Raw genomic sequence first — 115343 nt, 5'->3', positions numbered from 1 at the left:
GCTAAGAAATCAGACATGGTTTGGTTGGCAAGTGATGAGGATAGAGAAGGAGAGGCTATTGCGTGGCATTTAACTGAGCAGTTGAATTTAAAAAGTGATCAAACTAAAAGAATTGTTTTTCATGAAATTACTAAGAAAGCAATTTTAAATGCTGTAGAGAATCCAAGAGAAATTAATTACAATTTAGTGAACGCTCAGCAAGCTCGTAGAGTTTTAGACCGTTTGGTTGGTTATGAATTGTCTCCAGTTTTGTGGAGAAAGGTTAAAGGAGGTTTGTCTGCTGGTAGAGTCCAATCTGTTGCAGTCCGTTTAATTGTAGAACGCGAGCGTGAAATTGAAAGTTTTGTCCCTGAGGCATCTTATAGAGTTGATGCAGAGTTTGTAAATTCAGAAGGGAAATCATTTAAAGCCAAACTACCAAAAAATTTTACAAAGAAAAAAGACGCAGAAACTTTTTTAGCATCCTGTTTAGGGGCTGATTTTTATGTAGATGATCTACAGAAAAAGCCTGCCAAAAAGAGCCCAGCAGCACCATTTACAACATCAACCCTACAACAAGAAGCTTCTAGAAAATTAGGGTTTCCTGTTGCAAAAACGATGATGATGGCACAGCGTTTATACGAAGCAGGTTTGATAACTTATATGAGAACAGATAGTGTAAACTTATCTGAAGATGCAAAAGCAGCTGCTCAAGAAGAAATTACAAAATCATATGGAGCAGCTTTTAGCAAGCCTAGAAGTTTTGCAACCAAATCAAAGGGAGCTCAAGAGGCTCACGAGGCTATTAGACCCACAGAAATGAGTAGAAGTGAAGTTTCTGTTGATTATGATCAAGATCGTTTGTATAGTTTAATCTGGAAACGAACTCTAGCTTCGCAAATGAGTGATGCTATTTTAGAAAGAACAGCCGTAAAAATTAAAAACACCAAAAACGCTAAAGTGTTTACAGCTAGTGGAGAGGTAATTACTTTTGAAGGGTTTTTAAAAGTATACTTAGAAGGTACGGACAATGAAGATGATGAGCAAGATGGTATGCTGCCAATGATGCAAGTAGAAGAGCAGTTAAACAATCAGCTAATCACTGCAACAGAAAGATATACAAAAGCGCCTTATCGTTATTCAGAGGCTGCTTTGGTAAAAAGAATGGAAGAGTTAGGTATTGGACGACCGTCAACCTATGCACCAACCATTTCAACCATACAACGTAGAGATTATGTTCAGAAAGGAGTCATAGAAGGCGTAGAGAGAAACTACGAGCAAATGAGTTTGAAAAATGAAGAAATTTCAACAAAAACTTTGACAGAAAAAGTAGGTTCAGACAAAGGAAAGTTAGTGCCTACAGATATTGGAAACGTAGTGAATGACTTTTTGGTTGAGAATTTTTCTAATATTTTAGATTTTGGTTTTACAGCAAAAGTAGAATCAGATTTTGATGAAATCGCAGAAGGAAACGAAGATTGGATTGCGATGATTAAAGATTTTTACAATACTTTTCACCCTACGGTAGAAGATGTTGCAGAAAATGCAGAAAGAGCTAAGGGAGAGCGTTTGTTAGGAATTGACCCTGAAAGTGGAAAAAATGTTTACGCTCGTTTAGGACGTTTTGGTGCCATGGTTCAAATCGGAGAAGCAACGGATGAAGAAAAACCGAAGTTTGCAAGTTTACAAGGAGATCAAACCTTAACTTCTATTACCTATGAGCAGGCAATGGATTTGTTTAAGCTTCCAAAAGTTCTTGGAACTTTTCAAGATGAAGAGGTTTTAGTATCAAATGGTCGCTTTGGACCTTATATTAAGTTTGGTAGTATGTATGTGTCTCTAGACAAAGGTGAAAACCCAATGTCTGTAGATTTGGAAAGAGCAGAAGAGCTAATTAGAGCTAAGCAAAAAGCAGATGCGCCTATTGGTACCTATGAAGATTTACCAATTCAAAAAGGTGTTGGTCGTTTTGGTCCTTTTATCAAATGGAACTCTATGTTTATCAATGTCAATAAGAAATATGATTTCGACAATTTATCTCAAGCTGATTTAGAAAATCTAATCGAAGATAAAAAACAAAAAGAAAAGGATAAATTGATTCACGATTGGCAAGATGCAGGAATTCGTGTAGAAAAGGCACGTTGGGGTCGATTTAATATTTTAAAAGGAAAAATAAAAATAGAGCTTCCTAAAACTACCAAGGCAGAAGAATTGACCTTAGAGCAAGTAGAAGAAATGATTGCTGCCAAAGCCCCAAAGAAGAAAGCAGCTAAAAAGAAAGTAGCTAAGAAAAAAACTACAAAAAAGAAGTAACAATTAGTTATATTGTACCCTATTTATAAGCGATCCTAAACGAATGATATTCGATTTTTTAAAACCAGTAAAAGATTCTCTTATAGCGCATCTTGTATTGCAATCTGCTCAGAGTTTTGGTAGAACTATTCAGATCTATTCAGAGCAACAGGGTTTTCCTGATTTAGAAACTGTAGAGGTGGCTATTTTTGGTATTGAGGAGGATAGAAACTCTGTAGACAATCTTCATACTGGTGAGCAATTTTTTGAAATTCGAAAACACCTATACCAATTGTATCCAGGAAATTGGCACACCAAGATTGCAGATCTAGGAACCATTCAAAAAGGAGCGACTACAGAAGATACTTATTTTGCTGTTAAGACGCTCTGTGCTTACCTAATTAAAAACAATATTATTCCAGTATTAATTGGTGGCGGTCAGGACATTACGTATGCAAATTATAGAGCTTATGATGCTCTTGAGCAGACCGTAAATTTGGTTGCTGTAGACGCTAAGTTTGATATTGGAGGAGCAGAAGATGCTTTAAACTCTAGATCTTATTTGAGTAAGATTGTGATGGACAGCCCAAACAATCTATTTAATTTTAGCAATATAGGATATCAAACCTATTACAATTCTCAAGAAGAATTAGATCTTCTAAACAGCTTGTTTTTTGATGCCTATCGACTTGGTCAGGTTAAAGATTTAACCTTAGTTGAGCCAATTATGAGAGATGCAGATATTGTTAGTGTAGATATAGGAGCTGTGCGCCAAAGCGATGCACCTGCAAATAATAACGGATCTCCAAATGGTTTTTACGGAGAAGAAATTTGCGCCATAGCTAGGTATGCAGGTATCAGTGATAAAGTGAGTTCTTTTGGGATTTATGAATACAATCCAAAGTATGATCAAGCAGGACAAACAGCGCATTTGATAGCTCAAATGATCTGGTATTTTATAGAAGGCGTTAACTTTAGAGCAAAGGATTATCCATTTTGCACTGTAGAAAACTACCAAAAATTTATAGTATTGGTAGAGAATGATGATCCCATCAATTTTTACAAAAGTGATAAGAGTGGACGATGGTGGATGGAGATAAATATTCTTACAAATAATAAATACAAAAGACATGCGTTAATACCATGTACCTACGAGGATTATGTTCAGGCAACTGATCAAAATATTCCAGAGAGGTGGTATAAAGCGCTAAGAAAATTAATATAACAATCGAAACGATTTTGAATCAAATAATTAGATGAAGAAATTAACAATGAAGAACCTTGTGCTAGTTGCATTAATGAGCACCATATTGTATAGCTGTGGTTCTAATGATCGCGGTGAGTTGACAGGTGTAAGTACCAAGGCAAAATGGTATGCAGAAAAACCTTTAGGAATGGTTTTAATTCCAGAAGGGGCAGTGAGTGTAGAAGTAAAAGATCCGATAGATAATTCTGTTAAAGTACAAACCAAGTCTGTTAGTGCATTTTATATGGACGAAACTGAGATTACCAATAGACAATACAAACAGTTTATCGAGTGGGTTAAAGATTCAGTAGTACGATCTAAATTGGCTGAACAAGCGGAAATTGCAGAATTACTTTCTGACAATCCAAATCCAAGTAAAAACCGAAGAGGTATTTACAGATATGCGTATTTAAAAAAGAAAGAATCTAAAAAAAGAAAGTTATCGGTATATGATCAATACATGTATGAAAACTACTACTTTTTAGACGATTTAGAAGAAGCAAAAGAACTTAATTGGAATGTGCCAATTATTTGGAATCCTCAAAGTTTTCCAGATGTTGATTATGTTGAGGTTATGGATTCTTTGTATCTAAGAAAAGAGCAAACTGAAAAAGGAATTAGAAGGTTTGATCCATCAAAATTAAACTACCGATATAAGACGCGAGATGATCAAAAAAAGACCATTGAAAAAGTCTTAAACATTTATCCTGATACAGCAGTGTGGGTAAAGGATTTTACAGATTCACGCAACGAGCCAATGCGTAAAAATTATTTTTCTCATCCAGCATTTTTAGATTATCCAGTTGTTGGTGTTACTTGGGAGCAAGCAATTGCATTTTGTAATTGGAGAACCCGTTATAAAAATCAATTTTTAGAAGAATCAACCAAAAGCAAGCGTTTTAATATTGCACCTTTTAGATTGCCTACAGAAGCAGAATGGGAGTTAGCCGCAAAAGGAGGTAAGGATGTTACTGTTAAATATTCTTGGGGAACCAATTCTCTTGTAACAGATAAAGGTTGTTTTTTAGCTAATTTTAAACCAAAGGAAGGAAACTATACAGAAGATAGAGGCTTGTATACCGTACTAGCAAAACACTATGCTCCAAATGATTACGGGCTTTACAATATGTCTGGAAACGTGGCAGAATGGACTAGTAGCTCTTACAATTTGGTAAAAGACGTTAATGTGTCTTCAGTAAACCCATTTAAGAATGACAAATCAACTTCTTCTAAAATTACCAAAGGAGGATCTTGGAAAGACGTCGATTACTTTTTAGAAATTGGTTCTAGAGATTTTGAAAACAAAGACACTCCTAGAAGTTATATTGGGTTTAGAACTGTAAGAGATTATATAAAAAATTAAGAGCATGTTTGGAAAAAAAATCATGAATTTTATTCGACGAAATATTGATAAAATTTACAATATTGGAGCGGCTGTCGTTATTTTAGGGGCCTTATTTAAAATTGAGCATATTGTTATTGGTCCATTAAATGGGGGCCTTATGTTAACAGTAGGTTTGATTGCAGAAGCGTTGGTTTTTACCTTGTCTGCTTTTGAAAAGAATGATGACTCAGTAGCTTTAGGAGTTCAAGCAGAAACAGAAGAAGAAACTGTAGGGGGTATTTCTAATAAAACAGCAGGAGGAAGCTCTTTAGATGTGGCATTAAATGCAGATATTTTAGAAAAGTTATCAGCTAATTTTAAAAACTTAAACAATGCTTCAGAAGCACTGTCTGATTCTGTTCAAATTAATACTATTATTAAGCAATACAACGATCAGATGACCGCAGCTGTTTCTCATTTTAGTGCGTTAAACAACGAGACTGAAAAACACCTAAAAGCATCATCGGACAATGCAAATATCAATGCAGACATCGTAGAGAAATCAAAAGATGTACAAGAGCAATTAAGCGCATTAAACAGCAATTTAAAAGCCTTGAATCAAGTGTATCAAGGAATGTTGTTAGCGATGGAAAAAAAATAATAAGCGACTATGTCCCACCAAAAAACATCAGTAAGACAGCGAATGATAAACCTAATGTATTTAGTGTTTATAGCGATGCTTGCTATAAACCTAAGTCCAGAGGTGCTTTCGGCATTTGGGTTCTTAAAAGATGACCTAGAAGCTTATAACAACGCTACTTCGCTTAAAAACAAAAGCTTATATGCTAATTTAGATAGCAAAGTTTCTGATCAATATGAAAAATATAGACCACTACAAATAAAGTTAAATAAGGTAAAAGAAATATCTGCAGACTACTATGGGTATTTAGCTGATTTAAAAAAGACTTTATTTTTATCGGTAAAAGATTCAACTAATTATGAGTTGATGAACTCATCCAATTTTTTAGATGATTATTTTTTTAGAGGCGAAGGTTATAGTAAAAAAGGACAAGAGTTTATTGATAAAATGAACGATTTTCAATTGAGTTTAACAACAGCGTTAGGGCAAGAATACTCAGGTCTAGCAACTGTCATTGAAAAAAGATTTAGTGCAGCAGATCAGGTAAATTCTGAAAACAAAACCATCAAATGGTTGGTATATCACTATCGAGGTTTTCCTTTGATTGCATCGATCACTAACATCACACAGTTGCAAACAAAAATAAAGAATACAGAAAGCGATATTTTAAATGCGCTTTTAGGTAGAAAGCTAGACAATGAAGTTTCTTTAAAAAATTATAAAGGAATCGTGCGTCTTGATAAATCAGCCTATTTTTCTGGAGAAAATGTTACGGGGCAAATCGTGTTGGGTAGATATGATGCTACGCTTTTACCTGATAAGGTTTTATTAAATGATGTTGATATTACTAAAAATGTAAAGGACGGACAAGTTATTATAGATATGCCAGCTGGGAACGTTGGAAACCATGATATTAACGGTGTGATTTCATTTGTTCAAGATGGAGTTCCGACAGATGTCTCATTTAGTAGTGTGTACTCTGTGATTACACAACCTACGGAGGCAGTTATCTCTGCTGATAAAATGAATGTGGTTTATAGAGGTTTGGAGAATCCAATTTCTGTCTCATTACCCGGAGTTGCTGATAAGGATATTTTAGTGTTTTCTACGGGGTTGAAAAAAGTAGGTACTGGTAAGTATATCATTAGTCCAGGTGCAGAAAAAGAACTTTCTGTAAATGTTTCTGCAGTCTTGTCATCTGGAAAAAAGGTTAGCTCAAAAAAAATATTTAGAGTAAAAGATGTGCCAGAAGCTACCACTATGATTCGTGGAGAAAGTGGCGTGATTAGTTTGCCAAAATCGAGTGTTTTAGGTCTTAGAATTGATGCTGGTTTGCCAGATTTTGTCTTTGATTTAAATCTAGAAGTAACGGGTTTTAAATTAAAAGTCCCAGGCCAGTTAGCCATATTTGTTTCTGGAAACGTTATGGATGAGCGATCTAAAAGTTTGATTCGAAGAGCAAAAAAAGGTGACATCATTAATATCTTTGAAGTCAAAGCAAAAATACTAGGAAAGTCATCATATCAGTTAAAAAAAGTTTCACCAATAAGTGTAGAAATTATAAATTAAAACTATGAAATTACAACAAAAATTAATGATATACACCTTGCTGTTTCTAATGGGAAACACTTACGTGCAATCACAAACAAAAGCAAATTCAAACACTTTTGGAAAGTCAAACTATGAGCTTTCTGATCTTTTGGATGAAGATCGTTTTTTGTGGTCTAAAATTGTTTGGGAATACATAGACCTATCTAATCCAGAAAATAAAAGTCTTCTTGGAGTTGTGGACCCTGCTAAAGGGAAAACACAGCTAGAGCCTTTGTTTGATTTTTTAAAGAATCAAATTTATACAAACCCAAATGCCGATGTATTTTTTACTGCTGATTTTAAAGAAAAAATGAAGGTAGAAGAGGTAAAATCAAAATTGACTAACATTCGTAAAAAAGGAGAATACACGGATGTATTTGAAGTGAAAGCAGATGATGTTTATGGCTATTTGGTAAAAGGAATTTGGTATTTTGATAAGATAGAGTCTACAACGCGTTTTATAATAGTAGGGATAGCTCCTATGGGGCCAGATATCCAAACTCTTGGTGTTCAGAATATAGATGATGATAATATTTATGAGTTGTTTTGGATGTACTATCCGGCTTTGCAAGAGCAATTTTCTAAAATATCCGTATATGATAGTAAGAACAGTCTTAAAACCTTGCCTTTAGAATATTATTTGTCTAACCGAGAATACATAGCTACTGAGATCGATGAAAACAGTATAAACAATAACAATTCTGTGTTTATTTCTCGTGACTTAAATACTTTTCAGTTAAAAAAGAACGTGACTAAGACTGATAGTATCTACAAGAAAAAAGAAAATGTATTTTGGTTTAAGAAAAAAAAGGATGATGCTACTCCAGAGGATTATGACCCCAATAAACCAGTAAGTACAGCTAAGTTAACCTTGAGAGAAATTTTAGCGATTAACCAAGCGTATAAAAAAAATAAAGAGAATACAAAAAAAGAAGAGTCAAAGAAGAAAAAGAACTAAAGTTCGCAGCGCGTTTTAATGAAGGTAGATTATATCATCGTAGGTTTAGGCCTAGCAGGACTTGCTTTTGTTGAACAATTGATCGCTGCTAAAAAATCATTTGTGGTTTTTGAGGACGCTTCTCAAACCTCTTCGTTGGTTGCGGGAGGTGTATACAATCCTGTTATTTTAAAACGTTTTACACCTGTTTGGAACGCCAAAGAACAGTTGGAAGTTGCCCTACCTTTCTATAGCTCTTTAGAGCAAAAGTTTCATCAAAAGTTTGACACAAAATTTGTTACTAAAAAGGTATTTAAAAGCATAGAGGACCAAAATAATTGGTTTATGGCAGCAGATAAACCTATGCTTTCTGAGTATATGGACCCAAACATTTCTCACCAAAAGTACAATGGCGTTCTTGCCGATTTTGGCTTTGGCCAATTACAAGGTTCTGGTAGAATTGATACTGAAAAATTGGTTCAGACCTATCGTGATTACCTTGATAAAGAATCAAAAATATTTTTTGAGAAGTTTAATTATCAGTCAGTCAAAATACTAGATAAAGGGCTTTCTTATGAAGACATTGAAGCCAATCGTATCGTTTTTTGTGAAGGTTTTGGCGTGCTTCAAAATCCATTTTTTAAAGAACTACCCATTAAAGAAGCTAAAGGTGAGCTAATTACCATTTACGCACCAGAACTTGCCATTGATTTTTTATTGAAATCAACACTGTTTGTGCTGCCTTTAGGAGGGCATTATTTTAAAGTTGGAGCGACCTTTAACTGGAAAGATAAAACCTCAGATCCTACTCTGGAAGGGAAGATAGAACTGGTGGATAAATTAAAGAAAGTTTTACAGGTGCCCTATACAATTGTAAGTCAATCAGCAGGGATAAGACCCACGGTTAAAGATAGAAGACCTTTGGTCGGAAAGCATCCAGAATTTCAGCAATTAGCTGTTTTAAATGGTTTGGGAACTCGTGGCGTTATGATTGCTCCAGTATTGGCTAAAAACCTCTTTGAGCACTTAGAAAATGGAGAGAACCTTGATCCAGAAGTCGATATCAAAAGATTTGATTAGTGTTGATCTTTGGCCGCTTTAGGGTCATAACTCACAAACATATTAATCCATAATATTCTTGACAATCTTAGATTGATTGGCATCATAATTAATAAGACTATAAAGATAGCAGCAAAAGACTCTAATAAACTTGCGCCAAAAAATAAGGTGCTTGCTAAAAATGCAGCGATAGATAAACCCACTGTGATTCCGTAATTTACATACATGGCTCCGTAATAAAAAGAAGGTTCAATCATGTATTTTAATTGGCAATTAGGACAATGTGTATGGAGTTCGGTTACTTTGGTAGGAGCGTAACTTAGTTTGTGTTTAAAGAAATCGCCCTCTTGACATCTTGGGCATTTGTTGTTAATAATACTGTAAAGTTTTGTCCCTTTTTTAAACATGATGAGTGTAATTTTTTGCCTAGCTTTGCACACATCAAAAATACAAAAATTTCATGTTAAATGTACATAATTTATCAGTCACTTTTATGGGGACTGATTTATTCTCAGGAATCACTTTTAAACTTAATAAGGGAGACAGAATTGGACTGATTGGAAAAAATGGAGCAGGAAAATCTACCTTGTTGAAAGTCCTGTCTAAGGATATTGAAACCAGTGGGGGTACCATGGCATTTGACAAAGATATTCGTCTGGGTTTTTTAAGACAAGATATTGATTTTGTAGAAGGAAGAACTATTTTAGAAGAAGCTTATCAGGCATTTGAAGAAATCAAAGCCATAGAGCTTTCTTTAGAGAAAATAAATGAACAGTTAACTACTCGTACCGATTATGAAAGTGAAAGTTATCATCAACTAATTGTAGATTTAACAGAGCTAACAGAGCGTTATGAGCTTTTAGGTGGATATAACTATCAAGGAGACACCGAGAAAATACTTCAAGGTCTTGGTTTTCAAAGAGAAGACTTTGACAAACTAACAGATACTTTTTCTGGGGGTTGGCGTATGCGTATCGAGTTGGCAAAATTGCTTTTACAAAACAATGATATCTTATTGTTGGATGAGCCTACTAACCACCTTGATATAGAGTCAATAATTTGGTTGGAAAACTTTTTAAAAGGCTACTCAGGTGCTATTGTCTTGGTTTCTCACGATAAAATGTTTTTAGACAATGTGACCAACCGAACCATAGAGATTTCATTGGGTCAGATTTACGATTATAAAAAGCCCTATTCAGAGTTTTTATTGTTGCGCGGTGAAATCAAAGAAAAACAGTTGCAAGCTCAGAAAAATCAAGATAAAGAGATTAAGCAAAAGCAACAACTTATTGATAAGTTTAAAGCAAAGGCTAGTAAGGCCTCTATGGCACAATCGCTGATGAAGCAGTTGGATAAAGTAGAGCGTATAGAAGTAGATCAAGACGATAATGCAACCATGAACATCCGATTTGCAGTATCTAAAGAGCCTGGTAAAATTATCGTTGAGGCAGAAGAGATGAGTAAGAGTTATGGTGATAAACTAGTTCTTGATAATGTAAATTTATTGATAGAAAGAAATAGCCGCATTGCATTTGTAGGTCAGAATGGTCAAGGAAAATCAACCTTGGCAAAAATGCTTGTTGGAGACATTCCTTTTAAGGGGCATTTAAAACTTGGGCATAATGTACAAATCGGTTATTTTGCTCAAAATCAATCTGAGCATTTACCACCTGAGCAAACAGTTTTACAGATCATGGAAGATGCCGCAACCGATAGTAATCGCGCTCGTGTTAGAGACATGTTGGGGTCTTTCTTGTTTGGAGGTGATGCCGTTGATAAAAAGGCTAAAGTCTTGTCAGGAGGAGAGCGAAACCGATTGGCCTTGTGTAAATTGTTGTTGTCTCCTTTTAATGTTTTAATCATGGATGAGCCAACAAACCACTTGGATATTGCTTCAAAAAATGTTTTAAAACAAGCCCTGCTTAATTTTAAAGGAACCCTTATCCTGGTATCTCACGATAGAGATTTTCTACAAGGATTAACCAATACGGTTTACGGCTTTAAAGACAAAGAAATTAAAGAATACTTGGGCGATATTGATTATTTCTTAGAACAGCACAAAATGGAGAACCTTAGAGAGGCTGAAAAAAGAACGGTAGTTAAAGTTGACAAGAAAGAAACCCCTAAGAAGCAAGCCAATAAAGAAGAGGAAAAAGAAATCAAAAAATTACGCAATCAATTATCTAAAGTAGAAGCTTCAATTTCTAAATTAGAATCAGAAATTGAAACCCAAGATTTGGCGTTGGCACAAGACTATGAAGGAACGGCTTCTAAGCCTAATTTCTTTGAACAGTATAAAGCTAAAAAAGCAAAACTTGAGACGCTAATGGAGGATTGGGAGTCTATTGCTGCCAAAATTGATGATATTTCTTAAATTGTGATATGTTTATTGATGAAAAGCGCATTCATAATCAACCCATTACACTCTCTTTTTTAAAAGATAGTTCTATTGAGCTGTATGTAAAGCGAGAAGATCAATTACATCCAATGGTATCTGGAAATAAATTCAGGAAATTAAAGTATTCACTTCTAGAGGCAGAACAACAAGATCATACAACTTTGCTGAGTTTTGGAGGCGCTTACTCTAATCATATAGCCGCAACAGCAGCTGCGGGAAAGCAATTGGGTTTTAAAACCATTGGTGTAATTAGAGGCGATGAATTAGCGAAGGATTTAGAAAATACTTTTTCTACTAATGCAACGTTAAGAGAGGCAAGGAATAATGGAATGCAATTTTACTTTGTTGATAGAGAAACCTACAGAACAAAAGAAGATCCTCAATTTTTAAACGAGCTAAAAAAACGATACGGAAACTTCTATTTGATTCCAGAAGGAGGTACAAGTATGTTGGCAGTAAAAGGCTGTGAAGAAATTTTAACAAACGAAGATAAAAAATTCGATTATATTTGTGTAGCTGTTGGTACTGGTGGTACTATAGCTGGTTTAATTAACACAGTAGCAGCACATCAACAAGTTATTGGTTTTCCTGCCTTAAAAGGAAGTTTTTTAAAAGAAGAGATTTTAAAATTAACTTCAAAAACAACAAATTGGTGCCTGCAAACCGCCTATCATTTTGGAGGCTATGCTAAAAGTGATCCAATATTAATTGCTTTTATGAACCAGTTTTTAAAGGAAACAGGAATTCAACTGGACCCAATTTATACAGGGAAAATGTTTTATGGTTTGGTACAGATGATCCAAAACCAAGAGTTGAAAACAGGCAGTAAAGTATTGTTAATTCATACAGGTGGACTTCAAGGGATTGAAGGCTACAATAAAATATTAGCAAAGAAACAACAAGAAATTATTCAAGTTTTATGAAGTTACAATCGTTTTTTTTAATGCTTATTACCTCGTTTTTTTTATTGAGTTGCGGAGGGAAAAAAACGATTGTCAAATCGAAAAAAAAATCAAGTTCAAAATCTGAAGTAATTGTAGAAAAAGAAGATGTTTCTTTAAAAAAACTACCTTCGGTTGATCAGGCTTCACATGTTAAAAATCTTAAGAAAAAGAACAGTAATTTAAATAAGTACACTTTAGACTATATTAAAACCTATGCTTCTTTAGCAGTGATAAAGATGCATGAATACAAAATCCCTGCAAGTATTACACTAGCCCAAGGGATTTTAGAATCTGGAAGTGGTCGAAGTACATTGGCTAGAAAATCAAACAATCATTTTGGTATTAAATGTCATGCCGGTTGGGAAGGAGATCAGGTACTTCATGATGATGATGAGGACGATGAATGTTTTAGAAAGTATACATATGTGTCGAGTTCATTTAATGACCATTCTAACTTTTTAACGACAAGAAACCGCTATGCCTTTTTGTTTAAAATTAAAAGGAATGATTATAAAGCTTGGGCAAAAGGTTTAAAAAAAGCAGGCTATGCTACTGATAGAAAGTATCCGCAGAAGTTAATTTCTTTAATTGAGACCTACAAGCTCTATGAGTTTGATAAGGTTAAAGAAAGGGATCTCAAAAAATGGAAAAAAGAGCCTGTAGTTGTAGAGGTTGAAGAGAAGAAAGTTGAAGTCATTACCACCGATTCTGCCAGTCTACACACCGTTAAAAAAGGAGACACTTTGTATTCAATTGCAAAAAAATACGGTCTTAGCGTAGCTTTGATAAAACAAAAGAATAAATTAAAAAGCAATCAAATATACATCGGTCAAAAACTAGTCTTAAAATGAGTATTATAAAAGCTATCAAAGGAAATTTCCCTCAGATTCCATCGGATTGTTTTGTTGCCGAAAACGCAACTATTGTTGGAGAAGTTAGTCTAGGGTCAGGTTGTAGTATTTGGTATAATGCTGTTCTTAGAGGAGATGTTCACTTTATAAAAATAGGAAATAAAGTAAATATACAAGATGGAGCAGTGATTCATGCTACCTATCAGAAATCACCAACAACTATCGGAAACAATGTTTCTATAGGTCACAACGCAATAGTACATGGCTGTACTATTCATGATAATGTTTTAGTCGGAATGGGCAGTATTATTATGGACGATTGTGTGGTAGAAAGCAATTCTATTATTGCTGCTGGAGCGGTGGTAACCAAAAATACACATATTAAAAGCGGTAGTATATATGCTGGAGTGCCTGCTACAAAAGTAAAGGATATTTCAGAGGAGTTAATTAATGGAGAGATTCATAGAATCGCCGATAATTATTTAACCTATTCTAGTTGGGCTACTGATAGTGTTGACCAAAAGTAAAACCCAATAAAGAAAGTCTTTACTGGGCTTTGGTGTTCAAAATAAATCAAATAAATACTACACTTTTTTTTTAACGAGCTCTTCTTGTTCTTTTTGGGCTGCTCTTTTTATTTTTTGATGACTTTCCTTTAGCCATTCTTTTTTTTGTCATTTTACCTTTAGCCTTCTTTACACGGGTTTTAGATAATTTTTGAAACTTTTCATATTGTACAGGCGTTAAGATCTTCTTTATTTTAGCTTTAAAGTCAAGTTGTGCGTCTAAAGCCTTGTTTTTGCTGTTAAAATCAGCTCCAGATCGTCCTCTTGCAGTACCTCTTCTTTGCATTTTTCCATCCTTTACTTCGGCAACTACTCGCTTTTTAAAGTCTGCATTGTCTTTGCTGTCTTTCTTTATTTTTGCAATCTTTATTCTTGTGTCTGCTACTTTCTTCGCTCTTTCGTGAGCAGCTTCAGCACGTTGCTTTGCTTTTTCTTCAAAGAGTTTTGCAACTTTGTTAATCTGATCTTTAGAAAGATCTAATTGCAAAGCCATTTTTTTTGCAGTTAATGTGCTGCTTTGTTCTGGACTCATGTTAGAACCCATTCTAGCTCTGTTTGATCTTTGTGCTTCTGCAGTAAAACTGAATGCGAGAAGAACTACTAAAATGCTTGCTATATTTTTCATATTTTTTGTTTTTAAGTTATTATTTTGTTTGTCTCTTTGACTATAGATTTTTTAAAAGGTTTAACTTTGTTTTGTTTTTTAACAAGGGATTAACAAAATATAAGTTTATGATTAAGAAGGTATTATTACTGTTTTTAGTGTCATTGTCTGGAGTGATTTCTGCCCAAGATTCAACCTATGTCAATTTAAAAAACCCACATGCGACGCTGTATACGCATTTGTATTATTTGCAATCTGATTCTTATGAACCAGAAAAATCGGCTAAAAGTATTTTACCAAAAGCAACTAAAGATCCAGTAAAAACGGCTGTAAGACTTAAGAAGATTTTAGACGGGAAAGGTCTGTTTATTGATTTTAATACGGTTCCTAGAAATCCAAATTATACAGATACCACTCAGGTAGCGAAACCACATAAATACATTCCGTTTCCGCTTCGAATGCCGACGATATATGTAGAAAAAGTTGATAATAAATGGTATTATTCATTAGAAACCATTCAAAATGTGGACCGTCTTTATGAAGAAGTGTATCCATGGTATATAGAGAAATTGCAAAATATTTTACCTCAGTTTGACAATAAAAAAATATTCGGAATTGAGTATTGGCAGTTGATGGGCTTGATTTTGCTGTTTGCACTTTCATACTTGGTCTTTTTTGTGATTAAAAAAATTGCTTTTTTCGTGCTTTTGAAAATTCAATACAGCATCATTCACGTTAAAAATATTGGTATAAACAAAGTATTAAAAAAATTAGCCCACCCAATTAGTTTGTTAATGGCTTTGTTGTTAATAGATAAAGTATTTCCATCCCTACAATTTAGTTTAACCGTAAACAAGTGGTTTTTTCTAGCCATTAATATTGCAGAAACTATTTTTTGGATTTATATCTTTTTAAAATTGGTGGATGTAATGATGAAAATCTATTCAGAATTTACAGAAAGAACCCACAACAAATTAGATGATCAATTGGTGCCTATTTTGCGAAACCTGTTAACGGGCTTGGTATTGTTTTTAGGAGGTCTAAAACTATTAACCCTGTTTGGAGTTAATCCTACCACAGTAATTGCAGGAGTTTCTATTGGAGGTTTGGCATTGGCATTAGCATCACAAGATACCGTTCGTAACCTTATCGGTACGATAATGATTTTTCTAGACAAGCCTTTTCATATTGGTGATTGGATTGAAACTGGAGAAGTTGTTGGAACCGTAGAAGAGGTTGGTTTTCGATCAACAAGAGTACGTGCGGCAGATACCTCTATTTATCAAATACCAAATAGCAAATTAGCTGAGATTGTTATCAATAACAAAGGTTTGCGTTTGTATAGACGTTATAACACCAGTTTAGGGATACGTTATGATACGCCTCCGGTTTTGATTGAAGCTTTTGTTAAAGGTGTAAGAGAACTTGTTATAGCTCATCCAGAAACCAGATCAGAGTCCTATAATGTTGAGTTTACAGGCTTTGGTGATTCTGCCTTGCTAATTATGGTTAATGTCTATTTTAAATCCTTAGAGTGGGGTACAGAGCAATCTTCTAAACATCGCTTGCATATGGCCATTGTTAAATTGGCTAAAGTCTTAGGAGTAGAGTTTGCATTTCCGTCAACTACGGTTCAGATAGAGCAGTTTCCTGAGAAAAAATCTATTGATATGAAATACAATACGGTTCAGGAAGATATAGATGCTGCTGTTGCTAAAATTATACAAGAGTTTCATGATAAACCCTTTAAGCTAGATGATGAAAGAGACGGTAACTAAATAGATTTAGGAAGAGTTTTAATTTATGCTCTACATGTATGGTAAATAAAAAAGCCTCACCAAATTGGTGAGGCTTTTCTGTTTTATAAGAGATTCTTATTTAGGATCTAAAATAACATCAATTTTTTCTACGATGTCATTTAAGTGATATTTCGTTAAAGTGTTAGCAGCTGCTGGAGTTGCTTTTTTAACATCACGCTTGATTCTTTCTAATTCACCTCTAATAATAGCATTTACATCAGAAGCACCTGAATCAGATTTCATCAATGACCCCAATCTAGCGATGTGAGCTCTTTGAAGATTTCTTCTGTAAGTGTCTATTGATTTATTAGCATAAATTTCTGACCATACCCCTTTTCTGATGTCAGACATCATAGATACAACAGTATATGCTTTAGAACCATTTAGAGTTTCGTTTTCAATCATACGAACCATTCTAGAACCATTCAATAAGCTACCTAAAGCTCTAGTTTGGATTCCTTGAATACGATTTGTAACACCAGAAAACTCTGTTCTTGCAATGATCTCTTTATTAATTAACCAAGTTGGAGTGTTAAAAACTTGTTTGATTAAATAGTTAACACTACTAATTTGACGCTCTTTAGGAACATAGGTATAAATTCCTCCTGCTTGATCAGCAGTTTTGTTATTTTCATATATACCACCAACATTCATGGCAACATGTCCTGTGTATCTGTTAAATTGAGAAATTACATGTCCGTACATTTCTTTTAGGTCAGAATAATCTTCACCATCTTTTCCAGTCCATTTGATTAGATTAGGAACAATTCTTTTTAAGTTGGCAACTCCATAGTTACTCGCTTTTACAGCATCATCTCCTAAATCTTCAGTTTGAGCACTAGGATCAACACCTAATTGTCTACCAAAATGGTATAAAGGATCTCCTGCATGCTTAAGAATCCAAGCATCCAAAGTTGCTTTTTCAGAATTAGCATCTGCATTTAAAATTGGACGATATCCCCAAGAAATAGCGTATTTGTCATAAACACCAATGTTTGGCATTAATGCAACTCCTTTATCTTCTGGTTGTGCTACATAGTTAAAACGTGCATAATCCATAATAGATGGTGCAGTTCCGAATTTTTTAGTAAACTCAGCAGAACGTAAAGACTCTACAGAATAAGCAGAACTACTTCCCATGTTGTGAGGCAATCCTAATGTATGTCCAACTTCGTGAGAAGATACAAACTTGATCAACTCTCCCATGATTTCATCTTTAAACCCAACCATTTGAGCTTCTGGATTGATGGCAGCAGTTTGAACAAAATACCATCCTTGTAATAAACTCATTACATTGTGATACCAGTTAATATCTGATTCTAAAATTTCTCCTGATCTTGGGTCACTAACGTGAGGTCCATTTGCATTTGGAATCGGAGATGCTAAATAACGAACTACAGAATAACGAACGTCTTCTGGAGACCATTCTGGATCTTCTTCTTTGGTAGGTGGAATTTTAGCAACAATAGCATTTTTAAAACCAGCCGCTTCAAAAGCTACTTGCCAGTCATTAATACCTTGCATGATGTATGGTACCCATTTTTTTGGAGTAGCTCTATCAATATAATAAACGATTTGCTTCTTTGGTTCAACCAATTCACCACGTTTAAATTTTTCAATATCTTCATCTTTTACTTCCAATCTCCATCTGTCAAGGTAAGTAACTGTTTTACTTTTTTGATCTTCTAAACCATAATCAGTTTGAGAACTAGTAAACCAACCTACACGAGCATCAAAATAACGACGTTGCATTGGTACTTTTGGTAATAAAATCATAGAATTACTCAATTCTAAAGAAATAGACCCAACATTTCCATTTGATGGAGCTGCACTTGCAATATAAGTTTTTACGTGTCTGATTTCGATATTTTGTGGGTAACTGCTAATTCTGTCAATATAAGAACGTTGAGAATCTACACGAGACATTTTATATCTAGATCTCATTCTAGAAGGGAAACCAATAGCAGCAACATCAGTGCTAAATAAGCTTGTTGCATCAATTACAGTTGCTTTGGTGTCTTTGTTATATGCTTTGATAGGAAAAGCAAATAAAATAGGTTCAAAATTAGAGTTTGCTACAGCTTCGTGAACTGGTAAACTTTTGTCAGCAACGATTTTGTGAGAAACAACACGCAATAAAATTTTCTTGTCATTTTGCTCCCAACGCAATACTTGTGTGCTAAGTTTTTGTCCACCAAAATCAATTCCGCTAGCGGTTTTGGCAATACGAGTTACCATAAGCATTTCTCTTCCCATTAAAGAATCTGGGATTTCAAATAAGTAAGACTCATCTTTTTTGTGAACAATAAACAGTCCTTCGTCTGTTTTAACATCCTTAGTAACTACTTTGCTGTAGTCCTGGATAGCTCCTTTTTTTAGAGGGGCTCCTTTAGTTGGAGTTGTTTTTGTTTGCGCTGATACATCAACGATTAATCCAAAAACAAATAAGATTCCTAAGAACCTAGAGAGTATTTTGTTTGTCATGATTTATAGATAAAAAAATTAGTTAATTAAGCTGCTCAAGGTACTGATTAATAAAAAGGTAAAATCTTAAAGAAATGTTAAAGGAATTACTTTTTTAGCTTTTTTTTAACTTTTTAGATGCTTCGGTGAAGCTAATTCATTATGAGTGAGGCTAAAAACAAAAAAAAAGGAATAGATCAATCATTAATATTGTTCTATTCCTTTTGTATTTTATATAGGGTCTTTTATACCAACTCTACAAACAAACCTATGTCAGTTTTTGAAACTTTGGCAACCTTGTTATTGGTTAAGTGCTTAATGGTTTTATCCCATTTCTTATTGGATAAGCCACTCTGAGTTTTTAATTCGTTTAAGTCAATTTTTTCTGCTTTGGTAATAAGTTCTAAAACCGCTTTTTCTTCGTCATTCAATTCTACAGCTACCGCAGTTTTCTCTGGTCTCATTTGTGGGAAAAATAGGACTTCTTGAATGGATTGGTTGTTGGTTAAAAACATAATCAAACGATCCATACCAATTCCCATACCTGATGTAGGAGGCATTCCGTATTCTAAAGCTCTTAAGAAATCAAAATCTATAAATTCTGTAGCCTCATCATCTCCTTTTTGTGCCAGTTTTAATTGGTGTTCAAAACGTTCGCGTTGATCAATAGGATCGTTAAGCTCAGAATAGGCGTTGGCAATTTCTTTACCACAAACCATCAATTCAAAACGCTCTGTTAGCTCAGGGTTCTCTCTGTGTTCTTTACACAAAGGGCTCATTTCTTTTGGATAGTCAGTGATAAATGTTGGCTGTATGTAATTTCCTTCACATTTTTCACCAAAAATCTCATCGATTAATTTTCCTTTCCCCATGGTTCCATCCACGCTAATTCCCATGCCTTTTGCAGCGGCTCTAATTTCGTCTTCAGTTTTTCCTGTAATGTCAAAACCTGTAAAATGTTTGATAGAATCAGCCATTGTTACACGAGCATAAGGAGCTTTAAAATCAATTTCATGTTCTCCAAATACAGCTTTCGATGTTCCGTTTACTGCAATTGCACAGTGCTCTAGTAATTGTTCACAAAAGCTCATCATCCAGTTGTAGTCTTTATAGGCTACATATATTTCCATGGCAGTAAACTCAGGGTTGTGAGTTCTGTCCATTCCTTCATTTCTAAAGTTTTTTGAAAACTCATAAACACCTTCAAAACCTCCAACAATAAGTCTCTTTAAATACAACTCATTGGCAATTCTCATATACAATGGAATGTCTAATGAATTGTGGTGGGTAATAAAAGGTCTTGCAGCTGCCCCTCCAGGAATCGGTTGTAATACCGGTGTTTCAACTTCAAAATATCCAGCGTCGTTAAAAAACGTACGCATGGCATTAAACAATTTCGTTCTTTTAACAAAAACCTCTTTTACATGTGGGTTTACAACCAAATCAGCATAGCGTTGTCTATAACGCATCTCCGGATCGTTAAATTGATCAAAAGAATTTCCTTCTGCATCAGTTTTTGGAAGCGGCAAAGGTTTTAAAGACTTGCTTAGTAGGGTAAATTTTTGAACTCGAACACTTTTTTCACCAACTTGTGTGGTAAATAATTCTCCTTCAATCCCAACAAAATCTCCAATGTCTAATAATTTCTTATATACGTCATTATACAAGGTTTTATCCTCGCCCAAACAAATCTCATCTCGGTTAAAATACACTTGGATTCTTCCTTCAGAATCTTGAATTTCTGCAAAAGAAGCTTTTCCTTGGATTCTCCTAGACATTAAACGACCAGCGATGACTACCTTTTTTCCAAGCTCAAAATCAGCTTTTATTTGTTTTGAGTTATCGGTAACTGGGTATAAGTCAGCGGGATATGGGTTGATGCCTAGTTGACGTAATTTAGAAAGCTTTTCTCTTCGTACAACTTCTTGTTCTGATAATTGCATAATACCTTTTGTTTATAAGGAGATTTGTAAAGCGGCAAAGATACAATCAATTGGAGAATTAAGCAATGCACTAGGCCTTAGATTTTTTTAGTTTTAAGGCAATACTATTGTAGATTAAAAAAAACCTCTTATATTTGCAGGCTGCTTTTTTTAAAAGTAGCAATTAGTTGTGTTGTTTTGGTACTTTAGTAAAAGTGCCTTGGTTTTGTTAACCAATGGAAAGCTACCCTGAGATGGGTCGCTTTTTTTTTGTCTTCTAGTTAAAAAAATGCAGATTTGTACTCCCAAACAGTGTCTATATAAAGCCATGCAAAGGCCAGCCCAACTCCAAATTTTATTCCTGTCGAGACCAGAAACCCCAGCAAAGAACCTAAAGAAGCTTTCATCGCTCTATTGGTATCTGTGCTGTCATGAATAATTTCACCAATAAATGCTCCAAGAAAGGCTCCTATAATAATTCCAAACGGAATGGGTATAAACAGGCCGATGAGCAATCCAATAGTGGTCCCATAGATACCGTATTTACTTCCTCCAAATTTTTTAGCTCCCATTGCAGGGATAAAATAATCGATAATATATACAAATAAGGCTATGGCAAAAGTGATGCTCAAAAACGTATAATCAGCTGGTACTGCTTTTGTATAATGTAAAAATAAAAAACCAACCCAGCTGGTTAAGGGGCCAGGGAGCACAGGAAGAAAAGCGCCTACAATCCCCAGAAAAATACATAGCAGACCTATACTTAGTAATAGAATATCCATAGTTGTGTTTTGTATAAGACGAAAGTACAAAAACTTTGTTACGAATAAATTTTTAACTAAAAAATTAGTTTAAACTAGATAATTAGTTATATTTGTCGTGTAGAACTACAAAATTTATTAAAAAATGGAGAAACAATTGACAAAAGCAGAAGAGCAGATTATGCAAGTTTTATGGGATTTGGAAGTAGCTTCAGTAAAAGAAGTTATTGATCAGTTACCAAAACCAAAACCTGCTTACAATACGGTGTCTACCATTATTAGAATTTTAGAGACCAAAGAATTTGTTGGCCACAAAGCAAAGGGTAGAGGGTATGTGTATCATCCCTTGGTTAAAAAATCATCGTATAGCAATCAAAGCTTGCAAAAAATTATGGATGGTTATTTTGGAGGCTCGTTTAAAAGCATGGTTTCTTTTTTCGTTCAGAAAAATGATATGGATGTTTCAGAGCTAGAGAGTGTTCTTAAAGAAATTAATCAAAAAAAGGAATAGTTATGGCAACATATATTATACAGGTAATCGTAATTCAGGTACTTTTTTTGGCGGTTTATGATTTCTTTTTAAGCAAAGAAACCTTTCATGGGTACAACAGATGGTATTTATTAGGGACTCCAATTTTGTCTTTTGTATTGCCTTTTGTAAAAATCTCGAGTTTGCAGCAAAGCGTAGCTCAAGATTTTGTAATGTATTTTCCTGAGACCATTTTAACAGCTCAAAATAATCTTAGTCAAGAATCAATGAGTGCAGTTAGCTCTGTTGATTATTTGAATCTGTTATACGGTATAGGAGTCTTGTTTTTTGCCATCGTTTTTTGTGTAAAGCTTTATAAGATTATCCGCTTAATCATTCAAAATGAACAAATTGATAAAAAGTTTTATAAACTGATTATGCTTAGTAAACAAAGCAAAGCCTTTTCATTTTTTCATTTTATCTTTTTAGGGAAAAACATATCAGAAGACAAACAAGAAAAAATCATTCAGCATGAGTTGGTGCACAGTCGTCAAAAACACTCGATAGATTTGTTATTCTTTGAGTTTTTGCGGATCACCATGTGGTTTAACCCGATGATTTATATCTATCAAAAAAGAATCACCTTATTGCATGAGTATATCTCAGATTCTGAAATGGTCAAAACCACTGATAAACAAGATTATTTTAACAAACTACTATCCGAAGCTTTTCAGGTTGAAAATGTATCATTTGTCAATCAATTTCAAAAACAATCACTTATTAAAAAACGAATTACCATGATGAAAAAAAACAAATCCAACCCGTTTAAAAAGGCAAAATACATGTTGTTGTTGCCGATGTTAGCAAGTATTTTGGTGTATACTTCTTGTGAAAAAAGCCAAGATATAATTGAGGTTCCTGTTCAAGAGAAACAGACCAATATGAATGTGACAGAGGTAGATAAGCTGCCTACAATTATGGTTGAGGAGGTTGTCTTAGATTATGATTCAACAGCTGATGATGCCAATAGATATGTTCCTAACGAAGGAGACTTTGGCTCAATTGTACAGTATTTTATTCATAAAAACTTTAAAAAAGAGCTGTTAAATGATGAGAGCTTGAATCCGTCTAAAGGTAAGATTTATGCCTTATTTACCGTTGATAAAACAGGTGTTTTGAAAGATGTTAAAGTAAGAGCTCCAAGCCCTTCTTTAAAAGAAGAGACGCTTCGTGTTATTAATATGTTACCTAGTATAGAGCCAGCAATAAAAGATGGGAAACCAGTTGGAATGACTTTTACCTTGCCTATAAGTTTTTATGGTGCTGGAGAAAGATTGTCAACAGCGAAACAAGTTTCACAGAAAGTAAATACCAATCCAAAGGATGTTCCTATGAATATTGTCGAAGAGCTGCCTATTTACCCTGGTTGTAGCGGAACAAAACAAGAAATTATGGATTGTTTAAATAGTAGCATTAAAAGTTTTGTTTTAAAGGACTTTGATGCAAGCATGGCTCAAAACCTTGACCTTCCTTCTGGGAGAAAGAAAATTTATGTCGTGTTTCGAATTGATGAAACTGGTAATATTACCGACGTCAATGCGCGTGCGCCACATCCAAAACTGAAAGCAGAGGCAGTTAGAGTAGCGAGTATGTTACCAAAAATGCAACCTGCAAGACAAAGAGGGAAAGCCGTTGGGATACGTTATACCCTACCAATTTCATTTAGCGTAAAATAAAAACACCTTATGAAAAAGGTATTTCTTGTACTCTTAATGGGGTTTACTTTAAAAGTAGCAGCGCAAACTGCTACTTTTTCTCGTATCGATAGTTTGTTAGAAAGAGGTCGGTATCAAATAGCCCTCAAGGAACTTAAACAAATAAACCCACAAACTTACAGCAGCTATTATAAGATTGGTAAAATATATACGTCTATAGACAACCATCAAAAGGCTGTCGAGAATTACAAACAGTCACTTTTTTTGGAAGATAATTACAGTGCTCAATTGATGTTGGGTAAGAGTTATCAATCATTAAAAAAATACAGCAAAGCAATTGCAATTTATGAGCAAATAATAGCACAGAACCCTAAAAATTTAACCTTGGGCTATCAGCTAGGAAAACTGTATTTGCGCACCAATCAACTTGAGTTGGCAAAAGGAATCTTTACCAGGTTAACCGTATTGGACACTGAGAACCCTAATTACAACTATCAATTGGCTTTAATTAGTTTTAAGGAGAAGGATGGAAATGGGATGATTCAAAATTTTTTAACATCGTATAAAAAAGACACCAGTTTTGTGCCTGCTGTTTATCAGTTGGCAAAGACCTATACAGCCCTAAAAGTTAAAGATTCTGCCCGAATTTTTTTGAACAAAGGCTTGCAATTGGATTCTTTGGACATCAATTTAAACAAGTTAAAAATTAACGAACTGTATCGGGAAAGAAAATACCACATAGCTGTTGATTATTTACAAAAAATTGACAGTCTAGAGCCCGATGATGTTTTTACAAAAAAAATGCTAGCAAAAAGTTATTTTAACCTAGGAATCTATGACAAAGCTGAGCTTGAGTTTAAGAAGGTCGGAGCTTTAGATCCTGATGATTTTAGTCATTTTACCTACTTAGGACATATAGAAAAGGTCAGAAAAGAATATCAAAAAGCTCGGTTTAATTACTATCGAGCAATTTCTGCCGGAAAGAAATCAAGACATGAAGAATATTACAGTTTAGGGGTTTTGGAGCTAGAGCTTAACAATCTTAAAAAAGCCATGGAAATGTTTGGTTTGTCTGTTAAAGAAAATAATCGAAGCCATATGGCTTTATACCAATATGCCTTGACTACTGATTCTTTTTATGCCGATAAAAAGATAGTATTAGAGCGATATCAAGATTATCTAAACATGTTTGAGTACAGGGATAAAGACATGACTCTTTTTGTAAAAAAAAGAATGGATGAGATTAAAAAGGATGCTTTTATGAAAAGAAAAAAGGAATAGTCTGTCTAACTCCTTTTTCTAACAATGTTAAATTAATTATCTTTGTTGAAAATTAGTTAGGGCTGTGATAAAACAAATAGTATTTTTTTTAGTATTACTCATTTCTGTTAGCTTGTATTCTCAAGATAATAAAGATATTGCGAGAATATATTTACAGAAAGCTGCAACGAGTTTTGAAGGAGGAGACTTTGAAAAAGCAACCAATTACTTAGAGAAATCTGTTAAATATTTAGACGGGATTAAAAGTACCGATGTTGCTATTTTTGGAGCAAAACTCTATGTGCAAAAAAAGAATTTTCTTTTGGCTCAAAAATACGCCAAACAATATTTTGTTCTTAGTAAAAACAAAAAATCAAAAGAGTATTCAGATATGCTTTTACAGTATGTCGAAATTAAAGATGCAGTAGACAAATTACCCAAAGAAGAAACAGGAGGAGACAAAGATACCACCACGGTAAAAGTACTTCCACAAGAGAAAAAAGTTCATCCTCAATTTTTAAAAGCCAAGGCAGCGTTTAAAGAGAAAAACTATATCCTTGCTAAGGTGGCTTTAGATGCGTATTTTCTAGAAGTAAAAGACAAAACTACAGATGAGTACCAGGAAGTTTTGAATTTCTTTGTAGAGGTGAAGGATAAATTGGAATCCCCTACTACACCCACACCACAGGTAAAGGATGTTGTTAAAAAAGATTCAATAGAGGTACCCACAGCTATTGACCCAATAAAGGTTAAAAAAGATAGCACTACCATAGAGTCAGAAACAGATTTTGTCATCGTCCAAACAGCGCCAGTATATCCAGGGTGTAATGGTGATAACACAGCTATAAAATCTTGTTTAGATACGAGTCTTAAAGCTTTTTTTGTTCAAAATTTTAATGCAGGTCTTGCTTCTGAACTCGGTCTTGAAATGGGAGTTCAAAAAATTACATCTGCTTTTATGATCAATGAAGAAGGAGTAATCAGTGATATTAAGATACAGGCAGCTCATAGCTCTCTAGAAGCTGAAGCCTTAAGAGTTCTTAAATTAGTTCCAACCATGAAACCGGCAACCCAAAGGGGTAAGCCTGTTTCTATTAAGTATTCGTTTCCTATTTCTTTTAATGTACAATAAGTAACATTGTCTTTGTGTAGCTTTCTGTTTTTTCAAGGTCTTCTTGTTTTTAAGTACCGTGAATTAATTGTACTTTTACTTAAGTTATAGAAACTTATGCGACTACGTGTTTTTTTTCTTTTAGGTATTTTGATACTATTTCAATCTTGTCAGTTTTTCTCTTCGGGTACAACCACAGATACAAAAGGCTTTGATGAACTGATTGATTTTTCATCTGTAGATGTGTCACCTTCTTTTGCTGTCTGTGATTCACTGATTAATAAAGAAGAAAAAACAGCATGTTTTAGAACGACCATACACGAGCACCTTTTTAAAAGTCTTTCTAGTCAAAAAATCAGTGTTCATCAACCTATAGAAGAGGTTATTCAGGTGCATATAGCAATTGATAACAAAGGGAAAGCAACGCTAAAGAGTATTAGTGCAACGGATCAGCTTAGAAAAGCAATTCCTGTTATAGACAGTTTGATTAATGTGAGTTTAATGAGTTTACCAACCCTATTTCCAGCCATCAAAAGAGGTATTCCTGTAGCCACAAATTATCAATTGCCCATTGAGATTTCCGTAAAATAAAAAGACTTCCCATATTGGAAAGTCTTCTTAATTCTTTAAAATTTATTTTACTATTCGTTTAGCATTTTCCACAACTGATCTTTTAATTCTGTAAGTCCAGTTTGAGCAATTGAAGAAAAGAAAATATGAGGTATTTCTTTAGGCAGTTCTTTTGTAATCTCTGCTCTTAGCTCATCATCTAACATATCATCTTTAGAAATGGCCAATAAACGGTTCTTATCTAACAATTCTGGATTGTGCGTACGAAGCTCGTTCAATAAAATTTTATATTCTTTTAAGATGTCTTCACTGTCAGCAGGAATCAAAAATAATAGCGTAGAATTACGTTCTATATGTCTTAAGAATCGATGCCCAAGGCCTTTTCCTTCTGCAGCTCCTTCAATAATTCCAGGGATATCAGCAATCACAAAACTTTTAAAATCACGATACTCTACGATGCCTAAATTGGGTTTTAGCGTTGTAAAAGCATAATCGGCAATTTTTGGTTTTGCAGAAGTTATCACAGATAGTAAGGTAGATTTTCCTGCATTCGGGAATCCAACTAAACCTACGTCTGCTAATAATTTTAATTCTAGTAAAAACCATCCGTCTGCACCGTCCATTCCCGGTTGAGCATATCGAGGTGTTTGGTTGGTTGATGATTTAAAGTGCCAGTTTCCTAGGCCACCTTTTCCACCTCTTAACAACACAACTTCTTCTTGATCTTTGGTGATTTCAAAAAGGATTTCATTGGTTTCAGAGTCGCGAATAATAGTCCCCAAAGGAACATTAACATATACATCATTACCATCATGTCCAGTACTTCTACTTTTACTTCCAGAACCTCCATGATCTGCTCTAAAGTGTCTTTTAAACTTTAGGTGAAATAAAGTCCACATATTTTTATCGCCACGAATGATTACATGACCACCACGGCCACCATCACCACCATCAGGTCCTCCCTTTGTGATAAACTTTTCTCTATGTAAATGCATAGACCCGCTACCACCTTTTCCAGAAGAGGCAAATACTTTAATATAATCGACAAAATTTCCTTCAGTCATGGTTTCTTGTTGTTTGGATTGAGGATAAAAGTATTTTTATGCTCAATCTAATGTTATAGTGTGTCGAAAACAGTAGACAAACGCGTTGTAATCTCTTCTATAGAGCCTACACCGTTTACACCATAATAAGTGCCTTGTTTGTCATAGTAATCTTTTAATATAGCTGTTTTTGTGTGGTACTCATTAAAGCGATTTCTAATTTTAGCTTCGTCAGTGTCATCTGTTCTTCCACTAGTTTTTCCTCTTTCTAACAAGCGCTCCACTAATAAATTTTCTGGTACTTCTAAGGCTACCATTCCATTTATTTGAGATCCTTTTTTAGCCAAAAACTCATCCAAAGCTTTTGCTTGTGATTCTGTTCTAGGAAAACCATCAAAAATAAAGCCTTTTGCATTTTCATTTTTCTCAACTTCTGCTTTTAGCATATTAATGGTTACTTCATCAGGTACTAAATCACCCTCATCCATATATTTCTTTGCTAAAAGTCCAAGTTCAGTCTTGTTCTTAATATTGTATCTAAAAACATCTCCTGTTGAGATATGAATCAAGTTGTACTTTTCTTTTAATACGTCTGCTTGAGTTCCTTTGCCTGCGCCTGGAGGGCCAAATAATACAATGTTTGTCATGTTGTGTGTTGTTAATTGGTATACGGCAGGAAGGTTTCTTCCTAAACCATCGTAATCTAGGCCATAGCCTACTATAAATTTATCTTCTATGTTTTCTCCAACATAGTCTATCTTTAATTTTTTCTGATACACTGTTGGTTTTAAAAACAAGGTAGCAATTTTTAAATTTTTTACTTTCTTGTCTTCAAATATTCGATACAGTTCTTCTAAGGTGTTTCCGGTATCAACAATGTCTTCTAAAATAACAACTGTTCTACCTTCTAAGTTTTCGTTTAATCCAACTAGTTGTTTAATGTTTTCTGTAGAAGAGGTTCCTTGGTAAGAAGCCAGCTTTACAAAAGAAATCTCACAAGGACCTTTGTAAGCTCTAACAAAATCAGCAGCTAAAATAAATGAGCCATTTAATACAGCGATAAACATTGGGTTTAGATCTTTACAGTCTTTATAAACCTCTTCTGCAAGCTTTGTAACAACAGAAGCCACAGCATTGCTAGATATAAAAGGTTTAAAATGTAAATCGTGTAACTGTATGGTTTCCATAGTGCAAAGATACGCTCTTGGGATTGAATGAAAAAACCGTTTTACAAATATTGCAAAACGGTTTTTTATAAAATTTTATAGTCTATTAGTTGTTTTTCTTTTCTTTTTTAGAAACGTCAAACATAATTGGAGTTGCGATGAATAAAGATGAGTAAGTACCTACTACTACACCAATAATCAATGCAAACATAAATCCTCTAATAGAATCCCCTCCAAATAAGAAGATTGCCATCATTACCAATAAGGTGGTTAATGAGGTGTTAATAGTTCTACCCAATGTGCTACTTAAAGCTTTGTCTACAACTTTAGTATAATCCCATTTTGTGTGGATGCCTGCAAACTCTCTAATTCTATCAAAGATAATTACCGTATCATTCAGCGAGTACCCTACAACTGTAAGGATGGCTGCAATAAACGATTCTCCGATTTCCATATCAAATGGCATAAAGTTGTATAATAAAGAGAAAAGACCCATTACAATTAGTACATCATGGAAAACTGCAGCTACAGCACCAATACTAAATGATACCTTTCTAAATCTTAATAAGATGTATAAGAATACCACTAATAATGAACCAAAGACCGCCCAAAGAGCATCTACTTTAATATCATCTGCAATGGTTGGATCTACTTTTCTATAGCTCATGATTCCACTTCCTGCTTTTTGAAAACCAGGTTTGAATTCTTCATAGCTAGTAGTTCCTAAATATGATTTTAATCCTTGGTATAAAGCGCTTTGAACTTCTTCATCAACTGAGTTTCCTTCAGCGTCAATTTTAAAAGCTGTGGTTATTTTTAACTGGTTGCTAGCACCGTAAGTTTTTACCTCAGGAGCGGTACCAAAAACGTCTTTTAAATTAGAAGATATTTCAGAAGAATTCATTGGTTGATCAAAACGAACAACATAAGAACGACCTCCTTTAAAATCTACTCCTTGCTTTAAACCTAAAGTAGCCATAGAGATGATTCCTCCAAGAATAATTGCACCTGAAATAAAATAAGCAATTTTACGCTTTCTTAAGAACTCAACATTTAAGTTTTGGAACCAGTTTTTAGAAATGGCTGTATTGAAAGTCATCTTGCTGTTCTTGTTTACAGAACCGTCAATTAACATACGTGTAATAAACACTGCTGTAAATAAAGAGGTAGCAATACCAATCATTAAGGTTAAAGCAAATCCTTTGATAGGTCCTGCGCCAAATACATATAAGATAATACCTGTAAGTAAGGTTGTAATGTTTGCATCAATAATTGCAGACAAGGCACCTTTTACACTAAATCCATCTTCTACAGCAAGTTTTAATCCTTTTCCAGAACTTAATCCTTCTTTGATTCTCTCAAAGATAATTACGTTTGCATCTACAGACATACCAATGGTTAAGATAATCCCTGCGATACCTGGTAAGGTTAGTACTGCACTAAATGATGCTAATATTCCAAAGATAAATAGAATGTTTACGGCCAAGGCTACATTTGCAAAAGCACCTGCTTTTCCGTAATAAAACATCATCCATAATAAAACCAATCCGATAGCCAATCCAAAAGAGTTAAAGCTACTGTCGATTGATTCTTGTCCTAATGATGGCCCTACTACTGCAGAGTCAATCATTTTTGCTGCTGCTGGAAGTTTACCCGCTTTTAATACTGTTGCAATATCTTGCGCTTCTTTTACGGTCATTGTTCCACCAGAAATAGAAGTTCTTCCTCCAACAATTGGTCCTGGTACAGAAGGGGCTGTATATACATAATCATCTAACACTACAGCAACAAATTTCCCAGTGTTATCTCCAGTTAATTTTTCCCACAATTTAGACCCTACACTGTTCATGCTCATGCTCACTTCTGGTTTGTTTCCTAATTGGTCAAAAACCTGTGAAGCATCAACAATAACATCACCTTCTATAGGAGCAACATCATTTCTGTTTGATTTGATAGCGTATAAGCCAATAATATCTGCAGATCCATCTGCATTTGGAACTGATTTATAATCCCATAAAAATTTAACGTATTTTAAATCGCTAGGTAATAATGCTCTTACTTCTTTCATTGCTAAAAGTTTGTTTACCATTGCGGTATCAGAAACTTTAGCATTTGCAACCAATGAACTAATTTGCTCTTGACTTTGTGCAACATTTGGAAACAAGTAGGTAAACAATGATTTCTCATTAGCAGTACTCGTAGAGTCTTCTCCTTTTAATAAGTCATCAATATCGTCTTTTTTAACCTCATCTTTTTTAGTTGATGGGTTTTCTGATTTTAAAATCTCAGTCGCTTTTTGATTGGCAGCAAAGAAGAAAGACTGTACTTCTGCGTTAGTGTACACTTCCCAGAATTGTAATTTTGCTGTGCTCTGTAGTAATTTGGTAACACGAACAATGTCTTTTGCTCCAGGTAATTCAATAGAGATTCTTCCAGAATTTCCTATACGTTGGATGCTTGGTTGTGTAACACCAAATTTGTCAATTCTACTACGTAAAACCTCAAAGGCAGTATCTATAGAACTGTCAATTTCTTCTTGAATGATTGGCTTAACCTCTGCGTTTGTTTTATTAAAGTCGATTTTGTCACGCAATGATTTGTTACCAAAGATGGTAGGATCACTTAATTTTACTGTACCGTTACTTAATTTTTCAAATTCTGCGAAAAATAAGTTTAAGTAAGTATCTGTACTGCTCTTTTGTGCAGCGTCAGCAGCTAATAAAGCTTGATTAAATACAGCGTTTTTAGAATTGTCAGACAAACCAATTAAGATATCTTTTACAGATACTTGTAAAACGGCATTGATTCCTCCTTTTAAATCAAGACCAAGATTCATTTCTTTGTCTTTAATATCATTATAACTAAACTCCGAAAAGCCTAAGTTTATGATATTCATATTCCCAACGCTATCTAAATATTTTTGTTCAAAATTAGCTAGTTCTTTACCACTACCATCGGTTGCTTTGGCTTCTGCGTATACTTTTGCAGCATCTTCAACATTGCCTGCGAAATAGGTAAATGATAATTGGTATAAACTTACTAATCCAAAAAGGATAGCAAATAATCTGATTAGTCCTTTGTTTTGCATCTTCTCTTAAATTTTAATCGACTTCTTTGTAAAAACGTGCAAATATAGTATTTCATACATGAGTAAGCAATTGTTTTATCATATTTTGTAACATAAGTATTTTGTTTTTCAAAGCATTAGTTTTTTTGACCTGCTCAAACTGTTTAAAATTCTTATATTTACTCGGTTTTTTTAGGCCAATTGAATTAAAAATAAACTTAATATTAACTATATGTCTCATAAATCAGATATTGAAATTGCACAGGCAAAAACATTAACCCATATTAAAAACATTGCAAATGGCTTAGGTATTGATGAAGATCGTATCGAAATGTATGGCAAATACAAGGCAAAACTTCCTTTAGATCTTATAGATGAAGATAAAATTGCTCAAAACAATCTTGTTTTGGTTACAGCCCTAACTCCAACGCCTGCAGGAGAAGGTAAAACAACCGTTTCTATTGGTTTAACAGAAGGACTTAATAAAATAGGTAAGCAAGCTACTGTGGTTTTAAGAGAGCCATCTTTAGGTCCTGTTTTTGGAATCAAAGGAGGAGCAGCAGGAGGTGGATATTCTCAGGTGGTACCTATGGAAGATATCAATTTGCATTTTACGGGAGATTTTAACGCAATTGAAAAAGCAAACAATTTATTATCAGCACTTATTGATAACAATATTCAAAGCAAGGTCAATAATTTAAATATTGATCCAAGAACTATCTTGTGGAAACGCGTGATTGATATGAATGATCGAGCACTGCGTGATATTACTATTGGTTTAGGAGGAACAGCTAATGGAGTGCCAAGACAAGATGGTTTTAATATCACACCAGCTTCTGAGGTGATGGCTATTTTGTGTATGGCCACAAATTTTGAAAACTTAAAACAGCGTTTGGGCGATATTTTTATCGGCTTTACCTATGATAATAAACCTGTTTTTGCTCGAGATTTAAAAGCAGAGAACGCGATGGCCATTTTATTAAAGGATGCCATTAAGCCAAACTTGGTTCAAACTCTTGAAGAAAACCCTGCAATTATTCACGGAGGTCCTTTTGCAAATATTGCCCAAGGAACCAATACAATTTTAGCTACTAAGATGGGCTTGTCGCTTTCTAATTATGTGGTTACTGAGGCGGGATTTGGAGCAGATTTAGGAGCTGAGAAATTTTTAAATATCAAATCTGCCTATGCTGGATTAAATCCAAAATGTGTGGTGTTGGTAGCTACTATTAGAGCCCTGAGACATCATGGAGGAGCCAAATCTGAAGAGTACAACACACCGAGTTTAGAGCGTGTAAAAGTTGGTTTTAAAAACTTAGAAAAGCATATAGAGAATATTAGAAAGTTTAATATTGAGCCAGTGGTTGCCATCAACTCATTTGTTTCTGATTCAAAAGAAGAAGTAGACTATATTATAAGCACTTGTGCTGCCTTAGGTGTACATGCGGTATTGTCTGAAGGATGGGCCAAAGGAGGAGAAGGGACTAAAGAGTTGGCTGCAGCTGTTGTTGATGTTGTAGAAAACAAAGCGACTCAGTTTAAACCTTTGTATGATTGGAAAAGTCCAGTGAAAGATAAAATTGCGACCATCGCTAAAGAAATATATGGTGCTGATGATGTGATTTATGATAAAAAAGCAGCATTAAACTTAAGAAGGATTGATAGACTTGGATTTAATGATTTTGCGATTTGTATGGCCAAAACACAAAAATCTTTTTCTGATGATGAAAAATTAATTGGAAGACCAGAAGGTTTTGTGGTTACGGTTCGTGAAATAGAGATTGCAGCAGGAGCACAGTTTATCATTCCAATCTTAGGAAAAATGATGCGTATGCCAGGTTTGCCAACAGTGCCAGCTTCTGAAAATATGCATATAGACAATGATGGTGTTATTTCTGGGTTGTCATAGTTTTAGAGAAAAGAGAAAAGAGAAAGCAAAAAAAATCCAGCCATTTGGCTGGATTTTTTATTTACTATACATTCTAAAAGAATTTTACAATTCTAATAAAGCATTGGTTGCTTTAACGCCTTTTGCAGATTCTTGCATTTGCGCTTTTTCTGCATCGCTTAATTTAATTTCAACGATTTTTTCTATACCGTTTTTCCCTAATACTACAGGAACTCCGATACATAAATCATTTAATCCATACTCTCCTTCTAAAAGGGTAGAACATGGGAATATTTTTTGTTGGTCACAGGCAATAGCTTGTACCAATCCACTGACAGCAGCACCAGGTGCATACCAAGCAGAAGTACCAAGTAAACCAGTTAAGGTTGCTCCACCAACTTTGGTGTCTTCTAATACTTGTTGCAATCTTTCTTCAGAAATAAATTCTGAAACAGGAACTGAGTTTCTTGTGGCCAAACGTGTTAACGGAACCATTCCTTTGTCAGAGTGTCCACCGATCACCATACCATCAACATCAGAAATAGGCGCGCCTAAAGCTTCTGCCAAACGGTATTTAAAACGTGCAGAGTCTAAAGCTCCACCCATTCCAATAATTCTGTTTTTAGGCAATCCAGTTGTTTTATGAACTAAATAGGTCATGGTATCCATTGGGTTAGAAACCACAATAATAATGGTATTAGGAGAGTGATCAATAAGGCTCGAAGAAACCATCTTTACAATTCCTGCATTGATGCCTATTAATTCTTCACGAGTCATTCCTGGTTTTCTTGGAATCCCAGAAGTGATTACACAAATATCAGAATTGGCTGTTTTTGAATAATCGTTTGTACTTCCTGTAATTTTAGTGTCAAATCCGTTTAATGAAGCGGTTTGCATTAAATCCATTGCTTTACCTTCTGCAAAGCCTTCCTTGATGTCTAAAATAACGACTTCTGAAGCGAAATTTTTAATAGCAATGTACTCTGCACAACTTGCGCCAACTGCTCCAGCACCTACAACTGTTACTTTCATTTTTTTATGATTTTAATTTTTTGCTAATTTACAACATTTAATAAAATCTTAAAGCAGATTCCGTTTAAAAGATTGAGTTGTAAGTTGGTAATTGGATAAGAAACTGATAGTGAAAAACATAATAAAACTAAAGCCCCGTATTTTTACGGGTTGTATTTTCGTTTTTTTTGTTACTTTTGATGAAGTTTAACAAATTTTTATGATGAAAAAAAAGATAACACTATTGCTTTTTGCTTTTTGGACCACGGTTTCATTTGGGCAAATAGATCTAGGGACTATCCTAGAAGGAGGGACCAATGACGCCAATGCGTATTTAAAAGGATATTTGAGTCCAATAACAACCGGTTTTGGGCATGGTATTAATGGAGGTTGGTACTCTACAGCCAAAGCTCATAAATTTTTAGGCTTTGATATCAAGGTGATTGCTACTGGGGCCATTGTGCCAAAAGAAGGAGAGAGTTTTACCTTTAGAAATGCAGATTTTACCAATATTAAAATAGATGATACAAATTTATCGTCAGTAGAGATACCTACCATTTTGGGTTCTCAAAAATTAGCAGATCGTCCGTTGTTAGAATTTAGCAATGGCGGTAATAGTATTTCTATTTCATCTTTACCTGGTTCTGGGCTTAAAGAAGAGATTGGACAGAATATTGTGCCTTCTGCCATGGTGCAGTTGGGTGTTGGTTTGTGGAAGAATACAGATGTTAAAATTCGATTTGTTCCAGAACAAAAACAACCTGAATTTGAGTTTTCTACTTTTGGAATAGGAGTGATGCATGATATCAAACAATGGATCCCTTTTGTAAAAAGATTGCCATTTGATGTATCTGTACTTGCCGCTTGGAACGATGTAAAATCAAAGTTTTATATGGATCATAAGAACAATCCATCACAAGCCTTAGAAATGAATACCAAAACAACCATGTTTCAATTGGTGGCATCCAAGAAATTTTTATTCTTAACTGTTTTTGGAGGTGTAGGTACATCTTCTTATACATCTGATGTTAATGTATTAGGGACGTTTAAAACTAAAAATACTGGTCAAACCTATACAGATCCAGTAGCGTTAAATTATAGCGGTAGTGGTTTTAGAGGAAACTTAGGCTTGAATGTAAAATTATTATTCTTAAACATCAGTGCAGATTACGCTATACAAGAATACAATACGTTTACGGCAACCGTAGGATTCACTTTTAGGTAATAGTTCGTTAAAAAAATAAAAAATAAAAAAAATGAAAACAAAAATAAATTTAAAAAAAGGAATACTACTATTTACGATAGTAAGTATGTTAATTGGTTGTGGTATTACAGCAATACCGTTGGTGGTAAATAAAGATGTTTCTTTGGGGGTAATAACTGTAAATGGTTTACAAAATGAATATATTTATTTTCAGGTAGTAGATTTAGATCTAACAGATTTTTTAGATGAAGATGAGTTAAATGATGTTGAATCAGCTGTTTTTAAGGCGGTTGAAGTAACTCTAAGTGCAGATTATAAAAATATCGTAACACAAAGCGAAGATCTTGAAGGTTATTTAGGTTTTTATGTTATAACTGAAGGTGTTCCATTTGATATTGATAATTTCAGAAAACACACAGAAGTTGCTGTAAGCCAGTCAGGTAATGTGTTTGTAAAGCAAACCCCTAATAAGCTTCCATTTTTAGATGGGAGTTTTAATATTAAGGATGCTATAAAAGATAAGAAAGTAAAAGTAGGAATTGCTCTTGGAGGAGGGAATAATTATTTCTCAACGGAAAAGCTAAACGACAATAGCTTTAGTTTTAGTGTAAAAGTAGAAACAGAAGTTGAAGTAGAATTATAAAAAAATAGTATTATTAGATATAAAAAAAAGCGTAGAATTATTCTACGCTTTTTTTGTTGTTTTTACTTTTTTAGTTATGCATCTATATTCGCATACTTAGCGTTCTTTTCAATAAACTCTCTACGAGGTGGTACTTCATCTCCCATTAGCATAGAGAAGACTCTGTCTGCCTCTGTAAGACTGTCTATAGTTACCTGTCTTAAGGTTCTAAATTCTGGGTTCATGGTGGTGTCCCAAAGCTGTTCTGCATTCATCTCTCCCAAACCTTTGTAACGTTGAATAGAAACATTACCTCCTAGTTTTTGAGCAATCAGATCACGTTGGTTGTCATCCCAGGCATATTCTTTCTTTTGTCCTTTTTTAACAAGGTATAATGGAGGCGTGGCAATATAGATATAGCCTTGCTCAATCATTTCTCTCATATATCTAAAGAAGAACGTTAAAATTAGAGTAGCAATATGCGATCCATCTACATCGGCATCACACATAATCACTACTTTGTGATAACGAACTTTGGTTAGGTTTAATGCTCTTGGATCTTCTTCTGTACCAATAGAAACACCTAAGGCTGTAAACATGTTTTTGATCTCTTCGTTTTCAAAAACTTTGTGCTGCATGGCTTTTTCTACGTTCAAGATTTTTCCACGCAGTGGTAAAATGGCTTGAAAATTACGATCTCTACCTTGCTTAGCAGTACCTCCTGCAGAATCTCCCTCAACTAAGAATATTTCACATTGTGATGGATCTGTTTCTGAACAGTCAGATAATTTTCCGGGCAAACCACCAATACTCATCACTGTTTTACGCTGAACCATTTCTCTGGCCTTACGAGCTGCATGACGTGCTTGGGCTGCTAGGATTACTTTTTGAACGATAATTTTAGCATCGTTTGGGTTTTCTTCTAGATAGTCAGTTAGCATTTCAGAAACTGCCTGCGATACTGCAGCTGTAACTTCTCTGTTTCCTAGTTTTGTTTTGGTTTGTCCTTCAAATTGAGGCTCTGCAACCTTTACAGATATAATCGCTGTTAGTCCCTCTCTAAAATCATCTCCTGCGATTTCAAATTTCAAGTTTTTTAATAGTCCAGATTCATCTGCATACTTTTTTAAAGTAGCGGTTAAACCTCTTCTAAAACCAGATAAATGAGTACCTCCTTCATGCGTGTTGATATTGTTAACATACGAGTGAAGATTTTCTGAGTATGAAGTATTGTATACCATTGCAACCTCAACAGGAACTCCATTTTTTTCACCTTCGATAGAAATTACATCTCCAATTAGTTGCTCTCTGGTACTGTCTAAATATTTAATAAATTCTGGTAGTCCTTCATCACTGTGAAAAGTTTCTGTAACAAAATTACCTTCATCATCTTTGCTTCTTTTATCGGTAAGGGTAATGGTAATCCCTTTGTTTAAGAATGCCAATTCACGCATTCTCGTCGCTAAGGTTTCGTAGTTGTATTCAGTAGTCTGAGTAAAGATTGATCTGTCTGGTAAAAAAGTAACGATGGTACCAGTAAAGTCAGTTTCTCCTATGGTTTTAACAGGGTATAAAGCTTTTCCTTTTTCGTACTCTTGTTGCCATACTTTTCCATCCTTATGAACGGTAGCAGTTAAGTGATCAGAAAGTGCATTCACACAAGAAACACCAACACCGTGTAATCCTCCAGAAACCTTATAAGAGTCTTTGTCAAATTTACCACCAGCACCAATTTTTGTCATTACCACTTGCAAAGCAGATACGCCTTCTTTTTTGTGGATTCCTACTGGGATCCCACGTCCGTTATCTCTGGTTGTAACAGAGTTATCTTCGTTAATGGTCACCTCTATGGTATCACAATGGCCACCCATTGCCTCATCAATAGAGTTGTCTACCACCTCATATACTAAATGGTGTAAACCTCTGATTCCGATATCTCCAATATACATCGATGGACGCATTCTAACATGTTCCATCCCTTCTAGGGCCTGGATACTGTCAGCAGAATAATCGTGTTTTTTTTCTTCGCTCATGTTTTAAGTTTATAAATTAAGTCAACTCTTATAAAAGAACAAAACAGGCATGCTGTTTGTTTATAGGATGACGATTTTTTCTATAGATATAGCTTGACTTCTAACAGCCAAAATCTCAACTCAAATTTAAGCTTTTTTAAGCACAATTCAAGCCCGCTAATTGATTTTTCTTTAAATTTATCAACATTTGTTAAAATCAAGAAAGTGTCTTAGAGTGGCTAAAAACGGCTTTAAAATACGTATTTAAAATCAAGTAGCGACTTTGTAAGTAGAAAAATGAGAACGTGCGTCTATGCCTAAATTTGAAGCTTTAAAAAATGTAAAAATCAATTAATAACAATCAGATTTTAGCTGATTACTGTAGTCGCTAATCGGTTTTTTGTTATACTGACGAGAGAGATTGTCTAGTGCTTTCATAACGCCTTTTTGCATGTTTAGAGAGCCACAGATCATAATGGTACCACGATCTCTTAAAACAGCCGCAATATAGGCCTCATCCCTAAGAATTAAATCTTGCACATAGCAGCTGTCATCAGCTTTAGATTGAGCTAAGTGCAACTGGCTTAGCTTTTTGTTGTCTAAGGCTTCTTGTAGCTGTTCTTTATAAATGTCTATAGAGTTTGCGTGGCGTAAACCCAAGTAAAGATGCGTAGGGTTTTGCCGAACATTTTGATGTAACATCCCAAGAAAAGGAGCCACTCCAGTTCCATTGGCTATTAGGATAACTGCTGAAGATTTTTTTGGAAAATAAAAAGAATAGTTTTTAATAATTCGAGCTTTTATGGTACTGCCTACACTGAGTTTGTGTAGGTAACTTGAGCCAAGCCCTTTGGGATGTAGTTTAATACTAAGTTGTAAGTTATCGTCTATTTTACCGATAGAGTACAAGCGCTCACGCTCATCATTTGCAGGGTAAATTGCCAAAAGATCTCCAGATTTTATTTTTTGTTTGCTGTTGGGTTGTAATTTGATTAAAAAGGTTTGATCAGGGTTCTCTTCGATTCCTTTCGTTTCTACAACCGTATAGCTGTGTGTTTTTAGAGGTTTTGTGACAAGGTTAGTTTTAGAAACGCTTAGTGGTAAATCATTGCAGGCAGCCCATTCATCTAACCATTGATGAAAGGTTTCAAAGGATTTGTCATTTATTTTTACCAGCGCCGTCTGGCGATTAAAACCTGGTTTTTTGTTTAGCACTGCATCCACAACACTTGCAAATTCACAAAAGTTAGGGTAGGACATAGATCCAAAACCAACTACAGAAAATTCGATAGGATTTACTTGGTCAATGGTCTCTAGTTTTTGTAAAAAATTAGACGCGTTAGCAGGCGGTTCTCCAACTCCGTAAGTTGCGGTGATCACGATGAGTTTTTTTGCTTTTTTATAGCTTGTGTATCTATTTAAATCCGTGATATAACTCTTTTGCTTGTTTGCCAACAATTGCTCGTGAAATGCAGCGGCGTATTTTTTTGTTGATCCGTTTTCTGAACCCACCAAAACAACAATTTCTGCCTGGTCTTTTTTCCAAGGATTCTTAAATTTTGACGCGCGTCTTTCTAGCGTCATTTTAAATCCAGAGTAGATAAAAAACAAAATATTAATACAGGCAATTAGCAGTACTATAGACCAAGTAATGCTTCCAGAGCCGGTGTGTAAATTGATGCTTGCAACCGAAACTAAATGAATCAAAGGATAATCCTTTTGGCTATGAATGGCTCCAGTATACTGATTGATTAAGTATTCTTTGTCTTTTAACTTTAGGGTGTAATAATCTTCTACGTCATCAGAAAAAGGAAATTCAATGCTTCTAACATCTGAAAGTTGCGTCTTTTTAAAGAGTTCAAAATCACTGCTGTTTATTCTAGTATCGCCTTTTGTAGTTGTTTCTATGGGCTGATGCTTTACTGTATCTGAAGGAAGTAAATCAAAACGCAAAAATGATAGGTAAACTCCGGTAATGGTAATAATAATGATCGGAATCAAAAAGAGCCTACCGAGCACGATATGGTAGTATTGAGCAAAGTTCTCTTTGATGATTTTTGAGAAAAATCGTTTAAAAGTACTTTGTCTTTTAATTATTAATATCGATCCAGAAACTGCAATCAAGAACAATAAAAAAGAACACAGGCCAACAAAAAAACGTCCTGTGCTTTTTAAAAAGAGTGATCTGTGTAAGGTGGTTGTAAATTGAAATAGTTTTGATTTCTCAATTTTGTTTCCTAAGAAATCACCTGTTTTAGGGTCGATGTATCCTTGAATCATTTCTCCCTCCAAATCAATGGCGTCAATCAACACAAAGCCATTTGCATCAATAGTTAGATCAATAACCTCATCATAATTTTCAGCTATCATTAGCATGGTTTCTGCTACCGTTATAGTTTCAAAACTTTCTGCTTTGTAGGGCTTTACTTGCTCTGAGATGGGCTCAAAGGCAAGTATGATTCCGGTAATGCTTGCTAGCAAAATGAACAAAAAAGAAGATACAGCCAGACTTAGGTGACTGTATCTCCAAATTGACATGGTCATGGGATACTTTTTATTTCTTGTTAGGGATCATTCGGATATAACGGATATAGCCTTTTCCTTCGTGCTTCTTTTTAATATTTTCTGTGGTCAAAAGAAACTCGACATCTTTTTGATAGTATTCTTTATCTTCTACAGCAGATTCAAATCGAATACTGTAACCTGCATTGATTTTTGAGTCGTCTATCTCTATCATGTGGATAGCGCGTTCTCCACCACCAACAGTAGCGCCACTAATCGCATCAATATCGCTGTCTTTTTTACCTAAAAAATGCCACCATTCTTCTAAATCATGATACCACTCTTCATCATCTCCTTGTACAAAAAGTGTTTTTTCGTAAGCGCCCTTTGGGTTGATAAGGCTAATGGCAACATAGGCGCCTTGTCCAGAATAATTAACCAACTGAACCATACATTTATATTTTGTACTGTCTGTTGGTTGCGTAAAAGACAGTAGGCAAATGCATGCAAGGCATACTAAAAATGTTCTTTTTAAATTCATGTCTATTGTTATTTTAAGAAATTAAGAGCTGTATTATTTTTTTTCAAAATCTCATTTTCAGAAGCAAAATCATAGGCAGTTTCTTCAAAGCTGGTTGTAATCTGCTTATTAGCGCCTTCTTGTAATAAATACTTTAAAATCTTAGTGTCTTTTGCTTTCATTGCAGCAATGTGCAATACTGTTAATCCATCATCGTTTGTAGCATTGATGTCTATTTGGTAAGGCTTTAAAAGTTTTAACAAGGCAATGTCTGATTTTTCTATTGCGATATGGTACAGACTGTTGTTTTTTGCCTGAACTTGGTTAAATTTTAGCCCTTGTTTTTTTAAGATGTCCGCTTTTTGACTAAATTCTTCTGGTTTGTTTCTGTTATAAGAATGCACCAGATTATATACTAAGCTATTGCCTTTTTTGTCTTTGATACTAGCATCTGCCTTATTACTCAACAGATAGTTGATCACAGCAGGAGAATTGCTTCTAACAGCTTTAGAAAGTGCTGTTTCTCCATCTTTATTTTGTAAATTGATGTCTTTTACACGAGGCATTAAATAACTAATAATCGAAAGGTTATTTCTGCTTGCCGCATTCATAAAAGGCGTGTTTCCTTCTTTGTCTTGTTGGTTAATACTAACCCCTTTTTCTAGAAAATAAGCAATCAATTTCTTATCATTTGAGCGAGAAGCAATAGCATGTAAAGGATTAACTCCTTCTGTGGTTGTTATATTTGGTTTGATCCCTAACTTTTCTAAAAATTGAAACAATTCCAATCCATTAGTGCCATTTCTAACACCTTGACTTGCAAAAATCATTGCGTTTCCATTCTTTTTGTTTCGGCTATTGTAATCGACACCTTTGGCAATTAATTTTTTAAGCATCTCAATATTACCAGTTCTTGCCGTATAATTAAAAGCACCATTTCCATCGGTATCGGTATCAGATAGGCTTAGTCCTTTTGATTCAAAATAAGAAACCAAGCTAAAGTCTTTAAGTTTTGGTATAAGCACCAACAACGGGCTTGCACCACTTTTGTTCTTTTCATTGGCAATGACAAAACCATGTTCTGATAATAAATCATACACTTTGGTGTCTAGTTGTCCTGCTGCGGCAGCAAACATTAATACAGAGCTTCCTTTATCATCTAAGATGTCTGTTTTTGCCCCATTGGCTAAAAGGTATTTCATTAAAGGCAAGTTTCCTCTAGAAGCTGCCCAAAATAAATAGGTTCTCCCGTCATGGGTAAGCTTATTAATTGGATTTCCTTTTTTAGCAAGTAGGTACTTTAAGGTCTTTAAATCTGCATTTGCAAAAATGGCACTGGTTACTGGATCAAATCCAGAACTGGTTAATTCTGTAGGGTCATTCCCTTCTGCAATTTTCTGCTCAATACTTGCTATACTTGGTTTAGAGGCCCAAAAATTTCTGTCCTGAAAGATGTTGCTCTTTCCTTGTGCTTGCGCTGCTGTGGTTAAAACAAGCATAAGAAGTATCAAAATGACGTTTTTCATTGTTGTGTTTTATTAGATTCGGGCACAAAAGTAATGTAGAATGAATCTAAATAAAAATAATATCTCAACTTTTTTTAAAAAAAATTACACAACAAGAAAAACATTCAAATTTTGATATGGGTTTTATTTAATAAGCAGCATCGTGAACGGTTTTTATGGCACGACCTGAGGGCTCATTTTGGTTTTTAAAACTTTCATCCCAAGCCAAAGCAGTTCTAGTACTACAAGCTATACTTGGTTCTTGAGGTACAGATTTCGCTGCTGTATCACTCGGAAAATGCTCACTAAAAATACTTCGGTAGTAGTACTCTTCTTTGGTGCTTGGTGTTTGGTATGGAAACTTAAAACTGGCATTGGCAAGTTGCTCATCACTGATGAGTGTAGCGACCATCTCTTTTAAACTATCGATCCAGCTATAACCAACTCCGTCAGAAAATTGCTCTTTTTGTCTCCAAACCACACTAGAAGGTAGCAGGTCTTCAAAAGCTTTTCTCAGTACCCATTTTTCCATACGTTCTTTGCCAATCATTTTATCCTGAGGGTTAATTCGCATAGCAACATCCATAAACTCTTTGTCTAAAAATGGAACTCTTCCTTCTATACCCCAAGCAGCTAAACTTTTATTTGCTCTAAGACAATCGTACATGTGAAGCTTGTCTAATTTTTGAACGGTTTCTTTGTGAAACTCTTCGGCATTGGGCGCTTTGTGGAAATACAAATAGCCTCCAAAGAGTTCATCTGCTCCTTCTCCAGATAAAACCATTTTTACCCCCATAGATTTGATCACTCGAGCCATTAAATACATGGGTGTTGCAGCTCTGATGGTGGTAATGTCATAGGTTTCTAAATGATAGATTACATCTTTTATGGCATCCAGACCTTCTTGGATGGTAAACTTTATTTCATGATGTATTGTTTTAATATGGTCTGCAACTTTTTGAGCTGCAATTAAATCAGGTGATCCTTCTAAGCCTACAGCAAATGAGTGCAGTTGTGGCCACCATGCTTTTTGAGTGTCATCTGATTCAATTCTTTTTTCTGAAAATTGTTTTGCAAGGGCAGAGGTTATCGAAGAGTCAAGACCCCCAGAAAGCAATACACCATAAGGAACATCACTCATTAATTGTCTGTGAACAGCCGCTTCTAAAGCGGTTCTAATTTGGTCAATAGCGCTTTGGTTTTCTTTGACAGCTTCATAGTCCATCCAGTCTCTTTGATACCATTTTTTAATGATGCCATCAACACTTGATAAGTAGTGACCTGGAGGAAACAGTTCAATTTTTTTACAGACCCCTTCTAAGGCTTTTAGCTCAGAAGCAACATAAAAAGTACCGTTTTCATCCCAACCCATATAAAGTGGTATAATTCCCATATGATCTCTGGCAATAAAATAACTGTCATTTTCTACATCGTAGAGCGCAAAACCAAAAATACCGTTAAGCTCATCTAAGAAATCAGTGCCTTTCTCTTTGTAGAGTGCTAAAATAACTTCGCAGTCTGATTGAGTTTCAAAAGCGTAACGCTCTTTAAGCTGTTCTTTTAGTTGACGATGATTGTAGATTTCACCATTGGCAGCCAAGACCAGTTTTTTGTCTTTGCTCAAAATGGGTTGTTTTCCAGAGGCTGGATCTACGATTGCTAATCTTTCATGAGCTAAAATAGCTTTCTCATCACTGTAAATACCACTCCAATCCGGACCTCGATGTCTAATGGTTTTAGCCATTTCTAACAGCTGAGGTCTTAAAAGTGTTGATTCTTGTTTTAAATCAAAGGCGCATACGATTCCACACATTGTTTTATAAATTTTAATATTAATGTTGTAATTGATATGCAAATCAAGAGTAAATGATTGATTTTGACAATTAGTTATTGTGTATTGATTAATTATTTTAACTAAAAAATCAGTATTTGATTGTATTAGTAATTAAAAGCTCTTTATTTTACAGCTTTATTTACAAATAGTAAGTTTGTAAAAAAAAGAAAGACTAAAAATTTGCTTTTATAAAAATGTATCTTACATTTGTCCCTCAATGATGAAACAACAAAATATTTGGTGGTGGAACTCTCTTAAACAAAATAAGTGAGCAAGATCCCTATATCTATAATTTATATAAAAAAGGCTTATCTCACGATAAGCCTTTTTTGTGTTTAAAACTCAGTAAACTAGAACCAATGAAGCAGTTTAAAACGCTTAGTAAGCAACAAATATCTGATACATTAACGCCCGTGGGCTTGTATTTGCGTTTTCGAGATCGTTATGCAAATACACTACTCTTAGAGAGTTCTGATTATCATAGCAAAGAAGAGAGCTATTCTTTTATTTGTATAGAGCCCTTAACTGGAATGAAGGTAGAGAACAATACTTTTACCACATTTTATAAAGGTGTTGTAGAAAAAGAAACTCCTATAGACAATAACTTTTATGAACTTTTTGACGCCTTTAGTCAGACCATAGACTTACACTGTGAGCCTCACTTAAAATCGTTTAATGGTTTGTATGGCTACACCACTTATGATTCGGTGCAGTATTTTGAAAACATTGAGATACATGCCAAAGACGCGCCTTCAAAGATTCCGTTAATGCAGTATAGTTTTTATCGTTATATCATTGCTATAAATCATTTTAACGATGAAATGACCCTGATAGAAAACTTAGAAAAAGGAGAGGCATCACAAATGTCAGAGATTCAAGCCATCATAGATGCTCAGGTCTTTAATACCCAGAAATTTGAGATTGTTGGTTCTGAAACGTCCAATTGTACGGATGCTGATTTTAAAGAATACGTTCAAAAAGCCAAAGCGCATTGCAAACGAGGTGATGTATTTCAATTGGTATTGTCTCGTCAATTTCAACAAACCTTTAAGGGAGATGAGTTTAATGTGTATCGTGCATTGCGATCTATTAACCCTTCACCTTATCTGTTTTACTTTGATTATGGTTCTTTTAAATTGATGGGCTCATCGCCAGAGGCCCAAATAAAAATTAATGGAGGAAAGGCCATCATCAATCCAATTGCTGGAACTTTTAGAAGAACAGGTGATATGGCAAAAGACATTCAGTTGGGCAAGAGTTTGGCAGCTGATAAAAAAGAAACCGCAGAGCATGTTATGTTGGTAGATTTGGCCAGAAATGATTTAAGCAAACACGCAGATAATGTGACTGTAGAGGTGTTTAAAGAAGTGCAGTTTTTTAGTCATGTTATTCATTTGGTTTCTACTGTACAGGGTAGTATTAAGGGCAATCCAATAGAAATCGTTGGTGATACTTTTCCGGCAGGAACCTTAAGTGGAGCACCTAAATACAAAGCCATGGAACTCATAGATAAATACGAGAATCAATCACGTGGATTTTACGGAGGTGCTGTTGGGATTATCGGCTTGGATGGCTCGGTTAATTTGGCCATTGCCATACGCTCTTTTGTAAGTAAAAACAACGTGTTGTATTCTCAAGCTGGTGCAGGAATTGTCATTCATTCTGATGAAGAAAAAGAATTACAAGAAGTAAATAATAAATTAGCAGCATTGAAGAACGCTTTGTTGTTAGCAGAAAAAATTTAAAAAACGCAGAGAAATGAAAATACTAATTTTAGACAATTACGATTCGTTTACCTATAATTTGGTGCATATGGTAGAGACCATTACAGGAAACTATCCTTCTGTTTATAGAAATGATGAAATTTCAATAGAAGAGGTCGGTGACTTTGATTTGATTATGCTCTCTCCAGGTCCTGGTATTCCAGATGAAGCGGGTATTTTAAAAGAAGTTATAAAAACCTATGCCGGCAAAAAGCCAATATTTGGGGTATGTCTAGGGCTTCAGGCAATTACGGAGGTCTTTGGAGGACAGCTTTTTAATTTAAACGATGTATTTCATGGCGTTGCAACAGAGATGGAAGTTCTTGATCCATCTGCAGTGATTTTTAAAGGAATTCCAGCAAAGTTTGATGCCGCAAGGTACCACTCGTGGATCGCATCCAAAGAAAATTTTCCAGAAGAATTAACCATCACCGCTATTGATGAAGACGGAGAGATCCAAGCTATTCAACACAAAGAATATATGATTAGTGCGGTACAGTTTCATCCAGAGTCCATCCTAACAGAAGTTGGAGAGCAACTAGTTAAAAACTTTATAGAAGCCGCAAGATCATGAAAGCAATATTAAATGCATTGTATCAACATCAAAAACTAACCAGAGCCCAGGCTAAGGAGATTCTAATCAATATTGCAAACGAGCAGTACAATGATGCACACCTTGCCTCATTTATGACGGTTTTTATGATGCGTCCTATTACCGTTGATGAACTATCGGGTTTTAGAGATGCGCTTAATCAGCTAGCCATACATGTTGATCTATCAGATTTTGATACCTTAGATGTTGTGGGTACGGGAGGCGATGGAAAAGACACCTTTAACATCTCTACACTTACTTCTTTTATTTTGGCAGGAACTGGTCAAAAAGTAGCCAAACACGGAAACTATTCAGTGTCTTCACAATCTGGATCTTCTGATATGTTGGCGCATTTTGGTTATGAGTTTACAAACGATGAAAGCAGTTTAAAGAGACAGTTAGAGCGCGCAAATATTTGCTTTTTACACGCACCTAAGTTTCATCCAGCGATGAAAGCAGTTGGCCCAACCAGAAAAGCCTTGGCTTTAAAAACCTTTTTTAACATGCTAGGACCCTTGGTAAATCCTTGCAATCCAAGCTATAAATTTTTAGGAACTTACAATCTAGAAGTAGCCAGATTGTATCATTATATTTTACAAGAAGAGCCAGGGCGATACAGCATCGTTCACGCCTTGGATGGCTATGATGAAATTTCTTTAACAAGCAGCTTTAAATTGTTTAGTAAAAAAGGAGAACAAGCTATCGCTCCAGAAGATTTAGGTTTGCAAAGAGTTGCACAATCTGCTATTTTTGGAGGCAATTCTGTAGCAGAAGCTGCAAGTATATTTGAAACGATTCTAGAAGGTAAAGGAACGGATGCACAAAATTCTGTGGTGCTTACCAATGCTGCCTTTGCCTTGTTAACGGTAGATCCAAATTCAAGTTTTGAAGAAGGCTATCAAATAGCAAAAGAATCGCTGATGAACGGGAAAGCAAAAGAGAGTTTAATGAAATTAGTAAATTAATACGAGTATGACCATTTTAGATAAAATAATCGCATTTAAAAAGAAAGAAGTCGCTAAGATTAAAGCAGAAGTACCTGTTAAAAAACTGGTAGAGAGCCCTGTTTTTGGACGAAGTACTTTTTCTTTAAAAAAATCATTACTAGAGGTTGGGTCTACAGGGATCATTGCCGAGTTTAAAAGACAGTCTCCATCCAAAGGAATTATCAATGACACAGCAACCATAGAAGAAGTAACCAATGGATATATTGAAGCAAATGTGGCGGCACAATCTATTTTAACAGACACTTCTTTTTTTGGAGGAACCATGGCAGATTTAATGGAAGCCAGAGTCATAAATCAATACAAGCCAATTTTGCGAAAAGATTTTATTGTGGATGGTTTTCAAATTGTGGAATCAAAAGCAATCGGTGCTGATGTTATCTTGTTAATAGCAGCCTGTCTAAGCAAAGAGCAACTAAAGAACTATGGAAAACTAGCTACAGATTTAGGGCTAGAGGTTCTGTATGAGGTTCACAATGAGGAGGACCTTGATAAAATAGAGTTGGACAATAAAATTATTGGAATCAACAATCGAAATTTAAAAACCTTCGAAGTCGATCTAGAAAATTCTATTAAACTAGCTAGTCAAATTCCTGATAGTTGTCTTAAGGTATCGGAAAGCGGAATTTCTGATCCAAGAATTATTTCGGGGCTTAAAGAATACGGTTTTCAAGGATTTTTAATTGGTGAGAATTTTATGAAGACACAAAACCCTGGTGAGGCTTGTAAAGAATTTATCAGTCAGATTCGATAAAAAGATAGTAGCAATACAAACAACTAAATACCGCTGTATCTGCGGAAGTATAGAAACTATGAAACTCAAAGTTTGCGGAATGAAATATCTAGAGAATATCCAAGAGGTTGCTAGCCTGCAACCTGATTATTTGGGTTTTATTTTCTATGAAAAAAGCAAAAGATATTTTGATGCTGCAATTCCAAAATTGCCTAAATCCATCCGCAAGGTAGGTGTATTTGTCAATGCGCAAATAGATGAGCTGCTCCATAAAATACAGCACTATAATTTGCAGGCAATCCAACTACACGGAGATGAGTCTGTTGCTTATTTACAAGAGTTAAAGCAGCAGTTAGCAGCTAAAAAGTTATCCCTAGAAATTATCAAAGTCTTTAGCGTATTAGAAACTTTTGATTTTGACCAACTAACGGCCTATGAGCCTTTGGTTGATTATTTTTTATTTGATACCAAAGGAAATGAACGCGGCGGAAACGGAGTTCAGTTTGATTGGTCTGTTCTAAACCAATACAACTCCTTAAAACCCTTTTTTTTAAGTGGAGGAATTGGACCGGCAGATACCATGGCCATTAAAAATATTATAAAAACGCAATTGCCTATCTATGCGGTTGATGTCAATAGCAAGTTTGAGTTAGCAGCGGGATTAAAAAACACAAAGCAGTTAAAAGCATTTAAAGAACAATTATGAAATCAAAATTTCAACCCAACGAGCACGGGTATTACGGACAATTTGGAGGAGCCTTTATCCCCGAGTTGCTGTACCCAAACGTTAAAGAATTGGAAGATAATTACCTAGATATCATCAACTCAGAAGAGTTTCAGTCAGCCTATAAATCCTTGCTTAAGGATTATGTAGGAAGACCGAGCCCTTTGTATTTAGCTCCGCGTTTGTCTGAAAAATACAAGGCCCATATCTATTTAAAAAGAGAAGATTTAAACCATACTGGTGCGCATAAAGTAAACAATACCATTGGTCAGATTCTGATTGCTAAAAAATTAGGAAAAACTAAAATTATTGCAGAAACAGGAGCGGGTCAACACGGTGTTGCAACGGCAACTGTTTGTGCTTTGATGAATTTAGACTGTACAATTTTTATGGGTGAGATAGACATCAAGCGTCAAGCGCCAAATGTAGCTCGTATGAAAATGCTCGGTGCAAAAGTGGTGGCAGCAACCAGTGGAAGTAAAACCCTAAAAGATGCAACCAATGAAGCAATTCGCTATTGGATTCAGCATCCAGAAACTTATTATTTAATTGGTTCTGTGGTTGGGCCTCATCCTTATCCAGATATGGTTGCTCGTTTGCAGGCGGTCATCTCAGAAGAAATGAAACTGCAATTAAAAGAGCAAACAGGATCAGAAAATCCAGATACCATTATTGCCTGTGTAGGTGGAGGGAGCAATGCTGCAGGTGCTTTTTATCATTATTTAGATGATGAAGCCGTAGAATTAATTGCCGTTGAAGCTGCGGGATTAGGTGTCAATTCTGGTCAGAGTGCTGCTACTTCACAGTTGGGAGAAGTGGGAGTTATTCATGGTTCTAAGACCATTTTAATGCAAAATGAATACGGACAAATTGTAGAGCCTTATTCTATTTCTGCAGGATTGGATTACCCAGGAGTTGGTCCTTTACATGCGTATTTGCACGAAACTAAAAGAGCTCAGTTTCTCAATGCTACCGATGAGGAAGCAATGCTTGCTGCGCTTGAGTTGACCAAACTAGAAGGGATTATTCCAGCACTAGAATCGGCTCATGCCTTAGCTGTTTTGCCCAAGTTAAACTTGCGTCCAGATCAGGTGGTCGTGGTTAATTTATCAGGAAGGGGAGACAAAGATTTAGAAGCCTATATTAATTACTTAGATAAAGATTAGTTTTTCAAGATTAAATCCATCTATAAAGTTTAGACAACAACACATGAATTCAATACAGCAGATATTTCAAAATAAGAAGTCCAAAGTACTATCGATATTTTTTACCGCAGGTTTTCCAAAATTAGAGGATACCAAGACCATTATTAAAGAATTGCATCAGGCAAAAGTTGATTTTGTTGAAGTGGGATTGCCTTATTCGGATCCACTTGCAGACGGTCCAACCATTCAGCACAGCAGTCAGATAGCCTTGCAAAATGGAATGAATTTAGATTTGGTATTTGAGCAGCTAAAAGAAATCAAAGACAGCCATAATATGCCCTTGGTATTAATGGGCTACCTCAATCAATTATTAACCTATGGTGAGGATAAATTTTGCCAAGCTTGTGTAGATTGTGGCATTGATACGGTTATCCTTCCAGATTTGCCGATGATTGAATATGAAAATCACTATCAAAAATTGTTTGAAAGCTATGGTATTAGCAATGTCTTTTTAATAACACCACATACCTCTGAAGAGCGTATTCGAAAGATTGACAGCTATACAACTGCATTTATTTATGTGGTGGCATCTGCTGCTATTACCGGAGCAAAAGGAGAAATTTCTACAGCTCAGATTGCTTATTTTGAACGTATCAAAGCCATGAAACTACAGAGCAATCTGGTTGTGGGCTTTGGGATCTCTGACCAGTCTACTTTTCAGACTGTTTGCAGCTACGCACAGGGAGCAATTATCGGATCTGCTTTTATTAAACAGTTAGAAAAAAACGGAGTTCAAGGAGTTCAGCCCTTTGTAAAAAGTATACTTGCTTAATATACCTTTAGCAAGTGTATGCTAAAAATCAAGGGAGAGCCACCAGGGATGCTATTTGTTGATGCATTTCCGTAGCCCAATTTAGAAGGGATTAATAAATAGCCTTCTGTGTCTTCGTTAAAATAGGTCAAGCCTTCTCTCCATCCTGCGATGACATTTTGCAGGTTAAAGGTGGCGTTTTTACCTTCGTCAAACAAGCGGTCATTTGTAAAATACCCTTTATAATTTACTGTTACAGTGCTGTTGCTTTTGGGTTTAACACCTGTTCCTTCTTTGGTAATTACATAGTACAAACCAGAGGCTGTTTTTTGCGCATTTAAATTGTGACTCTCAATATAAGCCAATAGTTCTTGGTCGTTTTCATTGTCAAAATCGCCTAAATCACTACTGCAAGACAGGCATAAAAAAACTACTAAAAGTAAATAAAAAGCTTTCATTTAAATAAAATTATAAGTGTTGCTGCGAAGATAAGAAATGACCGTTTAATTATAACCATGCCAAATCAAATACCAAGAAAAAAGCGAACAAATTTGTTCGCTTTTTCTTTTTAATAAAGTTACTCCAATATAGCTATTGGATACTGATGCTTATCAGTTTTCATAAACCTTTTGGCCATTTACATACGTGGCAAGCACTTTTGTGTCTGGAATCTTAGCGCTTTCTACCGTCATTAAATCTCTGTCTAAAATTACAAAATCTGCAAATTTACCCACTTCAATACTTCCTTTTTCATCCTCTTCAAAATTAGAATAGGCTGCCCAAATAGTCATTCCTCTAAGCGTTTCTTCTCTGGTCAGTGCATTTTCCATTTGGAAACCGTTTGCAGGATAATTGTTTAAATCTTTTCTTGCTACGGCTGCATAGAAGGTATAAAAAGGATTTACATTTTCTACTGGGAAATCAGTACCTAATGCAACTTTTCCATAGGTGTTTAGCAATTTTTTAAAAGCATAGGCCCCTTTCATTCTTTCTGCACCAATTCTATCACCAGCCCAGTACATATCACTAGTGGCATGGGTAGGTTGGATAGATGGGATTATATTGTCAAAATAATTAAAGTCATTTTCCGAAATGATTTGCGCGTGCTCAATTCTCCAACGACGATTTTTTGCATCAGTCAACACATCTTTATAGGTCTTTAAGATCCAGTAATTGGTAGAATCACCAATGGCATGTGTGTTCATTTGGTAGTCAGATTTGGCAATCTGCTTGGCAATCTGTGTATAGCGCTCAGGTGCAAAAATTAAGGCACCATAATGATTGTCTCTATCCGAATAAGGTTTCTTCATGGCAGCTCCACGAGAACCTAAAGCGCCGTCACCATATACTTTAAAAGAGCGTACGTTTAGTCTGTCTGTTTTAATAATGCCTTTGTTGGTGTAATAATCAAGGTTGTCTTGAGTGGCAGATACCATTGCGTAAATTCTCATTTCTAGATCTCCTGCTTGTTGTAAGCTGTCTATCAATTCAATTTCTAGCTTGTCCAAACCAGCGTCATCTACCGTGGTTAAACCATAGCTAAATGAAATTTTCTGAGCTGCTAGCAAACCTTCTATAGCCTCATCCTTGTTTGGCCCAGGAATCTTAATAAAATCCATAGCAGCATCAATAAGTACACCCGTTAAACGACCATTTTTTACAATAAACTCACCACCGGTTACTTTAATGTTTGTGTCTTTAGATGATAGTCCAGAAGCTTTTAATGCTGCTTCATTTACCAAAAGGGCATGACCATCTACACGGCCAACCGCAACTGGCGTATTTGGAAATAATTTGTCTAGTTTTTCTTTGGTTGGAAACTCTTTTACAGGCCAATCGTTTTGATCCCAGCCACGACCTGTGATAAATGAACTGTTTTTCTCTTTTTGAAATTGAACCAAGCGTTCTAAGACTTCATCATAGCTTTGAGTACCTGATAAATCTACCTTTTGCTGTTGTAATCCTAAGCGGTAAAAGTGACAGTGTGCATCAATTAAACCTGGGTATAGTGGCTTATTCTCTGCATCAATACTATTGGTGCTAGTATAGCTATCTCTAATTTCTTTATCTGTTCCGATAGCTACAAACTTGCCGTCTTTTATGGCAATACTCTGAGCGGTTTCAAAAGTTTCGTTTACCGTATAAATGGTTGCATTGTAAACAATTAAATCGACCTGGGTATTTTTGTGGCAAGAAAACAAACTTACGCACATTAAAACTACTACTAATTTTTTCATGATTCTATATAAATTAAATAAGCGAAATATAGTAAGACAAACTGTAAGGGTATTCTAAAATAGGCCATTTTTTTGCTGCCAATTGCCGGTCTTGCTTTGGTTGCATCCCAAATATGTATGGGTAAAAAGAACAGCATCAATCCAAAAACACCCAAGGCACTTTCTTTTTGAGTTTGATGTATAAACAAACCAAGGCCAAGAGCAAACTCTATGATTCCAATGATATAATTGACCGTTTTCTTTGGGAAAATAGCAGGAATAAAGTGCTTAAAAATTTGCGGCTTTATCAGGTGCATAATTCCAGCAAACATTAAAAGTGCTCCAAAAAGATAGGCAATAATCTGTACCGTTAAAGACATCTAATTAAGGTTTGATTGGGCTGTTGCTATATAAATATTTATCCATTAGATAAATTAAGCTTGCCATAGATGCACTACCTAATTCTAGCTCTCTTTTGTTTACCTTGTCAAAGGTATCAGTAGCGGCATGGTGATAATCAAAATAACGTTGACTATCTGGTCTGTATCCAACCAAGGTAACAGCTTCTGATTTTAACGGAGAAATATCTGCTCCACTACCACCTTTGGTAATATCGTGCAAGCCATAAGGCGCTAGTAGTTTTTTCCAGCTTTTTAAAAGCTCAGTATTTTCTGGATTGGCATCAATAGTAAACCCTCTTGGTGTATGTCCACCTGCATCAGATTCTATGGCTCCAATATGGATCTCTTTTGATGTTTTAACAGCTTTTGCATAGGCATCAGCACCACCACCCCCTTGTTCTTCATCCATAAAGAAAACCACACGGATGGTGTTTTTTGGTTTAATATTGTTTGTTTTAAACAGGTGCAATACCTCTAAAGATTGAACAATTCCGGTTCCGTCATCATGGGCACCGTCTCCAAGATCCCAAGAATCTAAATGACCACCTACGACCAATACTTTTTCTGGGTTTTCTGTACCTGTAATCTGTCCTATAACATTAAACGATTTTGTCTTTGGTAAGTTTTTACAGCTTTGTTTAAAGTATACTTTAATTTTTGTCTGTTCTTTTAAATGAATGCTTAACCGCTCTGCTGCAATCGTACTGATAGCTGCAGTAGGGATGTACTGACTTTCTGGGATATCGCCATAGCGCATAGTTCCAGTATGTGGATAGTCATCAATTTTACTGGTCATAGATCTAACCAGCACAGCCTTGGCACCATATTTACCGGCTGTAGCAGCACCGTTTACGCGCTGATCAACACAACCTCCATAAGCACTAAACGTATTGATAAGTGTATCGTCAAATGGGCGGTTAAAAAATACGATTTTTCCACGTAGTTTTTCACCTAATTTTTCTGCTTCTTCTATGCTTTTTACTTCGATTACTTCAGCGGTAATTCCTTCTTTTGGTGTGGCAATAGAACCCCCAAGAGCAGTAAGAGCAATGTCTATTTTTTTTCCATCAACAATATAATTGGCAACTTCTTTTTCTCCTCGAATCCAATGTGGAACCATGGCAGGTTGCAGCCATACAGAATCCAATCCCGCATCTTTCATTACCTGTTCTCCCCAAAGTACAGCCTTGGCAGCCTCTGGTGATCCAGACATTCTCCCACCAATATCAGTAGTTAGCTCTCTAAGCCATTCGTATGATTTTCCTTGGGTAAGGGCAGTGTTAAAAATTGATTTGATGTTTGCAGCATCAACCTTTTCATTTTCAGATAGGGCAGAGTTTGCTTTCGGAGTTTCTTTGTTTTCCTTGCATGCAGCCAGAAGAACAATAAAACTTAAAAGTAGTAGCTTAGGTGTTTTCATTAGAGTTGGTTAGTTTTATAAAGTTATAAAGCTACTAAAATTCAATTAGATAAGCTGCTCTTTAGAAATCGAATTTATAACTCACACCTCCTAAGACCTGAAAACCTTGAACATTAAAATTAGCTTGTCTTGCATAATCGCTGTTTAAAAGGTTGTTGATTTTTACAAAAGCCGTAAATTTTTTATTGATGTAATAACCTCCATTTAGATTAACATCGATATATGATTTTAGCGTTTGAGCCCCAGTTCTTGCAGAAGGATATGTTGCAGCATAGGTAACATCATATTGTTTTCTTGCATAGTAAATATTGGTGCCGGCATACCATTTATCGCTAGTATAATTTCCAAAGATTTCACCTGTTAATTTTGGCAAATTCCAAGCGGTACTTTCTGTACTTAAATCAAAAGAATTTAAGGTTCCTTGTACACCAAGCTGAAGGTCTTTGCTTAGGTTAAAAGAAACTTGACCAAATAAGCTAAAAGTTTTAACATCGTCATAAATTACAGAAAAAGAATTTCCGTATTCATATCCTTTTAAAGCTGCTGCGGCAGTTCCGTTAGATTTGCTATTGTTTCTAATAAACAAAGCCTTGTCTTCTTCGTTGTGGTAACTGGCTTTAATATGATATCCAACTACTGGGGTAATCTTTCCATTAAACCCACCAAAAACACTATACTTTTCGTTGGTTTGAGTAATCATTTGGGTTGGAGAAATAAAACGATTTTCTTCTGCAAAACCTTTATATGAATTGGTTTTTAAATCACCACCTGCACCCACGTACATAGAAATATAATCTTCCATCAAAGGATAGCTTATCTGAACATCAGGATAGATAAAAAACTGATTGCTTTTGTTTTCTAAATCAGATGCTAAGTAGGCTTTGGCCCCAAGTTTTACTTCTAGATCATTGTAGTTTAAATAGTATTTTGGAGCAAGACCCATGGTAAAAAATCCGTGCTCTCTTTTTGCTACTGATCCGTAGGTTTGATCCGTAGAACCGGTTAGGTAATCAAGAGTTACATCTAAGGTTAGATCTGTTAAGTTTTCATTGATTTTATTCAGCGAAAATTGCCATTGAGGAGCTGCTGATAATCGAAGTTCCTTGCTGTTGTAGTCATCGGTAAAATACGATAATAACAGGTCTGTGTTTTTAAGGTTCGAATCTTGAAAATCAAAATTGGCACTTAGATCAAAATTAGTATACACCTGAGCTTCATCAATCGCGTTGATGGTTGCAGCGTTAAAAGGGATGCTTGCAGGAAGTCCATACCAATTGTACTGATCTCTTTTAAAATCAGCACCTAACTCTAGGTTCATTTTGGTATAAGCCTGCTTGTAATAGGTTCCTAAATGCAGGTTAGAATAATTATTGTCTAAGACAATATTGTCTATGTTTCCTTCTGATGAATTAAAATTTGTGTACAAACCAAACTCGTTATCTGGGCGCGTACTGTGTTGTAAAAAGGCCTCTAAAAAAACGGTGGTATTGTTTCCAAAACCAGCAGCAAGATAATTTTTATACGCCAGCTCTCTTACACTCATTTCCAAGGCTTTTACAGCACCGGTTTTAGGTGAAAAGGTCGATGCAACTGGTGCAGAATAGATTTCGTATCTAACTGTTTTCTTTTGCGTTTTAGCGCTGAGCTTTATATTAGGGTTGTTCTTAATTTTAAAGGCATCCGAAATGCTTGGGCTGTATGAGCTTATTACATTGACAACTTCTGTTTTAATGGTGTCCTTTGCTACTGTTTTAGTCTGCTGCGAAAATGCAAGAGTACTCATCAATAGAAATGCGGTTATGCTTAGTGATTTTTGCATAGTAAAATCTTCTTAAATTAATTTTTTGGATTAACAGAATCATTGGTTTTAGCCTCTAAAGCCTTGATTCTATCTAGTTCTTTTTGAGCTTCTACAATTACATCATCATACTGTGAAAAGTTTTTGATAATGTTCTCTAAAATATAGGTCGCCTGGTAGGCGTCTTTTAAGGCATAGTAATTTTTAGCCATGATCACATAACTTTTTACACCCCAATATTTATAAGAAGAGTAGTCGGCAATCAATTGCTGAACTATGCTGTTAGAACCTGCGTAATCTTTCTTGGTGTTTTTAAAATAAGCACTGTAATAAAGCGCCTCAGCTTTTAACTCTCCATTGGCTTTAGCCTCTACTTCTTTGTAGTAGTTTTCTGCAGTTGTTAGGTCATCAGTTTTAAAAGCCACACGAGCGATGATGATTTTTGCATCAAACTCTACATTGCTAGCTAGCTTGTCATTCTGAAGCACCTTTTCTGCATAGTCAGTTGCCTTTTTAAATTGATCATCTTGATAATAGCCTTTCATCAAATTACTTTGAGCAAACAAAATATTTTGAGCATAATTGGCTTCCTGTTCTAAACGAGAAAGCAATGGCATGGCTGCTGACCAATTTTCATTTTCTAAATAAATTTGAGCTAATTTGTTAAGAGCTTCTTCACTAAACTCACTCTGGTTTTTAGAAATAACATATTGGTAATGTGTACTTGCTTTTTCTGGATTGTCTGTGTTTAGCAATGATTGAGCAAGGTAAAAATGCGCTTGTAAGGCATGCAAGCCTTCAGGGAAACTCGAGATGTATTTTTCAAAACCTTCAATGGCTTTTGCATTGTCATTGGCAACAAATTTGTTTTCTGCAGCTTCATAGGTGGTATTGTCTAAGTCTGCATTGGTTACGTTAACAAAACTGATGTTTTTAACCCAAGCAGCATAGGCATCAACCTGTCCTAAGTCTACATAGACATTTCTTGCATTGCTAACCGCTTGTTTGGCTTCACTGGTTGCAGGATAGATCTTTACAATACTCTTGTATTTTTCTAGGGCAGCATCTGGTTGGTTGTCATTGTAAAACAACAATCCTTGACGTAAAAGTGCACTGGCAATATAAGAGCTTTTTGGATGCTCTTTGATTAGACGATTATAAGTCTGATGTGCTTTTTGATTGTTCTTTAAAAGGGCGTACGTACTTGCAGTTTGGAACAATGCATCATCCTGTAAATTAGAACTTGAATACTGAGAAGCAACGGCTAATAAATTGGTGATTTTAGTATTATTTTGACCGATAAATCCAAAACTCATTCCTTTTTGATACTGTGCGTAATCTGCTCCAACACCTTTCTTCTGAATGACAGTTTGATACGCATTGATCGCATTTTGGTAGTTTTTTGTAACGAAATAACAATCTCCTAAGCGAATATTGGCATCGTCATACAAGGCATTGCTTTTGTTTGTGGTCTTTAAAAACTCTTGGAAAAACGAGATGGCTTTTGCATAGTTTTTTAATTTAAAATAACCATAGGCGATACTGTAATTAACCTTGGCAAACTCATCTAGTGTTTTTGCATTTCTATCAGATTTAAAACTGATATAACCTTCTAGGGCATCTTTATAATTCCCTAATTGATAATCTGTTTCTGCCTTCCAGTACTTTGCAGCTGCTTTAATGGCAAGATCAGTAGAGCTGGTTGCCGTACTAAAGTAACTATAGGCTTGTTTTAGTTTGTTTTCATTAAAAAGCTGTACACCTCTATAAAACGAAACATCCTTGCTAAGCACAATGTTTTCCATGGTTCTCTTCTTTGCCATATAGTCCAAGGCTCCTTGATAGTCTTGTTGGTAGATATAAGAGGTAACAACTAAGGTGTTAATTTCTTTGTAGTATGGAGATTGCGGATAGGCCGCTAAAAAATCTTGTAAAACCAAGGCAACACTCTTGTAGGGGTTTCCTTGTTCATAACTCAGTTTTGCATAGTTTAAAAAAGCATCCTCCTTAATTTTAGCATCAAAGCTCATTTCGCTTGCATTTTTAAATGCATTTAAAGCCTCAGATTTCTGATTTAAGTAGAGGTAACATTCCCCAAGATGGTAGTATGCATTTTGCGAAACTGCATCGGTACTACTAATAATTTTAGTAAAGTTTTTTACCGCATTCTGATAGTCTTTTTGCTGATAATAGGCATAACCTAATTGGTAAAAATCAGTATTGTTCCATTTTCCAGACTTTCCTTTGTAGGCAGTTAGGTAAGGAATGGCATCCTTGTATCTTTTTAGGTTAAAATAACTCTCACCAACAATTTTAGAAACCTCAGAAACATCTTTTTCAGTGGCTTTATTTAATAGCGCTTTTCCTAATGAAACACTTTTTTCAAACTGTGCATTTTTAAAGCTAATGTCTAAAAGGTAATAAGAAGCTTCGCCTTCATACGATTGCTCTTTAGAGGCTTCAGACAAATAAACTTCGGCAGTGGTATAGTCTTTTTGCTTGTAGGCAATAAATCCAAAATAATAGCTAGCTTCTTTTCCATAGCTAGGGTGGCTAAGTAGGGTAGAGAATCCATTTTTAGAATCTTCTAGTTCATCTGTCATCATCAAAGCATAAGAACGGTTAAAAGTTAACTCGTCTTGTTTTTCTTTGGATAGCTTACTCGCTTTAATTTTTTGATACCAATCTAGAGCCTCTTTTAACTCATTTTCATTAAAATGACTGTTCCCTAAGTCTAATAAAGCCAAATCTTTTTTAGCACTTTGTGGGTAGTTTTGTACAAAATTCAGCACTTGTTTTTCTGCATCTTCCTGATTGAGTTCAAGTGCGCAAATGGCAGCAAAATAGGCCGAGTTTTCTTTAATTTCTTGGGGCGCATTGTCTTGCTTGCTTAAGCTTTTAAAGCGATTCTGAGCAGCGGCATAGGCTTTTTCTGTATAGAGTTTGTTTGCCTTGATAAAAGCGCTTTCTGGGCCGACATTGTATTCTGATTGTTGTGCTCCAGCTAAGAAAGTAGAAAGAAAGAAAGCTAGTACCAGTATCTGTTTTCTAAAAATGTGAGTCATCATCTTTATTGTTTTTCTATTTTGAAAATATGCAGGTTCATTTCTGTTTGTTGTCTGTTACCATAACAACGATTAAAATCTGTATGAATACCAAAGGTATAAATTGTAAAAGATTTATATGCTTAAATTTGTCATAAAATCACAAGAAAATTATAAGTTTGTATAAATATACTTTTCATGAAAGAGGCAATTTTACATTTAGAGAAAGCAGATATCTACCAAAGAGACAGTTTGGTCCTGTCTCAAGTAAACCTACGTTTAAATAAAGGTGATTTTTATTACTTGATAGGAAAAACAGGGAGTGGTAAGAGCAGCTTGATGAAAACCCTCTATGGTGATCTTTTACTCAGAAAAGGCAAGGGAAGTATTGTTGATTTTGATCTTCCTACACTTAAAGAAAAGGACATTCCTTTTTTGAGAAGAAAGATTGGGATTGTATTTCAAGATTTTAAACTGCTTAACGATAGAACCATTTATGACAATCTAATCTTTGTCTTAAAAGCTACAGGTTGGAAGGATTCAGGTAAAATGAAGACCAAGATTTACGAGGTTTTAGAAAAGGTAGGGATGAAAGAGAAGTACTACAAAAAGCCTTTTGAATTGTCTGGTGGCGAGCAGCAAAGAGTTGCCATTGCAAGAGCCTTACTCAACGATCCAGAACTAATTTTAGCAGATGAGCCAACCGGAAACTTAGACCCTAAAACCTCTTTAGAGGTGATGGAGTTGTTAAATGAGATTCACCAAAGTGGTAAAACCATTTTGATGGCTACCCATGATTACGCATTGATCGTAAAGTTTAAACAAAAAACCATTAAGTGTGAAGGTGGTGAGGTGTTTGAAGTAGTTCAGCAAGCCGTTATTTAAAAATTAGTTCTACCAACTTCTTAGCTGAGTTTTGAGGATCAAAAGAGCTCAGTGCTTCCATGCGTTCTTTTCTGTTTTCTTCAGAAAAGTTAAGATCCATTACTCTTTTTGTTGCAGCCAAAAACTCCTCTTTTGTATTGGCTAATTGACAGTTGTTTTCTAATCCTGTATCTTCTATCATTGGACTGTTGGCTATAATGTATCGTCCCTTGTGCAAACTGTTTAAGAGCTTTAGCTTAATGCCTGTTTTTTGATAGGTTATTAAAACGTGAACCTGAGCCTCATTAAACAAGTTGTCAAGTACTTTTGGGTCAGAAATATTAACAAAAGTTACATTGGCTAAGCCGTCGATTCTTTTTTGCATTTTAGCAGGGAGTGAGTTCCCGCCAATCACAAGTTTGTATGGGCTGTCTGCATAGCAGTCAACAATAAAGTTTGCCGCCTTAATATTGTCAGAAAGGCGCAAGTCGCCATGGTAGGCAACGGTTTGTCCTTTTGGTTCTGTGTGTCTAAGGTTAGTAGCCTCATGAAAAACAGGAATGTATTGTGCTTTAGTGCCAAATTTTTTAGAAAAATAATCCTGTTCAAAAGGAGAAATTGTGCAAATGCCCGTTGCTTTGTTACAAATGGCCTCATAGCGATCTAGTTTTTTTGCTTCGGACTGAAAGAAAATCTTTTTCCATAAAGAAGTTTCACTAGCCGCCAAACCTCGGTAATAATCATGCTCTATATTGTGAGCTCTAATAAAGGTTTTTTGATTAAAATTTACCTGGCTAAGTGGATAACTGGTGTGTAATCCTTCAAATAAAATGGGTGCATCGGTTTCTTGAAGTCTTTTGATTAGTAAGACATTTGATCTGCTTTTTACCAATACTGGCAACGAAGAAAATAAGCTCATTACTAAAGATTTTCGCTGATAATAATAAACCTCCTTGCAGTATTTCTCTAGGGTGCTTGCTTTTTCTCGATCAGCCGTAAAACAATGCAAATAAATTTCAACACCTTCTGTATGCAATGCTTTTAACTTGTAAAATACATCAATCACCCCACCGTAATTTGCTGGGAATGGGATTTCAAAAGAAACGATATGTAGTTTAGCGGTCAAGATTTTCAAAAATAGCAATAAAATGCTGTTTTTCGTTTTCCCAGACCAAGTCTTTTTTTGCCTTGTTTAAAGCGATACTATAATCGTTCTCTAAGACAACTTTAATCTGCTTTGCCAATTGTGTAGGCGTTCTTTCTTGAAGGATTTCTCCAAACTGATACTGCTGCATCAAAGCGCTCATCTCTGGTAAATTAGAAATCAGTACTGGAACTTCTGCCTGGATATAATCAAAGATTTTATTGGGCAAGGCATAGCGATAATTAAGCCCTAAATCATCTTCTAGGCTAAAACCCAATTGGGCTTGGCTTGTAATATTTTTTAATTCTTCTGGCGATAACCTGCCCAAAAATAGAACCTTGTCTTCTAGTTTACAGAGGCGTGTTAGTTCTTTTAATTGCAGTTCTACATCACCAGTGCCGGCAATCACTAACAAATGATTGTCTAACAAGCTCATGGTTTCTATGAGTAAACCCAAACCACGTCCAATATTTAAAGAACCCTGATAAAGCAATATTTTGCGTCCATTGGCCTCAATTTTTATAGTCGTATCCTTTTTTTTATGCGTTAACGGCAGGTTGCGGATCACTTTAAAATCAGTCTTGTACAGGTTGTTGTAATGCGCTGCAATGGTCGGGGCAACCGTATAACAATGTTGCACTCTGGGTAGCGTGTATTTCTCTAAATACAACCAGAATTTTTTAACAGCAGGTTTGTCAATGAGTTCTGGTACTTCTGTAAACAATTCATGACTGTCATACACCAATTGACTTTTTCTGAGCTTGCTTACCAAAAAATTTGGCAATAGGGTGTCAAGATCATTGGCCAACAAAACATCTGCTTTGTTAAAGAGTAAATAGAAGAAAAGGCGGGTGTTGTATTCTGCATAAAAGAAAAAGCCTTTTTTAAAAACCAATTCAAAATGCTTGCACGCATAGCTTCTTTTAAGTTGAGAGCTTTTTGCTGATTTTTGTCCAATTAAAAGCACCTCGTAATTAAGCTCTTGCAGGCTTAAACAAGCTCGGTGAACTCGTTGGTCTGTGGCGAGATCATTGGTGACAGAAATGACAATTTTTTTCAAACTTCAAGATTTTTACAACCTTGGCAAGTTAGATAAAAATAAACCCGCTCCAAAAAAATTGAAGCGGGAAAATTGCTATGAAAAAGAATGATAAGAAATTCTTATCGCTTTTTTGGTCGTAGGTAAATGTCTTTACTTACAAAACTTATTTATTTTTTTAATTTGTCTGCGTGCAACTGTCTTAGTTTTGCCAACTTCGGGTTGATTACATAGGTACAATACTGCGCTTCTTGATTCTCTATATAAAAATCTTGATGCTCTTGCTCTGCTTCAAAAAACTCTTTTAGGGGTGAAACCTCGGTGACAATAGCATCCGAGTAATACGGTGCTACTTGCAAAAGCATGTTTTTTGCAATTTCAGCCTGCTGCTCATCCTCATAAAAAATAACTGATCGGTATTGAGTGCCTCTATCTGCGCCTTGTTGGTTTAAGGTGGTGGGGTTGTGTGTGGTCATAAAAATTAAAACCAAGGTTTCAAAAGAAACCACAGTCGAATCAAAAGTTATCTGAACCACCTCGGCATGCCCAGTAAGTCCAGAGCAGATTTCCCTGTAAGTAGGTCTGCCCGGTACGGTACCTCCACTGTAGCCAGAAACCACATTTAGTACGCCTTTTACCTCTTGAAAAACGGCCTCAGTACACCAAAAACATCCGCCGCCAAAAGTAGCTGTCTGTGTCTTATTCATGATTGTCTTCTAATTGTATGGATAATGAGTTTACACAAAAGCGAAGCCCGCTAGGGGCAGGTCCATCCGGGAAAATATGCCCTAAATGTGCATCACAGCTATTGCATAAAATCTCTACTCTAATCATTCCATGACTAGTATCTTTGGTATACTTTACAGCATTTTCTGTAATAGGCTGCGTAAAGCTAGGCCATCCAGAGCTAGAGTCAAATTTAATGCTGCTGTCAAAGAGTGGTGTCTTGCAACAGGTACACTGATACACCCCACTGGTATAGCTGGTGCAATGTTCTCCGGTAAAGGCTCTTTCTGTACCTTTTAGTCGTGTAATCCGAAATTCTTCGTCCGTTAAAAGTTCACGCCATTCTTCTTCAGATTTTTCAATCCGCTGCGTAGGTGCTGGGTTGCCTTTTACGGCGTAATGCATCACTTTGTTCCAATCTAACATTTATTTGTCTTTTGTTCTTTGGGTAGTCGATAATTGTCTGGGGAAATTACAAAAAAAAGGGTTAGTGTTGGGTGATGGGTGGTCGGTGATTGGAGGTCTGTGATAGGTGGTCGATGATCGGGGGGTTGTTCTTTAAATCTCAGTTGTTAATTGGTATTCCCTTGGGATATCAAATCCTTGAAATCCATTGGTCAGACCAAAGAGGATAACCAAACTGAGAACGAGTCCAAAAATAAAGATCCCATAAGATTGTTTGTTTGGAGAAAATCCAAAGAGCTTGTTTTTCATTTTTTTTGAATGAACTGCTGAGAGGTGCCCAAAAAATGAAATGATTGCAAGTCCATAATAAGGGATAAAAAACAAATTAAAAGGAAAGCTGTTGAGTCCGGCAACACCAAAATAGATATTGGTGTCGAGTTCTAAAAAATATCGACCTACAAAAATGGCAATGATATGAAAGAGTAAAAATACGCCTAGGTACAACCCAGTCCAGATTTGAAGTGTATCAAAAAAAGCAACTACCAATTTCCGTTTTTGTAAGAACAGTCTTATCCCTGAAAAAATTTGAAGACCAACGGCTAAAAGCAATAGGGTTTCTGCAAGTTTATTTCTGTAAATAAGCCTTAGATGGGTCATCAATTCAATATGTGCTTTGGCTCCCAACAAGGCATATGCATGATTGACCAAATGCAAACCAACAAATATAGAAATAGTGACCCCTGAGAAGAAGTGAAGCTTTTTAAGATTCATGGTAGCCTATTTTGTTTCTGACATTTTTCCAATACGTACGCCCTCTGCTTTTGTAAAATGTATTTCTCTAACAAACTGCATGTCTCCCCATAAGTAGCTGTTCCCTTTTAGACCTTTGGTTCTTCGCATTCGTCTGTTGAGTCTCGAAATCTCTAAAGCCGTTGCTTTTCTTTTTTCGCCCAACTCCCCATAAAGTCTAATTGCAGGATAGGCACTAAACCGAAGTTTGTACAGCGCTTTAATCCAAAACCACTTACTGCTATTGACGCCTAAAACACAGATGTTTTTATTTGTCTTTGCATTTTCTGGGATTTTTTTCGGAAATTTTTCAAAGTAAAAAGCCGTTTGGTCTGAGTTTAAAAACAGGGTTCCAATAGGCGTAACGGTTGGCATGTGGTCTTGGTCTACAGAGGCTATAGAAACGCAGAGGCTTGTTTTAAAACTCATGTTAAAATGATTTTTAATCAGCTGCCAATTTTCTTTGATGTCCATACATTATGATTTTGTGTGTGCACACAAAACTCTTCATAAAAAGGGACAAAACTTTTGATGTAAATCAAATTCGACTATTTCTTTGCTCGTAATCGACTTAAGGTTTCTTGGGTAATGCCAATATAAGAAGCAATATCTCCTAAGGAAATTTGCTGCTCTATTTTAGGGTATGTTTTTAATAAAAACTCATAGCGTTCTTGTGCCGTTGCAAATTGTAAATAGACAACTCGCTGCTGAAGCTGAAGCATTATTTTTGTGATGACTTTTCTGGTAAGTCTTTCAAAATCATGGTAGGTGTTTGAGAGCTCGGTAAGTTTTTCGCGTTCAAACTCTAAGACTGTACTGTCTTCTGTTAGCTCAATACAATGCTCACTGGGTGCTCTTAAAAAATAACCAGTAATTGCACAGATAAACTGATTGTCAAAGGCAAACCAATCTGTAATGAGCTTCCCGTCTTTTAGGTGATAGGCTTTTGCGCTTCCAGTGTAGATAAAATAAAGTTTGTTGGTTAGCTGGCCTTCTTTGACCAACTGAGTTCCCTTTTTAAGTTCTAAGATTTTTATGTCTTTCTTCCAGGTAGCAATGGTCTCATCCGATAAATTGGAATAGGCTTCTGTGATTTTTTGGATGATGGTGCTTAGCATTTTTGGAGGGAGGGGTAGATACACAATTTTAAAAATTTTAGTTGAATAGTTTGGTATATTCTCTAAATAAATAAATTTTCCCTCTTTTTGCTCCTGTTATTTCAGTTAATATTTCAAGCTTCTCTAGTTTATCTATCAATTTGTAAACTGATGGTGAGGAAAGATTTGTTAATTTCTTTACTTTTTGAGCATCTATAATTGGTTTTTGGTATAGATGATTTAATATTAGTTGAGCGTTATGGGATCTGCTACCTAGTGTTTGTAGTTTAACTTCAACTTCTTTTTGTAATTTTAAAATGCTGTCAAAAGTATAGATACCACTTTTAGTAGTCTCTATAATTCCAACTAAGAAAAATTTAAACCATTGATTTAAATCATCCTTTTCTCTAACTTTTGTAAGATTATCGTAATATAAAATTCTATTTCTTTCAAAAAAGTCTGAAAGATATAAAATAGGTTTTTTTAGTATTCCTTTTTCTACTAAATATAGCGTAATCATTAACCGTCCAACTCTTCCATTTCCATCTAAAAATGGATGGATTGTTTCAAATTGATAATGTATTAATGCTATTTTAAGTAAGTCAGGAAAAAATGATTCAGAATTATGTGCGAAATTTTCTAAATCTCCCATATACTCATTTATGCTTGAGTGAACGGGAGGAATAAAGCTAGCGTCATTAATACTTGCTCCTCCTATCCAATTTTGACTACTTCTATACTCTCCAGGAAGTTTGTGCTTTCCTCTAACCCCTTGTAGAAGTATTCTATGAGTTTCTCTAATCAATCGTGATGAAAAGGGTAATTTTTCTAAACTTTTTATAGCAGAATTTAAAGCTTCTATATAATTCTGCACCTCTTCCCAATCATCTCTTTTTTCATCATTTACATCCTCTATGTCTAATAAAGCATCTTCAATGTTTGTTTTTGTTCCTTCTATTTTATTTGACTGCGTTGCTTCTTTTAAGACGTGCATACTTATAAATAGATCAATATTTGGAATATACTCAGAATACATATCGAGTCTACCGAGTTGCCTGTCAGCTTGACTTAAAAGGTTTAAGACTTCCATGTCATCAATTCTCCACTGTTTATTTATCTTGGTGGGTTGGAAGCTTTTGTAAGTTCCTTGATTTATGCGATTTCCAGATTTGAATGTTTTCATTATAATTAAGTATAACTTAAACAAATGTATTTGTTATTTAAGAATTATGCAAATAAATTAAATAAGACTAGGCGTTAATTAACTTTTTACATGTAAATTTAATTAATAAATGAGTTTATTTAGTTTAACAACGGTTTTATTAGGTTGGTGATTGATTATATAGGGTGTGTTGTAGCTAGTTTTTTGCAAATTCAATTAACTGTTTGAAATTGCCATTGTCTGCTTCCCTCAGAGCTTTAATATATTGGTTTCTTGTTTTGCTAGCTTTAACCATATTTGATTGATGCCAAGAAAATATTTCATTTCCAAATATTGATTCCATAATAATGTCAGCCATCATTCTAGAGTGTCTTCCATTTCCATTTGGAAAGCAATGAATGGATACTATGCGATGTTTAAATCTTATAGCTATTTCTTCTGGTGGAAAAGTTTTGTTTTCTACCCAATACTTAGTGTCGGCCAGTAAATTTTTTAATTCAATTCCAATTTGCGTCCACAGAATTCCAATGTTCTTTTTAGTTTTTCTATAATCGCCTGCCCATTTCCATACATCACCATACATTCTTTTGTGCAAGTCTCTTAAAAACTTTTCAGTTAAAATCTTTTCAAGTTTGAATTTTGTATGAATAGTCCATTCGACTGCTTTTTCAATATTCAATTGCTCAAATTCATCTAGTTCTCCTTGAGTAGTTATAGACTTTATTTTAAGGCCTTCCTTTTCTTCTTCGTCTAAAGGTGTTTGTCCATCTTTATAATCAAATTCTAATCCCATAATGATTTTTTCATCTCTCGTTTTATTTCATCAGCAAGTTCCTTTATGGTTTTATTTAATTTTTCATCCCCAATTCCTTGGTCCTCTAATTTCATATTTTGATTAGTCCTTAAAACTATTTTTTGTGCTAGCTTTTCAGCCTTTAAATTTACTAAGCTTTCAATCGTCCCGTCTTTCGGGATAAAACCATAGATAAATTTCATATTCAAAGCATTGCCAACATCCTTTAATTTATTGATGGTTATCTGACCTGTAGCTTCACGCTCCTCGATTTTTTGTATTGCTCCTTTAGTTAAGCTAAGTTTGGTGCCTAATTGGTCCCTGGTCATATTAAGAGTAGTTCTAATAGTATTTACCCATCCTTTTTGCGGGATCAGAACCATTCCTGCATCTTTAAAATTCGCTAATTTTTGGTCTAGCTGTTCTATGAGCAGTTTTTTCTTGTTTCTCATTTGTTAACTTTTTATACATATAAGTATGTAATTCAACTCAAAAGTATACATATAAATATAAAAAAGCAAATAAAAGAATACTTATATGTATTTTATTTATAATTTAATTATACAAATATGTATTAGTGAGTTTGTGTGAAAGTTTACGTTTTAGATTAATGTCTAATTAGTTTTAAAGAGAAGAAAACTCTCATTTAGAAGTTTTCATTTTATCTAAAATTTTTCCAATTTCAACTTCTTTTTTAATTGATAGTTTTAAAATTGTTTTGAATAAGGGGTGAGGTAGATTTAGTGGTTAGGTTGCTTAGTCGTGGTTTTCTGAGAATGACGTTGTCATTTCAGAAAACTGTGTTGCTTAGCTTGGTGTTCCCTAGAATGTCTCCGCCTTCTCGGGGGCGTTGCTTATGTAGTTTTTGGGGTGGGGTTCTTGTTTTGGGATGCGAGTCGGTTTCTGAAGAATCGTTTTACTCTTCTTTAGGGGGCGTGAGTAGCAGTGTGTTCCCGAGAATGTCTTCGCCTTCTCGTGGGCGGTGCTAATGGAGTTTTTAGGGGATGGGGTTCTTGTTTTGAGGTGTTGGTCATTTTCTGAAGAATCGTTTTACTCTTCTTCAGGGGGGGCGTGAGCAACAGTGTGTTTCCGAGAATGTCTTCGCCTTCTCGGGGGCGGTGCTAATGGAGTTTTGGGTTGGAGGTCTTGTTTTGGGTTAGGGTCATGTGCCGAGAATGACTTTGTCTTTCTCGGGTCTGCCGTCAGGTAAATACAGCTAAAACAAAAGCTTTCTTCAGAAAGCTTTTGTTGTTACAGCCCAAGCGGAGCTTGGGCTGTAACAACGGTATTTTAAAACCCAAAAAAACTGCTCAAGTGAACTTGGCAGTTTTTTTTAGGGTTTTAAATTGTTTTAGCTGTGCTAAATCGTGGAGACGCCGAGAATCGAACTCGGGTCCAAACAAGCGGCCAAAAGGCTTTCTACATGTGTAGTCTTTGATTGGTTTTCGTCCTAGAGCTGATCAAAAACAACCTACTCTAAGCTTATCTTCTTAAATTTCAAAACCTTGTCGAAGTTCCAAAGTTTCTATGTTTACTTTTACGATGCCCATAAATGAATCGCCGTAAACCAAGGCTTTTCGTGGACATAAAGCATGCACACCTAGTGTGCCGAGGCTAAAACCGTACTGTAATTCGGGTTATTAAGCTGCTAAAGCGTAGTTATCTTCGCCGTTTAAAAAGGTTGAAATAAGTTTTACGAGTCTTGATTTCATTCCTCGACATGCTTACATTTTAACTCGTCTCGCTGTCAAAACCAGTCGTCCCCATGTGTTCTGAACCTGTTTCAGAAATCATTCTTTAAAACAAGATTCTTTATTGAGTAAGTACTCAGCAAAAACCGTGCTAAAGAACGGATGCAATTTAAGAATAAAATTGATACTACAAGGGTTTGTACATCTTTATAAAATGGAATATCTTCGAAGAAATTTAAAAACAGAAAGGCATATGAAGTTTGGAATCGTCAAAGAACGAAAAAATCCACCCGATAGAAGAGTTGTGTTTTCTCCAAAAAGATTGCAAGAGTTAGTAAGTAGCTTCCCAGAAGCAAAAATACAGGTTGAACCTTCTGATATTCGTGTTTTTAGTGATGAGGCCTATCAAAAAGCGGGCTTTGAGTTGGCAGCCGATTTGTCAGACTGCGATGTTCTGCTCGGTGTAAAAGAAGTGCCTATTGATGCCTTGATTCCAAATAAAAAATATTTTTTCTTTTCGCATACCATCAAAAAACAGCCCTATAACAGAGCTTTGTTGCAGGCGGTATTAGATAAAAACATCAGTCTCTATGACCATGAGACCATCGTCAAAGCAAATGGTGCTCGATTGATTGGTTTTGGTCGTTATGCAGGGATTGTGGGTGCCTATAACGGGTTTAGAGCCTATGGTTTAAAACATGAAACCTTTACGTTGCCAAAAGCAGAGACCTTGGTAGACCAAGAAAGCTTAATTAAAAACTTGGCTAGCATTCCATTACCAGCCATTAAAATCTTACTGTCCGGAAACGGAAAGGTGGCCTATGGAGCCAAAGAGATGTTGGATGCCATGCAGATTAAAAAAGTAAGTGTTGAGGATTATCTTACCCAAAGCTTTACCGAGCCAGTTTACTGTATGGTAGATGTCTTGGATTACAACAAAAGAAAAGACGGTCAAGTACTGACCAATTCAGATTTTTACAAGCATCCAGAAAACTACGAGTCTAATTTTATGCGCTTTGCAAAAGTAACTGACTTCTTTATTGCTGGACACTTTTTTGGTGATGGATCTCCGTATTTGTACACTAGAGAAGATGTTAAATCTGCTGATTTTAACATACAATTAGTCGCTGATATTTCTTGTGATATAGACGGCCCTGTGGCAACCACTATTAGAGCGTCTACCATTGCAGATCCTATCTATGGATACGATCCTCAAACAGCATCCGAAATTGATTTTAAAGATCCTAAGGCTATTGTTGTGATGGCTGTAGATAACCTGCCTTGCGAGCTGCCAAAAGATGCTAGTGAAGGCTTTGGAGTATTGTTCTTAAAACATGTCATTCCCGCTTTTTTTAATGGTGATAAAGAAGGTGTGTTGGCAAGAGCAAAGATGACAGAAAATGGCAAGCTAACTTCGCACTTTGAGTATTTGCAAGCCTATGTAGACGGTCAAGAATAATGGAGCAAGATCCACAGTTTTTAATCGATGTTGCCAAGGCTAAGATGCCCTACGGAAAATACAAAGGAGTTTCATTAATTGACCTGCCAGAAAACTACGTAGTTTGGTATCACAGCAAAGGGTTCCCAAAAGGAAAATTAGGCAGCATGCTTGGTTTGGTCTATGAGTTAAAGCTCAATGGTTTGGAAGGAATCATCCGTAAAATAAAAAACGATTACTAATACTCTAGGTCTATGGAAATGAAACCTGCAGAACTGTTTATCTTAAAGCAAGAAGAACCTTTTAAGTCTATGCTGCTTCATCTTCAAATGCATATAGAACGCTCTTTTCCGGATGCTCGCTTAAAGTACAAATGGCGATTGCCAGTCTATTATATTCAAGAGAAACCTTTTTGCTATTTAAATGTCTCTCATAAAAAAGGCTTTGTTGATCTTGGTTTTTGGGCATCTGCACACTTAAAAGACAACAAACATCTCGTCACTGACGGAAGAAAGGTGGTTAAGTCTTTACGTTATTTTTCGCTAGAAGAAATTGATCAAAAAATCTTAGATTCAGTATTACAAGAAGCTTATCAATCCAAAGGGAAAGGCTTCTATCAAAAGAAAAATCTTTAAAAGAACTCCTTAGCTTCTGTGTATGATTCCGTGGATAATATGGTTAAGTCCCAATAGCATTAGGGCTACAAACCAATAGGCTGGGAAAAAGAAAGCGACAACTCCTATAAGACTACAGATCAGTGCAAACAGATACAAAGATTTGTATTTGGTGTAATTTAATAGACTTACTAAAATTCCGTAGCCAAATAAAAACATTGGAGTTACCATGTCTTCATAATTTAAATTGTATAGTTTGTTAGCGACGATAAATCCAAAAAGAAAAAGAATTACTATTTGCCAAACAGATTTTTTAGTGGTTTCATTCCATAAGATAAAACCCAATTCATTTACATTTTCTTTGGCTTTTAAAAATAGGGTAAGAAGTGATGTAAAAAGGACCAGTATTAAAACAGCTGCTATAGAATATTTTACATTTTCTCTAGGGATAAAAGAAAGCCAACTAGATTCAAAATCATCAGAAACCAAGGTTTTCGTAATTACTGCACCTATCATAATATAAATACCGATAAGGATACTTGTATTACCTGTGAGTCTAAAATTACATGAACGGCTAGTGTGGGGTTTCTTTTTTTTCATTTTTGATCTAAATTACAAGCCCCTAATATACTAAACAAAAATCAAAAAAGTAAGTCCTTTTTAAAGGAAATCAAAAAAAAATCTTATAAAGTATTGATAGTCTTTCTAATAGCAACCAAGTTGCTTAATAGTTTTTCAAGATGATCAAGATGAAGCATGTTAGCTCCGTCACTTTTTGCATTAGCAGGATCAAAATGGGTTTCTAAAAACAAGCCATCTACATTGTTTACTACACCAGCTCTTGCAATGGTTTCTATCATATCTGGTCTACCTCCTGTTACACCAGAAGTTTGATTGGGTTGTTGTAAAGAGTGTGTAATGTCTAAGACCGTTGGAGCAAATTCTCTCATTTCTGGGATGCCTCTAAAATCAACGATCATATCTTGGTATCCAAACATGGTACCTCTATCAGTTATCATCACCTGATTATTCCCTGAATCAGTTACTTTTTGCACTGCGTGTTTCATAGCAGAAGGACTCATAAATTGCCCTTTTTTTAAGTTGACAACCTTTCCTGTTTTTGCTGCGGCTACCACCAAATCAGTCTGACGAACTAAAAAAGCTGGAATCTGCAACACATCTACATAGGCTGCTGCCATTTCTGCATCGCTTACTTCATGAATGTCTGTTACGGTAGGGACATCAAAAGTTTCAGAAACTTTGCGTAAAATTTTCAATGCTTTTTCATCGCCAATTCCTGTAAAACTGTCAACTCTACTGCGGTTTGCTTTTTTAAAGCTCCCTTTAAAAATATAAGGAATTTCTAACTTATTAGTCACTGTGATTACCTTTTCGGCAATTCGTAGTGCCATGTCTTCTCCCTCAATTGAGCAAGGACCTGCAAGTAAAAAAAAGTTACCAGAATTGATGTGTTTGATAGACGGAATTAACGAAAGATTCATCGAGTTTATTTTTTTACAAAAATACAAAATATATATTGTTTTTGAATTGTTATCTTTAACCCTTTAAAACAAATAACCAATGAAAAAAATAGGTACACTTTTAATCGCCATCGTATTGATGTATTCTTGCAATACAGCCAATAAAAAGGCAAGTTCAGAAATTACTGTAGAGAGTATTGATACAACTACGGTTCGCAAACATTTATACACCTTGGCCTCTGATGAGTTTGAAGGAAGAAAAACAGGAACTCCTGGTATAGAAAAAGCAGCCCAATATATAGAAGGAGAGTTTAAAAGAATTGGATTAAAAACCTATGATGGTTTACCAGATTTTAGACAGAATTTCACCTTTACAGACAGAAGAACCAAAGAAGAAATGAAAGCCTTTAATGTGGTGGGTGTTCTAGAAGGAAAAAGCAAAAAGGATGAGTATGTTGTGGTTTCAGGACATTATGATCATCTTGGAGTTAGAAAATCAGAAGGACAGTTAGATAGCATCTATAATGGTGCCGATGATGATGCATCAGGAACTACTGCTGTAATGGCCTTGGCAGAATATTTTGCTAAAAAAGGCAATAATGAGCGCAGTATTATTTTTATCGCTTTTACCGGTGAGGAAATGGGAATGTTGGGTTCAAGACATTTTGGAAAAGACGTAGATGCTAGCAAGTTTGTTGCTGGGATTAATATAGAAATGATCGGAAAAGATTCAGAATTTGGACCAAAGACTGCTTGGTTAACTGGTTTTGATCGTTCTGATTTTGGGAAGATTATTCAAAAGAATCTAGAAGGAACAGGCTATGTTTTGCATCCAGATCCATATGACAAGCAAAACTTGTTTTTTAGATCAGACAATGCTTCTTTAGCAAGATTGGGAATTCCATCTCATACTTTTTCTACAGTTCCATTACCAACGGATCCACATTATCACAAAGCATCTGATGAGGCAAACACTTTAAAAGTATCTGTGATTACAGAAACGATTAGAGCCATTGCTTTAGGAACAGAAAGCATCATTAATGGTACAGATACTCCAACTAGAGTAGTGTTAGAAGAGACTAAGAAAAAATAATAGCTATTATAATCAAATATAAAAAGGGAGCTACTGAGTAGCTCCCTTTTTTTTGTTCTTATTTTTCGCTCTTAATTCGGATGCCTTCAGAATGACTGCTAAACTCTGGTGCGTACATGCTCTGTATGGTTGTGATGCCATTGCTAAAGCTACCAGCTTGGTTTACTCGAACATCATATTCAAGTATATGAACGCCTTTTGGTAACGTATCAAAAAAGAAATTAGTGGCAGCATCTCTAGTGCTTTCATAATAGCCTAAAGTACCTTGTCTTTTGTAGCTAGAAAGTACATTTATCGGTTCAAACCCAGAGGCACGCATGTCTTTTAAATGAATAAATTCCATGACTCTATCAGAGCGAATTTCTATGCGTATCGTAACCAAATCCCCAATTTTTAAGTAGGTGTCTTTTTTAATTTCTTTAAGCATTTTTCCTGTACTGCTATTTACTTTTAAAAACAGTTTTTTCTTTATTTTAAGAGGTGTCTCGGCTGGAGTGATCTTGTCAAGATCTTCAAAATATTCCCAATACAGTGCTCCCCAAGCAATTCCGTTTCCTTTTTTAGTCACAGAGACCTCAGCCATTTTAGGACGTATGTCTTTGCCGTACCAATTGGTTTTATAGTATCCTGTTCCGGCTTCAACCTGTGAATTTTCTTGTTGAGTTGGGGCTATTTTTTTATCACCAATTTTTACAGCAACCATATCAGTAATAGAAATCCAATCTCTACCTGTTAGGAGTAAGGCATAAATGGCTTCGGTAGTTGCTTTGGTAGTCTTCCATTGATTTGTTTGCTTGTGTTTTAACAGCCAAGTTTTTAAAAGGTCGATGGTTTCTATATCGTTTTCAATCTCAGAAAAGGCTTCAATTAGTAAGGCTTGTGTCTCTATTGGAGCTTCATAAAAATAATAGCCCGGAATATTTTTTTTCCAATACATGCCCAGTTCATCAGAGTTTATGCTGTTCTCTTTTAAAGAGGCAATGATGTTTTTTGCAGTCACCTTATCATCAGTTCTAAAAAGTGCTAAGGCAATTTGACCTTGGCCATAAAGACCAAATTCACCCCAGTATTTTTTAGCTTGATTTTTATAATAAGCCACTGCTTGTTCTGTTTTCGCATCTAGGGGTAGTTCTTTGTAAAAACTACGCATGTAGAGATATTGTATTTGCGTATAATTTAAGTGATTCTGAGCTAAGAATTTTTTTGCTGCTTTGGTTCCAGAAGCTTTTGAACTTGCTTTTTGCTCAAGTTTTTCAGCGCTGTCTAAGAGCTTTGAATAGCTTTGTAAGATAAAACCATCAGAAAATTCTACTGCATTTTCTATGAGCTGTTGTGCTGTTTCGTCAAGGCTAGACACTCCTATTTTTTTTAGATGACCAAAGCCACTAGCTATATGCTGAGTGATAAAAATACTCGCAGCTTTAAAGCCCTTAAACCAAGGAAACCCACCATTGTTTAGCTGTAAAGTTTTAAGGTAGTTTATGGCTCTGTTTTGGCTATTCTGCATCAAGTTTAAATCAAATAATAAGGCAATTCTTTTTTTCTGTTCAGTTTCTGATTGTGCATCACGCAGCCATGGTGTTTCCTGTATTACTATAGATTTTAATTCTTGATTTTTTTCTAAATTAGAAATCAAAGCTTCTGATGATTGCCAGCTCTTAAAAACATTTTTAATTCTTGGGTTTGAATTAACGATATGACTAGCCAAGCTATTTGCATAGTATTTAGAAAAAGTTTGCTCTGAACTTTCATTAAAGTACTCCATTAAATAAGGCATGGCCTGGACAGCATACCATGCGGGGTTTGAAGTCATTTCTAGTGTTAATTTATGATTCTTTAAAGTTAAAGAGTTGTTGTCTTTTAGTTTGTCTAACCTAAATGTTTTTGTCTCATTAGATCTCACCCAAAGAGGTAGGGTTTCTGTCACTAACATTTTGTTGGATAAAACAGGAAGTATGTTTTGCTCTCCATCAGAAAAGTCTCCTGCCTTTGCAATTATTTTATATTGGATTGCTTGTACAGTATTTGGGATGCTTAAATCCCATGAAACAGCAATGTTTCCATTTTTATCTACCTTAAACGGTTTTACACTGTTTGTGTTTTTTAGATCGGCATTAATTTCTTTTCCTGTAATTACATCTGTTAAATCTAATTGTACAGAACCACTGAGCTGCTCAGAAGTGAGGTTGCTTATCTTGGCACTAAACGTAATTTCATCTCCTTGACGTAAAAAACGTGGTGCATTGGGTACAACCATTAATTCTTTCTGCGTAACCGCAGTTAATGTTTTACTGGTAGTTTGTAAATTTTGGGTATGTGCTAGCAATTGTAACTTCCATTGGGTTAGTGCTTCTGGAACTGTAAAATTAAAACGAACGTTACCGTCTTTATCTGTAGTTAACTGAGGGTAAAAAAAAGCTGTTTCATTTAAGTTTTTACGAGCCTTAACAGTAGCCAAGTCCTTTCTTGCTTTTTCTGTCTCTATTGCTATACCGGCAACTTTTCCTTGCATTGCATATCCTAAACTTACATCTTCTCTAGAGATTCCCAATCCAGTAACAACAACCTCATCCAAAACATTTGCGTCCTCAATTAATCGAACTTCTATCTGAGAGGCATTTCCGACCACAACTTCTGCGCTTAGGTAACCGATATAGCTAAAAACCAGCACATCTCCTTTTTTAGCACTGAGTGAAAAATTGCCGTCAAAATTAGTTTCTGTTCCAGCCATGCTTCCTTTGATGCTTATATTTGCATTAGGTAGAGGCCCACCATTCTTATCAACAACAATCCCAGTCACAGTCCCGTTAAAAATCCCACTTTCTACAATTATAGCTGTTTTTGGTATTTGAGTTATACGCTGAAAGTATCTTCTTTGCCTCCATTGATTTCCATCAAGGTGAAAACCAAACCAATTATAGCTGTCAAAAGTTAATTGTTTGTAGCCGCTATAATAGTGTTTTATGTTTTTAATGCTAAAGCTTGTAGATCCAAAGCTGTTGTTTGCTCTTGTGCTATTGTATGAGTAATCATATTTTGGTGCAATCGGTTGAAATTGCCATTGATGTTCTTTAAAGTCATCTAAAGAGGCATCATACATAGAGGCAAGTATTTCTGCTGCAACCCCATCATTTGTATCGTTTTTAAGGCTAAAACTCCAGGTTTCGGTTTGTCCAGGTTTTAGCTTGTCTCTAAAGCTAGTTGTTTGTAGAGTTAATGAGCTTTGTTGTTTTACAATCGGTATGCGAAGTTTATTTTTAGTAAACGCATTGTAATTGACAAAATGATAATTGATATTAAGTGAACTTAGCTCTCTATTTTCTATTGGTATTTTTAATGTTTTTGTGTTGTTGTTTAAATGAATGGTATAAATTTTTGAAGGGATACCTTTTGCTTCTACCATTAGGGTTACAGTGAGGTCTTTAGAAGCAGAAGCTAATTTTAATTCTATACTTTCATTAGGATTGTAAAAAGATTTGTCTGTATAAATGCTAAACAGTTCATTGTCAGTAACTTTTTTTGATTTTGGGTCAAAAAGACTAAAGTGCTGCTCATCTTTTACGGTCTGATTATAAGGGTCTTTGCTTTCTAAAATAACACTGTACTTTCCTGTTTTCCAGAGTTTTCCAATCTCAAAATAAATTTCATCCGTGCTGCCTGTGTCAAAGGTTGATTGATAAACCAAGGTCCCCTTTTTCCAATTCAATTCATTGGCTTCTTCTTCTAAATAAGGCACATTCGGAAAGAGTTTTCTAAATTCTTTCTCAGAAATATCTTGATATTCTGGTGCTGACCAAGCTCGTTCTCTTAGAGGGGCTTTTGGCGCCTGAAGTTTAAATATTTTTACAGTTCCCTTTGCTGCTACAAACTGGTTGTTTAGGTTTTTGGTTGTTATTTTTATTGATTGCCTAGTGGCTCTTTTGTTAATTTTTACGGGCAAAGAAAGTGTTGCTACTAAAGAATGATATCCAACCTTAATCAGAGTACTGTTGCTCCGAGTTTCTCCATTAACATCTGTGACATCTGCTATGATTTCATACTTAAAAATAGGAAGATTTTCTTTTGAAATACTGGCATCGGGTAGGGCATTAAAACGGATGTTAAATTCTCCTTTGCTATTTGTGGTTGTTTCGCCAAAGCTTATTTCTTGTGGAGCAGTATTTCTAAAGTAGTGCCTCCAATAAAACCAAGTAGGCAGTTCAACTCTTCGAATTACTTTATAAGTCACTTTTGCCTGGCTAATAGAAGTTCCTGAATACGATTTTGCAAAACCACTAACGGTTACAGAATCGTTTAGCTTAAAAGTGCTTGTAATGGGTTTAAATTCGGTTTGAAAACGAGGTCGCTTGTATTCTTCAACTAAAATTTTGTTATTATAGTTGCCAACAAATATATAATCAGCAGTTTTGTAAAAAGTGCTTTCAACTTTTTCACTTTTATCAAATTCAAAAGAATAATACCCCGTTAATCCATTGTCAGGAATTGTAAATGTACCTGCGGCAGATCCGTATTCATTGAGTTTTAAATCGATACTTTTTACTAGTTGACGGTTTTGTGATAACAGCTTAATTTGCACATACTGATTTGTAAAAGGAGTACTATTTTTCTTGTCAGTTTTTACAAAAATGGTTTTAAAATAAACAGTTTGTCCAGGTCTGTAGATGCTTCTGTCAGTAAAGAGAAAGGGCTTAATAACACTGTTTTCAACCTCTTTATTAGTTGTTAGCTCACTTTTTTTATGTTGGATTACAGTGTTGTTGCCAAAATAGCCATTGTCTTTTTTATGAGCGACTGTAATTTCGCAATTTAGATAGGTGTATGGGCTCTTAAATGTGGCAAAACCTTTCTTGTTAGTTTTTATTGTTTTATTTATAAGTGCCCCAGAATTTCTATTAGGATTGCTTATTGTAATCGAAGCATTTTTTATTGGTTTTCCATTGTTTCTGTTAACTACTTGATATCGATAAACTCGGTCTTTATGGCTTTCAACCAAAGCCAAATTAGTTACTTGTACAGAAGTAGATCCAAAGATTTTACTGGCATTAAGTGTGTTGCTTTCTGAAACAACGATAAGGTAATTACCACCCTTAAATTTAGGAGTGATAACTTCTGTACTATGCGCTCTAAAATCTTTGATGTTTCTAAGTTTAGAAGTCCATTGGTTTGTTTGTGTTAGGTTTTTTATGAAGTTAACGCGGGCTTCTAAATTGTATATTTTATTTAGTAGATTTTGTTCATTTTTGCTAATTAAATAACTTGTAAAGTATAAGGTTTCAATGTTTTTGTAATTGATAAAAAGACGTTGTTTTTTGCCTATTGGAACGTTTTTTTCGGCCTTGATGCTTAGGGTTTTAGAAGTGATGCTTGCTTTTAATCTTCTGCAATTTTCTGCGGCCAAACTTTTAGGAAACCTATTGATAATTGTATTGCAAATTTGTAAAGCTTCTGCAATCTTAAAGACATCTTCTTTTATTTTAGAATTTGGGTAGTCAGTCCCTTTGCTCATGTAAATACGGACAATTTCATATCCGTATAAACCGCCAATAGTATGGTTGTTATATCGTTTGTAACCTTCGTCTAATGCTTTTAATAAGAGGGTTTTTTTATCTTGAAAAACAGCATTTTGATTGACAAATTTTAATCGATCAAGAGTGGTAAATGCTAAGGCAGCTATGTTGTTGTTTTTTAAATGATAAACGGTTAAATCTTGATAAATTTTTAATGCTTGGTACTGTAATGACAAGCTGTCTTTTGTCTCAAGAGGTAGTGTAGAAAAAGCAGTTGCATCTGAAAAGTACATGGGTTTGTCAATGGTAAAAATAGCAGTGGGTTTAGCGATGGTGTTTTCTGGTGTTTTGTAAAAATCTAAGGCATTATTCGCTAAAAAATCATACAAGCTTGGGCGGTATGTTTTAGTGGCTGCTACAGGTTGTATAATTGCAGAAAACTCATTAGTAGTTAGCTTTTGTAGCTTTTCTTTTTCTGCTAATGATTGTTGAAAATTTATATGAACCTCTTTAAAAAGTGTTTTTAGATCCCAGGTTCTAAAATCTGAAGGATCAACTTTTTGAGCTGTTTGAGTTCTTTGATAAAAATCATAGCGGTGCTGATAGAAATATTGCCAATACAAATTGGCAATAATGTTTTTTAGTATGTTTTTTGTAGGAAAGCTACTTGATTTTATCTGTGCTTTAAAGGCATTAATGATGCCCAGTTGCGCATCTTCATCAAGCAACAAAGAAAACTTACTTTTATAGAACAGTGCTTTAATCTGTTGGCTTGAATTGTGCTCTTTTGAAGCTTTTGTGTACAATGAATCTACAAGCTTTAATGCAGATTTTGGCAACTTCTTGATTTCTAATTTTTCAATACTATCCCAAACTTTTTCGTAGCTCTTTTGTGCTTGTATGCTTGAGGAGTAGAGTATCGTAAATAATAAAATGAGTAGGGAGGTTTTTTTCATGATCTTTTTTATAACGACAATAAAGATAATTATTATTGTGAAAGCTTTTGTACTTTTACTATACTTAATCTATCAATCTTCTTTTTTTAAGGTTGTAATTTAAAATGGAAAATGATCAAAAAATGTAAATTTCTTATGCTGTTTTTATTGATTTCATGTTCAACCACTAAAGTTGTCTATGATTATGATGTAAAAACTAATTTTAAGGCATATAAAACCTATTCTTTTTATGAAGATGTAGGAGCTGGCTTTAATAATTTGGACGTAAACAGAACCCTTGCGATTTTAGAAAAAGAGTTGACAGTCTTGGGGTATACAAAAGCAGAAACTCCAGATTTTTACATCAATTTTAGTGGTAATAGAGAAGGAGTGGCTAACAATGAGCAAGTTTCTGTTGGTTTTGGTAATCGAGGGGCAAATATTGGTATCGGAATCCCACTTGGGTCTAAAAAAGTATTGGAAAAATTTACCTTAGATTTTATTGATCATAAAACCGATCAGTTAATTTGGCAAGGTGTTTCTAAAGGAACCATTAAAGAACAATATACCCCAGAGCAGCGGATAGCCTATTTAGAAAAAAGCATTGCAAAGATTTTGTCTAAGTTTCCACCAAAGAAAAATAACTAAATGTTTTGTTCAGTACAAAGCAAAAAAAACCGCTACAAATTGTAGCGGTTTTTTAATATTGTAAAAGAATTAAAACTGGTAACGCACGCTCAAGGCAAGGTCAGAGTTTAATCCATCATAGGCATCACTAAAACCAAATTCAGGTCTGTAATCTAAAGAAATTAGGATAGGAGCATCAAAATTGTATTCGATACCGATATCACCTGTTGCAAAAATAAAAGTTTCAGAAATTCCGGCATTTTTTATGCTACCAATTCCTCCACCTGCTCCAGCATACCAGTTAAATTTATCCTCTAAGGTCCAAACCCATTGGTAGATTCCTGTCGCTTTAAAAGAATCAGAACTATTGCCGTTGCGAATTCCCAAATCAATCTCTAATCTGTTGTTTTCGCTCATTTTACGTTGATAAGAAATTTCACCACCAAAACCATTATTGCCACCCAATCGTAAACCAATAGCATTCTCAGCAATTTCTTGTGCATTTGTTGTAAAAGTAGCAGCAAATAATAAACCGATAATCAAAAATGTTTTTTTCATATTCTTATTTAAATTTTAAAAGTTAAATGAACTACAAAGGTACAAAATTTTAAAGCGAGCCTTGTTTTTTTTAAACTTAAGTGGCATTGTAGGGCTAAAGATTTATAGGTTTTGTATTTTTACAAAAAAATGGGAAGTTCTATGTCTAAAATACATTTTATTGCTATTGGAGGGAGTGCTATGCATAACTTAGCAATCGCATTGTTTAAAAAAGGGTATCAAATTACTGGAAGCGATGATGCCATTCATGAACCGTCAAAATCAAGACTTTTAAAATACAATTTGCTGCCTCAAGATTTGGGTTGGTTTCCAGAAAGGATCACCACAGATTTAGACGCTGTTGTCTTGGGGATGCATGCAAAACCAGACAATGCAGAGTTGTTAAAAGCACAAGAACTAGGAGTCAAAATCTATTCGTATCCAGAGTTTTTATATGAGCAATCCAAAGATAAAACAAGAGTAGTTATTGGAGGGTCACATGGTAAAACCACCATAACTTCCATGATTCTACACGTTTTAAATTATCATGAAAAAGAAGTAGACTTTATGGTAGGAGCTCAATTAGAAGGCTTTGAAACCATGGTACATTTAACAGAGACTAATGAGTTTATTCTTTTAGAAGGAGATGAGTACTTAAGCTCTCCAATAGATAGACGTCCTAAATTCCATTTATACAAACCCAATATTGCTTTGCTAAGTGGTATTGCCTGGGATCATATTAATGTGTTTCCGACTTTTGAAAACTATGTAGCGCAATTTAAGATTTTTACAGATTCACTTACCAATGGTGGAATCATGGTTTATAATTCTGAGGATCCTATTGTAAAAGAAGTTGTAGAAGGATCAGAAAATCATATAAAAAAATACGCATACAGCACGCCGCTTCATCGCGTAGAAAATGGGATTAGCTATTTAGAAACTCCAGAAGGAGATTTGCCTTTGGAGATTTTTGGAAATCACAATCTACAAAACTTAGCAGGTGCTAAATGGATTTGCCAACATATGGGCATAGATGAGGATGATTTTTACGAAGCCATAGCTAGTTTTAAAGGTGCAAATAAGCGTCTAGAAAAAATTATAGAAACACCAAGCAGTGTTGTTTTTAAAGATTTTGCTCACAGTCCAAGTAAGGTGTCTGCTACCACACAGGCAGTAAAAGATCAATATACTAACAGAAAACTTATTGCTTGTCTAGAACTACATACCTACTCTAGCTTAAACGCAACCTTTTTAGAAGAATACGTGGGGGCACTTTCTGCAGCTGATGTAGCAGTGGTTTTTTACTCTCCTGACGCTGTAAAAATTAAACAATTAGATTCGGTTTCTAAAGAGCAAATTGCCAAAGCTTTTCAACGAGAAGATCTAATCATCTATACAAATCCAGCTGAGTTTAAGGCCTTTTTATTTGACCAAAACTTAAAAGATTCAGCTTTGTTGTTAATGAGTTCTGGAGATTATGGCGGCTTAGATTTTGAAGAGGTTAAGACTTTGGTTTAAATCCTAACTGGCTAAGCTTACTTTTTTGCCAATCCTTATCAGCAAATTTAGCAAACAGCCAATTACGAGTTTCTTTTTTATATACCGCTTCTAGTAAGATGAATATACGTGTTTTAAAGATGTAGATCCTATCTATTTTTTGTTTTCGTTTTTGAATTTGTTCTGGATTGGCTAGCAGTTGCTGAAATTTATTTAGAGATTTTTTAGCAGAAAAATCATTTGGGATTTGAATACTGCTAGGGTGATTAAAAACTTCTTTGCATAAGAGCATAAAGCCATATAGAGGCCTGTAAATTTTTGAATTTTTGTCAATATATTGTGTATTGTTAGTCTTTTTGGATAGCAAAAAAACATCATAAGCATTCCGTAAGGCAATCATATTTAATTGCTGTCCACGATCGTTAATTTGATAGGCAAAAGCACTTAACAATAGTTGGTTTTTGTAGCTTAAAACAACTTGGCCCTGTTTGGTCTTGATTAGTTGTTTTCTAAGTGTCTTGTATGAAAAATCATTTGTGTATTTCTTGATGACAACTTCTTTGTGGATCTCTACAGCAGCAATTTGTTTTTTATGCACCAATCTTGGATAATGCCGAAATATTAGAGGCTTAAACTCTGATTTTACCCGCTCTCTATAGCCATGTTTTTTTAATATGTTTACGGCATTTTCGAGTTCACTTTCTGCAATTATAAAATCTATATCACCAACCATTCTTTCTGCGATATCTTCATAAAGACCTTCAAGTAAGTTTCCGGTACCTTTTAAGAAAATAGGCCTAGTAGTATTGGCTAATAATATGCTGTTGATTTCTTTGGCTTGTTCTATAATTTGTAAGTTTCGTTCTCTGTTTAGATCGGTAATTTCTTTCATGAAATCTACCAGGTCTTTTGGTAAAAGAGAAAGTAGATTTGCTCTGTTAAGATTGCAGTACAGAGCAGGAAACACATAGTGCTCTGTGCTTATCTTAACTACTAGTTCCCAGTTGACATCGTTTTTTATTATTTGATGCTCAACTATTTTTCTATTGTGTGCTTCATAGTTTATGGTTAAGCATTTTCCTATAAAGTACAAAGCTTCTTTATAGTTCATCATTAAAAATTTTTGTGATTGTATTTAGCATTTTTAAATTGTTTGAATAGCAAAGTTGATAGGCCGGTACAGCTAAAAACCAATCTAAAAATATCGCGACATTTGTTTTTTGGGATGAAATCCATGAATCGGGAACCAACTGTTCCAAAGCTTCTGTTTTGGATAGTACCTTTAACTCTAAATCAACTTTGGTATCATATTTAATAAAAACAAGTGCTTTGCAAGGGTACTTCTTTTTGTAGTTTATGTTTTTAGGGAATAAATACCGAACAGTTTTACTGCGATTTGATAATTGATATTCTTGAGCCTTTTTTAATTGTGGGTAGAGTGGAGCAAGAGTGTTATAACTTGTTTTTTTTATTGAGATAGCTGCAGGATAGACATGGATTTTCTTTTTGCTATCTATAGGGACAAAATCATCTGCCACACTCTCAAAACCAGCTGCGTTTAACAAGGCTAAAGAGGTGCTCTTTCCGTTGCCAGAATCACCCAGTAAAAGAATAACCTCTTTCTTGTCTTGAATAGCAGAGGCATGGAAAACAGCCAACCAGTCTCTTTCTGTTTTCTGATACATATCCATGAGTATGTGCATGAATACTTTTCCTTGAAAAAAATGAGATTTAATTTTTGACCAAGATCCAATAATGCGATTGTTTTTTGCAAATACAAACTGCTTGTTTTTTTGATATAAATGGTAAACAAGCGCGCTTTTCGGATTTGTCTCCAACTCAAGATGTGCAAACTTTGGATGGATTAATAGTTCTATAGAATTTGTTTCATAGTAGATGCAGATAGTAGTCTTATAAAACTGATAATATTTCCTTGAGTGAAAATGATTTGGCAGCGCCTCTTTATTAAAATTTGCATTGCTGTCTTTAACTGTTTTTTCCGTTTGGTTTTGCAGCATTTTTTGCAGATCTATAAGAAATAAAGCGGCAATTTTCTGTGGAATTTTTAATTGACGAGCACAGTCCTTTACAATTTGATCAATAGGAGTTTCTGTATGTAATTTCTGAATAAGTTGTGCAGTAAACTGTTCAAATATCACATAGGTGTTACTGGCTTTAAACCAAACAATGGTTTTGCCCTTCCATTTTTTAAAATAGAGTTGGTTGGTTAGTATCAAAACAAAGATTTTTTAAGTTAGAAATTTTCCCCTGGTGTGTTAGGGCTTGCAGCTTGTGCTTTTTTAGGGCTTAAAAAAAGATAGGTTCCCATGGCAGTTAAAGCTGCGTATTGGCTGTAATCCCCGATTTTTTTAATGGCTTCTTTTCTGTTGATTTTCTTTGTCTTTTTGATCGTTTTTTTTTTCATAGCGTTGATTTTTATCGATTTATATAGATTTTTTTGGAGTATTGATTTCGCCCCATTTGAATACTAATAAGATAGAGTCCTTGGTTGAGGTGTTTTGGTAGGTCAATCTCTATGTATTCTGATTTTGAAAAACGTTGCCGCAGTATTCTTTTTCCCAAAATATTAGAAAGTGTTATACTAATATCATTTGCAGAAAACCCTTCTAAACGTAGGGTGTTTTTGTCTTTTTGATAACTGCGTAAATATTTTCTGTCAATAGTGACTGTACTCAAAACATTTGAGCTTTTTATGTGTAGGTAAAAACGACCAATTCCGTCTAATGGATTTGATAAGGTAACCGTATAACCTGTTTCATCGTTGGACAATTTGGTAAAAACACCAAGCTCACGATCTTCTAAGTAAATAATTAGATCTTCTGGGAGCTGAGCGCTCTTAGCCGTAAAATTAATGCTAGCAGCTTCTGTTTTAAGACCAATAGGAATGACTAAATTTTTATAATTATCCGTTGGCAAAGATTGTATTGATAAATCTGTGCTATTTGAATCTTGTACTAGTCTTGTGTAGAGCTCAAAATCACTGAGAACTCCCTTAAAACTTGAGCTGTCATAGCCATTGTCAAAACCTGTGGTGGTATTTTCTATAAAAAAGATTTCTGTCGTTTTTGACTTGTCTCCATTTGCTACTTTTACTTGTATCCATACAGGTTCTTCATTGCTTTTATAAAATACTTCTGTCTGTTGATACTGCTGCATCGCTTTGGTAAAATTCAGTATGCCTCCGCCAGTCTTAGTCTTTACAAAAAAACCTTGAACAGGAGCGATGTATTTGCCTAAGCTTGCTTGGTTTATAGTGATATAAGCATTGCTTTTTTGATCCCAAAACCAAAGAGTTTGTTCACTCAATTGATCTGAATTAACAGTGAGAATATTTTCTGCCACATTGGTATTTGTATTGGCAGGAATAAAGGCAGTATAAGGGTTGCCAATTAGATTATAAGCATTCGTTGTTCCATCCTTCAAGCTGATGGCAACATCGTTGGTTTCTAGCGAGCCAGAGTACTTTAGGTTTCCTGCACTAGTTAGCTTTACAGCATAGCCTTTTGCAGGGAGTAATTTACCTACTGTTTTTGCATTGTAGTAGCTCCAACTAGCGTCTTTGTTTTCATAGTGAGCTAGGCCAATATTGGTGTCAGTACCTGCTGCAAAAGAGTTTTTATGGATAAGGTCCTCAATTGTTTGATCTTTAAAAGGGCTTGCTACTAAATACCAATTGTCTGACTCAAGTTGTCGGGTATAAATAAAATTAGCATTTAAAGTTCCACTTCCCATTATTGTACTTCCTGATTGGGCCAGTAGCCGTCCTTTAACGCTTAGTAATCCAGATACAGTGATATTGGCTCCAGGTTCAAGGCTAATGTTTCCTGCAGTCGCGCTTGTGCTTATCAAGGGCAAAATGGCTGTTTTAGGAATCGTTACATCAGCATCTTTTGTCGGAATTCCATTACTCCAATTGCTTGATAAGTTCCATTGATTGTTTGTGCTTCCAGTCCAACTTGTGGCTATAGTTGAGATGCAAAAAGCTTCTTTTGAAAAATCTAAAAAAAGCTCTCCATTGCTGTTGTTAATGGTCCAGTTTTCTTTGTTTACAAGTAGTGTTAAGTAGCTTGCATAGTCTGATTGGTTAGATCTTGATCCAGTATATTCACCGCCATCTGGGCTTACAAATGGATTTAATTCAAGAAAATTTTGCCCAGCAATGAGTCCTGTCCCTAAGAGTTCATTGCTTTGCAAACTAGCATTTTTGATACCACTAATAAAAGTGGTTGGACTGTCTTTATTTGTTCCTGTATAGGCAAATATTGTCTCTCCTGATGCCACTAAAGAAATAGAATTGTTGCTGCTAATGGTTCCCGCTGAAACACTAAAATTATCAGCGTTAATATTGTTAATATTATTAAAGGAAATTATGGTTCCCGCTGGGAGTTCTTCAGCTCCGGTATTCCATTCTAAGAATCCGTCGTTTCCGACTTCATTAAAAGCGAGGGTAGCATTGTCCCAAGTAGCATCTGTAAAATACAGTATTGAATTTGCGGGGAATGTGCTTAATAACACAATAGCAAAATCATCATTACCATCAACATTGATGGCCGTAAAGGCGATGTCGCCCTTGGATTGCGAATAACTGCATAGCGCAGCTAGTAAAGGAATTAGTCTGACTAACTCCTTTACAAAGTAAAGTTGTTTCATTTTTCATAGCATTTGAACTATAAAATTAAAGAAAATTTTTTAAATCGCTGAAAATCTAGTTTTTACGCCAGAAAAATGGAGAGAATAAGATTAAAACAGTGAAGAGTTCTAGACGTCCAATAAGCATTAAAAAAGAACAAAACCATTTTGCAGGATCAGATAAATGTGCATAATTATCAACAGGACTCACAGAACCCAAAGCGGGTCCAATATTTCCTAGTGATGATCCAGCAGCTCCAAGTGCTGATATAAAATCTAAACCCATCAGAGTTAAAATAGTAGAAGACACCACAAAGATGAGCATGTAGATGATAAAAAAGGAAATAATATTAAATACAATGGTTTGATTAACAGGTTTTTCGTCATATCTAACCGGAATGATTGCGTTTGGGTGCAAGGCTTTTTTAAACTCTAAAAAACTGCTTTTAAGCATAATAATGTGTCGAACAATCTTAACACCACCACTGGTAGAACCTGCAGAACCACCCACAAAAAATAAAGAAAAGAAAATAGCGGTTGCAAAGAAACTCCACATGGTAAAATCAGCACTGACAAAACCAGTGGTAGTAATCACAGAGATTACCTGAAAAGCAGCATGCCTAAAAGCACTTTCAACCTTTCCGTAAATCATCGGATGCTCTATGGTAGTTTCTAGATCTGGGTTCTGGAAAAACAAAATGATGGTTGCTATAACAAAGGTTAATCCAATGAAACCAATCAAATAATATTTAAATTCTTCACTCTTAAAGATTTTCTGAAATTGACCTTTAAGCGCAAAATAGGACAAGACAAAATTGGTTCCAGCCACAAACATAAAAAAGATGATGATGTATTGCACAAGTGGCATTGCGTTGTAATATGCGACACTGTCATTTTTTGTAGAGAAACCTCCTGTGCTCATGGTCGCCATAGCGTGATTAATTGCATCAAACCAAGTCATCCCGGCAAGTTTTAGTAAAAAGAATTCACTAAAAGTTAAGATTACATATATTAACCACAGTCTTTTGGCGGTGTCTGATATTCGTGGATGTAGCTTGTCTGTAGAGGGACCTGGAGCTTCTGCCATAAACAATTGCATTCCTCCAATCCCTAAGAGTGGTAAAATCGCAATCGTAAGTACAATGATCCCCATACCACCTATCCAATGAGTAGCACTTCTCCAAAACAAAATTCCTTTTGGCATGGATTCAATATCTGTAAGGATAGAAGATCCTGTAGTAGAATAACCAGAAATAGTTTCAAAAAAAGCGTTGGAAATATTGGGGATGGATCCCGAAAATAAATAGGGCAACATTCCTGTAAATGAAAGAATTAGCCAACCTAATGTAACAATAAGATATCCTTCTTTTTTTTGAATATTGGTAGAGGTTGGTTTGTTAAAAAAATACAATAATAAACCAATCGCAATGGTAACAATCCCTCCGGTTAAAATTCCTTTATAAGCTTCTTCTTGATGATACAAGCTAAAAGGTACCGCAATAAGCATAAAGACACCGTTTAACATGGATGTTAAGCCAAGAAAACGATAAATAATTTTTAAATTAAGATTGTGGCTGTACATCTATTGTGGTTTAAACATCTCTTCGACCACGGTTATTGCTTCTGGAAGACAAAAGACAATTACCTTATCTCCATCTTGGATTTGAAAATGACCATAAGGCATTAGTGCTTTTCCATCTCTTATCACTCCGCCAAAAACAGCTTCTCGAGGGAATTTTAATTCTCGGATAGGCTTTCTAGTTACTTTGGCGTTGTTGTGGGTTTCAAATTCTAAAACCTCAGCGTCAATATTGTGTAAATTGGCAAGGGCTAAAATTTCACCTTTTCGAATATGTCTAAAGATGCTACTAGCAGCCAATAATTTTTTATTTATCAAGGTGTCAATACCAATGGTTTGAGAAATATTGATGTAGTCTATATTCTCAACTAGGGCAATTGTTTTTTTAATTCCTTTTGATTTGGCAACCAAACAAGACATAATGTTGGTTTCAGAATCCCCTGTTACTGCGATAAAGGCATCCATCTCGCGAATGCTTTCTTCTTCTAATAACTCTAATTCTCTACCGTCACCATTTATAACCAACACATTGTTTAGTTCTTCAGCTAACTGAAGTGCTCTCTCTTTATCTTTTTCTATAAGTTTTACCTTAAAATTTTCTCTACATAACTTTTTAGCCGTTTTGTAACCAATGCTACTTCCTCCTAAAATCATGACATTTTTAATGTCTAATTTTTCTTGACCATTTAAAGCATGTAATTTTTGGATACTCTCTTTAGGTGTAGAAAAATAGACTTGATCATTGATGTTGTAAACAGTATCCCCTCTTGGGATAATAGTTTGAGAATGACCCTCTCTTTTAATTGCGATAGTCACAAAATCAATATCTGAGAATTTGTCTTTGGCTTCTTTAACGCTTAAGTTTACGATGGGAGATTTATAGGTTAACAAACTACCCATTACATTAAACAAACCACTCTCAAATTGCACCGTATCATTAAAACAAGACTGATTAAGAAGCATTTTAATTTCATTAGCAGCCAATTCTTGAGGAGAAATCATAAAGTCAATACCAAACTTTTTAAAGTCAATATCTTTTGTTCTTAAAAATTCTGGATTGTCAATTCTGGCAATGGTTTTTTTAACTCCCAATGCTTTTCCAATCACAGCGATGGTGAAGTTGGTGTTTTGAGATTCTGTAACAGCAAGTAGTAAATCAGCAGAGTCAATCCCGATTTCTTTTAACAAAGAAATGGAAGTTGCATCACCTTTTTTGGTAAATACATCTAAATGGTTGTTGATATAGTTTAATTTATCACCGTCAAAATCAACAATATAAGTGTCTTGTGCTTCGTACGATAATAATTTAGCTAAATGGAAACCAACATCGCCAGCCCCAGCTATTATAATTTTCATATATGTATCTAATGAAATATAGTATGCAAAGGTATTACTCTTTAACTGTATCTGCAAAAAAACCCTTCATATTTTAAAGTTTGATAATTGAATATGTGTATCTTTAAATAAAAAAAAAGCATTGAAAATGAACACAATACCAATTAAGGCATGGTCTTTAGACGATCGCCCTCGAGAAAAATTATTGGCAAAAGGGAAGGCAGTTTTAACAGATGCCGAACTTTTAGCTATTGTTATTGGATCTGGCAACAGAGAAGAGAGTGCGCTTGCGCTCAGTAAACGAATTTTAGGTTCTGTAAACAACAACATCCAAGAGCTTTCTAAGCTGTCTATAGGTCAGCTTACTAAGTTTAAAGGCATTGGTGCTGTAAAAGCGATTAGCATCGTGTCGAGTTTAGAACTAGGTAGAAGACGACATTTTGAACAGCAAGAAGTAAAGCCTGTAATTAAAAGCAGCTCTGATGTTTTTACCATACTACAGCCTTTGTTAAATGAGTTACAACACGAAGAGTTTTGGGTTTTATACTTAAACAATTCAAATAGAGTGGTAGCCAAAGAACAATTAAGTAAAGGCGGGTTAACTGCCACTATGGTTGATGTTCGGTTGCTGTTTAAAAAAGCACTTGAACTTTTTGCAGTGGCTATTATCGTGGCACATAATCATCCTTCGGGTAAATTAAAACCCAGTAATTCTGATCTGCTTTTAACTCAAAAAATTAAAGATTCAGGAGCCTTGTTAGAGATAAAATTACTGGATCACTTAATTATCACTCAAAAAGATTATTTTAGCTTTGCAGACCAGTCGTTATTGTAAAATAAACCAATCCATCTAAAATAAAAGCTATCTTGATACTCGTATACACGCATAAGGTTACACCCAGATTACGCTATATTTTTAAGCATATTTTTAGTCGAATATTGCAAATACCAGTTGGTTTTACTTCTGTTGTAGAAGAGTTTATTGCGCATAATGGTTTAAAAATGACCTATTCTAAAACACCCTTAGGAAATGAGTTTTTTATCCGTAGCAATGATTTGTTGTTTGAGCAGGGTGTAAACGATATAGATATCACTGTATTTTCTTGGGAAGACACTCCTTGCTTTTTTAATACAGGTTCTAAGTCCGCGCTCCCTTTTGATATTTTTGCAGCAAGTTTCTATCTGATTAGTCGCTATGAAGAATACCTTCCACAAGTTCGTGATGAGCACGACCGATTTACTGCCAAACAAAGTTTTGCCTTCCAAAACGGTTTTTTAGAAAAACCACTTGTAGATATTTGGGCTTTAAAATTTCTTGAAAAACTAAAAGAAAGATTCCCGGACTATGCCTATAAAACTAGAGAATACAAGTTTATCTCTACAGTTGATGTAGACAATGCCTTTGCCTTTAAGCACAAGAGTTTGGTGAGGACTATTGGAGGTTTTTTAAAAGATTTAAGTGGTTTTAGGTTGCGAAACGTATGGAATCGCTTTGCAGTATTGACCAATATAAAAAAGGATCAATACAATACTTTTGATCAGGTTTTAAAACTTCAAAAAAACTACCAGCATAAATTACTTTTCTTTTTTTTGATAGGAGATTATACTACTTTTGATACCAATGTTTCTGCTTCTAAAGGAAAGTTTAGACTGTTAATAAAGAACATAGCTGATTATGCAAAAGTAGGTTTGCATCCCTCTTACTTTACCATGAAAGATGAGGTGATGCTTAAAAAAGAAAAAGATCGTTTGGAGGATATTCTAAATAGATCTGTAGACAAATCAAGACAGCATTTTTTGCGTTTTAGTTTGCCAGAAACCTATCAAAATTTAATTGACCTAGAGGTTGCTGAAGATTATTCTATGGGCTATGCGAGTCATGTGGGTTTTAGAGCAAGTACCTGTACGCCTTTTTATTTTTATGATTTGGATTTTGAAATACAAACCCCTTTAAAAATTGTGCCCTTTGCTTTGATGGACACCACCTTAAATGATTATTTAGGTTTAACGCCCAAGCAATCTTTAGGAAAAATTAGAGATTTAAGGAATGAAGTTAAAGCAGTAAACGGAACCTTTGTGACGCTTTTTCACAATGAAAGTATGAGTGATTATTTACGTTGGAGAGGTTGGAAAAGAGTGTATGCATCTATGATAAAAATTGCAACTTCTTAAGATGATTCGTTATGTAAATAGAGCTCAGCTAGACGATGAAAAATACAACAACTGCATTCGCAATTCGGTTCAGAGTAGGGTCTATGCATATAGTTGGTATTTAGATTGTGTTTGTGAGCAGTGGGGTGTATTAGTACTCGATGATTACACAGCTGTAATGCCTTTGCCATGGAAAAGAAAATTCGGTTTAGCAGTTATTTCTCAGCCTTTTTTTACGCAGCAATTGGGCGTATTTTCATTCTCTGATTTAAGTGAAGATGATTTTAGTTCTTTTGTCAAAGCAATTCCTAAACGCTTTGTTAAAGTTAGTTTACAACTAAATTCATTAAATGATTTTTGTCAAAAAAAATGTGTTGCTAAAACCAATTACATCATTTCTTTAAATAAACCCTATGTTAACCTATATAAAGAGTACAATAAAGGAAGAAAGCACGCATTAAACAAAGGGTTAAAACAAAACCTAGTCCTAGAGCCTATCCAATTTGATGAGCTGATTCAGTTGGCAAAAACGCATTATCAATATCCAGAGTTAAAAGAAAAAGATTTTGAAAATCTCGCAAAGCTAGTTGCAACGCTAGCTAAAAAATCTAAAGTCAGCATCTTAGGGTTGTATGAACAAGAACAGTTGATTGGAGGCTCCGTTTTTGTAATTCACGACCATCGAATTACCTATTTGTTTTCTGCTATGCATCCAAAGGGGAAGCAACAACAAGTACCCACATTGCTTATTGATAATTTGATTAAAAATCATTCGGAAACAGCTTTTATTTTTGATTTTGAAGGCTCTATGATTCCAACAATTGCTTCTTTTTTTAAAAGCTTTGGAGCTCAGAAAGAAACTTACTTTTTATTTAAAAAATCACTCTTATAGCAATACATAAAAAGGACAAAAGATAGAATTCCCGTAATCCACATTAGGCATGCAGAGGTAATGGCTGCGCCTTTAATTCCGTAGTTAGGAATCATATACAAATTTGCACAAATATTGAGTATAAGCGCTGCTAGGGTAATGTATAGGTTTAGGTGTGCTTTGCCAATGGATGAAAGCAAATTACCAAAAAGACCTCGTAAAAAGAGGATGCCAACTACTCCGTAAAGCAATATCATAAAGCTGTCTTCGTGTTTAGAAAATGTAGGGTCAAAGAACTGTAGAATTGCGCTAGCGCTTAGGTTAAAAAAAAGAATTAAAAGGCAACTAATAGCACCAAACAAGATCAGATAGCCTTTTATATAATTTTTAATATACCCAAGGTCTTTAATATTTGCTGTAAAATGGACAAAATCTGTATTGATAAACACTCTCGGTAAAAACAGCAGACTTAATGGGATTAAAGAAAGGTATTTATAAACGGTAACCAATTCAGCATCATTTAGCAAATACCCAATTAATAATATATCAATTACAAAGAGTAATTGAGTTACTACATTAGAAAGGCTAGCAAAGATTCCATATGACCAGAAATCTTTTGATTTTGTTGACAGGTCTGTCTTCTTTGTTTTTTTAAAAGGCAATTTTTTAACGTAATACAAGCAGGCGAGTAGAGGAGTGAGCACCAAAGCAGCTGCATAGCCCTTTTCTTTGTAAAAGTAACTAAGTGCTCCTACAAAGATTACTAAGAGTAAGTTGTAAACAATTTCTGTATAGGCAAATTCTTTGTTTTTATATTGCAATCGAAATTGTATTTTGATCAATTCAAAGACATAAGAAGGGAGAAGTGCTAAGGATAAAAAAGTGATATAGTAAAAACTATCTTCAAAAGTAAAAGGGAAAAAATAGCTTAGAACAATGATAGACAGAATTATTATAATTGTCGCCCTAATACCCTTTTTAAAAACATAGACAAAGAGGGCTTCTTTTTCTTGATTAGTTTTTAACAGGGCGCCAAATCGCAAATAGCTCTGATGAAGGCCAAGACCTGCAATAGGAAAAACAAAAGCGATAATAGAAAATGCAAATAGCACAACCCCGAGTTTGTTGTTAGGAATCAACTGAACCGCGATCCATGAAGCTAAAAAAGAAAATAATCTTGCTATAATAGTAGTTATAAAGACATAACTCCCTGCTCGTGAAAGAAAATTTTGGATATAGTTTTTTAGCAAATTCATTAAAGCAGTTTTAAAGAGTTGAAATAGTGCTTAGAGAATTCTTTAGCAATCTCATCTTTGCTATACTTCTTTTGAATATAAGCTTGCAACTCAGAGGGTTCTTCTATGTTTCTTTTTGTCTTTTGTTGTAGTATAGCCGCTTCTAAGGCTGCTTCATCACCCACTGAAATTAATTGAAGCGAGGTGCTTTTTGGAAGTTCATTTACGATGCCTGTTTGTGTTGCAATTACAGGAGTGTTGCACAAAATCGCTTCTGGGATTACTATGCCAAAACTTTCATAATTGCTAAAAGAAATACAAAGGTCTGCTTGCTGTAAGCGTTGGGCAAGTTCTTTGTGATTTAGGTGGGCTTCAAAAAAAATATTGGCTTTTGTAAAGTTGAGTTTTGTGATTAAATCTTGATACTCATCTGCGTTTCCACCGATAAAATTCCAAGTAAAAGTGCCTATCTGATTTTCTAATATTTTAGCCACATGCAGCATCCCTGTGATGTTTTTTTGAGCATCTCTAAGATTGGAGACGTGTACCAAACTATAGGGTTGGTCTAGCTTGTTTCCTGGTTTAAAAAGGGTATTGTCAATCACATTGCCCACGCAACTGTAGTGGCCTTTAAAATTTAATTGAAGCATGGATTTTTCTAAAAATTTACTCACAGGGCAGACCACAGAAGCTCTTGATACAATTAGTTTTGTTACTTGTTTTTCAAAAGCGTTAAGCTGGTCTGCTCTTTCTGATAAAAAGCCTGTCCAATGTTCAGAAATGATGTACGGAATGCTTTTAAACCATTTTAAGTAGAGCGCTATAAATCCCAATGGATAGATTCGATTTAGATGAACCGCATCAAAAGAGTCAATTCTTTTTAAAAGCTTTCTTGTAATGCTTAGGTATGCGATGAGTTTGTGCAGTGGGTTTTTGGTTTTTGGAAGGTAACCTGTATAGACAGTAAGGTTTTTTTGTTGGCTTATTGTTATTTCTGGTTTTGAAATGCTTTGGTCGCTGATAATGTGAAGTACAGAAACTCTATGTAGCAAAGAAACTGCTTCAGCGTGCCTTTGGATAAAGTCGCCACTGGTTTTTAATACTCTAGTAGGGAACCAACTACACAGAAATAAAATATGCAACTTTTTTGTCAAGATCTAAAATGTGTTTTTACAAATATAAAGACTTAAAGAGTTTTTCACTTAGGATTATATTGCTATTTTTGAGCCGATGCAAATAGAACATGTGTTTTTTGATTTAGATCATACCTTATGGGATTTTGAAAAGAACTCTCAGTTGACTTTTCAGCAGATCCTTAAGGATACAGATGTTGATTGTTCTGTGGATGATTTTTTAAACGTATACACACCAATTAACTTTGATTATTGGAAACAGTTTAGAGAAGAAAAGATATCAAAAGAGCAGCTAAGGTTTGGGCGCTTGGAGGATACTTTTAATCGACTTCAGATTGCCTATTCACAAGATTTGATTGAGTTTTTGTCAGAGGAATATATTAGAATCCTACCCACAAAGAACCATCTATTTGAAGGAACAATAGAGTTGTTAGATTATTTACAGCCAAAATATCAAATGCATATTATTACCAATGGTTTTGAGGGCGTTCAACAGCTTAAATTGGATCAATCTGGTATTAAACACTATTTTAAACATATAGTTACTTCAGAGTCTGTAGGGCTAAAAAAGCCAAACCCAAGAGTTTTTAACTATTCAATGGAACTAGCAAATACTACCGCAGAGAAAAGTATTATGATAGGAGATAATCTTGAAGCTGATGTTTTAGGAGCCTTAGAATGTGGAATGACTGGAATACATTTTAGTATTGAAGAAAATTCACCAAAAAACAAAAAGTATACCTCTGTGTCAAAATTATTAGAGATAAAGAATTATCTTTAAGAAGTTCTTTCTAGCAAAATACAAATAAAAATGAAAAAAAACATCCCCCAAATATGTTATCTAGGCCTCGTCCTTTTAATGGTTTCTTGTGTTAAGGATCTTGATTTTGATCAAAGCAAAGGTTTTGAATTTAAGCCTATGTATACAGCAACGTTAATGTATTTTGATTTAAATCAAACTGCATTTGTCTTTCAAAACACAGAAGTTCTTGAGGTTTCAGATACGCTTGCATTTTCGTTGTTAAATAACAAAACGATGCAAAATCAGCTTGAAAAAGTTGAGATACTTTTTAAGGTAGAGAATCAATTTAATAGAGATTTTAAGATTGAGCTTGATTTTTTAGACAATCAAGATAAGGTTGTTCAACAAATAGATCCTATAGAAGTACCAGGGAATGCTACAAATTATGAGCAGCGTTTTACAATCAATATTGCAAACAGTCCAGAATTTTTAACCTCCACAAAATTAAAAGTGAGTATCCAGTTAAAACCGAGTAGTGATGGTTCAATCCTAGACATTACAGATCAAAAGGTTTTGAGTTTTAAATCTGGTGCTGACTTTTACTTAAAAATTCAATAAAAATGACTTTAAAAAAATTTGCAGCTCTAGTCATTTGTTTGATTAGCCTTAATGTTCAATCCCAATCAGACAAGCTGTTATATGGTTTTGCCGACTTACCTCAAACACTACTTTTAAACCCTGGAGCTGAGACCAATTTAAGATATCATTTAGGGGTGCCATTTCTTTCGAGGTTGTCTTTTGGCGCAGGAGCGACTCAAGGTACTTTGTCTAACTTGTTTTTAAAAGACGGGATACCATTTGTAGATAAGTTAAATACGTTAACAAATGCACTTAGAAGTACAGATTATTTAAATGTTAATGCAAACATAGAAGTATTTAATTTTGGGTATCGACTTAATGATCGGTCTTATCTAAGTATGGGTTTTTATGAAGAACTTGATGTGACAGGGTATTTTCCTAAAGATGTCATGCAGTTTTTTTTAAAAGGAACTACTCCATATCTCAACCATGCCTTTGATTTATCACAAATTAGAGCAGAAGGAGATGTGTTGGGAGTTTTACATGTAGGGATCTCTAGTAAAATAAATGAGAAATTAAATATAGGAGCTCGTTTAAAACTTTATTCAGGTGCTATGAATGTTTTTTCAAAGGGGAATTCTGGAACGTTTACCACCCGTGAAGCAGGTAGTAATATTTATCAGCACCAACTTGAAAATGTCAATGTAGAAGTTCATACGAGTGGTTTTTATGATAAAACCGGTCGTTCTTCTGTTTCTTCATCAGATGTGTTTTCAAATTCATTTTTTGGAGAAAATAGAGGGGTGGGGTTTGATCTTGGATTTACCTACCATTTTTCTGCTCAGACGCAAATTACTGGTAGCGTTTTAGATATTGGTTATATTAATTATGTTAAGAACGTTAAAAACACCTATGTAAAAGGAGATTATTCTTTTGATGGGGTTAATATCTTAAACAGTATAAGCAATCCAATAGATTATTGGGAGAACTTAAAAAATGAATTTAATACCGGTGTCGTTCAAGAAAATAATGACGAAATTTATACTGCTTGGAGGCCTGCTAAATGGAATGCATCTATAAGCTACAGTTTTGGAAATAAAGTGATTCAGGATTGTTTTGTAACCAATCTAAAAGGGTATTATGATACTACTGTTGGAGCTCAAATGTATGTGGTGTCTAGGCCACTACAAAACCTAGTTAGTATGACTGCTTTTTATGAGAAAAAGATTGGGGATAATTTTCAGACAAAAGTAACCTACACCATAGATGATTTATCGTTGTCAAATATAGGTGTCGCTGTTTCTGCAACCTTTGGCAAATTTCAATGGTATGGAATGATTGATAATATTTTTGAAATTTCAAAAATTGAAAACTCAAGAGTGGTCTCTTTTCAGACAGGAATAAACCTTATAATAGAATAAAAATGAAAAAATATATTACTTTGGTGCTGGTGTTGTTTACTGCACATGTTTTTGCGCAAAGTACCGTCAATAATTATAAGTATGTAGTGGTTTCTGATAAGTTTGATTTTTTAAAAGGAACAGATAAGTATCAAACCAGTTCATTAACCAAGTTTCTTTTTAATAAGTACGGTTTTACTGCTTTTTTAAGTTCTGATGTGTTGCCAGATGATTTAAATATGAATCGCTGTAATGCTTTGTATGCAGAGCTAACGGAGAGTTCTGGTTTTCTTAGAATTCGAGTAAATGTTGTTTTAAAAGATTGTAATAATAAGGTTGTATATACTAGTGAGCTTGGGTCTAGTAAGGAGAAAGAGTTTAAAAAAGCCTACCATGAAGCCATTAGAGAAGCGTTTCTGTCTATAGAAAAATTAAAGTATCAATATGTACCAAAACCAGTGGCTAAAGATGCTGTAATTGCTAAGGTTATAACAAAAAATCTAGCTGTAAAAAAGGTTGATGTTGTTTTAGCTGCAAAGGCAATTGTAAATGGGTATCAATTGTTAGATGAGGCTTCTAATAGTGTGTTTACTGTCTTAAAAACCAATCAGCCTACTGTTTTTATACTCAAAGGAAAGAATGGTTTATTATATAAAGGCAATGATCAATTGTGGATAGCTGAGTATTATGAAAATGACCAGCTTCTTGTTAAGAAATATCAAATTAAATTTTAATAATCATACTTGTTTTTCCATCGAGCTTTCAAAAGTTCCTTAAAAGCATTTTCTCGTTGATTGTTTCCTGGTTCGTACAATTTAGTATTGGAAATTTCATCTGGTAAAAACTCTTGTTCTACAAAGTTTTGCTCATAGTTATGGGCGTATTGATAGTTTTTCCCGTAATCTAAGTCTTTCATTAATTTTGTTGGAGCATTTCTCAAATGCAAAGGAATTGATAAATCGCCTGTTTTTTTTACGAGTTCCTGAGCTTTGTTTATCGCCATATAAGAAGCGTTGCTTTTAGCAGAGTTTGCTAAGTAGATAGCACATTGACTCAAGATGATTCGAGACTCTGGATAGCCGATTGCGGTCACCGATTGAAAGGTGTTATTAGCCAGTATAAGTGCGGTAGGATTAGCGTTTCCGATATCTTCAGAAGCTAAAATTAGGAGCCTTCTAGCGATAAATTTCACATCTTCTCCACCTTCAATCATTCTTGCGAGCCAATACACAGCAGCATTGGGATCACTACCTCTAATTGATTTGATAAAGGCAGATACAATATCATAATGCTGTTCACCAGTTTTGTCATACCGAACTGTATTTTTTTGAATCTTCTCAAGTACCAGCTTATTGGTGATCTCAATTTGGTCTTCTGACGCAACTAACAGTTCAAAAATATTTAAGAGTTTTCTGGCATCACCACCTGAAACTTGTAGCAGGGCATCAGTCTCTTTAAGTGTTATTTTTTTCTTAGCGATAAAAGGATCTTTTTCTATTGCTCGATAGAGGAGAGAAACCAAATCATCTTTGTCAAAAGAATTTAAAATATAGACTTGACATCTTGATAGGAGGGCAGGAATGACCTCAAAACTCGGGTTTTCTGTTGTTGCTCCTATGAGTGTAATCCAGCCTTTTTCTACTGCTCCCAACAAAGAATCTTGTTGAGATTTGCTAAATCGATGAATCTCATCAATAAAAAGAATTGGATTTTTTTGAGTAAACAAACCTCCACTTTGCTTGGCTTTTTCAATAACTTCACGTACATCCTTTACTCCAGAGCTAATAGCGCTCAATGTGTAAAATGGACGGTTTGATTCTTTGGCGATAATGTTGGCCAAGGTTGTTTTTCCAATTCCAGGAGGCCCCCATAAAATTAAAGAAGGAATGATACCCTGCTTAATATGTTGGGTTAATATTCCTTTATCACCAACCAGATGTTGTTGGCTTATGTAATCTTCAAGAGTTTTTGGTCTGATTCTTTCAGCTAAAGGTTCATTCATAGAGTAAAAATAGGAAAGTTTTATGACAGATTTTCAGCAATTAACACTTTGGTTGAATTTTTGTTTCTTTAAGGGTATGAAAGAGCCTAGTAAATTCTCATTTTTTAAGCCCCATATTCTAATTCCTTTTCTTGCGATCGTGAGTATTTGGCTCATTTATGCTTTTGAAATTTACTTTGATACCAGTTTTAATCACTTTGGTATTTATCCGAGAAAATTTATTGGTCTCAGAGGGCTTCTAACAGCTCCTTTTATTCATGGAGACGCTATGCATGTATTTAATAATGCAGTTCCGTTATTCGTGCTCTTAAGCTGTTTAGTCTATTTCTATAAAGATGTTTATAAGTCTGTGCTTGTTTATGGTGGTCTCCTTAGTGGATTTTTAACATGGTTGTTTGCAAGAGAAGCCTATCATATTGGTGCCAGCGGAATTGTTTACCTGCTCTTTAGTTTTGTTTTTTTTAGTGGCTTAATTAAAAAGCAATATCAATTGGTGGCTGTTTCTTTGGTTGTGATTTTTTTATACGGAAGTATGGTCTGGTATGTATTACCAATAGAAGATGGAATCTCATGGGAAGGTCACCTCTCTGGGTTTCTTTCAGGTTTGCTGTTTGCCTTTTATTTTAGAGAAAAAGGAATTATACAGAAAAGGGTAGAGTTTCAAGAAACAGAATTTGATTTGCTCTTTGATGAGGACGGCAATTTTAATCCACCTAATAATTCTAACGATGAATTAGAAACTGATTAAAGCATTCGCTGTCTAACAGTTTCGTATAAGAATGCTCCACAAGCAACAGATACATTTAAAGAATCTATTTCTCCTAACAAAGGTAATTTTGCTTTGTAATCAACCATCTTTAAAATAGAAGGATTTACACCTCTGTGTTCAGATCCCATAATTATTGCAATGGGTTGATTAAAGTTAACATCAAAGATAGAGTCTTCGGTTTTTTCTGTGGCAGCAACTGTTTTAATCTCTGAGGCCTGTAAAACAAATAGGGCGTCTTTTAGGTGATCTACTTTACAAATAGGTACTTTAAAGGCTGCACCAGCTGAGGTTTTTATGGTTTCTGCATTTACAGGAGCGCTTCCACTTTTTTGGATAACAATACCATTAACTCCGGTACACTCTGCGGTTCTAATTATGGCACCAAAGTTTCGAACATCTGACAATTGGTCTAATAATAAAAACAGGGGTGTTTTACCTTCGGCTACTGTTTTTTCTATCAATGTTTCCAAATCAAAAAAAGCAATAGGAGAAATTTGAGCCACTGCACCTTGGTGGTTGTTGTGTTTAGAAAGTCTGTCTAATTTTTCTACAGGAACCATGCTAGTAGCTATTCCGTTGCTTTTAACCAAACTGTGTAGTTCTGAAAACAATGGACCTTTTAGCTCTTTTTGCAGATAAATTTTACTAATCGTAGATCCACTATTAATTGCTTCTATGATTGCGCGAATTCCAAAAATGTTCTCTGTTTGATGTTCCATGCTGCAAAGGTACTTTTTTATATAAAAAAACCACCTCAAAAGAGGTGGTTTTTAATATTCAAAATATTCAAATAATTAATAACCTTTATTTTGAACTACATTAGAGTTTACATCCGCTTCTGCGTTTGGAATTGGATATGCATATCTAAAATCTCCGTAAGTAGCTCCACCGTGAGTTTGGTTAAATGGATCTACTAAAGGAATATCTTTTCCTGTTCTTGCCAAATCGTGAAAACGCATTCCTTCAAAAGCAAATTCTTTTCTTCTTTCTAATAAAATATTGTCAAGACTCGAAACTAAATATGTTGTTGCATTTCGTTTTGCAGGAATCATATTAAGATAGGTTAAAGAACCTACAGGATCTGTTGCTAAAATAGCTTCTGCATATATTAATACCATTTCTTCGTATCTGAGAACAGAAATGTTATCGTCAAAAGTTCCCATAGTTGGGTACTTTCCTACATTTTTAATACCTAGAGCATCTGAGCCAATAAAAGCTGCTGAACCTCTAACATCATTAGCGTCATAAATATCTTTTAAATTTTGTAAGATAGAAATATCGCCATAGGTAGATCCTCTATAGATATTTGCCAAACCATTAATTCCACTATTGTCTGTTGGGCTTGCTGCAATTTCAAAAATTGAATTGGCAGCAGAATCAGTAGACCAAGTAGCTGCAAAATCGGCAGCATCTGGAATGGTAAACGCTTGAGAATTGATCACAGCCCATGCTGCATCTTTAGCAGTAGTCATATCACCAAAATACAATGCGATTTTTGCTTTAATAGCGTTCGCTGCATGTGTGGTGATTGTCTGTTTAGTAGCATCATTCAATGCTGGAGACATTAATGTTAATGCCTGGTCTAAATCTGCAATTGCTAAAGTTTTAACTTCTGTAGCTGTTTTTCTAGTTGGAAAATAGTTATCAGGATCTCTAAACGTGGTTACGTAAGGAACACCTAAATCTGATCCACCGGTAACGTGTTGTTGTCCATATAATTTTACCAAATCAAAATGAGCTAAGGCTCTAATCGCTAAAGCTTGACCTTTGTAATGATTGATTTCGGCTGCATCTCCTGTAATATCTGCTGCATTAATAATAATATTAGCAGAACCAATCACTGAATACAGTTGACTCCAAACACCATTTGACTGTGTTGGTAAAATATCCATTCTAGCCTCGTTGATAAAACGGTTAGAATTTCCATTTGAATAAGCATTGTCTGATCGAACTTCATTAATGATGATGTAGTCTCTACCATAGTAGGTGCTCGATGAGATTCTGTTTAAAGCGCCATATAAGATCCCCTTTAGGTCTTCTGCAGACTTTACATTTGATTCTAAATCTTTTGATTGAGCCAATGTAGGATCTAAATCTGAATCTGAACATGAAGCGGCTGTAAATAGTAGTACAGCGGCAAATGTTGTATATATAAGTTTTTTCATTTTAATTAAAAGTTTATGTTAATACCAAAAACAACAGATTTTACTGGAGGAGTTGTTAAAGTTGTATACCCAGTAGCTTGTACTTCAGGATCTAACTTTAAACCACTATCCTTAACCCATGTAAATAAGTTTGTACCTTTTACTGTAAAAGTAGCAGAGTCAACACCTATTTTACTCAATAAGCTATTAGGTAATTTGTACCCAAAAGTTACATCTCTTAAACGCATGTAATCACCATCATATAAATGTCTTGAACTTGTTGCGTGAAAGTTATCTGATCCATTGTATACCAATTTTGGTACATTGGTTACATCACCTGGATTTTGCCATCTGTCTAACAATTCGTTAACACCATTGTATGAACCAAGCGTAAAACTATTTGTTCTGAAATAATGTTGTGCGTATTGCTCGTAAACTTTATGACCTCCTGTAAAGTATACAGTTGCGTCAAAAAAGAAGTCAAATACTTCTACGTGAGTAGAAAGACCACCGTTATAGGTTGGTAATGCACTAGCTCCTTGATATACAACAGCTGCAGAGTTATAGTTAGAAGTTACTGCACCGCTAATACCATCTACATACCAGTTTGGCTCTCCAGTTGCTGGATCTACACCTGCCCAAGTTCTCATAGTCCATCCAGAAATTGGTTGCCCAACAACAGATGATTTGTATACACTTCCTGCTAATGGATCTATATCATCACCAATTGAATTCTTAGCCAATTTGGTAATTTCGTTATTTACAGTACCCATATTCGCAGAGATAGACCAGTTAAAGTCTTTAGTTCTAATAATGTCATAGTTTAACTCAACTTCAACCCCTGTGTTTTTAACCTCACCAATATTGGTTGTTTGACCTCCAAAACCAGTAGTAGGAGATAAGGGTACACTTTGCAATAGATCAAATGTAGTTCTGTTAAAATAAGAAAAGTTACCAGACAATTTGTTATCCCAAAGTCCAAAATCAACTCCTAAATCAAAAGTATTTCCCTTTTCCCAAGATAATAATGGGTTCCCTAATTGACTAGGGTAGATAGCTCCTTGTCCAGCATAATCAGCATTGTATGCCAATAAAGCTTGGTATGAGTTGATCCCTATTCCAGAGTTACCTGTGATACCCCAAGATGCTCTAGCACGAAGTGTGTTAAAAGCTGAATCTTCGATAAATGATTCTTGGTGTACGTTCCATGCAACACCTACAGAACCAAAGTCTCCAAAACGTTGACCGGCACCAAAACGAGAAGATCCTTCACGTCTGTACGTGATGTCAGCAACATATTTACTGTCATAGTTGTAGTTTACCATTCCTAAATAAGAAACGTTGATCCAATCTGAATAACTAGAAGAAGCGTCAAAGTTAGCACCTGCACTTGCGATGTTAGTTAAACCATCTGTAGAAAAGTTTTCACCATATCCAGATAAGAAATTTTGATGGTTTTTTTGATACTCAAAAAGAGCCGTTACATCAAAATTGTGCTTCTCTACACTAAATTTATAGTTTAAAGAGTTTTGACTCACCCAGTTAAAGTTTTTGTTGTCAGACATACTTACACGTCCATTTACAGAAACACCATCACCATTGTAACGGTTGTCAAATGATTTGTATTCTGCCAATACAAAATCTAGACCCATTCTAGAAGTGAATGTTAAATTTTCTAGTAAAGAAAAATCTAATTTTGTATTACTTGACATACGCGTTAGCTTATTGTACTTCACGTCGTTTTCATTTCTGTATAGTGTATTGTGTAATGATCCAATACCAGTAATATTGTAAGTCCCATCTGCATTATATGGATTGAAAAATGGATTCATATAATATCTTGTTAAGAATGGGTTTCCAAAAAAGGTACCCAACTCTAATACTGGATTCTGCTTAGAGTTTGAAACATTTATAGATTGAGATAATTTAATACTTTCTCTCAATTCTGTATTCATACTAAAAGATCCAGAGATTCTTTTAAAAGGCTCTCCGATAACTAGCATTTCTGTTTCATTATATCCTAATGAAGCATAGTATGATGTTTTTTCTGATCCTCCAGATACTGAGATATTGTAATCTTTAATAGTAGCGTCTTTATTACCTACTAGATCACCCCAGTTGTACTCTGAAGTTTCATCCCAGCTATTAATCCCTCCTAAGTTGTATTGCTTTACAAAGGCTCTAGCATTGTCTTTTGTAAAGTTAAAAGAAGACCCGTAGGCGTTAAATGCAGCTTCATCAAGCAAAGTAGCTCTTTCATGTGCAGTTAATGAACTTCTTTCGTTTCTCGCTTCGTTTTGAAATCCAAAAGTACTAGAGAATGAAAATCTTGCTTTTCCTTGCTTTCCTCTCTTTGTTGTAATTACAATTACCCCATTAGATCCTCTAGCACCATAAGCTGCTGTTGCAGACGCGTCTTTTAAAACAGTCATGCTTTCAACATCTTTAGAGTTGATAGAAACTAATGCACTTAATGAACTACTTGATCCACTACCAGAAAAGTCACCAGAAACTACTGGTACACCATCGATAACATATAGTGGTGAGTTACTTGCACTTAATGATCCTGCACCACGAATACGGATGTCCTGAATTGCTCCAGGCGTACCAGAAGTACTCGATATTTGCAATCCGGCAACTCTACCTTGTAATGCTTGATCAACAGAAAGTACTGGTACATCTCTAATTTGATCTGCTTTTACGGTAACAACGCTACCTGTAAGCTCATTTTTTGTTTTCGTTCCGTATCCTAGAATTACTACTTCGTCTAAGATATTGCTATCCTCTACTAGTTTTACATCTATGACATTAGAACTACCAACAGTTCTTTCTACTGATTTCATACCTACAAAACTAAATACAAGCACATCGCCTGTCTTTGTTTTAACAGTGTATTTTCCATCAAAATCGGTTTCTGTTCCATTAGTAGTGCCTTTAATCAAAATACTAACATTTGGCAGTACTCCAGAATCATCAGAAACTGTACCCGTTACAGTTCTTTGTTGAGCAAATGCGATTTGCACAACCAACGCTAATAATAGCGTCAACATTCCATTTAACCTTGTTTTCATCATTTAATTATTTGAATTGATTAAATCAAATATCTTAAATTTATGTTAAACTACCAAATCTTTTTAACATAAAGTTTAACATTTGTTTAAGGTAATTTAACATATGTTTTATGTATAACAATATTTGTTTCTCTTGTTTAATTCTTATTCCTTTTAAGTACTAAACAAAAAAAAGCACCCTATAGAGGGTGCTTTTTAAGAGAGTATTTTTTATGTTTATTTTATGCTGTAGTAATAATCTACAATAGGAATAAGATCTGCAGCGTCATCAATCTTAATGTTTTGTTTTTTGATAAAAGCTTTTATTTCTTTCTTTTTGTCAGAAAAAGCTTTGGCGATAGAAGAAGTAGAGTATTTTACTTTTACATACTTATTATCTTTATTTAAAACATAGGCTGTAGTTGAACTCTTGTATTCTCCTCTCTTGGTTGTGTTTGTTGAAGATGACCATCCACTTGCATTAGGGTCCTTATATGTTTTAGTAGACTCTATTACTATGGTGCTTTTAGGTGGGTTAGACATTAAGTAAAACTTGTCTTCTTTCTTTTTGCTATCAAAAAGATTACCTTCTATCTTTTTGTAGATAAATACTTTATTATCCTTGTCTTTAATTACAAAACCTTTATAATCATCATTGTTAATTTTTAAAAAGATTTTCTCTCCACCTTCCATTTTCATGACTGTAAGGAAATTATCTACAATCTGATAATTTATGAGCATTTTATCAGAGGTGGTTCCATCATTTTTAACAAAATTCCCTTCGTACCAATCACTTTTTAAAAAAGGATGGCCTTTTTGATCATCAATTGCAAATCTAAATCCACTATTAATGTTTCCTGAGTTGTCTGACCCTTGGGCGATTGAATTTGCTGATAATGTAATTAAAAACATTATGAGCACTTTTTGAATTAGTTTCATCTTAGTTTGTTTTAAGTGTAAATATATAATTATTATCTAGCAATAACTATACCAACATAAAAAAACCTACTCAAAAAGAGTAGGTTTTAGTTTTTTAATATAAGGTGTTAAGCTTATTTAAACATCTCTAAAACAGTGTTTAAATCATCTGCACCTTGAACTGCTATTGCAGCATCATAATTGTCTTTATTCAAGTTTGCTGTGTTTGTAGCATATGCATGTCTGTTAGGTACACCTGTTGCACCACCTAAAATAACTGCTGGTGGAGTTAAAGGTTTCTCATATCCATGTGCTTTCATTCTTCTCCAGTCTGTCCAAGAATCATATCCTTGTAAGAACATAGAAACCCACTTTTCGTAAGCTATAGAACTTGAATTAACATATGGCTTAGCAGCAACATACGTAGCGATGTCAGCAGCAGCTACACCCCATTGCTCCATAGAAGCTTGGATTCCTTGTGTATACAAAGTAGCAGCAGTTTCTGTAGTCCAACCTAAAGCAGCAGCTTCAGCTCTAGAAAATAAAACTTGAGCATATGTAAAAATTGGCATGTCTCTAGAACCGTCATAAATAATATCACTTGTAATAAATGAATAACTATTTAATGCAGTGTTTTGTGCTCCGTAAGGCGCTCCAACATATTCTGTAGGAGTATCCTTAGCAGTTGCAGCCATTTTTGGTAAACGTGGATCTTGAGGAGCTGTAGAAGTTCCTGCTCCGATCAATGCATTAGCAAAAGTATCACTAATTAAGTAATCAACTCTTGTTTGGAAACGATCTTGCCATGCATTATCGTTTGCATCATCAGATAAGAAAGGGTATACTAAATTTTCAGCATTTGAAGAAATTGTATTTCCTAAAGCTTCATTAAATTTAGCAGCACCTGTAGCAGCATCAGCTCTTGATAAATTCAACGCCATGATCATTTTCATAGTGTTACCAAATTTAGCCCAAGTAGCCATTTTACCATCAAAAAGGTAATCTCCACTAATGTCTCCAGCAGTAATTAAAGCTAAAGCAGCATCGATTTCTCCAATTAAGGCTTTGTAGATATCTACTTGACCATCAAATTTTGGATATGGATTTGCTAATCCTTCTAATGCTTCAGTATAAGGCATCATACCCCAACGTTCAACAGAATACTTTAAGTAATATACTCTTAATAAAGATGCAGCTGCAATTTGATTTGCATTTGGCCCATTAGCCGCAGCATCAGTTTTAGTTTCGTCGTTGGTGTTTAACTCAACGATTCGTTTAATTTCTGTTAAAATACCATACACTCCACTATATGAAAAGTTTTGATCTTGGTACTGTGATGATTCAGGGTATTGCCCTTCAGAAATATATTGTGCGTATAAATTTGGAAGAGTCTGGGTAGTGTAACCCGCAACAGATCTTTCAACATTTGTTAGCAACAATGCTGTTGATGCCTTAGTTGGCGCGTTTGGACTGATATTAGTATCGCCAAAATCAACAGTATCACATGCTGTAAACGTAGCGAATACAGTAAATAATACTAGTGCTTTTATTTTTGTTATATTTTTCATTTTTAATAAATTTTTTAATTAAAATGTTAATTTGACATTTAGACCAAAAGTTCTAACATTCGGGTTTTGACCTGACTCAGCATATCCGCTTGAGATCTCAGAAACATCTGTATTAGGTACTGATGTATAAATCATCCATACATTGTTACCATATACTCCGATATTAACATCCTTAAAAGGAGTCTTTTTCAAAATACTCTTAGGTAGGTTATAGTCTACACGTAAAGTTCTTAATTTTACATAACTATTGTCAAAAAGCCAAGCTTCAGTTAAAGCATATAAACTTTTGTAGTAACGGTAAGGGTTTACATAGTAAGCGATAGGTAGACCTGTTGTAGAGCTAACTCCTTCTACGAAAACACCTCCTGAATCAGCACCAGCATCATCAGCATTTACACGATAGTTACTTACTGCAGCTCCATCAGCTCTTGTAAGAACATTTCTTTGTGGGTTACCTAGTTTGTTATCAGTAGTAGTAATGTCTAACACACCAGAGTATGCTCCAAACATTCTAGATACTGAATAGATTTTTCCTCCTGATTGGAAATCGATATCAAATCCTACATTGAAATTTCCAATTCTAACATTGTTAGACATACCCCCTGTGAAATCAGGTAAGAAGTTACCTAAATATTGGTTGGTATCATACAATGGTGCACCAAGAGAGTTTAATAAGATGTTATTATCTGCATCTCTACGGTATTTTCTACCATAAATTGCTCCATATTCTTGACCAGTTTCAGCCAATACTGTCATACCCCAAGTTCCACCAATAGTGTTTCTTGTAATACCATCTGCAATCTTATCAGTCCAACGGTTTAATGTTGCAAAGTTAACGTTAAAGCTCCAGTCAATTAATTCTGTTTTGATTGGATTAGCAAATAAAGTATATTCTAAACCTTTATAAGAGTCTTGACCGTCATTACTAACAGTGCTAGTATATCCAGTTGAACCATCTAAAGTAACACTACTAGGTAATTCTTTGTTAGTTTTTTCAAAATAAGTTATGTCTAATCCAACTCTACTTCCGAAAAACTTCATTTCAGTTCCAATTTCCCATTCAGATTTTTTACCTCCAATTAATAATGGGTTTGGATATGTGCCGCTAATTGTTTGTGCTCCATAAGATCCATAAGCAGTTCCATTACCATAAGTAATGTTGTTAGCATACGTACCAGGGAAAGAAGGTGCTTCAGCAAAACTTGCTCTTAACTTACCAAAAGATAAGATGTTGTTTTGTGGTAATAATTTACTGAAAATGAAACTAGTAGAAGCTCCATAAGTATCTACTCTGTTGTCTGCTGGATTAGCAGTTGATTGCCAGTCATATCTAGCAGTACCGTCAACAAATAAGATGTTTTTGTATCCGAAAGATGCTCTTGCAAATACAGAGTTTCTTTTGCTTCTTGATCTAGAGCTAGAAACATTTGGTCTATCTTTAGAAGTAGCTAAGCTGTAAAAATCTAAAGTAGTTAAACCACCTACAGAACTACCATTAAGGCTTTTGTAGTTGTAATCGTTAGTTTCAAAACCAACAGATGCATTTACATCGATATCTTCAGTGATGTCTTTGTCATAGTTAATTACCCCAAAGATTTCATCAGTTGAGCTGATGTTTTCACTTTCAGAATATCCTTCTTGATTTAATCCTCCAAATGCAGTTCTGTTGTTGTACTCATATGAGTTCATTGTCTTACGAACTTCAATAGATGCATTTAAGTCATCATTAACAGTAAAAGTTAAACCAACTTTTCCATAAAGGGCATTTTTTGTTTGAAAGTTTACGTTTTCATAAACTTCAAAAAATGGAGAGTCCCAGTATAATGGACTTGGATCAGTAGGCCCTTTCATGTTCCAAGAAACGATTTTTCCATCTCTTCTATATCTTCTTAAACGGTCCATGTCTAATTGACGTTGCCACCATTGGTTAAAGTTAGAGATGTTAGTGTTATATCCATTATCAGGAGAGTTTCTTGTTCTTCTGTCTTGGAAGTTAGCAAAAGCATATGCTTTTAAATTTTTGTTAATGTCATAAGAAGCATTAATAGATGCATTTACTTGCTTTCTTTGTGCATTTGTGTAAATTAAGTCTCTATCAATGTTTGTAATGTTAGATCTTACACTGTAGTCTTCTCCACCTTTAGAAAAAGTTAAAGAAACGTTGTTAGTGATTCCAGTTTGGAAAAATTCTCTAACGTTATCTGGTTGAGGGCTCCAAGCTCTCAATTTTCCGTATTCTGGATCTCCTTGAATCCAAGAATCCCAATGTCTTACCAATCTTCCATCTAATTTTGGTCCCCAAGACTCATCAGCATAATAATCAGGAATTGGCTCACCATTGTAAGTGTTAAAAGTATCAGGATTGTTACTTGCTTGGTTGTAACCACCACCATATTCATTTTGGTAAGTAGGTAACAAATATATTTGATCAAAAGAAGTACTGTAGTTAACAGCTACTGAACTTTGACCAGATTTAGCAGATTTAGTAGTAATAACTACCACACCGTTTCCAGCAGTCGGCCCGTATAAAGCAGTTGCAGCAGCACCTTTAAGGATTGAGATATTCTCAATGTCTTCTGTACTTACATCAACAGATGCTCCAACACGGATTCCATCAACAACAAATGATACTCCAGTATTACCTCTCACACGAATGGTTGAGTTTCCAAAACCAGAAGAAGGTGATCCTTGAAATTGTACACCAGCTACTTTTCCTGCTAATGCAGTACTAATGTCCGGCTCACGAGATCTCACTAAGTCTTTGGTGTCAACAGATTGTTGAGCAAAACCTAAACTTTGTTTTTCTCTTTTAATACCTAATGCAGTCACTACAACCTCATCAAGTACATTGTCATCCTCTACCATTGTTACATTAATAGTGTTAGACGCTCCAACTTTTCTTTCGACAGTTTTTAAACCAATAAAACTAAAAACTAAGATATCTCCTGTTTTAGCTTTAATTGAGTACTTACCATCAAAGTCTGTTTCTGTACCTGTAGTGGTTCCTTTAATAAGGATACCTACAGTAGGTAATGCTCCTGATTTATCAGATACAGTCCCTGAAACAGTTTTTTCTTGTGCAAACGATATTTGCACGACCAACGCTAGTAGTAGCGTTAAAATTCCATTAAACTTTGTTTTCATTGTGTAATTATTTGAATTAATTATGCCCAAAAATCATAAATAAAAGTTAATTACACAACTAATTTGCCAAAAAATGTTAACTAATCTTAATAATAATGTTAACGAATCTAGAATTTCGTTAAAAATTTCACATTTATAAGGCTTGTGTTTGTCGGGTTACCGCTTATTCCGTAAGTGTAGTTAAGATCAATAGAATTGTCTTTCATATAGTAGGCGTACCCAATTCCTAAAGCATACAAAAAACTGCTTTTTTCTTCTTGGTTAAACACTCCAAAATCTAGTAAAGTGTACATATATGATTTTTCTTGAGTTCTGTATCTTATTTCTGTGTTAACAAATGAATATTTTGTCGCAAAGATTGATTCTTCTCGAAACCCCCTAAAATTATTTATTCCACCAAGGCGATAGTTTTCATTGTGAAGTATGTTGTTTGATACTAATAAACCAGAGCTGTTGTTTATATAAAGTTCAAATCTTTTTGCTAAGTCCAATAAGAGATTGCTGCTAATGTTAATTTTGTATTGGCTTGTTTGTTGGTTGAGTTCATTTTTTGATCCAACTAATAGTTGTAGTGAGCTCTTCCAGTTGTTTTGTTTTCCAGAGATAAAATCAATACGGGGTCCTATAAAATATTTTTGATAGGCTCTAATTGAATCTGGGGCATTGTTTAACAGGTCTTTTGAACTTTCGTATTGGAATTGTAGTCCAAGTTGTGTGTTGTTTGCAATTGGCGATGTCAATGCAACTGTAATGTTGTTGTTTAGGAATGTTGAATCACTCTTGTATAGATTAAATCCGATATGACTTGTAATCGATGTGTTAAAGAGATAGGGAAGTGTGGCTTCTAGTTTTAGCGTCTGTTTTTCGTTTCCATTGTTTTTCCAATTGATTCTGAGTTCTTCTCCAAAATTAAAAGCATTGACTAGATTTAAATCTACATAACCGCTAAGTTCAATTCCACCACCTTGTTCTTTTGAGTTAAAATTAAGCATACCATCAAAACTGTTGTTCAGCTTTTTTTGCAAATACACATATATAAATGTAGAATCTTTGCTAAACAAAATTTCAGGGGGCTTTAATTCAGAAACAAACGATAGTTGGTTTGTTTTGCTAGAGATACTTTCTAATAGTTTTTTGTTGAGTAAGTTTTTTTTACCTGACTTAAAAAAGTGTTTTGTGTAATTTTTTGGAAAATCCTGAAAACCTTTAATAATAATTTTGTCTGCATTCCTTTGGATTGCTTCTTCTAAATTTAGAGTTGCGATTAAGCTGCTGTTTTGGATGTTGATTTTTGATAGGGTAAATTTAGAGAAGCCCTTTCCTTGTTTTTCTAAATTAGAATTTAGTTTCTCTAAAAAAATAGGGAGCTCATTTGCAGTGAGTTCTATTTTGTTTTTTTTGATGGGGTAGCCAATGATGTTTTTTTTAACATTCTGAGGAATGTGTATTGTAGCCGTCAGGATTTTTTGACCCAGATTTAAATAGGCAGTACTATTTTTATTTTCGTTATTTATTCTCTCTATAAATAAGGTGTAATATCCTTCCTTTTTTAGGTAATTAAGTGCGCGCTGGATTTCGAATGTTAGCGCATCTTTGTTTTTGAAATTCTTTTGGTAGTTTAATTTTTTTAGTTCAATATTCTCTATGCTGTCTTTGCTTAGAAGATGCAATTGATATAGCGCTTTATTTTGCCCTATGACACTCGTTAAATTGTAAAAAAAAAGGAGTATATATATATATGGTGTAAATTTTCTATTCAAAATTGTTTTTTAAAATTCAAAAATAAGACGAAAATTCAACTCTTTAGTAAAAAACTCATATTCAAAAAAATAACTGCCTGATATTTGAATAATTAGAAAATAGTTGTACATTTGCAAACTCTTAAAAAGAGACAAATTAGAAATACAAACGTAATTATTAACAATTTAGTATGCCAACGATACAACAATTAGTACGTAAAGGAAGAACCAAAATAACTAAGAAGAGTAAATCGGCTGCTTTAAAATCATGTCCTCAAAGAAGAGGGGTATGTACACGTGTTTATACTACTACACCAAAAAAACCAAACTCTGCGATGCGTAAAGTAGCGAGAGTTCGTTTAACAAATGG

Annotated in this window: 93 protein-coding genes and 1 other RNA gene (2 of these 94 only partly in view); 43 read left to right on the top strand and 51 right to left on the bottom strand. The window is 34.9% G+C overall.

Going from position 1 to position 115343, the window contains the following annotated elements; translation table 11 throughout:
• The 7 genes in view from topA to WHC90_RS05975 are tightly spaced (at most 43 nt apart) and all read left to right on the top strand, a layout consistent with a single transcriptional unit that may run on beyond the window.
• A protein-coding gene (gene topA, locus WHC90_RS06005; protein ID WP_188597578.1) for a type I DNA topoisomerase crosses the window boundary here: on the top strand, positions 1-2292 show its 3' portion. 210 nt of this gene lie to the left of the window's left edge; only the last 2292 of its 2502 coding nucleotides appear in the window; the start codon falls outside the window, past its left edge; it ends in the stop codon at positions 2290-2292.
• A 43-nt stretch (positions 2293-2335) separates the two neighbouring features.
• On the top strand, positions 2336-3496 hold the full coding sequence (locus WHC90_RS06000; protein WP_188597577.1) for a formimidoylglutamase: 1161 nt from the start codon (positions 2336-2338) through the stop codon (positions 3494-3496).
• A gap of 31 nt (positions 3497-3527) precedes the next feature.
• The gene (gldK, locus tag WHC90_RS05995) at positions 3528-4880 is read left to right on the top strand and encodes a gliding motility lipoprotein GldK (RefSeq protein WP_229664875.1); all 1353 of its coding nucleotides are present in this window, start codon (positions 3528-3530) and stop codon (positions 4878-4880) included.
• A gap of 4 nt (positions 4881-4884) precedes the next feature.
• The gene (locus WHC90_RS05990) at positions 4885-5502 is read left to right on the top strand and encodes a GldL-related protein (protein WP_188597576.1); all 618 of its coding nucleotides are present in this window, start codon (positions 4885-4887) and stop codon (positions 5500-5502) included.
• Positions 5503-5511: 9 nt separating this feature from the next.
• Entirely contained in the window at positions 5512-7050 is a 1539-nt protein-coding gene (gldM, locus tag WHC90_RS05985) for a gliding motility protein GldM (RefSeq protein ID WP_188597575.1), read from the top strand.
• 4 nt (positions 7051-7054) lie between these two features.
• Complete coding sequence (gldN, locus tag WHC90_RS05980; protein WP_188597574.1) at positions 7055-8029, top strand: gliding motility protein GldN; 975 nt, start codon at positions 7055-7057, stop codon at positions 8027-8029.
• A gap of 18 nt (positions 8030-8047) precedes the next feature.
• Positions 8048-9088, top strand: a complete 1041-nt coding sequence (locus WHC90_RS05975; RefSeq protein ID WP_188597573.1) for an NAD(P)/FAD-dependent oxidoreductase — start codon at positions 8048-8050, stop codon at positions 9086-9088.
• On the opposite strand, the gene WHC90_RS05970 is transcribed toward WHC90_RS05975, so the two are convergent.
• Entirely contained in the window at positions 9085-9474 is a 390-nt protein-coding gene (locus tag WHC90_RS05970) for a DUF983 domain-containing protein (RefSeq protein WP_188597572.1), read from the bottom strand. The two genes, WHC90_RS05975 and WHC90_RS05970, sit on opposite strands and share 4 nt — an antisense overlap.
• Before the next feature lie 53 nt (positions 9475-9527).
• Here WHC90_RS05970 and WHC90_RS05965 point away from each other — a divergent pair, with 53 nt between their 5' ends.
• The 4 genes from WHC90_RS05965 to WHC90_RS05950 are packed head-to-tail and all read left to right on the top strand — an operon-like array spanning position 9528 to position 13787.
• Positions 9528-11441 (top strand): ABC-F family ATP-binding cassette domain-containing protein, encoded by a 1914-nt coding sequence (locus WHC90_RS05965; RefSeq protein WP_188597571.1) that lies wholly within the window; start codon positions 9528-9530, stop codon positions 11439-11441.
• 8 nt (positions 11442-11449) lie between these two features.
• The gene (locus WHC90_RS05960; protein ID WP_188597570.1) at positions 11450-12388 is read left to right on the top strand and encodes a 1-aminocyclopropane-1-carboxylate deaminase/D-cysteine desulfhydrase; all 939 of its coding nucleotides are present in this window, start codon (positions 11450-11452) and stop codon (positions 12386-12388) included.
• Complete coding sequence (locus WHC90_RS05955) at positions 12385-13260, top strand: glucosaminidase domain-containing protein (protein ID WP_188597569.1); 876 nt, start codon at positions 12385-12387, stop codon at positions 13258-13260. The genes WHC90_RS05960 and WHC90_RS05955 overlap by 4 nt, the downstream gene beginning before the upstream one ends.
• Entirely contained in the window at positions 13257-13787 is a 531-nt protein-coding gene (locus WHC90_RS05950) for a gamma carbonic anhydrase family protein (RefSeq protein ID WP_188597568.1), read from the top strand. Before WHC90_RS05955 ends, WHC90_RS05950 begins: the two co-directional genes overlap by 4 nt.
• A 70-nt stretch (positions 13788-13857) precedes the next feature.
• Here WHC90_RS05950 and WHC90_RS05945 read toward each other — a convergent pair whose 3' ends face one another.
• Positions 13858-14451, bottom strand: coding sequence for a hypothetical protein (locus WHC90_RS05945; RefSeq protein WP_188597567.1), 594 nt, complete (start codon positions 14449-14451; stop codon positions 13858-13860).
• Between the two features lie 107 nt (positions 14452-14558).
• Here WHC90_RS05945 and WHC90_RS05940 point away from each other — a divergent pair, with 107 nt between their 5' ends.
• Positions 14559-16208 carry a mechanosensitive ion channel family protein gene (locus WHC90_RS05940; RefSeq protein WP_229664873.1) on the top strand — a complete coding sequence of 550 codons (1650 nt, stop codon included), beginning with the start codon at positions 14559-14561 and terminating at the stop codon, positions 16206-16208.
• Between the two features lie 96 nt (positions 16209-16304).
• Here WHC90_RS05940 and WHC90_RS05935 read toward each other — a convergent pair whose 3' ends face one another.
• The 3 genes from WHC90_RS05935 to WHC90_RS05925 all read right to left on the bottom strand — a co-directional run bounded on the left by WHC90_RS05935 (position 16305) and on the right by WHC90_RS05925 (position 21396).
• A complete protein-coding gene (locus WHC90_RS05935; RefSeq protein ID WP_340820520.1) occupies positions 16305-18713 on the bottom strand; it encodes a zinc-dependent metalloprotease in 2409 nt (802 codons plus the stop codon).
• A 224-nt stretch (positions 18714-18937) separates the two neighbouring features.
• Positions 18938-20635 carry a lysine--tRNA ligase gene (gene lysS / locus WHC90_RS05930; protein WP_188597564.1) on the bottom strand — a complete coding sequence of 566 codons (1698 nt, stop codon included), beginning with the start codon at positions 20633-20635 and terminating at the stop codon, positions 18938-18940.
• Between the two features lie 260 nt (positions 20636-20895).
• Positions 20896-21396 (bottom strand): DUF456 domain-containing protein, encoded by a 501-nt coding sequence (locus tag WHC90_RS05925; RefSeq protein WP_188597563.1) that lies wholly within the window; start codon positions 21394-21396, stop codon positions 20896-20898.
• Between the two features lie 124 nt (positions 21397-21520).
• Here WHC90_RS05925 and WHC90_RS05920 point away from each other — a divergent pair, with 124 nt between their 5' ends.
• From WHC90_RS05920 to WHC90_RS05900, 5 genes are all read left to right on the top strand, one after another.
• A complete protein-coding gene (locus WHC90_RS05920; RefSeq protein WP_188597562.1) occupies positions 21521-21886 on the top strand; it encodes a BlaI/MecI/CopY family transcriptional regulator in 366 nt (121 codons plus the stop codon).
• Positions 21887-21888: 2 nt separating this feature from the next.
• A complete protein-coding gene (locus WHC90_RS05915) occupies positions 21889-23580 on the top strand; it encodes a M56 family metallopeptidase (RefSeq protein WP_188597561.1) in 1692 nt (563 codons plus the stop codon).
• Positions 23581-23589: 9 nt separating this feature from the next.
• Entirely contained in the window at positions 23590-24840 is a 1251-nt protein-coding gene (locus WHC90_RS05910; RefSeq protein ID WP_188597560.1) for a tetratricopeptide repeat protein, read from the top strand.
• Positions 24841-24904: 64 nt separating this feature from the next.
• Positions 24905-25951: an energy transducer TonB gene (locus WHC90_RS05905; RefSeq protein WP_188597559.1), complete on the top strand. Its 1047-nt coding sequence runs from the start codon at positions 24905-24907 to the stop codon at positions 25949-25951.
• Between the two features lie 96 nt (positions 25952-26047).
• Positions 26048-26521: a hypothetical protein gene (locus WHC90_RS05900; protein WP_188597558.1), complete on the top strand. Its 474-nt coding sequence runs from the start codon at positions 26048-26050 to the stop codon at positions 26519-26521.
• A gap of 50 nt (positions 26522-26571) precedes the next feature.
• On the opposite strand, the gene obgE is transcribed toward WHC90_RS05900, so the two are convergent.
• The 3 genes from obgE to secDF form a co-directional block, all read right to left on the bottom strand.
• On the bottom strand, positions 26572-27564 hold the full coding sequence (gene obgE / locus WHC90_RS05895; protein ID WP_188597557.1) for a GTPase ObgE: 993 nt from the start codon (positions 27562-27564) through the stop codon (positions 26572-26574).
• A gap of 53 nt (positions 27565-27617) precedes the next feature.
• The gene (locus tag WHC90_RS05890; protein ID WP_188597556.1) at positions 27618-28730 is read right to left on the bottom strand and encodes an adenylate kinase; all 1113 of its coding nucleotides are present in this window, start codon (positions 28728-28730) and stop codon (positions 27618-27620) included.
• A gap of 85 nt (positions 28731-28815) precedes the next feature.
• A complete protein-coding gene (gene secDF / locus WHC90_RS05885; protein WP_188597555.1) occupies positions 28816-31797 on the bottom strand; it encodes a protein translocase subunit SecDF in 2982 nt (993 codons plus the stop codon).
• A gap of 211 nt (positions 31798-32008) precedes the next feature.
• Here secDF and WHC90_RS05880 point away from each other — a divergent pair, with 211 nt between their 5' ends.
• Positions 32009-33685: a formate--tetrahydrofolate ligase gene (locus WHC90_RS05880; RefSeq protein WP_188597554.1), complete on the top strand. Its 1677-nt coding sequence runs from the start codon at positions 32009-32011 to the stop codon at positions 33683-33685.
• Between the two features lie 84 nt (positions 33686-33769).
• Here WHC90_RS05880 and mdh read toward each other — a convergent pair whose 3' ends face one another.
• A complete protein-coding gene (mdh, locus tag WHC90_RS05875) occupies positions 33770-34696 on the bottom strand; it encodes a malate dehydrogenase (protein WP_188597553.1) in 927 nt (308 codons plus the stop codon).
• A 199-nt stretch (positions 34697-34895) separates the two neighbouring features.
• Between mdh and WHC90_RS05870 the strand changes: the two genes are divergently transcribed.
• Positions 34896-35900 carry a DUF6588 family protein gene (locus WHC90_RS05870; protein ID WP_188597552.1) on the top strand — a complete coding sequence of 335 codons (1005 nt, stop codon included), beginning with the start codon at positions 34896-34898 and terminating at the stop codon, positions 35898-35900.
• A gap of 31 nt (positions 35901-35931) precedes the next feature.
• Positions 35932-36522 (top strand): hypothetical protein, encoded by a 591-nt coding sequence (locus WHC90_RS05865; RefSeq protein WP_188597551.1) that lies wholly within the window; start codon positions 35932-35934, stop codon positions 36520-36522.
• Between the two features lie 74 nt (positions 36523-36596).
• On the opposite strand, the gene gyrB is transcribed toward WHC90_RS05865, so the two are convergent.
• The 5 genes from gyrB to asnB all read right to left on the bottom strand — a co-directional run bounded on the left by gyrB (position 36597) and on the right by asnB (position 44853).
• The gene (gene gyrB / locus WHC90_RS05860) at positions 36597-38534 is read right to left on the bottom strand and encodes a DNA topoisomerase (ATP-hydrolyzing) subunit B (RefSeq protein WP_188597550.1); all 1938 of its coding nucleotides are present in this window, start codon (positions 38532-38534) and stop codon (positions 36597-36599) included.
• Positions 38535-38864: 330 nt separating this feature from the next.
• Positions 38865-41057, bottom strand: a complete 2193-nt coding sequence (locus tag WHC90_RS05855) for a PepSY domain-containing protein (RefSeq protein ID WP_188597549.1) — start codon at positions 41055-41057, stop codon at positions 38865-38867.
• A gap of 10 nt (positions 41058-41067) precedes the next feature.
• A complete protein-coding gene (locus WHC90_RS05850) occupies positions 41068-41556 on the bottom strand; it encodes a DUF2271 domain-containing protein (RefSeq protein ID WP_188597548.1) in 489 nt (162 codons plus the stop codon).
• Between the two features lie 8 nt (positions 41557-41564).
• Complete coding sequence (locus tag WHC90_RS05845) at positions 41565-43061, bottom strand: ankyrin repeat domain-containing protein (RefSeq protein WP_188597547.1); 1497 nt, start codon at positions 43059-43061, stop codon at positions 41565-41567.
• A 127-nt stretch (positions 43062-43188) separates the two neighbouring features.
• Positions 43189-44853 carry an asparagine synthase B gene (gene asnB, locus WHC90_RS05840; protein ID WP_188597546.1) on the bottom strand — a complete coding sequence of 555 codons (1665 nt, stop codon included), beginning with the start codon at positions 44851-44853 and terminating at the stop codon, positions 43189-43191.
• A 380-nt stretch (positions 44854-45233) separates the two neighbouring features.
• On the opposite strand from asnB, the gene WHC90_RS05835 reads away from it, so the two are divergent.
• From WHC90_RS05835 to trpA, 7 genes are read left to right on the top strand one after another with little or no spacing between them, the layout of a single operon-like run.
• Positions 45234-46619, top strand: a complete 1386-nt coding sequence (locus WHC90_RS05835) for an anthranilate synthase component I family protein (RefSeq protein WP_188597545.1) — start codon at positions 45234-45236, stop codon at positions 46617-46619.
• Positions 46620-46632: 13 nt separating this feature from the next.
• Positions 46633-47211 carry an anthranilate synthase component II gene (locus WHC90_RS05830; RefSeq protein ID WP_188597544.1) on the top strand — a complete coding sequence of 193 codons (579 nt, stop codon included), beginning with the start codon at positions 46633-46635 and terminating at the stop codon, positions 47209-47211.
• Positions 47208-48194 (top strand): anthranilate phosphoribosyltransferase, encoded by a 987-nt coding sequence (gene trpD, locus WHC90_RS05825; RefSeq protein WP_188597543.1) that lies wholly within the window; start codon positions 47208-47210, stop codon positions 48192-48194. The genes WHC90_RS05830 and trpD overlap by 4 nt, the downstream gene beginning before the upstream one ends.
• Positions 48195-48201: 7 nt before the next feature.
• Positions 48202-48987 (top strand): indole-3-glycerol phosphate synthase TrpC, encoded by a 786-nt coding sequence (gene trpC / locus WHC90_RS05820; RefSeq protein ID WP_188597542.1) that lies wholly within the window; start codon positions 48202-48204, stop codon positions 48985-48987.
• Between the two features lie 58 nt (positions 48988-49045).
• On the top strand, positions 49046-49672 hold the full coding sequence (locus tag WHC90_RS05815; protein ID WP_188597541.1) for a phosphoribosylanthranilate isomerase: 627 nt from the start codon (positions 49046-49048) through the stop codon (positions 49670-49672).
• The gene (trpB, locus tag WHC90_RS05810; RefSeq protein ID WP_188597540.1) at positions 49669-50856 is read left to right on the top strand and encodes a tryptophan synthase subunit beta; all 1188 of its coding nucleotides are present in this window, start codon (positions 49669-49671) and stop codon (positions 50854-50856) included. Before WHC90_RS05815 ends, trpB begins: the two co-directional genes overlap by 4 nt.
• A gap of 43 nt (positions 50857-50899) precedes the next feature.
• Positions 50900-51667 (top strand): tryptophan synthase subunit alpha, encoded by a 768-nt coding sequence (trpA, locus tag WHC90_RS05805; RefSeq protein WP_188597539.1) that lies wholly within the window; start codon positions 50900-50902, stop codon positions 51665-51667.
• Here the strand turns inward: trpA and WHC90_RS05800 are convergent.
• The 6 genes from WHC90_RS05800 to WHC90_RS05775 all read right to left on the bottom strand — a co-directional run bounded on the left by WHC90_RS05800 (position 51664) and on the right by WHC90_RS05775 (position 60549).
• Entirely contained in the window at positions 51664-52104 is a 441-nt protein-coding gene (locus WHC90_RS05800) for an FKBP-type peptidyl-prolyl cis-trans isomerase (protein WP_188597538.1), read from the bottom strand. The two genes, trpA and WHC90_RS05800, sit on opposite strands and share 4 nt — an antisense overlap.
• A gap of 153 nt (positions 52105-52257) precedes the next feature.
• Entirely contained in the window at positions 52258-53883 is a 1626-nt protein-coding gene (locus tag WHC90_RS05795; RefSeq protein WP_188597537.1) for an amidohydrolase, read from the bottom strand.
• On the bottom strand, positions 53880-54242 hold the full coding sequence (locus tag WHC90_RS05790; RefSeq protein ID WP_188597536.1) for a DoxX family protein: 363 nt from the start codon (positions 54240-54242) through the stop codon (positions 53880-53882). Before WHC90_RS05790 ends, WHC90_RS05795 begins: the two co-directional genes overlap by 4 nt.
• Before the next feature lie 4 nt (positions 54243-54246).
• Entirely contained in the window at positions 54247-55683 is a 1437-nt protein-coding gene (locus tag WHC90_RS05785) for a M20/M25/M40 family metallo-hydrolase (protein ID WP_188597535.1), read from the bottom strand.
• 61 nt (positions 55684-55744) lie between these two features.
• Entirely contained in the window at positions 55745-57502 is a 1758-nt protein-coding gene (locus WHC90_RS05780) for a TonB-dependent receptor (RefSeq protein ID WP_188597534.1), read from the bottom strand.
• Positions 57503-57519: 17 nt separating this feature from the next.
• Entirely contained in the window at positions 57520-60549 is a 3030-nt protein-coding gene (locus tag WHC90_RS05775; RefSeq protein WP_229664871.1) for a tetratricopeptide repeat protein, read from the bottom strand.
• Between the two features lie 174 nt (positions 60550-60723).
• On the opposite strand from WHC90_RS05775, the gene WHC90_RS05770 reads away from it, so the two are divergent.
• Positions 60724-61410 (top strand): cell division ATP-binding protein FtsE, encoded by a 687-nt coding sequence (locus WHC90_RS05770; RefSeq protein WP_188597533.1) that lies wholly within the window; start codon positions 60724-60726, stop codon positions 61408-61410.
• Here the strand turns inward: WHC90_RS05770 and WHC90_RS05765 are convergent.
• The 11 genes from WHC90_RS05765 to ssrA form a co-directional block, all read right to left on the bottom strand.
• Positions 61403-62515, bottom strand: coding sequence for a glycosyltransferase family 1 protein (locus WHC90_RS05765; RefSeq protein WP_188597532.1), 1113 nt, complete (start codon positions 62513-62515; stop codon positions 61403-61405). The genes WHC90_RS05770 and WHC90_RS05765 overlap by 8 nt on opposite strands.
• A complete protein-coding gene (locus tag WHC90_RS05760) occupies positions 62505-63593 on the bottom strand; it encodes a glycosyltransferase (RefSeq protein ID WP_188597531.1) in 1089 nt (362 codons plus the stop codon). The genes WHC90_RS05765 and WHC90_RS05760 overlap by 11 nt, the downstream gene beginning before the upstream one ends.
• 149 nt (positions 63594-63742) lie before the next feature.
• Positions 63743-64279, bottom strand: a complete 537-nt coding sequence (gene msrA / locus WHC90_RS05755; RefSeq protein ID WP_188597530.1) for a peptide-methionine (S)-S-oxide reductase MsrA — start codon at positions 64277-64279, stop codon at positions 63743-63745.
• Positions 64272-64724, bottom strand: coding sequence for a peptide-methionine (R)-S-oxide reductase MsrB (msrB, locus tag WHC90_RS05750; RefSeq protein WP_188597529.1), 453 nt, complete (start codon positions 64722-64724; stop codon positions 64272-64274). The genes msrA and msrB overlap by 8 nt, the downstream gene beginning before the upstream one ends.
• A gap of 132 nt (positions 64725-64856) precedes the next feature.
• Entirely contained in the window at positions 64857-65474 is a 618-nt protein-coding gene (locus WHC90_RS05745) for a hypothetical protein (protein ID WP_188597528.1), read from the bottom strand.
• A 6-nt stretch (positions 65475-65480) separates the two neighbouring features.
• Positions 65481-65966, bottom strand: a complete 486-nt coding sequence (locus WHC90_RS05740; RefSeq protein ID WP_188597527.1) for a hypothetical protein — start codon at positions 65964-65966, stop codon at positions 65481-65483.
• A 74-nt stretch (positions 65967-66040) separates the two neighbouring features.
• Positions 66041-66634: a Crp/Fnr family transcriptional regulator gene (locus WHC90_RS05735; protein ID WP_188597526.1), complete on the bottom strand. Its 594-nt coding sequence runs from the start codon at positions 66632-66634 to the stop codon at positions 66041-66043.
• Between the two features lie 13 nt (positions 66635-66647).
• A complete protein-coding gene (locus tag WHC90_RS05730; protein WP_188597525.1) occupies positions 66648-67772 on the bottom strand; it encodes a Fic family protein in 1125 nt (374 codons plus the stop codon).
• A 175-nt stretch (positions 67773-67947) separates the two neighbouring features.
• Positions 67948-68544, bottom strand: a complete 597-nt coding sequence (locus tag WHC90_RS05725; protein ID WP_188597524.1) for a mobile mystery protein B — start codon at positions 68542-68544, stop codon at positions 67948-67950.
• A complete protein-coding gene (locus WHC90_RS05720; RefSeq protein ID WP_188597523.1) occupies positions 68535-68996 on the bottom strand; it encodes a mobile mystery protein A in 462 nt (153 codons plus the stop codon). Before WHC90_RS05720 ends, WHC90_RS05725 begins: the two co-directional genes overlap by 10 nt.
• Before the next feature lie 913 nt (positions 68997-69909).
• Positions 69910-70309: a transfer-messenger RNA gene (gene ssrA, locus WHC90_RS05715) on the bottom strand.
• Positions 70310-70488: 179 nt separating this feature from the next.
• On the opposite strand from ssrA, the gene WHC90_RS05710 reads away from it, so the two are divergent.
• Genes WHC90_RS05710 through WHC90_RS05700 form a run of 3 tightly spaced genes read left to right on the top strand, consistent with a single transcriptional unit; the run spans position 70489 to position 72308 of the window.
• Positions 70489-71694, top strand: a complete 1206-nt coding sequence (locus WHC90_RS05710) for an NAD(P)-dependent oxidoreductase (RefSeq protein WP_188597522.1) — start codon at positions 70489-70491, stop codon at positions 71692-71694.
• A complete protein-coding gene (locus WHC90_RS05705) occupies positions 71694-71915 on the top strand; it encodes a DUF3820 family protein (RefSeq protein WP_188597521.1) in 222 nt (73 codons plus the stop codon). Before WHC90_RS05710 ends, WHC90_RS05705 begins: the two co-directional genes overlap by 1 nt.
• Positions 71916-71927: 12 nt before the next feature.
• Positions 71928-72308 (top strand): DUF1801 domain-containing protein, encoded by a 381-nt coding sequence (locus WHC90_RS05700; protein ID WP_308421281.1) that lies wholly within the window; start codon positions 71928-71930, stop codon positions 72306-72308.
• 9 nt (positions 72309-72317) lie between these two features.
• Here WHC90_RS05700 and WHC90_RS05695 read toward each other — a convergent pair whose 3' ends face one another.
• Both WHC90_RS05695 and kdsA read right to left on the bottom strand, forming a co-directional pair.
• The gene (locus WHC90_RS05695) at positions 72318-72887 is read right to left on the bottom strand and encodes a hypothetical protein (protein WP_188597520.1); all 570 of its coding nucleotides are present in this window, start codon (positions 72885-72887) and stop codon (positions 72318-72320) included.
• A gap of 83 nt (positions 72888-72970) precedes the next feature.
• A complete protein-coding gene (gene kdsA, locus WHC90_RS05690; protein ID WP_188597519.1) occupies positions 72971-73789 on the bottom strand; it encodes a 3-deoxy-8-phosphooctulonate synthase in 819 nt (272 codons plus the stop codon).
• A 79-nt stretch (positions 73790-73868) separates the two neighbouring features.
• Here kdsA and WHC90_RS05685 point away from each other — a divergent pair, with 79 nt between their 5' ends.
• Positions 73869-74861 carry a M28 family peptidase gene (locus tag WHC90_RS05685; RefSeq protein WP_188597518.1) on the top strand — a complete coding sequence of 331 codons (993 nt, stop codon included), beginning with the start codon at positions 73869-73871 and terminating at the stop codon, positions 74859-74861.
• A 58-nt stretch (positions 74862-74919) separates the two neighbouring features.
• On the opposite strand, the gene WHC90_RS05680 is transcribed toward WHC90_RS05685, so the two are convergent.
• A complete protein-coding gene (locus tag WHC90_RS05680) occupies positions 74920-81324 on the bottom strand; it encodes an alpha-2-macroglobulin family protein (RefSeq protein ID WP_188597517.1) in 6405 nt (2134 codons plus the stop codon).
• Between the two features lie 135 nt (positions 81325-81459).
• On the opposite strand from WHC90_RS05680, the gene WHC90_RS05675 reads away from it, so the two are divergent.
• Positions 81460-81951 (top strand): DUF4136 domain-containing protein, encoded by a 492-nt coding sequence (locus WHC90_RS05675; protein ID WP_188597516.1) that lies wholly within the window; start codon positions 81460-81462, stop codon positions 81949-81951.
• 69 nt (positions 81952-82020) lie between these two features.
• Here the strand turns inward: WHC90_RS05675 and WHC90_RS05670 are convergent, their stop codons facing one another.
• Positions 82021-82488, bottom strand: coding sequence for a hypothetical protein (locus tag WHC90_RS05670; RefSeq protein ID WP_188597515.1), 468 nt, complete (start codon positions 82486-82488; stop codon positions 82021-82023).
• A gap of 141 nt (positions 82489-82629) precedes the next feature.
• Here WHC90_RS05670 and WHC90_RS05665 point away from each other — a divergent pair, with 141 nt between their 5' ends.
• Entirely contained in the window at positions 82630-83985 is a 1356-nt protein-coding gene (locus WHC90_RS05665; protein WP_188597514.1) for a UDP-N-acetylmuramate--L-alanine ligase, read from the top strand.
• On the opposite strand, the gene WHC90_RS05660 is transcribed toward WHC90_RS05665, so the two are convergent.
• From WHC90_RS05660 to trkA, 6 genes are read right to left on the bottom strand one after another with little or no spacing between them, the layout of a single operon-like run.
• Positions 83969-85078, bottom strand: coding sequence for a nucleotidyltransferase family protein (locus WHC90_RS05660; protein WP_340820491.1), 1110 nt, complete (start codon positions 85076-85078; stop codon positions 83969-83971). The genes WHC90_RS05665 and WHC90_RS05660 overlap by 17 nt on opposite strands.
• On the bottom strand, positions 85065-86201 hold the full coding sequence (locus WHC90_RS05655) for a hypothetical protein (RefSeq protein WP_188597513.1): 1137 nt from the start codon (positions 86199-86201) through the stop codon (positions 85065-85067). The genes WHC90_RS05660 and WHC90_RS05655 overlap by 14 nt, the downstream gene beginning before the upstream one ends.
• A 17-nt stretch (positions 86202-86218) precedes the next feature.
• Complete coding sequence (locus tag WHC90_RS05650) at positions 86219-86389, bottom strand: hypothetical protein (protein ID WP_188597512.1); 171 nt, start codon at positions 86387-86389, stop codon at positions 86219-86221.
• Between the two features lie 11 nt (positions 86390-86400).
• Positions 86401-88635, bottom strand: a complete 2235-nt coding sequence (locus tag WHC90_RS05645; protein WP_188597511.1) for a T9SS type A sorting domain-containing protein — start codon at positions 88633-88635, stop codon at positions 86401-86403.
• 55 nt (positions 88636-88690) lie between these two features.
• A complete protein-coding gene (locus WHC90_RS05640) occupies positions 88691-90196 on the bottom strand; it encodes a TrkH family potassium uptake protein (RefSeq protein ID WP_188597510.1) in 1506 nt (501 codons plus the stop codon).
• On the bottom strand, positions 90197-91549 hold the full coding sequence (trkA, locus tag WHC90_RS05635; RefSeq protein WP_188597509.1) for a Trk system potassium transporter TrkA: 1353 nt from the start codon (positions 91547-91549) through the stop codon (positions 90197-90199). It abuts the gene before it with no gap.
• A gap of 127 nt (positions 91550-91676) precedes the next feature.
• On the opposite strand from trkA, the gene radC reads away from it, so the two are divergent.
• From radC to WHC90_RS05620, 3 genes are read left to right on the top strand one after another with little or no spacing between them, the layout of a single operon-like run.
• On the top strand, positions 91677-92363 hold the full coding sequence (radC, locus tag WHC90_RS05630) for a RadC family protein (RefSeq protein WP_188597508.1): 687 nt from the start codon (positions 91677-91679) through the stop codon (positions 92361-92363).
• 32 nt (positions 92364-92395) lie between these two features.
• Positions 92396-93700, top strand: a complete 1305-nt coding sequence (locus WHC90_RS05625) for a polysaccharide deacetylase family protein (RefSeq protein ID WP_188597507.1) — start codon at positions 92396-92398, stop codon at positions 93698-93700.
• Between the two features lies 1 nt (position 93701).
• Complete coding sequence (locus WHC90_RS05620) at positions 93702-94571, top strand: GNAT family N-acetyltransferase (protein WP_188597506.1); 870 nt, start codon at positions 93702-93704, stop codon at positions 94569-94571.
• Here the strand turns inward: WHC90_RS05620 and WHC90_RS05615 are convergent.
• Together WHC90_RS05615 and WHC90_RS05610 are read right to left on the bottom strand one after the other, a co-directional pair.
• A complete protein-coding gene (locus WHC90_RS05615; protein ID WP_188597505.1) occupies positions 94541-95806 on the bottom strand; it encodes a polysaccharide biosynthesis C-terminal domain-containing protein in 1266 nt (421 codons plus the stop codon). The two genes, WHC90_RS05620 and WHC90_RS05615, sit on opposite strands and share 31 nt — an antisense overlap.
• The gene (locus WHC90_RS05610; protein ID WP_188597504.1) at positions 95806-96939 is read right to left on the bottom strand and encodes a glycosyltransferase family 4 protein; all 1134 of its coding nucleotides are present in this window, start codon (positions 96937-96939) and stop codon (positions 95806-95808) included. The genes WHC90_RS05615 and WHC90_RS05610 overlap by 1 nt, the downstream gene beginning before the upstream one ends.
• Before the next feature lie 76 nt (positions 96940-97015).
• On the opposite strand from WHC90_RS05610, the gene WHC90_RS05605 reads away from it, so the two are divergent.
• From WHC90_RS05605 to WHC90_RS05590, 4 genes are read left to right on the top strand one after another with little or no spacing between them, the layout of a single operon-like run.
• On the top strand, positions 97016-97699 hold the full coding sequence (locus WHC90_RS05605) for a YjjG family noncanonical pyrimidine nucleotidase (RefSeq protein WP_188597503.1): 684 nt from the start codon (positions 97016-97018) through the stop codon (positions 97697-97699).
• A 30-nt stretch (positions 97700-97729) separates the two neighbouring features.
• Complete coding sequence (locus WHC90_RS05600) at positions 97730-98278, top strand: hypothetical protein (RefSeq protein WP_188597502.1); 549 nt, start codon at positions 97730-97732, stop codon at positions 98276-98278.
• Between the two features lie 2 nt (positions 98279-98280).
• Positions 98281-99660 carry a DUF5723 family protein gene (locus tag WHC90_RS05595; protein WP_188597501.1) on the top strand — a complete coding sequence of 460 codons (1380 nt, stop codon included), beginning with the start codon at positions 98281-98283 and terminating at the stop codon, positions 99658-99660.
• Between the two features lie 2 nt (positions 99661-99662).
• Positions 99663-100373, top strand: coding sequence for a hypothetical protein (locus WHC90_RS05590; protein WP_188597500.1), 711 nt, complete (start codon positions 99663-99665; stop codon positions 100371-100373).
• On the opposite strand, the gene WHC90_RS05585 is transcribed toward WHC90_RS05590, so the two are convergent.
• The gene (locus tag WHC90_RS05585; RefSeq protein ID WP_188597499.1) at positions 100370-101641 is read right to left on the bottom strand and encodes a replication-associated recombination protein A; all 1272 of its coding nucleotides are present in this window, start codon (positions 101639-101641) and stop codon (positions 100370-100372) included. The genes WHC90_RS05590 and WHC90_RS05585 overlap by 4 nt on opposite strands.
• Positions 101642-101663: 22 nt before the next feature.
• On the opposite strand from WHC90_RS05585, the gene WHC90_RS05580 reads away from it, so the two are divergent.
• Complete coding sequence (locus WHC90_RS05580) at positions 101664-102389, top strand: rhomboid family intramembrane serine protease (RefSeq protein WP_229664870.1); 726 nt, start codon at positions 101664-101666, stop codon at positions 102387-102389.
• Here WHC90_RS05580 and rlmB read toward each other — a convergent pair.
• The 7 genes from rlmB to WHC90_RS05545 form a co-directional block, all read right to left on the bottom strand.
• Positions 102386-103129 carry a 23S rRNA (guanosine(2251)-2'-O)-methyltransferase RlmB gene (gene rlmB, locus WHC90_RS05575; protein WP_188597498.1) on the bottom strand — a complete coding sequence of 248 codons (744 nt, stop codon included), beginning with the start codon at positions 103127-103129 and terminating at the stop codon, positions 102386-102388. The two genes, WHC90_RS05580 and rlmB, sit on opposite strands and share 4 nt — an antisense overlap.
• Positions 103130-103204: 75 nt before the next feature.
• The gene (locus WHC90_RS05570) at positions 103205-104575 is read right to left on the bottom strand and encodes a RagB/SusD family nutrient uptake outer membrane protein (RefSeq protein ID WP_188597497.1); all 1371 of its coding nucleotides are present in this window, start codon (positions 104573-104575) and stop codon (positions 103205-103207) included.
• Between the two features lie 5 nt (positions 104576-104580).
• Entirely contained in the window at positions 104581-107628 is a 3048-nt protein-coding gene (locus WHC90_RS05565; protein ID WP_229664869.1) for a SusC/RagA family TonB-linked outer membrane protein, read from the bottom strand.
• Between the two features lie 213 nt (positions 107629-107841).
• Positions 107842-108543, bottom strand: coding sequence for a hypothetical protein (locus WHC90_RS05560; RefSeq protein WP_188597496.1), 702 nt, complete (start codon positions 108541-108543; stop codon positions 107842-107844).
• 113 nt (positions 108544-108656) lie between these two features.
• The gene (locus WHC90_RS05555) at positions 108657-110090 is read right to left on the bottom strand and encodes a SusD/RagB family nutrient-binding outer membrane lipoprotein (protein ID WP_188597495.1); all 1434 of its coding nucleotides are present in this window, start codon (positions 110088-110090) and stop codon (positions 108657-108659) included.
• A gap of 18 nt (positions 110091-110108) precedes the next feature.
• On the bottom strand, positions 110109-113234 hold the full coding sequence (locus tag WHC90_RS05550; protein WP_188597494.1) for a SusC/RagA family TonB-linked outer membrane protein: 3126 nt from the start codon (positions 113232-113234) through the stop codon (positions 110109-110111).
• 107 nt (positions 113235-113341) lie between these two features.
• Complete coding sequence (locus tag WHC90_RS05545; protein ID WP_229664868.1) at positions 113342-114994, bottom strand: hypothetical protein; 1653 nt, start codon at positions 114992-114994, stop codon at positions 113342-113344.
• Between the two features lie 170 nt (positions 114995-115164).
• On the opposite strand from WHC90_RS05545, the gene rpsL reads away from it, so the two are divergent.
• Positions 115165-115343, top strand: the start of a protein-coding gene (rpsL, locus tag WHC90_RS05540) for a 30S ribosomal protein S12 (RefSeq protein ID WP_188597492.1). 196 nt of this gene lie beyond the right edge of the window; the window shows 179 of its 375 coding nt (coding positions 1-179); its start codon is at positions 115165-115167; the stop codon falls past the right edge of the window.

Origin of the sequence: Polaribacter pacificus, assembly GCF_038024035.1 — a bacterium.
Taxonomy (GTDB): domain Bacteria; phylum Bacteroidota; class Bacteroidia; order Flavobacteriales; family Flavobacteriaceae; genus Polaribacter; species Polaribacter pacificus.
Note: the sequence above shows the minus strand (reverse complement) of the source record. Positions and strands in the feature narration are given on the sequence as shown.

What these genes read in the sequence shown, in the direction of transcription:
- WHC90_RS06000 (WP_188597577.1), top strand. Translation starts at nt 2,336, where the DNA reads ATGATATTCGATTTTTTAAAACCAGTAAAAGATTCTCTTATAGCGCAT.
- gldK (WP_229664875.1), top strand. Translation starts at nt 3,528, where the DNA reads ATGAAGAAATTAACAATGAAGAACCTTGTGCTAGTTGCATTAATGAGC.
- WHC90_RS05990 (WP_188597576.1), top strand. Translation starts at nt 4,885, where the DNA reads ATGTTTGGAAAAAAAATCATGAATTTTATTCGACGAAATATTGATAAA.
- gldM (WP_188597575.1), top strand. Translation starts at nt 5,512, where the DNA reads ATGTCCCACCAAAAAACATCAGTAAGACAGCGAATGATAAACCTAATG.
- gldN (WP_188597574.1), top strand. Translation starts at nt 7,055, where the DNA reads ATGAAATTACAACAAAAATTAATGATATACACCTTGCTGTTTCTAATG.
- WHC90_RS05975 (WP_188597573.1), top strand. Translation starts at nt 8,048, where the DNA reads ATGAAGGTAGATTATATCATCGTAGGTTTAGGCCTAGCAGGACTTGCT.
- WHC90_RS05970 (WP_188597572.1), bottom strand. Translation starts at nt 9,474, where the DNA reads ATGTTTAAAAAAGGGACAAAACTTTACAGTATTATTAACAACAAATGC.
- WHC90_RS05965 (WP_188597571.1), top strand. Translation starts at nt 9,528, where the DNA reads ATGTTAAATGTACATAATTTATCAGTCACTTTTATGGGGACTGATTTA.
- WHC90_RS05960 (WP_188597570.1), top strand. Translation starts at nt 11,450, where the DNA reads ATGTTTATTGATGAAAAGCGCATTCATAATCAACCCATTACACTCTCT.
- WHC90_RS05955 (WP_188597569.1), top strand. Translation starts at nt 12,385, where the DNA reads ATGAAGTTACAATCGTTTTTTTTAATGCTTATTACCTCGTTTTTTTTA.
- WHC90_RS05950 (WP_188597568.1), top strand. Translation starts at nt 13,257, where the DNA reads ATGAGTATTATAAAAGCTATCAAAGGAAATTTCCCTCAGATTCCATCG.
- WHC90_RS05945 (WP_188597567.1), bottom strand. Translation starts at nt 14,451, where the DNA reads ATGAAAAATATAGCAAGCATTTTAGTAGTTCTTCTCGCATTCAGTTTT.
- WHC90_RS05940 (WP_229664873.1), top strand. Translation starts at nt 14,559, where the DNA reads ATGATTAAGAAGGTATTATTACTGTTTTTAGTGTCATTGTCTGGAGTG.
- WHC90_RS05935 (WP_340820520.1), bottom strand. Translation starts at nt 18,713, where the DNA reads ATGACAAACAAAATACTCTCTAGGTTCTTAGGAATCTTATTTGTTTTT.
- lysS (WP_188597564.1), bottom strand. Translation starts at nt 20,635, where the DNA reads ATGCAATTATCAGAACAAGAAGTTGTACGAAGAGAAAAGCTTTCTAAA.
- WHC90_RS05925 (WP_188597563.1), bottom strand. Translation starts at nt 21,396, where the DNA reads ATGGATATTCTATTACTAAGTATAGGTCTGCTATGTATTTTTCTGGGG.
- WHC90_RS05920 (WP_188597562.1), top strand. Translation starts at nt 21,521, where the DNA reads ATGGAGAAACAATTGACAAAAGCAGAAGAGCAGATTATGCAAGTTTTA.
- WHC90_RS05915 (WP_188597561.1), top strand. Translation starts at nt 21,889, where the DNA reads ATGGCAACATATATTATACAGGTAATCGTAATTCAGGTACTTTTTTTG.
- WHC90_RS05910 (WP_188597560.1), top strand. Translation starts at nt 23,590, where the DNA reads ATGAAAAAGGTATTTCTTGTACTCTTAATGGGGTTTACTTTAAAAGTA.
- WHC90_RS05900 (WP_188597558.1), top strand. Translation starts at nt 26,048, where the DNA reads ATGCGACTACGTGTTTTTTTTCTTTTAGGTATTTTGATACTATTTCAA.
- obgE (WP_188597557.1), bottom strand. Translation starts at nt 27,564, where the DNA reads ATGACTGAAGGAAATTTTGTCGATTATATTAAAGTATTTGCCTCTTCT.
- WHC90_RS05890 (WP_188597556.1), bottom strand. Translation starts at nt 28,730, where the DNA reads ATGGAAACCATACAGTTACACGATTTACATTTTAAACCTTTTATATCT.
- secDF (WP_188597555.1), bottom strand. Translation starts at nt 31,797, where the DNA reads ATGCAAAACAAAGGACTAATCAGATTATTTGCTATCCTTTTTGGATTA.
- WHC90_RS05880 (WP_188597554.1), top strand. Translation starts at nt 32,009, where the DNA reads ATGTCTCATAAATCAGATATTGAAATTGCACAGGCAAAAACATTAACC.
- mdh (WP_188597553.1), bottom strand. Translation starts at nt 34,696, where the DNA reads ATGAAAGTAACAGTTGTAGGTGCTGGAGCAGTTGGCGCAAGTTGTGCA.
- WHC90_RS05870 (WP_188597552.1), top strand. Translation starts at nt 34,896, where the DNA reads ATGATGAAAAAAAAGATAACACTATTGCTTTTTGCTTTTTGGACCACG.
- WHC90_RS05865 (WP_188597551.1), top strand. Translation starts at nt 35,932, where the DNA reads ATGAAAACAAAAATAAATTTAAAAAAAGGAATACTACTATTTACGATA.
- gyrB (WP_188597550.1), bottom strand. Translation starts at nt 38,534, where the DNA reads ATGAGCGAAGAAAAAAAACACGATTATTCTGCTGACAGTATCCAGGCC.
- WHC90_RS05855 (WP_188597549.1), bottom strand. Translation starts at nt 41,057, where the DNA reads ATGACCATGTCAATTTGGAGATACAGTCACCTAAGTCTGGCTGTATCT.
- WHC90_RS05850 (WP_188597548.1), bottom strand. Translation starts at nt 41,556, where the DNA reads ATGAATTTAAAAAGAACATTTTTAGTATGCCTTGCATGCATTTGCCTA.
- WHC90_RS05845 (WP_188597547.1), bottom strand. Translation starts at nt 43,061, where the DNA reads ATGAAAAACGTCATTTTGATACTTCTTATGCTTGTTTTAACCACAGCA.
- asnB (WP_188597546.1), bottom strand. Translation starts at nt 44,853, where the DNA reads ATGTGTGGAATCGTATGCGCCTTTGATTTAAAACAAGAATCAACACTT.
- WHC90_RS05835 (WP_188597545.1), top strand. Translation starts at nt 45,234, where the DNA reads ATGAAGCAGTTTAAAACGCTTAGTAAGCAACAAATATCTGATACATTA.
- WHC90_RS05830 (WP_188597544.1), top strand. Translation starts at nt 46,633, where the DNA reads ATGAAAATACTAATTTTAGACAATTACGATTCGTTTACCTATAATTTG.
- trpD (WP_188597543.1), top strand. Translation starts at nt 47,208, where the DNA reads ATGAAAGCAATATTAAATGCATTGTATCAACATCAAAAACTAACCAGA.
- trpC (WP_188597542.1), top strand. Translation starts at nt 48,202, where the DNA reads ATGACCATTTTAGATAAAATAATCGCATTTAAAAAGAAAGAAGTCGCT.
- WHC90_RS05815 (WP_188597541.1), top strand. Translation starts at nt 49,046, where the DNA reads ATGAAACTCAAAGTTTGCGGAATGAAATATCTAGAGAATATCCAAGAG.
- trpB (WP_188597540.1), top strand. Translation starts at nt 49,669, where the DNA reads ATGAAATCAAAATTTCAACCCAACGAGCACGGGTATTACGGACAATTT.
- trpA (WP_188597539.1), top strand. Translation starts at nt 50,900, where the DNA reads ATGAATTCAATACAGCAGATATTTCAAAATAAGAAGTCCAAAGTACTA.
- WHC90_RS05800 (WP_188597538.1), bottom strand. Translation starts at nt 52,104, where the DNA reads ATGAAAGCTTTTTATTTACTTTTAGTAGTTTTTTTATGCCTGTCTTGC.
- WHC90_RS05795 (WP_188597537.1), bottom strand. Translation starts at nt 53,883, where the DNA reads ATGAAAAAATTAGTAGTAGTTTTAATGTGCGTAAGTTTGTTTTCTTGC.
- WHC90_RS05790 (WP_188597536.1), bottom strand. Translation starts at nt 54,242, where the DNA reads ATGTCTTTAACGGTACAGATTATTGCCTATCTTTTTGGAGCACTTTTA.
- WHC90_RS05785 (WP_188597535.1), bottom strand. Translation starts at nt 55,683, where the DNA reads ATGAAAACACCTAAGCTACTACTTTTAAGTTTTATTGTTCTTCTGGCT.
- WHC90_RS05780 (WP_188597534.1), bottom strand. Translation starts at nt 57,502, where the DNA reads ATGCAAAAATCACTAAGCATAACCGCATTTCTATTGATGAGTACTCTT.
- WHC90_RS05775 (WP_229664871.1), bottom strand. Translation starts at nt 60,549, where the DNA reads ATGATGACTCACATTTTTAGAAAACAGATACTGGTACTAGCTTTCTTT.
- WHC90_RS05770 (WP_188597533.1), top strand. Translation starts at nt 60,724, where the DNA reads ATGAAAGAGGCAATTTTACATTTAGAGAAAGCAGATATCTACCAAAGA.
- msrA (WP_188597530.1), bottom strand. Translation starts at nt 64,279, where the DNA reads ATGAATAAGACACAGACAGCTACTTTTGGCGGCGGATGTTTTTGGTGT.
- msrB (WP_188597529.1), bottom strand. Translation starts at nt 64,724, where the DNA reads ATGTTAGATTGGAACAAAGTGATGCATTACGCCGTAAAAGGCAACCCA.
- WHC90_RS05745 (WP_188597528.1), bottom strand. Translation starts at nt 65,474, where the DNA reads ATGAATCTTAAAAAGCTTCACTTCTTCTCAGGGGTCACTATTTCTATA.
- WHC90_RS05740 (WP_188597527.1), bottom strand. Translation starts at nt 65,966, where the DNA reads ATGGACATCAAAGAAAATTGGCAGCTGATTAAAAATCATTTTAACATG.
- WHC90_RS05730 (WP_188597525.1), bottom strand. Translation starts at nt 67,772, where the DNA reads ATGAAAACATTCAAATCTGGAAATCGCATAAATCAAGGAACTTACAAA.
- WHC90_RS05725 (WP_188597524.1), bottom strand. Translation starts at nt 68,544, where the DNA reads ATGGGATTAGAATTTGATTATAAAGATGGACAAACACCTTTAGACGAA.
- WHC90_RS05720 (WP_188597523.1), bottom strand. Translation starts at nt 68,996, where the DNA reads ATGAGAAACAAGAAAAAACTGCTCATAGAACAGCTAGACCAAAAATTA.
- WHC90_RS05710 (WP_188597522.1), top strand. Translation starts at nt 70,489, where the DNA reads ATGAAGTTTGGAATCGTCAAAGAACGAAAAAATCCACCCGATAGAAGA.
- WHC90_RS05705 (WP_188597521.1), top strand. Translation starts at nt 71,694, where the DNA reads ATGGAGCAAGATCCACAGTTTTTAATCGATGTTGCCAAGGCTAAGATG.
- WHC90_RS05700 (WP_308421281.1), top strand. Translation starts at nt 71,928, where the DNA reads ATGGAAATGAAACCTGCAGAACTGTTTATCTTAAAGCAAGAAGAACCT.
- WHC90_RS05695 (WP_188597520.1), bottom strand. Translation starts at nt 72,887, where the DNA reads ATGAAAAAAAAGAAACCCCACACTAGCCGTTCATGTAATTTTAGACTC.
- kdsA (WP_188597519.1), bottom strand. Translation starts at nt 73,789, where the DNA reads ATGAATCTTTCGTTAATTCCGTCTATCAAACACATCAATTCTGGTAAC.
- WHC90_RS05685 (WP_188597518.1), top strand. Translation starts at nt 73,869, where the DNA reads ATGAAAAAAATAGGTACACTTTTAATCGCCATCGTATTGATGTATTCT.
- WHC90_RS05680 (WP_188597517.1), bottom strand. Translation starts at nt 81,324, where the DNA reads ATGAAAAAAACCTCCCTACTCATTTTATTATTTACGATACTCTACTCC.
- WHC90_RS05675 (WP_188597516.1), top strand. Translation starts at nt 81,460, where the DNA reads ATGCTGTTTTTATTGATTTCATGTTCAACCACTAAAGTTGTCTATGAT.
- WHC90_RS05670 (WP_188597515.1), bottom strand. Translation starts at nt 82,488, where the DNA reads ATGAAAAAAACATTTTTGATTATCGGTTTATTATTTGCTGCTACTTTT.
- WHC90_RS05665 (WP_188597514.1), top strand. Translation starts at nt 82,630, where the DNA reads ATGTCTAAAATACATTTTATTGCTATTGGAGGGAGTGCTATGCATAAC.
- WHC90_RS05660 (WP_340820491.1), bottom strand. Translation starts at nt 85,078, where the DNA reads ATGATGAACTATAAAGAAGCTTTGTACTTTATAGGAAAATGCTTAACC.
- WHC90_RS05650 (WP_188597512.1), bottom strand. Translation starts at nt 86,389, where the DNA reads ATGAAAAAAAAAACGATCAAAAAGACAAAGAAAATCAACAGAAAAGAA.
- WHC90_RS05645 (WP_188597511.1), bottom strand. Translation starts at nt 88,635, where the DNA reads ATGAAACAACTTTACTTTGTAAAGGAGTTAGTCAGACTAATTCCTTTA.
- WHC90_RS05640 (WP_188597510.1), bottom strand. Translation starts at nt 90,196, where the DNA reads ATGTACAGCCACAATCTTAATTTAAAAATTATTTATCGTTTTCTTGGC.
- trkA (WP_188597509.1), bottom strand. Translation starts at nt 91,549, where the DNA reads ATGAAAATTATAATAGCTGGGGCTGGCGATGTTGGTTTCCATTTAGCT.
- radC (WP_188597508.1), top strand. Translation starts at nt 91,677, where the DNA reads ATGAACACAATACCAATTAAGGCATGGTCTTTAGACGATCGCCCTCGA.
- WHC90_RS05620 (WP_188597506.1), top strand. Translation starts at nt 93,702, where the DNA reads ATGATTCGTTATGTAAATAGAGCTCAGCTAGACGATGAAAAATACAAC.
- WHC90_RS05615 (WP_188597505.1), bottom strand. Translation starts at nt 95,806, where the DNA reads ATGAATTTGCTAAAAAACTATATCCAAAATTTTCTTTCACGAGCAGGG.
- WHC90_RS05605 (WP_188597503.1), top strand. Translation starts at nt 97,016, where the DNA reads ATGCAAATAGAACATGTGTTTTTTGATTTAGATCATACCTTATGGGAT.
- WHC90_RS05600 (WP_188597502.1), top strand. Translation starts at nt 97,730, where the DNA reads ATGAAAAAAAACATCCCCCAAATATGTTATCTAGGCCTCGTCCTTTTA.
- WHC90_RS05595 (WP_188597501.1), top strand. Translation starts at nt 98,281, where the DNA reads ATGACTTTAAAAAAATTTGCAGCTCTAGTCATTTGTTTGATTAGCCTT.
- WHC90_RS05590 (WP_188597500.1), top strand. Translation starts at nt 99,663, where the DNA reads ATGAAAAAATATATTACTTTGGTGCTGGTGTTGTTTACTGCACATGTT.
- WHC90_RS05585 (WP_188597499.1), bottom strand. Translation starts at nt 101,641, where the DNA reads ATGAATGAACCTTTAGCTGAAAGAATCAGACCAAAAACTCTTGAAGAT.
- WHC90_RS05580 (WP_229664870.1), top strand. Translation starts at nt 101,664, where the DNA reads ATGACAGATTTTCAGCAATTAACACTTTGGTTGAATTTTTGTTTCTTT.
- rlmB (WP_188597498.1), bottom strand. Translation starts at nt 103,129, where the DNA reads ATGGAACATCAAACAGAGAACATTTTTGGAATTCGCGCAATCATAGAA.
- WHC90_RS05570 (WP_188597497.1), bottom strand. Translation starts at nt 104,575, where the DNA reads ATGAAAAAACTTATATATACAACATTTGCCGCTGTACTACTATTTACA.
- WHC90_RS05565 (WP_229664869.1), bottom strand. Translation starts at nt 107,628, where the DNA reads ATGATGAAAACAAGGTTAAATGGAATGTTGACGCTATTATTAGCGTTG.
- WHC90_RS05560 (WP_188597496.1), bottom strand. Translation starts at nt 108,543, where the DNA reads ATGAAACTAATTCAAAAAGTGCTCATAATGTTTTTAATTACATTATCA.
- WHC90_RS05555 (WP_188597495.1), bottom strand. Translation starts at nt 110,090, where the DNA reads ATGAAAAATATAACAAAAATAAAAGCACTAGTATTATTTACTGTATTC.
- WHC90_RS05550 (WP_188597494.1), bottom strand. Translation starts at nt 113,234, where the DNA reads ATGAAAACAAAGTTTAATGGAATTTTAACGCTACTACTAGCGTTGGTC.